The sequence below is a fragment of the Mongoliitalea sp. genome (genome assembly GCF_054166905.1).
The window spans coordinates 173,015-259,824 of the sequence record NZ_JBSZCK010000024.1; the positions used below are offsets into that span (position 1 = coordinate 173,015).

Sequence of the window (86,810 nt, forward strand, 5' to 3'; positions counted from 1 at the left end):
AATCGGCTATTGCGACTCATTTAACTCAAACCAAATAATATTTTGAAATCAAAAAGAGCTGAAAATCAGCTCTTTTTAAAATACATATCGAATTGAAAGAGCCACTTCATCTCCCCAATATCTCTGACCACTGAAATTGAACGTAGGTTTCCAGTCTAAAGACAATCCAATTGGAACATCGTTGAATTTATAATCTAGACCTATGATACCAGATAGGCCTACTACTGTTTCACTTCTATTGCCATCACCCCAAGGTCTTCTTGCACCTGCATTCCAAGAACCTAAATGGGCACCACCCCCGAAAAACCACATCAATCCTTTCACATCCCGAATATCTTTATGCACCTCATACAATCCGGTAATAACAAATCCACCCCATCGTGTATGCAGTATTCCCTCTAAAGCAGCGTCGTTAGAAATAAAATGCTTCACAGTCAACCCGTTGGAAACACCTGCTCGTAAACCAATCCCAGTAGTATATTGGGCAAAAGATTCTTGGGACAAGCCCATCATAAAAACAACTAGTACAAGAAATAACAGATTTTTCATAAAGTTTAATTTTTTACAAAATAAGCATAAATAATCATGCCAAAATACATTCAACAACCAAAAATGAGTATTCCTTTAGGGTAAATACAAGCATCCAAAGGAATATCATGCTCCTCTACAGGCAGTTGGTCTACGGGTGGAAACAAAGAAATCCCAAGCTTAAAAAAATCTTTAGCTGAAATCTGAGAGAAAAATTTATCGTAATAGCCTTTTCCATATCCCAAGCGATTTCCCTTTCGATCAAAAGCAAGCAAGGGGACTAGGACCAATTGCAATGCATCTGTTGCGACAGTACCATTATTTTTTGGATAGGGGATTCCTTTTTCATCTTTTACCACTTGCGAACCAAAAGGAAATAGAACAGTGTCCATTTGATCGTTGATATAATTCATCTGAGAAGTATATACCACACAACCTAGAGACCACAGATAATTAATAATTGGATTGATATCCAATTCTTGATTATCCAACATGGGAATAAATACGTGCACGTGTTTTATTTTCGGGCTTTTTTCGAAAAAATCTTTAAACAAAGCAAAGACACATTCAGAATACTCCTTCAACATCTCTTCGGAAAGCTTTTTTCGTTGAAGTCTGAAATATTTTCTGAAATCAGCCTTTGTCTCCATCCTGACTGAGAATGATAAAATTGAAATCTAATGGATCAAAAGCCCCAAACAACTCTTCTATAAATACAGGATTGCTTAAGTAGAACTTCATAAAATTCTCTACCCGCTCCTGTGGTGAACCCCCTGGATATAGATATGAGAAAATTTCTTCTCGCAGACGAATTTCCTGGCCATGTTTTCGCTCTTCTGCTTTTCTTAGCTTCTTCGCTAGCTGATCGAGGATTTTGTTGGCACGAACAGCTGCTGCTTCAAAGGATTTCCCCAAGGTTTGATCTAAAGCTAAAGCCTGTGGTTTAGCATTTTCGAAAACAGCTTTCAATGCCTCACGCTCTTCTGATAAAAAAAGATCCGTGCCCGCATGCGTTTCTATATATGCTTTTTTCCAATCCAATACGGATTGAAACAATTCTTCAGGAGACAAACCCAATTTTTCAATTTTTCTCTGAATGGGTTTATCTAAAACTGTAGCAAAATTTCTAGGCATCACTGCAGGAAACGCTTCCCCGAAATGATCAAAAACAGTCTTCAACTGCAGCCAATATACTATTTCGGCAGGACCTCCAATGTAGGCCAAATTTGGCAAGATCATTTCCTGGTACAGGGGTCTCAACACTACATTTGGACTGAATACTTCCGGGGTATCTTTTGCTAATTGCAAGATCTCTTCTTTTGAAAACTCCAGGTCAGTATTCAACACCTGATACCTATCCCCCACTTGCTCGATTCGTTCGCGGATACCTTTTACTGAATAGAATAAATTGATCTCTCGAGGAAATATTTGGGATTTGTAACCCAAATCTTCCAAAACTTGGGTTTGCTTCGTAGCTTTTGTAAAAGCAGTATGTTGTGTTAAATCATCCTGGATTACCTGTGTGAAGAATTTCCTCAATTCTCTGCTTTTTCCATCCACAATTAATAAGCCTTTCTCTCCAAACAGATGATGGACATATTTTCTACCCGCTTCGGCTAGCGTCTTTGACCCTAAATAGGCATCCTTAAAAAATTCAGGCGCAAAATGGGTAACTGATTTATAAAACTCTCTAAACGTCTCGTCTAATTGGAAATCTCCAACGGACCCCGTTTGATTGGAATTCCATTGATATTTTTGCCCATCTAGCTTGAAATAATTGATCTCATCAAAATCATGATCTTCCGAAGCCAACCAGTATACTGGAACAAAATGGTATTCCGGATACGCTTGTTTTAGTTTCTCCGCTAGATTGATTGTAGTAACAATTTTATAAATGAAATACAGCGGTCCGGTAAACAAATTCAATTGATGCCCAGTAATTACTGTAAATGTTTTTTCAGACCTTAAAGACTCAATCTGTCCTTTCGTAAGTTCGCTGATAGTGCTCCGCTCGTATTGTTGATGTAAAACGTTTGTCAACACCTCCCGCTTTTCCTGAGAGAAACTCTTTTGCTTGATCAGCTTTTCAAAGTTTTCAATGGCTGGAAAGAAACTATAGAAGGACTGTAATTCAGGCTTTTGGGCAAGGTAATCCAAAAAAAGTGATGAGAACTGACCTGTACAGGAAGGCTCAACGGTAGCTTTTTTCATGGGACTTGGTGTTGGGTTTTCTTTGTTGATGTGAGATTACTAACAAATAAAACTTGCTAGAACTGTACAAAGTTCGAACTTTCACTGAATTTACAAGAGTGGCAAAGGAACTGTTTAATCTTTTCCAAAATTATGTAAGTTCCATTGGACTTGTGTTGAGTAATTTTGTGAGGTGATCGGATAACTATGAAAAAGCAAGAAATACCGGTAATGGGCATGAGTTGTGCTGCCTGCGCTTTGAGTGTGGAAAAAACGCTCCAAAAGCAAGCAGGAGTCAAAAGTGCTCAAGTAAATTATGCCAACCACTCTGCATGGGTAGAATGGGAGGAAGCGCAGGTAAGTTTGGAAAAACTGCGGGACTCCGTAGATGAGGCAGGTTATGAATTGCTCATTGATGACATCCTCCGGGAAGATTTAGAAAAACTCCATCAGGAGGCATTTGAAAAACTCAAGAAAAACACTTGGAGTGCAGGTATCTTAGCCTTTCCTGTGTTTATCATCGGTATGTTTGGCATGCACTGGCCCTATGCAGATTGGATCATGTGGGCATTGACTACACCTATTTTACTGATTTTTGGAAGACAATTTTTCACCCATGCCTGGAAACTTGGACGAGTGGGACAAGTCAACATGGATACCTTGGTTGCCCTGAGTACTGGCGTAGCCTATGTGTACAGCACTTTCAATACGTTTTACCCCGAATTCTTAATCAACAGAGGGCTGGAAGCACATGTGTATTTTGAAGCAGCAGCAGTAATCATCTTTTTTATCCTGTTAGGGAAGACAATGGAAGCTTCCGCCAAAGCAGGCACAGGAAAAGCTATTCGTGAATTGATGGATTTGCAGCCCAAGATGGTAACCCTGATCAAGGATGGAAAAGAGCTAGAATTATCCATAGATGAAGTTCAAAAGGGAGATTTTATCCGAGTGAAACCAGGACAGACCATCCCTGTGGACGGAGTGGTAAGCGAAGGAAGTTCCTACATCAACCAAAGCATGCTTACCGGAGAGCCTGTACCCGTCTTACGGACTACAGGCGACCAAGTATTTGCCGGAACGATCAATCAGCAAGGAAGTTTTGTCTTTGAATCCACCGCAGTTGGCAAATTTACCTTATTATCCAAAATCATTGAGCGGATCAAAACTGCCCAAGCTTCCAAAGCACCTGTCCAAAAATTGGTGGACAAAGTTGCAAGCATTTTTGTACCAGCCGTAATGGGAATCGCCATATTAAGTTTTTTGATCTGGGGTTTTTCGGGAGTGGAAGATGCTTGGTTGAGGGGAATGCTGGCTTTTATTACTGTATTGGTCATTGCCTGTCCATGTGCACTGGGCTTAGCGACACCTACTGCTATTACCGCTGCCATGGGGAAAGCCGCTCAACTGGGGATTTTGATTAAAGATGCAGAAACACTTGAAAAAGGAACCAAAATCGACACCCTTGTCTTAGATAAAACCGGTACTATTACTGAGGGGAAGCCGGTTGTGGTGGAAAGTTTTTGGACAGCAGCAGCAAGTGAACAAGATAAGCACGCCATCCATACGCTTGAAACCTACAGCGAACACCCCTTGGCGTCGGCGTTGGTTGAGCATCTACAAGCATTTGGCAGCACTGCCCTAACTTCTTTTGAAAGTATAACCGGAAAAGGCTTGATCGGAAAAACGAGTCAACATACTTATAAAATAGGCAATCAATCCTGGGGAGCGGGAGAATTAGGAACCTCAAAAAATGCTTTACAGTCATTTGAGCAACAACACTCTAGCGCCACCTTAGTATATGCAAGCAAAGACGAGGAATTAATCGCCTGTTTTGCTATCCAAGACAGCGTCAAACCTAGCAGTGCAGAGGCTATCCGCACTCTACAAAACGCCGGACTTGAAGTTCACATGTTAACCGGGGACCAAGACAGCACCGCAATTGTTGTGGCCAAGCAAGTTGGTATCTCCCATGTTCAGGCCGGTGTGCTCCCCCAAGAAAAAGGTGCTTACATCCAAGAATTGAAAAAACAAGGAAAAAAGGTAGCCATGGTAGGTGACGGAATCAATGATTCGGAAGCTTTGAGCTTGGCGGATGTTTCAATTGCCATGGGGCAAGGCTCTGACTTAGCCAAAGATGTAGCATCTATCACCTTGATTCATGGAGATTTAAATAGTATCTCTACAGCCCTGAACTTAACCAAGAAAACAGTCCGAATCATCCGCCAAAACCTCTTTTGGGCATTTATCTACAACATTATTGGAATTCCTATTGCCGCAGGATTGTTGTATCCCTTCTTCGGCTTCCTTCTAAACCCTATGTTAGCAGGTGCAGCAATGGCAATGAGTTCAGTATCGGTGGTGAGTAATAGTCTTAGATTGCGAAAAGGGTGAGGGAGAAAGGAAGAATTATGAAGGATGAATTATGAAAGAGGAAGGCGAGATGCGAGAATCAAGAAATTTCAGGACGTGACAAAGAGTCAAGACAGATTTTAGTGTAGACTCCCAATTTCCGTCAGGAAAAATTATCTGTGGAAATCTGAGAAATCTGTGGACCTAAAAAACATTCGTGAACATTACTGAGCCATGCGATTAAACAATTCTAACCAACTTCATATAATCAGAATCAGATAATTAAAGATGATCTAAGAAACTCAACCTTTGTGTCATTCGTGAAATTAGTGGACCTTCAAAAAATTAGTGGACTTTAAATAAATACCTATGATTCAATTAAAAACAAATGTGAAATGCGGAGCCTGTGTAGCTGCTATCACCCCGGAAATGGAAAAATTACCCAATATCGAATGGTCTGTGGACCTCAAAAACCCAGATAGAATACTCACCGTAACTGGAGAAACTTCAGAAACTGACGTATTAGAAGCTCTAAAGAAAGCGGGTTATCAGGGAGAACCCATTTCCTAAACAAAACCCACAAAAATTCTATTTATTTCTTAGCTTTGGCAGGCCCATGAAAAGCGTCTCTCTTCTTGGCCTGCTTTTGCATGCACTCGATAGGAGATTTATCGAGACTCTTCAATTTTGGTAACAAGCAATGATCGCATACGAACAGTTTTTCTTAGACAATGGACTTCAGGTACTGGTACATCGGGACCCGAGTACAAAAATTGCCGTCTTCAACATGCTCTACAAAGTTGGTTCAAGAAATGAAGTATCCGGAAAAACAGGGTTAGCCCATTACTTCGAGCACTTGATGTTTGGGGGTTCCCAACATGTTCCAAGTTTTGATACAGCCTTGGAGAAAGTTGGTGGCAGCTGCAATGCCTTTACCAATACAGACATTACCAATTATTACATGACCCTGCCGGCAGTAAATCTGGAGACTGCTTTTTGGCTGGAATCCGACCGGATGATGTACCTCAATCCACAGGAAAAGACCATTGAAACCCAGCGAAAAGTAGTCATCGAGGAATTCAAACAGCGCTACCTGAATCAGCCTTATGGAGATGCCTTTCATCATATGCGAGCGCTTGCCTACGAAACCCATCCCTACCAATGGCCTACGATCGGACGAACCATCGAGGATATTGTCAATTACCAAAAAGAAGATGTAGAGGAATTTTACTGGACTCATTATCGCCCTGACAATGCTGTTTTGGTGGTGGCAGGTGATGTGACTGTGGAACAAGTCAAAAGACTATCTGAAAAATGGTTTGGAGGAATTCCAAAAAGTAGCATACAACGCCTTGAGATTTCAAGAGAGCTTCCACAAACAGGTAAAAAAACCAAAATTGTAGAAGCAAATGTACCTACAGAAGCTTTATATAAGGTGTATCACATGCCAGCCAAACTTCAGGACGGCTATTTAGAGGCAGATTTGATTACAGATATCATTGGCTTTGGCAGATCTTCCTTGCTCGAACAAACCCTTGTCAAAAACTCCGACCTCTTCGCTTCTATTGGGGCGTATATTTTTGGTACGGTAGATCCGGGATTATTGGTTTTTTCAGGAAAACTGGAAAAAGGTAAAACAGCGGAGGAGGGAGAAAAGGCCTTGGACGAAGTAGTCAACCAATTCCTGCAAAAGCCCATCGAAGAAAGTATTCTTCAGAAAGTGAAAAATCAGGCCGAGGCCATGAAGACCTATGAGTCTGTTCAGTTATTAAATAGAGCCATGAGTTTGGCATACTATGCACACTTGGGAGATGTGGACCTGTATCAGACAGAGTACGAAAAGAAAAGAGCCATCCCTTCCCAAGATATTTTGGATTGGGGGCACAAAATCTTACGAGAGGAAAATGCCTCCACAATTTATTACAAAGCAATTTCATAAAGCAGAAGATATCATATGAATTTTAGAATAGGATTTGGCTATGATGTACACCAACTGAGAGAGGGTTATGACTTTTGGTTGGGAGGTATCAAATTGGAACATGACAAAGGAGCTGTAGGGCATTCGGATGCAGATGTATTGATTCATGTCATCTGTGACGCACTTTTGGGAGCAGCAAATATGCGGGATATCGGCTACCATTTTTCCGACAAGGATCCCAAATACAAAGGGATTGATAGCAAAATCCTTTTGAGAGAGGTAATGAAACTTCTCCGCGATGCAGGGTATGAAATAGGTAATATAGACACTACCATTTGCTTACAAATCCCCAAGGTCAACCCACATATCCCAACCATGAAAACATGTCTTGCGGAGGTCATGAATGTAGAAGAGGGAGCCATTTCCATCAAAGCTACTACCACAGAACAACTAGGCTTTGTAGGAAGAGAAGAAGGTGTTTCAGCCTATTGTGTTGCATTGATTTACAAAAAATAAGATGAGCAGAGAGGTAAAAATCATCACTACGGAAGACGGTTCACATTCTCTCTATGTACCGGATATCAATGAAACCTACCACTCCTTTCACGGGGCCTACAGGGAATCAGTGCACGTGTTTATGCTCTATGGATTGGAAGCTTGGTACATACGCAATCCAAACAAGTTCCCTATCCGAATTTTCGAAGTAGGTTTCGGCACTGGCTTGAATGCTTGGCTATCTCTTGTATGGGCCGAACAATACAAGGTGCCCGTACTTTATCATACCATCGAACCATTCCCCTTGCAAGAGGAAGTGTACAAGCAATTGAATTACACAGAAGTGGATGACAGCATTTACCATTATGCCCCTTTCTTTCAGGTTTTGCATGAAGCCTCGTGGAATAAAGGGGACATTGTGTCCGAATACTTCAACATGAAAAAAGACGAGATCACCCTGGAAGAAGCTGTACTTTACCCAAGTGATGTAATTTTTTACGATGCGTTTGCACCGAATAAGCAGCCCGAACTTTGGACCAAAGAAATGCTCTTCAAAGCCGTAGATACCTTAAGTCCAGGAGGAGTACTTGTGACGTATTGCGCCAAAGGGCAACTGAAACGAGACCTCAAAGAATTAGGATTAGCAGTAGAAACCTTACCAGGACCTCCAGGGAAGAAGGAGATGACGAGGGCTTGGAAGATTTGAGGGGTATTGGTGGATATTGATGGATATTGGATATTGATGGAAATTAGATATTGTGGGTGCGGATTGAAATATGGTGGAAATAAGGGGAAATAGAGTTGAAATAATTGGGAGAAGGAGATATTGATGGATATTTTTTGATATTGGATATTGAGAATCCCAGTTGAAATACGTAATGAGACCCGGCAGGTTTTTAAAACCTGCCGGGTCTTTCTCGCTGATAAATGGCTACTTATTTTTATTTCTGTTTTGAGACCAATCAATAGGATGGGTTTTAAACTAGGCTAATTTTGCATCCCTTTGCGCTCGTGGCATTGTTCTTTGCGCTCGTGGCGTGAACCCTCGGTCGAATTAGATTTTTTAACAAGACCTCTTGTTGGAAAATTACTGTTAAATCTCTAGTTTTCGAACTAAATTTAGGACTATGAGATTACTATCCATTTGCTTGTTAGCCAGTTTGATTCTTTTTTCGTGCGGAAGCAAGGAATCAGAACAAAAAGTTGACTATTCTTCCATCACTTTTTCAGTCGATACTGTTATGGTAGATCCGGGGGATGAGCTTTTGAATTTAAAATATGGACTATTTGTATCTGATATGTCTCCTGACAAACAATTTCTGTATTTCTGGGATCCTGACCAAAATAAAGTCAATGAAATAGATTTAAATGCCCTCGAATTACGCAATCAATACCCTTTTGAAAAGGAAGGTCCTGACGGCGTTGGAAACACCTTTATCAATGTATTAGCACTAGTAGATAATAATTTCTTGATTGGCGGATTTGGTAGCCGGGGCTTGTTCACCAAAAGCGGAAAGAAGCTCCAAGATCTTCGTATCAAAACTGAAGAATTTACGGGTGATAGCTTGGACGCAGGAAGAGACTACGATGCTAAACCTATTGTCTTGGAAAATGGCTCTCTATTAGTAGGTCTTATGAATAATTGGATAGCTGGCACATTCGATTTGGTAAAAACTGATTTTGATAAGAAGACCATTAAGAAATTTACATTTCCAGGCATCGAAGAACTCCCAGATTACAAAATCATCCTGCGAGGAGATATGATGGTATCCATTACAGGTTCAGAAAAAAATATCCGAAAAGTAGGATCCAATGCTATTTTCAGCAATTCACCCTACGCTGACTTGTATGTATTGGATTTAGATTCCGATAGTATACGTCAGATAAGCTACACCCCTACCCTCACCAAAGCTAGAAAAAAAGGGGGGTATCCCGATGAAGTAGAAACCGAAAAAGCCATGGAAGAACTACGAGAAACGATTTATGAAGAAATCAATTTTCTAGCACCCATTTGGGATGAGGACAAAAGGGTTTTCTATCGCTTTTCATACACATCCCATAAAAACCCTTCCTATTCCCCAGATGTAGAGGATTCCCCTAAATTCAAAAATCGGGTTTACCTAACTGTATTGAGCGAAAACCTCGAACTTGTGGGAGAGTCCTTTTTGGAAAAACTCGATTTCATTCCTCACGGAGCTTTTGTAAAAGATGGGATGATTTGGTCCTATTTGAATGTAGATGATGAATTAGGATTTCGGAGGATCAAGCTGAATTTATAGGCCTTTATTTTATTTGCTATCTCCTCAGGTTAGTCCCTAAAAACCTTCGAGGTCTTGAAAGACCTCAAAGGTTCAATTCCCCTTCCCTTCTGCGGATTCCGCTCCTTCCGCGAGCCAAAACATATGTTATACGTGAATGATTATTAGATTACTTCAATTTTACAATCCCGATGATAGGATTTTGTTCTTCATTTGCGGCATTGGCATATGTATCTGCCTTCACATAGTAAAATGTATCAGTCCTAGCATCCAGTAAATTAAGGACAACTGCATCCCCTTCATCATCCAACGGTCCACCTTTGAAATTAAACCCCTTTAAGGTATTTCTATTGTATAAGAAAAAATGAATATCATTCCCATTCGTAAAATAGTGAGACCCCAGATAATTGGCTGTTGAAAAAATATTGGCAATCCAATATTTTTTGATCCCCTTCTCATCTATATGTGGCTCAGCAAAACGTAATTTAGCAAAGGGGATTTTTTTATTTGCAGCAAGTTGGAAAATAGTGTCCCGTAAAAACTCCTCATTTGTGGCAACGGGCGCATAAATATAAGTATCGGTTCCATCTGTACTAATAAATTTTTCATACCCCAACCTACTTGCTTGCCTGTCTTTTCTCACTATTCTCCTTAGCGGAACTGTATCCAAACTAGTAAAAGTTTTGTCTAAAATATAAAGGGATGCTTCAGTTGCATAACCTTCATCTTCCGGTATTTCATAAGCATACGAAACAACATATATGTTATTATTTTGTACAGATAAATTGCTGATGTAATAGTCCAAAGTGAATTCATCTACCAATTGAAAATCGAAACTATACACCAATATTTTTTTAGAAGATATCACATAAAATTTTCTTGAATCCTCATCCTTAGCAAAAGCAGACACAAATCTATATTCACCTGGACCATCACCCTTGTTCCCTAAAGCTTTAACAAACGTACCATCCTTGTCAAAAATTAATATTCTAGAATCATATGTAATTACAACGAAGTGAGAATCAATTGTGACCACTTCCTTGATAGATGTAATCAAAGCATCCTCATGATTTTCAAGCGAGATTTTGATGACTGATTCCGAAATATCACTCAATGCAAGCCCTTTTTCAACATATTTAGGAACTTCAAGAGTTAACAATCCTGACACCTCAGGCTTTTCACAAGCCGCCAACATCATCATAAAAACAATCAAAAGCTGTATTCTTATATCTCTCATTTAAACGAAAGTATAAAACAAATCAGATTTATTATCCTCACGCAATAACATTTTGCCTTCTTATGAAAACTGCTTGCACCATCGACCGTAAAAAAATCAGGTGAAGCACATAATCTTCAAGGTCTATAAGACCTTAAAAGTTGTATTCCCCTTCCTTTCTGCGGATTCCGCGCTTTCCGCGAGCCCAAGTTTGCGGCAGCAAACCCATCTGTTTGCATCCGTGAAAATCAAAATTTTAATCCGTGTCTAAAAAATCACCTCGCTTGATAAGATCTCAGCGCTACGCGCCTCTCATTAACCTACCATATCAGTATCTACGAAGATCACAGGGCTACACCCCTAGTCGTTTGATTTCTACACTATTTTCAGTGTCATCAGTACATCCTGCGAGAATTATTTGTAAGCATTTGTGTATCCATGGGAAACCTTCGAGGTCTGAAAGACCTCAAAGGTTCAATTTCCATTCTTTTCCGCGGATTCCGCGCCTTCCGCGAGAACTAATCCAGCCTTGGTAAACTCAACTTAAATTTCACCGCCAAAATACGAATGGTAAAAATCAAAGACCCAGAAATAATCAGGTTCCAGTCTCGTTCAATACCTGCGTAATTGAGAATCAAGTATAAAATGGCACCAGCTAAACAAGCGGAAGCGTATACCTCTTTTCGAAACAATATAGGGATTTCATTGACAAGGGTATCTCGTATCACCCCTCCCATCACTGCCGAAAACATCCCCATTATGGCCGCAATCTCGGGTCTGACACCCAAGGAAAGTGCTTTCTCCACACCGAGAACTGTGAATAATGCAATTCCCAATGTGTCAAACAAAAACATGGTCTTTCGAAGTTTGAGCATGATGCTCGGGAAAATAAAAGCGGTCAATACTCCCGCCAAAATCGCATACAACACCCAGATATCCCCTACCCACACCAGAGGATAAGCGCCTAGCAAAATATCCCTCAAGCTACCTCCTCCAATCGCTGTAATAAAACCCGTAAATCCAGCACCAAAAACATCATGTTCCTTATCACGGACAGCTAAAGCACCAGAGATTGCAAACACGTATGTCCCCAATAATTCAAAGGCGTATTGCAGGTTGAAGTCCATTATCGGTCAAAATTGATCGTCTCTCGTAAGTAATGAGCCGTATGGTTGTCTTGAGCATTTAGCATTGCTTCTGGCGTACCTTCAAAGCATAAATTTCCTCCACGCTCACCGCCCTCAGGACCCAAATCAATCACCCAATCCGCAGCCCGAATCACTTCTGTGTTATGCTCAATGATGATAACCGAATGACCCTGGTCAATCAAGGCTTGAATGGAAAACAGCAGCTTGCGTATATCGTGGAAGTGAAGTCCCGTCGTAGGTTCGTCAAACACAAACAGAATATGATCCCCTGCTTTGGTACCACCCTTTCCGAGGAAAGATGCCAATTTCACCCGTTGCGCTTCTCCTCCAGAGAGCGTATTGGAGGACTGCCCCATTCCTACATAGCCCAAACCTACCTCCTGCAATGGCTGCAAGCGGTTGATGATTTGGGTTTTCCCTTTGAAAAAGTCCATGGCTTCATCAATGGTCATCCCCAATACATCTGAAATATCCTTGTCCTGATACTTGATGTCCAGGATTTCATTTTTAAATCGCTTGCCCTTGCAGCTTTCGCAGGTCAAATGAATATCTGCCATAAACTGCATCTCCACAGTCACGGTACCCTCACCTTGACAGGCTTCGCATCTTCCTCCATCTACATTGAAGGAGAAAAAGGCTGGTTTGTAACCTCGCTGTTTCGCTAAAGGCTGCTCGGAAAACAGGGCTCGCACCGCATCGTAAGCTTTTACATAAGTCACTGGATTGGATCGGCTTGATTTTCCTATAGGATTTTGGTCAACAAATTCAACTTGCGTAATTTTCTTATAATCGCCTTCCAGTTTGTCAAACTTACCCGTTTCTTCCAAAACAGTTCCCAACGTTTTTCCCAAAGCGGGATACAACACTTTCTTGATCAAGGTAGATTTCCCGGAGCCCGAAACACCCGTCACAACTGTTAAAGTATTGAGTGGAAATTTTACCTGTAGATTTTTTAGATTATTTTCTCTCGCGCCTTTGACCAAGATGTAGTCTTTCCATTTGCGGGGACTTAACTTATCCAGAATCTTCTCTTCTCCTTTCAAATAGCGTGCAGTATGGGTCTGACCATCAGAAAGGAGTTGCTGCAAGTTTCCTTGAAACACCAACTCCCCACCCAAAACCCCCGCATCAGGGCCAATATCGATGATTTGATCTGCCGCACGCATGATTTTTTCCTCATGTTCCACCACGATTACCGTATTACCCAAATCTCTCAAGGTTTTTAGGACCTCAATCAATCGATCGGTATCTCTTGGGTGCAAACCAATACTAGGCTCATCCAAAATGTACATGGAACCCACCAAAGCAGAACCCAAAGAAGTAGCCAATTTGATTCGCTGATATTCCCCACCTGACAAACTGGATGTCAATCGGTTAAGTGTCAAATACCCTAAACCGACCTTATCAATATATTCAAGACGATTTAATATCTCTTTGAGCAAGCGCTTGGCAACTTTTTGTTCCTGCTCCGTTAATTGCAGTTCTTGGAAAAATATCAGTACTTTTTCTATGGACAATAGGACCAAATCGGTAATGGATTTACCCCCGATTTTCACATAAGAGGCATCTTTTCGTAAGCGTGTTCCACGGCAATCCGGACATGTGGTCCGCCCGCGAAACCTTGAAAGCATCACGCGGTACTGGATTTTATGTGTTTTGGATTCAAGATCTTTAAAAAATTCATTGAGCCCTTTAAAATGTGAATTACCTGTCCAAAGCAATTCTTGCTCTGCTTCACTTAGGTCTTCGTAAGCTCTGTGGATTGGAAAATCAAAGTAAATACCTTTTTTCACCAAAGGCTCCAACCATTTCCCTGTACTTTCCCCTCTCCAAGGTGCAATAGCGCCCTCAAATACCGACATGCTTTTATCAGGAATCACCAAGTCAGGGTCAATACCCAACACAGAACCGAAACCTTCACAGGTTTTGCAAGCACCATAGGGATTGTTGAAGGAGAAAAAATTAACCGAGGGTAACTCAAAACCAATTCCATCCAATTCAAATTTATCAGAAAAGGTACGGGTAACTTCACCTGGAACTGTGATCGTACATTCCCCATGACCTTCAAAAAAAGCTGTTTGCACCGAATCAGCAATCCTGAATTGATTGTCTTCATCCTCTTTTTTGACCGATGCACGGTCGATCAAGATATCAATAGTGCCTTTTGGGATATCCTTACTTTCCAATAAATCCTCTACAAAATAGGCTTCCCCATCGATCAAAATACGCGTGTAGCCTTTTTGTAACAATAACTCCAATTCTTGCTCTAAGGTACGCCCAACAGGGATTTGCAATGGACAGGAAATCATCACTTTTTGTCCTTCCTCAAAACTCAGAATAAAGTCCACTACATCTGTTACAGTATGATGCTTCACTTCCTCACCACTGACCGGCGAGTAAGTTTTTCCAATTCGGCTAAAAAGTAATTTCAGGTAATCGTAGATTTCTGTGGTGGTACCTACGGTAGAGCGAGGGTTTTTGGTGGTTACTTTCTGTTGGATAGCAATCGCGGGAGAAACTCCTTTGATGTATTCTACATCGGGCTTTTCCATTCTTCCTAAAAATTGGCGTGCATAGGAACTCAAGGACTCCACATACATGCGTTGGCCTTCTGCAAATAAGGTATCAAAAGCTAGGGATGATTTTCCCGAACCGGATAGTCCGGTCACCACCACCAATTTATTTCGGGGAATTGCCAAACTCACCCCCTTCAAGTTATTGACGCGGGCATTTTTGATGATGATAAATTCTTTGGGATCTAACTGATCGATTTGATCTACAGGCGTAGCAATAGTAGCATTCATAAAGGGCAAAGTTACCCATTCAACACTTGAATTGGTAATTTGTTGATGAAATTACTGTTGGATTTTAAAAAGTATATAGGCATAGACAAAAAAGCGTAGGATTCGGAACAAGCTGTTGAGCAAGTATTTCTTATGGGAAATTCCACTGGACCCTGCCAAAAGAGCTATTGCGGAGAAAGGAATGGGACTGATGGAGGCTACAATTACCAAATAGGCGCCATATTCTTTGATGAGTGCCAGGTTTTTGCGGATCAAGCGATTGTTGGCATTCCGTAAATCATAATACTTAGAAATGCGTCTTCCCAGGTTAAAATTTATCCAGCCTGCGCCATAGGAGATAATGGATAAAATAAGAATTGCGATAGCATATGGTCCAAGTGCGCCTGTTTCTAAAGCCCACAGCATAAAGATTTCGGGTGGTACAATTCCAAAGAGGTGTTCGGAAATCACAAATACAGTCATCACCAAAGGTGGATTATTGTAAATGACCCCAAACCATTCCTCCCGTGCTTCCGGACCAATCAAATGCCGAATCATAAAAAAAACACCTACCAATATCCCCAAAAAGAAAAACCCTTTCCCAATTTGGTAAAGCATGAATTTTGCTTTTTGAGTCGCTGTTGGTTGCCGAGATTCCATGGGTGAATATAATGTGTTTTTGAAAGGGTTGAAAAAAAGAATGAAAAAGGTTGGGTTCACGCGGGAGGTGCAGAGATGCAAAAAATATTTCACCCCATGAAAGTTCCACGCAAGGGGCGTAGCCTTGTTATCTTCGTAGCACAGATTTTTGATAGTGGTTTCAGAGGCGCGTAGCGCTGATATCTTGTACATTGGTGCCTATTCCAATTAAAATCGATGTAAAGCAACATATTCCCTACATCCAGAATTCTACGCAGTAGTGCCTAGATCTCAGGACTGACGCCCCTCCGCATGTTCTGTCGTGACCTTTTTTCTACGAAGACCACAGGGCTAAAGCCCCTTTTGAGGGAACAACAAAATAATTTTTGGCTATTATTAAATGGGTTGGGCTAAAGCCACAACCCTATTGATGATTTTCAAAGTAGAAATCAAAATAATTCGTTATTTATCACAATGAAAGACCCAGCAGGTTTTAAAAACCTGCCGGGTCACGTATTTCAACTGGGTTTCTCAATATCCAATATCAAAAAATATCCATCAATATCTCCCCCTCCAAATTATTTCAACTATTATTTCAATTTTACTTCTACCTTGTTTCAATTTGAACACGCAATATACAATATCTATAATCCCCCCTCATTTCCTTATCTACCGAGATTTTAGTAATCTTGTACTTTCAACACATCATCATGAAAATAGAGAAAAATAAAGTCGTAGCTGTAAGCTACGAGCTGCATGTAGACGATGGAGAAACTGGCATGGAATTCTTTGAAAAAGCAGACAAAGAGCAGCCTTTCTACTTTTTATTTGGAGCAGGCAACCTTTTACCTGCCTTGGAACATGCGCTTGAGGGTAAAGAGGTTGGTGACACCTTCGATGTTTTTATTGATTTTGAAAATGCCTACGGAGATTATGATGAGAACAAAAAAGTTATCATCCCAAAAGCCAATTTTAAAGAAAATGGGCAGAAGCAAAAAGATTTGCTAAAAGTAGGAAAAGTGATTCCCATGCAGGATGATAAGGGCAACCAACTTCGGGGAGAAATCATTAAAATAGACTATAAAGGAGTTCATATGGATTTCAACTCTCCTTTGGCTGGATTCGACTTGCATTTCAAAGGTGAAATTGTTTCTATCCGTGATGCAGACCCAGAAGAGATTGATCATGGACATGTTCATGGCCCAGGAGGTCACCATCATTAATCCCTTTCAACAAAAATTGGTATGGCTAAAATCAGAGTTGGCTTAGTAGGCTATGGATCCGTGGGTAAAAAATTTCATGCACCTTTAATCGGTGTATGTCCTGCTATGCAATTAACCGCAGTCGTCGAGCGAAAAAGCAATCGTTCCCAAGAGAAATATCCCGAAGTTGTAGTATATAGAAGTTTGGAGGATCTATTGGAGGAGGATGCAGCAGATTTGATAGTCATCGTCACTCCTAATGAATTTCATTACTCCCAAGCCAAACTCGCTTTAAAAGCTGGAAAACATGTGGTCGTGGACAAACCGATTACTGTTCATGCCCATGAAGCAGAAGCCCTTCATGCCTTAGCTCAAGAAAAAGGACTGATACTTTCTGTATTTCAAAACCGACGATTGGATGGAGACATCCGTACTGTTCAGAAATTATTTCAAGAAGGAACCTTAGGAAGAATCGTTCATTTCGAATCCCATTTTGACCGATTTAGGCCTGAACTGGTTGATAATTGGAGAGAAAAAGAGGTGCCTGGTAATGGGATAACCTATGACTTAGGCACTCACCTGATTGATCAAGCTGTTTTACTCTTTGGCAAACCAACTGCCGTACAAGCAACTATTTTGAAACAGCGTCATAATGCCGTGGCCGATGATTTCTTTGATATCACCTTGCACTATCCAGGTATACACTGTCGCTTGACTGCCTCCTGCATGAGCAATGTACCTATGATGAAATTTTTGATCTTAGGCGAAAAAGGAAGTTATATCAAATACGGATTGGATGTTCAGGAAAAAGCGCTGAAAGAAGAACGAATTCCCGAAGGCCCTAACTGGGGAATAGAACCTGCTGATTCATGGGGACAATTGCATTTATCACATACTAGTATGTCCTATCCTACGGAGCGTGGGGACTATCGCTTGTATTATCAAAATATTGCTGAGGCAATCCAAGGAAAGTCTTCTCTTTTGGTAAAAATGGAGGAAGCCATCTTAGTGTTGAGGATCATAGAAGCGGCATTTGAGAGCCATCAAACAGGCAACAAAATTAAAATAACTTAATTTTGGTCCATTATTTGTCAGGTAGGTCAAAAACCAACTACTTATTTTATGAAAAAACTATTTGTTTTGACCTTCTTGTTAGTCGGAGGACTAGTAATTAATTCCCAAGCACAAATTTCAGCAGGGATTCAGCGATTAAGTTCTGACACCTTTGTTGGCATCGGCACGGACCCTGATAATCAGATTTTTGGAGAAGCTAGATTATCGACAGGTCGCAGAGTGGGTATTGAAGGAACTTTCGGTTACAACTTCATCAAAAGAGATGAGGTAAATTTCTATTCCGGATTTCATCTAGGTTCGGAAGGCGATAGAAATGGGTTTTATTTGGGTGTTCCGCTTGGCCTATTAGTTAAGCCTTTTAACTCCAAAAATGTGGGCATCTCCATGGAAGCTAGTCCAATCTTCCCTAATGAGCGAGGAAATTATTTTCGAGCAGGCCTTGGCCTGAAGTATACATTCCGTTAATTATTAACAAAACAAACTTTCATCTAAATCCTTTCATTTTTTATAGATGAAAGGATTTTTTTATGTCAATTATTCAGGAATAGATAAGACCTTTACCTTGCTATTCAGTCATTTTACTTATTTTTGCGCCCTATGGCAAAGAACGAACAAACTGCGGAAAACGCACAATTGAAAGATATCATTGCACATGCCAAAGAATATGGTTTTGTGTATCCTTCATCCGAGATTTATGATGGTCTACAAGCGGTGTATGACTTTGGACCCTACGGAGTAGAGTTGAAAAACAACCTGAAGCGTCTGTGGTGGGAAACCATGACTAGGCTGAATGACAATATCGTAGGTATTGATGCCGCTATTTTTATGCATCCAACTACATGGAAGGCTTCCGGTCACGTAGATAGTTTCAATGATCCAATGATTGACAACAAGGACTCCAAGAAACGCTACAGAGCAGATGTGCTGATTGAAGACAAAGCTGCAACTTATGAAAAAGCAGGTGACAAAGAGCGTGCACAAAACTTATTGAATGCCATGGCTCGATTGCTGGAAGCAGAAGACTTGGCAGGTGTACGAGAGCTTATCATCAATGAAGACATTGTATGTCCTCTATCAGGCACTTCCAACTGGACAGAGGTTCGTCAGTTCAACTTGATGTTTTCCACCCAAGTGGGTTCTGTGGCCGAAGACGCATCCACCATCTATTTGAGACCAGAGACTGCTCAAGGAATTTTTGTCAATTTCTTGAACGTGCAAAAAACTGCACGCATGAAAGTTCCTTTTGGAATTGCCCAAATTGGAAAAGCCTTTAGAAATGAAATTGTGGCTAGACAATTCATCTTCCGTATGCGTGAATTTGAGCAAATGGAAATGCAATTCTTTGTACGCCCTGGTTCGGAGTTGGATTGGTACAAGCAGTGGGCTGCTACCCGTATGCAGTGGCACAAGGCATTGGGTATACCTGAAGAAAAGTTGAGAAGACATGACCATGAAAAGCTGGCACACTATGCCAATGCTGCCATGGATATTGAGTTTGAATTCCCGTTTGGCTTCAAAGAAGTAGAAGGCATTCACTCTCGAACAGATTTCGACTTGAAGAGCCATCAGGAGTTTTCCAAAAAGAAGCAGCAGTATTTCGATCCTGAAATCAATCAAAATTACATCCCGTATGTCATTGAAACTTCGATCGGTGCTGACCGTCTCTTCTTAATGACGCTTTGCAATGCCTATATTAACGAGAGTGTAGAAGGTAAAGAGCGTACCTATTTGAAGTTCCATCCGGCAATCGCTCCTGTGAAAGCGGCGATTCTTCCGTTGACCAAAAAAGATGGTCTTCCAGAAAAAGGACAGGAAATCGTCAATCTATTAAAATATGATTTCAACATTGTCTATGAGGATGCTGCTTCCATCGGGAAACGCTACACCCGTCAGGATTTGATAGGAACGCCTTTCTGTATTGCGGTAGATCATCAGACCTTGGAAGATAATACGGTTACTATCCGTCACCGAGATACCACGGAACAAGAACGCGTGGCAATTGCAGACTTGCATCAGCGTTTGAGTGAAGCTTGTAGTTTCCGAAGGGTATTTGAAAAGTGCTGATAAAAATCAGCTTCATAAAAAGAACCCTTTTCAGCATTTGTTGAAAAGGGTTCTTTAATTTTGGACTAATCTAAGGAGAGCTTTAGGAGGATAGCCTGAACATTTAGGGATGAGATTGGTATTTATCAGGGAAAATAATAGAAGGTGAAAAAGGTAATCGTAATCGGAGCGGGAATAGCAGGCATTGCTTCCGCTATCCGTATGGCATGTAAAGGAAATCAAGTGATCGTATTGGAGGCCAATAGTTACCCAGGAGGCAAACTATCCGAATTCCAAGTCGGAGGGTATCGTTTTGATGCTGGACCATCCCTCTTTACCCTACCCGAACAAGTGGAGGAACTGTTTCAATTGGCAGGTAAAAACCCGTCCGATTACTTTCAATACACCAAGCTACCGGTGGCCTGTCACTACTTTTGGGAGGATGGCAAGCGGGTGAATGCATACGCAGATCTAGAAAAATTTGCAGCAGAAGTAGAAATTCAATTGGGAGAGCCTCGGGAGAACGTCCGACAGGCGCTTCAACAATCATCCTACATCTATGAGCATTTGGCCCCCTTGTTTATGCATCGGTCACTGCATCGGTGGCAAACATGGTTGAATGCACAAGCCTTGAAATGCTACCTAAAATTAGGCAAACTGGGGATTTTCAATACCATGCATAAGGCTAATCAAGCGCAATTTAAGCAAGCCAAGACTGTTCAGCTATTCAATCGATATGCCACCTATAACGGCTCCAATCCCTACGAAACACCTGCAACCTTAAATATCATCCCTCATTTAGAGTTTAACATCGGTGCCTATTTTCCTAACAAAGGAATGTTTGATATCACCAATAGCCTGTACAAATTAGCACAGGACTTGGGTGTGAGCTTTGTTTTCGACACCAAGGTGGAGGAGATTTTGGTAGAAAATAATCAAGTCATGGGTGTCAAAACTGCAAAGCAAAACTATCAGGCATCCATTGTGATCAATAACATGGACATGGTCAATGCCTACAAGACCATCTTACGCAAACAAAAGCAGCCAGTAAAATTACTCAACCAACCTAAGTCTTCTTCCGCACTCATCTTCTATTGGGGAGTCAAAAAAGAATTCAAAGAATTGGATTTACACAACATCCTTTTCAGTGAAAACTACCAAGAGGAGTTTGATCATATTTTCAACAAAGGAAGCATCTATCATGACCCAACGGTGTATATCAACATTACCTCGGTCTACAAAAAAGACGATGCTCCGGAAGGTTGCATGAACTGGTTTACCATGATCAATGTCCCGAACAATCAGGGACAAAACTGGGATAAAATGATTGCTGAGGCCCGAAAGTCAATTATTCAAAAGGTAAACCGTATGTTGAAAACCGACATAGAGTCCTTGATAGAAGTGGAACAAATTCTGGAGCCTAGGACGATTGAATCCAAAACCTCTTCTGCTAATGGTGCCTTATATGGAAATAGCTCGAATAATCGCTACGCAGCATTTCTGAGACATGCCAATTTCTCTTCCGATATCCAAAACTTGTACTTCGTAGGGGGCAGTGTGCACCCAGGAGGGGGAATTCCTTTATGCTTGCTCTCAGCAAAAATTATGGACGAAATGGTCAGATAAGCCTATAGCCTTTTTCAAACACGAATACTCCCATAGAACGCTGTCCATGTACAAGTACTGATTTGGGGGATTCCAAGTAAGAAAGGGGATACTTTTGAAGCAGCTCATTCAAAAATGCTTCCTTCAAAACAAAACGCTCTGAACCATCAGGCAGGAGGTAAACACCGTCTCCTAAATGTGGAGAATTAGCCAAGATACCACCTGCATCCGTACACATGCGCAGAAAAAATACGCCTCCAGGCTTCAGAATACGGATATGTTCTGCAAACATCTGCTCAAACTGCTCCTCGGACTCTGCAAAATGAAGCACCGCAGAACTTATGACTGCATCAAAGGCAGCCTCATGAAAAGGAATATCCCGGGCATCACCTTCTAAAAACCGCAACAAATCATAAGTAGGCTGTATGGTTTTGGCATAAATTCTAGCCATCTGAATCGCAGTTGGGTTGGGGTCTAAACCAAAAATCTTATAACCTTCCTGTAAAAAGTAAATTGTATTTCTTCCTTCTCCACAGCCCACGTCCAAGATATTCATATCCTTGGTAAAGCGACCCTTCAAAATCTGATCTAATAAGTAGATATCAATGTTTCCAACTAGGCGGTTTAATTCTTCAATTCCCATGTTCAAATGCTTCTATGGCTTTTTTCATTTTATCTTTTCCGATCTGAATCAGTTCAGCAGCCTTGTCAAACTCCAGAGTACCGGCCTGATCCCGAGAAATTTCAATCAGAATATCCACTTCATGCTTTTCCAAAACCAATGCGGATAATTTATCCTGCAAAAGGTCGAAGGAATAGTTTAACAAATCTACAAAGCCCATTCCCTTGTGTTTCTCTTCCTTCGCCTCCTCTTTGAAATATTTGCTGACTTTTTTCTTGTACTCTTTCATCCATACAGGTAACTGCAAAGAGTCTTTGTCTTTTGGTTTTTCAACTTTAATAAGAGACTCCTTTGGGCCATTGAGATCTACTGCAACAGTGATAGCACCCCATTCATTTTCAGGAATAATATCAAATGGAATAGGATTTAAAATCCCACCATCGATATATTCACGACTACCTATTTTTGCAGGCGTAAGTACGGAAGGAATGGATACAGAAGCTCGAATCGCTTCATACAAACTCCCCGAATGAAACACTTTTTCTTCACCTTTTGGGATTTCAACGGCAGTACAATAAAAGGGAATGGAAAGCTCCTCAATTTGGTAATCTGAAATAAGCTTTTTCAATTCACCAAAAACCTTCTCCCCTTTGATGAAACCTCGACTTGAAAATGTGAAATCCATTAAGGAAAACACATCGATTCTATCCAAATTGCAGATCCAATCCTTGAATTTCGGCAGATTTCCGGTAACGTAAATATCACCAACCAAGGCTCCTGCAGAGCATCCTGCGATGGAAACAATCTCATATCCTGCTTCTTCCAAAGCCTCAATGGCCCCAATATGAGCCATCCCCCTCGCCCCACCACTTGACAAAACCAATGAAACAGTTTTCTTACCCATTTGTAAAATCGTTTTTTTAAAAGTGGAAAATTTGATTGATTTTTGTCAAAAATAAGGAATTATGAATCAATTCAAGCCGTTTCATTTAGCTTTTCCCATTAGAGACATCGAAGAAACAAGGGTATTTTACGGAGATTTATTAGGTTGTGAGATTGGAAGAAGTACCGACAAGTGGATAGATTTTAATTTTTTTGGTCACCAACTTTCTGCGCATGTTAAGCCAGATGAGCTTGCTCAAGTACGGGCCAATGAAGTAGATGGTAAAAATGTACCAGTGAGGCATTTTGGCGCCATCCTCTCATGGGAAGAATGGCATGCCCTCGCAGACAAACTAAAAACTAATGGAATTGAGTTTGTGATCGAACCGTACATCCGCTTTCAGGGAGAAGTAGGAGAGCAGGCCACCATGTTTTTCTTAGACCCGGCGGGAAATGCTTTGGAATTTAAATCTTTTCAAGATCCAAGTCAAATATTTGCCAAATAACAACTGTATCAACAGCCAAAAGTTGGAATTTTATTTCAAATTCCAGCCACACATGCTTATTCTTTAAAATAAAATTTTATGCAGATTGGATTTTTTAAAGCTAAAAATGGAACTCTTCCCTGCAAATTCTCATTTGATACTGAAGTAAAGTTGCTGAATAAATTTTCAGGCCACTGATATCCAAATCCAGCCATCTATACCCATTCAGGTTTCAATCATTAGTGAAACAGCGTAAATTTCCGTTTAATAACTTTCTATATCCTGACCGAGTTATACTCCCAAGAAAATGAATAAAAGAATGTTGTATTATAAAACATACATACATGCTTCCTCTAAGGAATGGGTGGTATTTATCCATGGGGCAGGAGGTTCCTCCTCCGTTTGGCATAAGCAAATCAGAGATTTCAGAAAGGAGTTCAATCTTTTATTGATTGACTTAAGAGGACATGGTAGATCAGCAAATTCTATAAAAAACCTTTTCAAAGAAAAATACACCTTTCAGGCAGTAACCCGTGATATCATTGAAGTCTTGGAGCATTTGCAACTACCTCCTGCGCATATTGTAGGGGTATCTTTAGGAACCATCTTAGCACGTCAATTAGCTGAAATTGCTCCAGAGAGAGTAAAATCTATGGTCATGGCAGGAGCGGTCACCAGATTAAATTTCACTTCCCGCTTTCTTGTGTTGATGGGCAACACCTTCAAAAGCATATTGCCTTACATGTGGCTGTACCGTTTGTTTGCCTTTGTCATCATGCCGAGAAAAAATCATGCTGAATCAAGGAATCTATTTGTCAGAGAAGCAAAACGACTGTGTCAAAAAGAGTTTATTCGTTGGTTCAAATTAACCAAGGATATCAATCCTTTGCTCAACTATTTCAAAGAAAAAGATATCAACATTCCTACCTTGTATATCATGGGAGATGAAGATGTCATGTTTTTAGAACCGGTAAAGAAAATAGTGCAATCCCATAGACACGCTTTCTTAAAAGTAATCGAATCTTGTGGTCACGTAGTCAACGTGGAGCAACCGGAGCGGTTCAATCAACTTTCCCTTCAATTTCTAAGAAACTTAAATCAACCCATACAGAATTCTTTCGAACAATAAGAATGAAAAAGTCTACTAAAGTCATTTTGTCTATCGTGATTGCCACCGTAATCGCTGCCATTTTTATCTATCCCCGCAAGGATAGCATTTTTGGGAAAAAACAAGAAACAACAAGCGCAGGACCTGCCACTGGTCCAAGTGGTACTTCAGCACCACTTCCCGTCAATGTAGTAGAATTAAGACCAGAGCGCTTAGAAAATAACTTGAGCATCACAGGAACAATCATTCCCAACGAAACTGTCAATCTTCGACCTGAAATTCCAGGTTTGGTAACGAAAGTAGCCTTTAGAGAAGGAGAATTTGTAAAAAAAGGAACACCCTTAGTCTATCTTAATGACGATGAGTTAAAAGCCCAGTATGACCGATTAAGTTATACCAAAAAGCTTTTTGAAAGTCAGGAAAATAGACAAAAGCAGCTTTTGGAAAAAGAGGCGATTTCCCAAGAAGAATACGATATCGTCCTCAATCAGTTCAACACCAACCTAGCAGATCTCCGATTGGTTGAGGCACAATTGAATAAAACTATTATCAGAGCCCCTTTTGATGGGGTCGTAGGCTTGAGACAAATCTCCGAAGGAAGTGTCATCGGCACAGCAGATGTGATTGCAAGCATTGTCAATATTGACCCAATAAAAATCGAGTTTTCTATCCCAGAGCGCTATGCGAACCAAGTACAATTAGGATCAAAAATATTCTTTGCTAATGACGCCGGTGGCGCAGATGTGGAAGGGACTGTTTACGCATATGAGCCTAGCATTGAAACAGGCACAAGAACGCTACGGATTCGTGCGACAAGTCCAAATAAGGACAGACGCTTTTTACCGGGAATGTTTGTGAGAATTCGATACATTTTAGGAGTAAATGAGGATGCTTTGATGGTTCCTTCAGAAGCAATTCTTCCAGAGCTGAGTGGCTATAAAGTGTATATTGTCAATTCCGAAGGAAAAGTAGAAGAAAGACAGGTAACTATTGGTACACGAACTGACAGGTTTGTCCAATTAGTTGATGGAGTAAAAAATGGAGATCTTGTGTTGACCACAGGAATATTGCAAGTGAGAGGTGGAATGCCTGTCAATTACACAAAAATTAACTAATCATGGCTAGTTTATCAACGATTAGTATCAGAAGACCCGTCTTGGCCATTGTAATGTCCCTGACGATTCTTTTGTTCGGGATCATAGGTATATCATTTTTGGGTATCAGAGAATTCCCTAGTGTGGATCCTCCAATTATTAACGTCAGGACCACCTATGTTGGTGCTAATGCGGATGTTATTGAAGCACAGATTACCGAACCTTTGGAAGAGGCTATCAACGGTATTGCAGGGATTAAATCTCTTACTTCCACCAGTAACGACGGTACCAGTAATATTACTGTTGAGTTTGAAGTGGGAGCTGACTTGGAAGCTGCCGCTAATGACGTGCGGGACAAGGTATCAGGTGCCGTCAGACGACTTCCTCCCGATGCAGAACCTCCCGTTGTATCTAAAGCCGACTCGGATTCCCAACCCATTGTCTTTCTCAATGTCCAAAGTGACAAAAGAAATTTGATGGAATTGTCAGATTTGGCCAATAATGTTTTCAAAGAACGCTTACAGACAATTCCAGGTGTCAGTACTGTACAGATATGGGGAGAAAAGCGATACGCCATACGGCTTCGAATTGACCCACTGCGTATGGCTTCCTATGGCATCACCCCTTCGGATGTCCTCTCCAAAGTACAAACCGAAAACGTAGAACTCCCATCTGGAAGGATCGAAGGTTCGGCAATAGAATTATCCGTCCGTACCAAAAGTCGTCTAAATACACCGCAAGAGTTCAACGAACTCATTATCAAAGAAGATCAAAACAGCATAGTCCGATTCCAAGATATAGGGAAAGCTGAATTAGCTGCCTTGAATGAACGGACTGTATTGAAACGGGACGGAATTCCTATGGTGGGAGTGGTACTAGTGCCTTTACCTGGCTCTAATAACATTGAAATCGTCGATGAATTTTATAAACGATTGAAAATTATCGAACGGGATATTCCTGATGATATCAAATTGGGAATAGGCTTTGATTCAACTAAATTTATTAGAAATTCAATCAAGGAAGTACAAGAGACGATATTTATTGCCTTTATGCTCGTTGTGTCCATCATCTTCCTATTCCTGAGAGATTGGAGGACTACTTTCATCCCTGTTTTGACCATTCCAATATCTTTGATTGGGGTATTCTTCATCATGTATTTGATGGGCTTTTCTATCAACGTATTGACTTTGCTTGGGATCGTATTATCCATTGGTCTCGTAGTAGATGATGCCATCGTTGTTTTGGAGAACATCTACACCAGAATAGAAAAAGGAGAAAATCCGGATAAAGCAGCTGAGAAAGGTGCCGAAGAAATCTTCTTTGCTGTAATTGCTACCACTGTTGCCTTGGCAGCTGTATTTCTTCCAGTAATTTTTCTTACCGGTACTACCGGACGATTATTTAGAGAATTTGGTATTGTAGTGGCGGGAGCAGTCATCATTTCCTCTTTTGTGGCACTTACCATGACTCCTATGCTGAGCTCCAAACTCCTAAAAAAGCGGGAAAAGCAAAATGCATTTTACAACCTAACAGAGCCTATTTTCGAATGGTTGAATGAAAAGTATAATATCGCCTTAAATGGATTTATGCGTTTTCGTTGGATTGCCTTTATCATCATTTTGGTTATGAGTTTGGGCATTTACCAATTCTTCCAAATCATCCCTACCGAATTATCTCCTATTGAGGATAGAGGGGAAATGCGCGTCAACTTAACAGGTCCTGAAGGAGCAACCTTCGGATACATGGATGAAGTGTTGAACCAAATGACACAGGATTTCATAGAAGCAATTCCTGACGATGAGCGAGCGGGTATCATTACAGTAACCTCACCTGGTTTTGGTACTGCGAGCACCAACTCCGGTTTCCTTCGGCTTATTCTTACAGAATCCAATGAGCGTTCCCGCTCCCAGCAGGAAATCTTTAATCAAGTGCAGGGCAAACTAAGAAACTACACCGCTGTAAGAGCATTTGGTACACAACCTCCATCTATCGGGGATAGAAGAGCAGGCCTGCCTGTACAATATGTGATTCAAGCACCTACTTTGGACAAATTGAAGGAAGTAATTCCTCCATTCCTGGAGCAAGCCAATCAAAGTCCGATTTTCAGTTTTGCAGATGTGAATTTGAAATTTACGAAGCCAGAAATTGAAGTAGAAATTGACCGTCAGAAAGCTAGAAACATTGGTGTATCAGTTCAGGAAATTGCACGTACGCTTCAACTTTCCTATTCAGGTCAGCGGTTTGGCTATTTTATCATGAACGGAAAGCAGTATGAAGTAATTGGAGAAATGCAGTTACAGGACAGAAATGAACCTGTCAACCTTCGAATGCTGTATGTGAGAGCAGATAATGGCGAATTGGTGCAGTTAGATAACCTCGTTTCAATCAAGGAAAAAAGCACCCCTCCACAGCTTTACAGATTCAACCGATTTGTAAGTGCTACGATATCAGCACAATTAGCAGAAGGTTACACCATTGGTGTGGGTTTAGATGAAATGGATAGAATTGCTGGTGAAGTTTTGGATGATTCCTTCAGTACTGACCTTGCGGGTCTCTCAAAAGAATTCCGAGATAGTTCCAATAGTTTGATTTTCGCATTCTTATTTGCTTTAGTCTTAATTTACTTGGTGTTATCAGCACAGTTTGAAAGCTTTAAAGATCCATTGACCATAATGTTTACAGTGCCATTGGCTCTATTTGGTGCCTTATTCTCTTTATGGTATTTTGATTTCACACTGAATATTTTCAGTCAGATTGGAATCATTATGCTTATTGGATTGGTAACTAAAAATGGTATTTTGATTGTAGAATTTGCCAATCAGCGTAAAGCACAGGGAATGACTATCGATGAGGCTATCATTGGAGCAGCGGCTGCTCGTTTTAGACCTATCCTGATGACAAGTTTGTCTACTATCTTGGGTATCTTACCCATTGCACTTGCACTAGGTGCTGGTGCTGAAAGTAGAGTTCCTATGGGTGTTGCCGTTATTGGCGGACTTGTCTTCGCTACTATCTTGACCCTATTTGTAATTCCTGCTGTATATACATACCTCACATCTAAAAAAGGACGCTTAGCGAGAGTTTAATGAAAAAGCTATTTTTAATTGCCTTTCTAGTATTGATTTCCAACCAATCTTTGTTTGCTCAAAGTGAAGGCATGGATTTGGAAAAAGCCGTATTGATGGGATTAGAGAGAAATTTTGGACTAAAAATCGCCCAAAACGATCTTAATGTAGCCCAAAGAGATGTTAAAATTGGCATTGGCGCATTGTTTATGCCAACCTTAACGGGTACTTTCTTGAATTCCTTCAACAGAGAAGATGTGACCCAGCAGTTTGCAAACTCATCTGAGCAAAATCAAATCCCTGCTGCTTTAACCGAAAATGAAAATTACTCTTTAGTAGGTTTCTACGGTTTTAGACCGGATGCCATATATACTGTTAAAGTACTTGGTAAACTGGCGGAGATTTCTGAATTACAGGCGAAAGTATTGGTCGAAAATACAGTTGCTGCCATTTCCATAGCTTACTACCGATTGGTCTTGGAGCAACAGCGTTACAACGTACTGAAAACCACGCTTGACCTTTCTCAAGCGCGATTGGATATCGCAAAGGCTCGTTATGAATTGGGAGGTGCAGGAAAAAGAGATTTCCTTACTGCTCAGGTGGATTATAATGCTGATTTATCTTTATTGGTCAATCAAGAGTTAACAATTAAAAACTCAAGGGTGAATCTCAATGAATTATTGGCGCAAGTCCCCTCCTTTGAATACGAGGTTAAGGATACCATCACGGTCGATAAAAATCTCCTTCTGGAAAACTTGGTGGAAAACGCTTACATCCACAATAAGCAATTCCTCGTTGCCCAACGCCAAGAAAATGCAGCATTTTTGGCTATCAAAGAAGCACAGGCGTCCAGATTACCGCAAATCAATTTGAATGCAGCTTACAACAAGAATACTTTCACTTCTGAAGCAGGCTTCCTTTTACTCAACCAACGCCAAGGATATAACTACGGTGTCAACATGAGTCTACCCATATTTTCTGGTTTGACCATAAACAGAAGAATTCAAAATGCCAGGGTACAGCAAAATAGTGCAACACTAGCTTTGCAAGAAATGGAAATACAAATGGTTTCTGATATTCAACGTGCTTACAATACCTACAATACTAATTTACAGTTACTTGATATTGAGTTTGCTAATTACAAGACTGCGGTAGAAAGTGCTGATATTGCCTTAGAACGTTTCCGCTTAGGGATCGCAGATTATTTGCAATTTAGAGATGCACAGGTCAACTTACTGACAGCAGAAAATCGGCTTTTGTCAGCTTTATTCAATATCAAAGAAATGGAAATCGAATTGATGCGTCTTTCAGGCAGAATTTATTTTCAAGGTGATAACAATAAGTTTAACCTAACACTAGACTAATCGATTTATAGCTTTAATAGCTTCACAATCGGTTGAGTTCATGTAATCATTACATGAACTTTTTTTTTTGAAAAGAATTTTCACACTTGCTCAAATCTAAATCATTCGGCAAACGTATCTTTTTGGCATACAATTTGTTATAGTACGGCTTAGTTTCACCATGTCCTAGTTTAGGACTTTATTGAAATGCAAAAAACTATATATGTATTTATTTTAATTAGTGTTTTTGCGCTCTTTGGAGTGCAATGCACGCAGAAAGGGCCTGAGCTGAAGGAAGAAAATTTTTGGGAAACCCCCATTATTTTGGATTTGGAAGAAATTCAAAAAAGAGGCTTTATCAGAGCTATTGTAGATAATTCCTCTACAAGCTACTATATCTACAAAGGTCGTAGAATGGGTTATGAGTTTGAGATGTTGAAGAACTTGGCCGCACACTTAGGAGTACGCTTGCACTTGATTGTGCAATCCGATATCAATGAAGCTTTTTACATGTTGAACAAAGGTCGGGCAGATATCATTGCCATGAATTTTGAAGTGCATGAAAGTCGTTTTCATTTAGCAAACTTTACGCATCCTCTTGGAGAAATGGGTACTGTGTTGGTCCATAGAAATGATCGAGCGGGTATCAATTCATGGCAAGACATGGACGGTAAAACGATTCACATCCGCAAAGACGCCATCTACAAAGCACAATTGTGTAAAATTCAGCAGGAATATGGGATTCAATTATCAATTATTGAATCTACCCTAGATAGTGATGCACTGATTCAGCAAGTGAAAGCAGGCAAAATCGCTTATACAGTAGCTGATAAGGTGGAAGCCTTGGTCAATGCGAGTTATCATGCTAATCTAAACATTGATTGGGAAGTTGCTCCGAAAGCAGACGTAGCATGGGCAGTACGAAAAAATGCTCCGGTTTTGGAAGAAGTAGTTAATGAGTGGATGTCAACTAAGACTAGTTCAGGCTATGTACAAACCTTGTATGCAAAATACTACAAGAACTCTACGAATTCCTTTTACCGCTCCAACTCTGATTTCTCATCTGTTGCAGGAAATAAAATATCTCCATACGATGAAATTATTCAAAAAGGAGCTGAGCAATTAGGTTGGGATTGGAGACTATTGGCTTCTTTGGTCTTCAAAGAATCTAACTTTGACTCTAAGGCCGAGTCTTATGCAGGCGCTCAAGGATTACTGCAATTGATGCCTGTAACCTTACAGAGATTCGGTGTAGACAATCCACAAGACCCTTATCAGAGCTTGATGGGAGGCGTCAATTACCTTAAATACTTGGATAGATTTTGGAAAGAACGAATCCCTGAATCCAATGAGCGGGTTCAATTTATACTAGCTTCCTACAATGTAGGGCATGGACACGTAGAAGATGCTTGGAGACTTGCATTAAAATACGGGAAAAATGCACAATTATGGGAAAATGTTAGTACCTTTCTAAAATTAAAGTCTCACCCCGAGTATTATAAAGACCCTGTTGTTAAAAGTGGATTTGCCAAAGGGCACGTCGCAGTAAACTATGTACAGGACGTTTTGTTAATATACGATTCTTACAGAACCCTAATAAGTCCCTAATATACCCATAAAGAGCCTCTGAATATTCAGAGGCTTTTTTTATTGATCTCCGGCGTATAATACAAAAACCGTAGGGATTTTATGCAAGTCCACAGTTTCCTTTTTCCAGTCCTTTGCTGTTTTGGTTACGATCATTTCATCAGAACCCGTTAGATTTTTTGCCACACATAGCTTCGTGTGCGGATGCAGATTACTGATCAAATCCTGAAACAAATGATTGTTTCTAAAAGGGGTTTCCATAAAAATCTGTGTTCGTCGGTGTTTGATAGAATCCGCTTCCAACTCCTTGATGCCGGCAATTCTAGCTTTTTTGTCAATCGGTAAGTACCCATGAAAAGCAAAAGACTGCCCATTAAAGCCCGAACCCATCAAAGCTAAAAACATGGAGCTGGGACCACTGAGCGGGACTACCTGAATGCCTTTTTCATGAGCATAGGCTACAGCCACCGAGCCAGGGTCAGCGATTCCTGGACAGCCAGCCTCTGAAATCACTCCCATATCTTTGCCTTCAAAAATCGGAGCCATTAAGGCAGGCATGGCAGTAGTTCTTGTTTTCTTATCCAAAATCTCCAAGTGCAACTCATCAATCACTACCCCCAACCGCAGGCTACTGATGTATCTGCGCGCTGTACGGAGATCCTCTACCAAGAAATGTTTGGTGTGCTGAATGATGGACTTTACCTGTGGACTGATGACATCGGCAGCCGTATCAGGTGCCAAAACGGAGGGAATCAAAAATAATTTTCCTTTACTCATGCAAACTTTTTTCAGAATTCAAGTTTAAATATAGCCCAAAATTTTCGTAGATTCCGAATAACAAACTGAAGGACTCTATGAAATCACTTTCGCTAATTATTTCCATGCTACTAGCTATCACCTTCTCAAGTCTTGCACAAGTTATGGATGACATCCAATTGATAGACGTTGAAAGAGATTGGTTTTACGGCTCAAATACGTACTCAGTAAAAGGACAAAAATTGAATTTTAAGGAGCTAGAACCTATAATGGCAAAATTTCCTGATAGTAAAGAATTCATGGAAATCGCCAAAAAAAGAAAGAGGGTTGGTATCCCCTTGGTTTTTGCGGGTTTGGCAGGGGTAATCGGCACAGCCGTGTTTCTTTCACCAGAAAATGACAACATAGCCCCAATCTTTGGACCCTCTATTGTTGTATTGTCAGTTGGTGCAGGATTTATGTCAGGCTACTACGTCAATCAGCAACGAGCCGTCAATGCCTATAACCAACAAATATTCCGGTCGGTTAAAGGTACTGCTTCTCTAGAGATTCAACTTTCACCCATAAAAAGCGGAGTGGCTCTGCGATTCTAACAATTGCTCGCAAAAAGTGCTCTCACAGATGTAGGAGATACAACAGATTGAACACAGATTTTTAAGTTGATTTTTCGGAACAATTAGTTGATAAAAAATCCGTGCCAAATCCGCTAAATTCCCTTTATCTGTGAGAACCCCACGAGCCAGCGAGCACTTCAAAGACCTCAGGGCTAACGCCCCTTGCACCATCAAAACTTGATATCCATCTCTAAAGTATCCAAAAAAAAAATCCGCGCCAAATCCGCCAAATCCCCTTTATCTGTGAGAAACCCACGAGCCAGCGAGCACTTAACCGAGGAATGCTTTCACCGTTTCAATCACCGCCTTTGGCTGCTCTGCATGTAGCCAATGACCTGCATCTTTAATAAAAATAATGCTGGAATTAGGAAACATTTCTGCAATCTCCTGCTTGTCTGAATCTAAAATATAATCGGAATTTGCACCACCCATGAATAAAGTTTTTATTGTTATTGGTTGATCGGCAGTAATAGCTTCACCTACAATCTCGATCTGCTCAGTAATCACTGGCAGATTGATTTTCCAAATAAACTTACCTTCATCATCTCTACCCAAGCTTTTCAATAAGAATTGTCGAATACCAGTGATTTTGATGTATCCAGCTAAGGTATCGTCAGCTTCTTTTCTAGATTTGATGGTATCCAAAGGGATTGCATTCAAGCCCTCCAAAATCCGCCCATGATGTACAGGATAATATCGGGGAGCAATGTCTGCAACAATCAGCTGATCTACATACTCAGGATATAAAGAGGCAAACTTCATTACTGTCTTTCCTCCCATGGAGTGGCCCATCAAATGTGCCTTGTTAATACCCTCATCATCCATCAACTCTTTGATATCTTTTGCCATAACCTCATAATTCCACTCACTGCTGTGAGGAGAATCCCCGTGATTACGCTGATCTACCAAATACAAAGTAAAATACTTTTCGAGTTCTCTAGCGATACTAAACCAGTTATCCGCAGATCCAAATAAACCGTGCAAGATGATCAACACATCACCCTGACCGGATTTTTTATAATTCAGTTTCATTGTAGCTTCTTATTCGTATTCAAATGTCCCATACTCACTTTGGATCGTCACTTTTTTCCCTTCATGAGGCAAGACCCTTCCAATGATTTTAGCCTCCACTCCCATGGATTCTGCAATATCAATAATCTCCTCTGCATAACGCTCCTCTAGGTATATCTCTAGACGGTGCCCCATGTTAAAAACCTTATACATTTCTTTCCAATCAGTCCCGCTTTCTTCCTGAATAATTTTAAACAAGGGAGGCGTTTTAAAAAGATTATCCTTCACCACATGTACATCCTTTACAAAATGTAACACCTTGGTTTGGGCACCACCGCTGCAATGAACCAAGCCATGAATATGCGGACGTAAGTATTTCAACACATCTACCATAATGGGTGCATAGGTCCGTGTAGGGGAAAGAACCAATTTACCCATATCCACGGGAAGCCCTGGCGCTGCATCAGTCAAACCATATTTTCCTGAATAAATCAAATGCTCAGGAACTGCAGGATCAAAGCTTTCAGGAAATTTTGCTTTTAATACTTTACTAAAAACATCGTGACGGGCAGAAGTCAAGCCATTACTTCCCATTCCACCATTGTAGGCAGATTCATACGTGGCCTGTCCAAACGACGCTAAACCTACCACTACATCCCCCGGGCGAATGTTGTCATTGGATATGACTTCATCTCTTCTCATGCGGCACGTGACAGTACTGTCCACAATCACTGTACGTACTAAGTCTCCTACATCGGCAGTTTCTCCTCCTGTCAATACTACATTCACCCCATGGTCTCGTAGCAACTGTAACACTTCCTCCGTACCGTTGATGATAGCCGATACCACTTCGCCCGGAATGAGGTTTTTATTTCTTCCTATAGTAGAGGAAACCAAAATATTATTCACAGCACCTACACACAGTAAATCATCCGTATTCATGATGATTGCGTCTTGGGCAATGCCTTTCCACACACTCAGATCACCCGTTTCTTTCCAATACATATAGGCTAGAGAAGACTTGGTGCCTGCTCCATCTGCATGCATGATATTGCAAAAATCAGGATCATTGCCTAGAGTATCTTCTACTATTTTACAAAATGCATGGGGGAAAAGGCCCTTATCGAGTTTAGAAATTGCTTGATGCACGTCTTCCTTGGAGGCTGAAACACCTCGCTGCATATACCTTTCGTTCATGAGGGGATAGAAAGTTAGTTTGATGAAACAAAGTTAAGGATATTGAGGGGCAATAAAAGGCTGAGAATTGAAAGATTACAATTGAGACGATTTAATTTTCTAATTCCACAGGAAGCCGTATTTTTACGGACTTATTTCACAAGCATTCAACAAGTAACTATATGCCTTATTTATTTACGTCCGAATCAGTATCTGAAGGACATCCAGATAAAGTAGCGGACCAAATCTCAGATGCATTGATCGATAATTTTTTAGCATTTGATCCTCGATCCAAAGTAGCCTGCGAAACCCTCGTGACCACCGGTCAGGTTGTATTAGCAGGAGAAGTTAAATCTGAAACTTACCTAGATGTACAACAAATTGCCCGTCAGGTTATCAACCGCATAGGATATACCAAGGGAGAGTACATGTTTGATGGGAATTCCTGCGGGGTATTATCTGCAATCCATGAACAATCTCCTGATATCAATCAAGGTGTGGATAGAAAAAACCCTGAAGAGCAGGGGGCTGGCGATCAAGGGATGATGTTTGGCTATGCAACGAAGGAAACAGAAAATTTCATGCCCTTAGCATTGGATCTCTCTCACAGAATTTTGAGGGAGCTTGCGGCTATGCGTAGAGAAAGCAAAGAAATCACCTACTTAAGACCGGATTCCAAGTCGCAGGTAACCATTGAATATTCGGATGATAATCAACCGCAACGAATCGACGCGATTGTGATTTCAACACAACATGACGAGTTTGCGGATGAACCTACCATGTTGGCCAAAATCAAGGAAGATATGGTCAACCTCTTGATCCCTCGTGTCAAAGCTCAATTGAAGCCAGAGATTCAAGCATTGTTTACAGATGAAATCACCTATCATATCAACCCAACCGGTAAGTTTGTAATCGGTGGGCCGCATGGAGATACTGGCCTGACCGGAAGAAAAATCATCGTAGACACCTATGGCGGAAAAGGCGCCCATGGTGGTGGTGCATTTTCAGGTAAAGATCCTTCCAAAGTAGACCGATCAGCCGCTTATGCTACCAGACACATTGCCAAAAATATGGTTGCTGCAGGTATAGCCGATGAAATGCTCGTACAAGTTTCTTATGCAATCGGTGTGGCTCAGCCTATGGGTATTTATGTCAATACATACGGTACAGCTAAGGTAAACATGACCGATGGTGAAATAGCTCAAAAAGTGATGGAGCTCTTTGACATGAGACCTTATAGCATTGAAAAGCGTCTAAAACTTCGGTATCCAATCTATGAAGAAACAGCCGCCTATGGACATATGGGCCGCGAACCGGAAGTAGTCACCAAAACGTTCCGAACTCCTGATGGAAAAGAGCTTTCTCTGGATGTAGAACTCTTCACTTGGGAAAAGTTAGACTACGTAGAAAAAATCAAAAAGTCTTTTGGACTGTAAAAAAAAACGACTGAGAAATCAGTCGTTTTTTTTTAATGAATATTCGCTTTAATGCCCTTATAGAATATTTAGTAGAATAGTCTCTGCAAAGTTCGGCAAGCTCACTAACCGAGCCCGACTAACGGAATTTTTTATTTTTATAGGGGGGGTGGAAGAATTGCGGCTTCTCCGCAATTCTTCCACCCCCCCTTCCATTAATTTAACTATCTGGTCACCGAGCCTGCCGAGGTGAAATTTTATATTCGGCTATTGGTGTCATTACGTATAATCATATTTGTTTAATGAAATACTTACTATTCCGAATCGGACCACATTTCCTCCAACAGGAGATTATAAAAGTCTTTTACTTCCATGCCTATTGCTCTCACCTGTTGTGAAATTAAACTGGTTTCCGTCTGTCCTGGGACTGTGTTGATTTCTACGAAATAAAACTTTCCTGTTTCGTATTCCAAAAAGTAGTCCACACGGACCGCACCTTTGCAGTTAAGTTTCTGATAGACTTGCTCGATAATCCGATTGACACGAGTCACTTCTTCATCAGACATTCGTCCGGGAGTGATTTCTTCCGTAATTCCTGGCTGATATTTCGCTTCAAAATCAAAAAACTCTTTGCTGCTTACAATTTCTGTTGCGGGAAGTACAGTAATCTCCCCTTTGGACCGAAAAGCACCAATGGAAAACTCCCTGCCCGAGATAAATTCTTCAACCAGCACCTGCGAATCTTCGGCAAATGCTTTTTCCAGTGCCTCCCCAAGTTCTTTTGGCACTTTTACTTTACTCATTCCGATACTACTGCCACCATTGTTAGGTTTAATAAATAGTGGTAGTCTCAGTTCTTTTAAAATCAGCGCTTCATTCTCAGGAGTATTTTCAAAAAGCTGTACCGATCGCGCAACAAAAAGTTCAGGGATGTCCTGTACAATCGCCTTGGTGTAGCCTTTGTTCATCGTAATGGCAGAAGTGAGCGCATCACAGGTAGTGTAGGGCAACCCTATCATATCAAAGTACCCCGCCAACTTTCCATCTTCTCCTGGAGAACCATGAAGGATATTGAAGACCCCATCAAAGGTAATTTTTTCGGTAGCGATAGTAAGAGAAAAATCATTGAGGTCCACTGGAATTTTTTCTCCAGATGCTGTCTGATGATACCAGTCTCCTGGATAAATCAAGATTTTATAAACCTCATAGGTAGATCGGTCAAGGATGGAATCCACCACTGCCGCACTCTTGAGTGAGATTACGGATTCACCGGTATATCCACCGGTAACTAAGGCAATTTTTTTCTTCATAGGGTTATTGAATTTGACTACGAATTAGCACAAAATCAGCAAAATTCCATCCTTTTAGTTCAAAAAATCTCCGTTCAACAGCTTCGCCTTTGTGAACCATGCATTTTGACTAACTTAGCTCACTGAAATAAACCCTTGACATATATGTTTCGAATGAAATGGATGGCATTGATTGCATGCCTGATGCTTTCTTGGCAAGTACAGGCCCAAGAAAAGAAAAAAGTAAGCTTAGAAGATGTTTTTAAATCTTCCGTCTTTTCCCAAAAATCTGTTTTTGGAATCAACTGGATGAAGGATGGACAATTTTATTCTTCCTTACAGCGTGGTCCAGCTGGCCCAAAAGTAGTTAAGATCAATGTTGCTACCGGAGAAGAAGCAGGCGAATTAATTGATGGTGCTGCTTTAGGTATCAACTTTAGTAGCTATAGCTTCAATTCGGATGAGTCCAAAGCTTTGGTAGCCTCTGATATTGAACGAATCTATAGACGTTCCAGCAAAGGGGTTTTTCATGTGATAGATCTGAAAACAGGTACTGCCCAGCAATTAATGAATGGGGAGAAAATCATGTATGCCACGCTTTCCCCTGATAATGACAAAGTAGCTTTTGTCAAAGACAATAACCTCTATTATGTCAACCTATCAACCAATGCCGTTACGCAGATTACGAATGACGGTAAGTGGAATCATGTACTAAACGGAGCGGCTGATTGGGTATATGAAGAGGAATTTTCCATGGCCAAGGCTTTTGATTGGTCTCCTGATGGAAAGAAGATCGCCTTTATCCGCTTTGATGAAACAGATGTTCCAGAGTTCAATATGCAGCTTTGGGGAAAATTATATCCGGAAGACTACCGCTTTAAATATCCAAAAGCAGGTGAGAAAAACTCAGAGGTCAGCATTCATGTGTATGACTTGGCAGGAAAAAATACAGTGAAAGTAGATGCAGGTGAAGAAACAGATATTTACCTACCACGGATCTACTGGACCAATGATGCCAATACGTTGGCTTATCTACGCTTAAACAGGTTACAGAATCAGTTGGATTTGTTTTATGCCAATGTACAGACCGGCGCAAGTCAATTAGTTCTGCGGGAAGAAGCCAAAACCTACGTAGATCTCAACTCTAATGATGACTTACGCTTTTTGGAAGGAAACAAAGGCTTTATCCGCACTTCTGAGCAAGATGGTTTTAAGCATATCTACCATCATGACAACCAAGGGAAATTGATTCGTCAGATAACCTCAGGGAATTGGGAAGTGACAAATTTGGTCGGAATCGACGAAAAAGGAAAGAAAATCTACTATGTATCTACCGAGCAGTCTCCAATGGAGAGAAACCTTTACGTGATAGGTATGGACGGTAAAGGCAAAAAGCTGCTCACTCCAGAAAAGGGTAATCACTCCATCAATATGTCGAAAGATTTCAAGTTTTTCATTTCCAACTACACCAATGCCAATAGCCCTTTGATAGTTCGCCTTTTTGATGCCTCTGGCAAATTGGTAAAAACCTTGGAAGACAATGCTGAATTGAAGGAGCGTCTCCAAGGATTCGCCATGAGTGAACGAGAATTTTTCTCTTTCCCTACAGTAGATGGCACTTCCCTGAACGGCTACATGATCAAACCTGCTGATTTTGATCCCAACAAACAGTATCCGGTTTTGATGTATGTTTACGGAGGTCCAGGCTCTCAAAATGTCATGAACTCTTGGGGAGGAACCCGTGATTTCTGGCATCATCATCTGGCAGCTGAAGGCTATATTGTCGTATGCGTGGACAACAGAGGAACAGGTGGACGAGGCAGAGACTTCAAGCACATCACCTATGCCAACTTGGGCAAACTGGAAACAGATGATCAAATAGCAGGAGCCAAGCACCTTGGTTCTCTCCCATACATTGATGCAGCTCGCATTGGTATTTGGGGTTGGTCCTATGGTGGGTACATGTCTTCATTGGCATTGATGATCGGTAACGATGTATTCAAAGCAGCCATCGCTGTTGCTCCTGTCACTACCTGGAGATACTATGATACCATTTACACCGAGCGTTATTTGCAAACTCCTCAACTTAATGCTGCCGGATACGATGATAATAGCCCCATCACTCATGTTAATAAATTAAAAGGAAATTACTTACTCATCCATGGAACAGGTGATGATAACGTGCATTATCAAAACGCGGTAGACTTGGTAGATGCTTTGATTAAAGCAGACAAGCAATTCGAAACCATGTATTATCCGAATAGAAACCACGGCATCTCAGGCGGCAATACGTCTTGGCATTTATATAGCTTAATGACAGACTTTATTAAGAGGAAGTTGTAGGAGGGATATTTTGGAGAGACTAGATGCGAGAAGCGAGATGCGAGAGTTGAGAAACAAGAAAGCCACTCGTGAACTGGGGAATCGTGGTGCTAGGTTCGATTACTTTAGATAGGATTCCCATTCATGAAAACAGTCAGTTCTTACGAACGGATTACCGCAATAGTCTCATTGATACGACCAACAATAGTAGCCGAGGGTTTCAACCCTCGGCCCTCAAGTTTAGTTTATGACCCCTAAGTCCCATCGGGACGGCCGACATAATTGCTTTAAGCTCATGTCTATCGTGTCTACGACACTTCACTTTGGGTATGATTATTCATCAACGGGTTGAAACCCGTTGTTAAAATTTCGGACGCTCCGATGGAGTATCTATAGGGTTTATAATTTTGGTTTGAAAAAATAAAAAGTCAACGCTTGAAGCAATGCGTTGACTTTTCATCTAATGAATTGTGAGAAAACAATTTGAGAAAGCCTCAATCCAAAAACCTCCACCTACTCTTAAAATCCCTAGGAATATCCCCATTCATCCGAGCTCGGAGTAATTCAATCGGGGTATAATTTTGAGTAATGAAGAAGTCATGGAATTCTTTTTCGCTCATCTTGCCTCCTTCGACCATTTCTTGACGTAAGCTGTAAACCTGTAAGCCACCAATCATGTAAGCCAATTGGTACAAGGGACCATAATTTCCTTCGAAAGAACGACGCACTTCTGCTTCTGCATTGGCACGCTCATGTCCTACGGCATCTACTAGGTAATCGATGCATTGCTGAGGCGTCCATTTGCCCAAGTGGTAATTAAGGGAAAAGACAATACGGGCAGCTCGGTGCATTCTCCAAAATAGCATACCGACTTTATCTTCTGCATTGCGTGGAAAATCCTTGTTCCATAGATTAAATTCCCAATACAAGGTCCATCCCTCTACCCAGAATGGCGTATTAAACATGCGGCGATGTGGAAAATAGCGCTGATTCATAAATTGCTGCAAATGATGTCCAGGAATCAATTCGTGATGTACCACCGCACGGGAAAAATGGGGATTATTTCCCCGCATGCTCATCATTTTATCTGCGTGAGACATCTCTGAAGTAGGATAAGAAATGATGATCGTTTCTCCTCCTAAGAAAAACGGACTTACCTTCTGTCGCTCTGCCGACATCATGGTTGTTCTCCAGGTTTCCTTGGCCATCGCTGGTACAGTCAGTAGATCGTATTTCTCCATAAAATCAATCGCCTCATCGGCCATCTCCACTACCATCCCCGGCCACACACCTGCTGGTACATATTGGTTTTTCACATGTTCCAAGGCTTTTCTCCAGTCCTTGCCAAAACCCAATTCTTCCGAAGCTTTGATCATCTCTGCCTCACACCAGGCATATTGCTTTTCCCCCTCTCGGATCAACTCTTCAGCAGTGTATGGGATCATGTTGTGTTGCAGTTCTTTGTCGACATTAACTTTCCCGATGGGCTTGCCGATGATACCCGAACCATCATCTTTCACCACGGTATTTTCAAAATGATTTTTTAAAAAATTACCATAACTGCGGAGGGTCTGATTCATGCTTTCCATGGGCTTTTTCATCCACCAGGTGAATTCAGGATCGTAATCGAAGTAAAAATTATAGGCTTCCTCCACAGTTCTTCGTAAACTCTCCACTGCAGCAGCTGCCAATTCTGCTTGCTGCCAAGAGGTATATGGCTTGGCTTTTTTAGCTTGCTCCATAGCTTTTTTTACCTCGTTTTCTACCGAAGCAAAAGTAGCTGCTAATTCCTGAGACGCAGGTTTGACAGCTGCCCTGCGTTGCTGATAGAATGCTTCCAAAGGTTTTGAAAAAGCGACTACCGAAGCAATGGACTTAAATTCCTCATAGGATGCTTGATGAAAATACTGTTGCTTTTCCAAATGATTTTTTAGCAACTGATAATCCAATTTTCCATCCAAGGAATAGCTCTCATACGGCAAGCCTTCCAATACTTTCAACCAATCGGAGTAGAGTTTGTCGAATCGTTGAAAATATTCATCGGAATGTTGATTGGTGTACTTTCGATTGAGTGCACTGACATCGGCTTGATAGCTGCTAATCAGGTGATAAAGTTCAGTCGCTGAAACGGCCTGCCAACAAATGACCATCACCAAGGAGAGGAATATTCTTTTCATAGAAATGGGAATTAGAGGAAAGAAAGTTAACACAAATCCCAAAAAAACCTACTGCATATCTGATAGAAGGAAAAAAGTAGGTGATCATATTCTATGAGCTGACTTTGGGCGTATAACTTTTCCAAAGTTTAAAACTTTGGAAAAGTTAACTCCACTGAATACTTCAGTTTGATGAAGTGTCCGACTCTTTAGCTCGTAGAAATGAGGGCATCGAAACGTCTCCATCGGGAGATACAAACATGCTGTCAACCGTATCTGGAATACTTACATCGCCGTCAACTTCATCTCCCAGAGTTTCTTTATATTCAAATTTAAATTCAAAACTACGATCCTCCATATCTGCGGGTGGATTTTTCTTGATTTGATAAGCATTATAAACAAAGCTCGCTCCAAGAAAAAAGAAGAAAGCCGCAAAATATATAATGATGATTCGTGTACTAGTTTTCATGGTCGTTTTGTTGAATAGTTAATATCAATTCCTGAAGGTCCTCGCTCGTAAGCTTCAACAGCTTAACCTTTTGAATCAGCAAAGGGAGTTCGTCCGCAAAAAACTCCTTTTTCTGTCTATGCAAAATAACATTGGGAGCAGCATCCGATACATAGAAACCAATGCCCCGCTTATTTTCCAACACCCCCTGCTCTTCCAATACCTGATAGGTTCGCATTGCGGTATTTCGGTTCACCTCCAGTTCCACTGCCAATTCCCGTACGGATGGCAACTTATCCCCAGGCTGCAAGCGTCCATCGAGGATTTGTTCATACACCCAATCTCCAATTTGAAGAAAGATATTTTTATGTTCGCTAAATTCCATCTTAGACCTCCTTTTCTTTGAGTTTGAAATAGGACAAGATTAACATAGTCGGAATCGTCAACCAAAAGAAGACCAACATAATCAAACTTGAGGAAGACATGGGAGAACCCTCAGACAATTCAGGATAGCTAAGTAAAAAAGAAACGGGAGTCTTTAAGAAACCAGAAAATAAATTTATGAAATTGATTAGTATGAAGCCAAATGCCAACAAGGTTATGAAACTATAGATTTTAGGACGTTTTGAGTAAAGCACTCCACTGGTAAAAAAATACAATGGAAAGAACAACCAGAATGTGATAATTGAAATTGGTCCCCACCATGGTCCATCAATAGGATTGATAAAGGCTTTACCAAGCTGAATTATTGGCATATATTCCTCTGCTCTGACAACTCTTCCCCAGATTGATTTTTGATAAAGTACTGTTGCCCAAACCGAAAACTCAACAGCTAAATCATAAACAAAAGGATAGAAAAGGACTACAGGCAAAATACCCACCAATAATTTGAGCAAATATTTTTCAAAGTTGGAAGCTGGAATCATTAAAAATTGTAAAGAGGTTTCCTTTTTGTAAAACTCCTTAAAACTGTTTCCAGAGATCACCAAAGTAGCTAGTACCAACCCAACGAAAAAAAAGATTTTAAGATTGTTAGTTGGAATATTTTCTGATTGAAATCGAAATACATTCCAAGTCACCAAATGCACCAAACTTACCAAAGCAAAAATCAAAGGCAATAGCCCCCAATAAAACCACTTGCGCTGCACATAGTCAAACTTGGCTAAGCACACAAATCTATTCCAGTTAAAATACTTGCTCATAATGCTTGAAGATTAGAAGTGGATGAAACAGTTAATTTATCCGAGATACTGGCGTTGAACAGTAATTCGAGGTTGACGGAGGTAGGCATTTTACCGGCCTGCTTGGGACTGATATAAAAATTGGTACCCAATTGGGCCTCGTGATAGAAAGTGTTTGCTGGCAAAACAGAGGCAAAGCCAAATTCAAATTGCTCTTCCAACTCCTCCACCGAAGCATTCAAGCGCATGGTACCTTGGTCGATGATCCACACATGATCGATCAATTTTTCCAAATCCCTTACCTGATGCGTACTGATGACCATGACCTGATCTTCGGAAAGGGCTCCAGCTACCAATTTGCGGAAAGTTGCCTTCGCAGGGATATCCAAACCATTGGTCGGTTCATCCATCAAAATCACCTGACAGTTGGACGCCAAAGCGAAAGCAATCAAGGATTTTTTCCGCTGACCGAACGAAAGACTACCAAATTTTCGATGGATTTCCACCTCAAATTCATTCGTGTATTGCTCAAAGGCATTCCAGTCAAAGGAAGTATAAAACTGAGAAAGGGTATGAAAGTATTCTTTTACCTTCAGTCCTGCTGGAAAATCGAATTCCTCGGGTAAGAAAAAGAGTGCGGCTAATACTTCCGGATTTCTGTTGAACACTTCTTCTCCTGCAAACTGAAGTGTACCGGTCGTTGGCTTCAATAAGCCCGCCATTAAGCGGAGCAAGGAGGACTTCCCTGTTCCATTTTTACCCAACAAGCCCACCACCTGCCCGGGTAGTGGCTCCAGAGAAATATCCCGCAGCAAGGGCCTTCTCTTCTGATATCTGAATGAGAGATTTTGGATTGTGTACATAAAAATTGTTTTACTGTCTTAGTATATTATGACACTAATATTGATGAAAAAATCGAAAGCTCAAAATTTCTATAGAATTTTTTTTTAAATCAGGCCTGTGGTTTTATTGGGCCCGATTGGTTGAGAATCACAGAAGTAGTTGGATACACAATTTGGATGGAGGATTCTGCCTTAAAATTATCCAGGATTCCTTCTGTAATCATGTGTTCAAAAAATCTTCTTTTCCGTGGATTACAGAGGTAGCGCAAAGAAAGCTGAATCCCGCGCTCATGGATTTTGGCATATACAGTAGGTGTGTATAAGCTAAACGAAATAAAATGTTCTTTTTGGGCACGCTTCAAAGCCGCTTCAATGTTCTTAAAATCTGGTTGAAACATGGAGGTGAGCATTTGTTTTAAAATTGCCTGGGCCTTCTTATAATCCGAATCCAAGCTGATATTTACATGTTGTTCATTCCAGATATAGTCAAACCCTTGGCTGTAGTTTGCCTGCGGGTCCATGAATATTTTACCATTCGGAATATGGATAATCCTCCCCGTACTTTGCTCGGCATCTACCCAATTACCCACTTCCAAAATGCTGAAATGCATCAAACGCAAATCCACCACATCGCCTTTAAACTCCCCGATTTGAATTCGGTCGCCTACATCAAAGGGTTTTTTGATATAAATCAGCATCCATCCGGCGATATTCACAAAGATATCTTTCAAAGCAATGGCTATACCGGCTGACAATAACCCTAGAAAAGTGGTAATGGACTGAAAATTGGAAATCCAAATATTCCCGATCAATAGCAGGGCAATAAATACAAGCGTATATTGTACCGTCTTTCGCTGATGATACATACGCTTCATCTCCGCATCCTTCTTGATACCGATGAGTTTGTATGCGCCTTTTTTGATCAGCCATAGTACGAGCAGTATCGCGAGAGTCTTGTAGACATTCCATCGGATATCCTGTTCTATGAGTGTATCTAAGTATTCAATCCAGTTTTCCATAGCGCAAAAGTAAAGCTAATCGGACTTTTGAAGAATCACAAAGAAAATGAATGCTCTTTAGCATAAAAGCTACAAATGATAACATCAAAAGTAAGCAGCTCAAGAGCCCAATAAGAAGTCCGTATAGTTATCACGAGTTACAACTTGATAAACAGTTCCCGGATAACTCTCCAAAAACGCAGAAGGCAGAGAAGCCCTTCGGTTAGGATTCCATTTAGCTTCAAACGCGTAAATCACACCACCCTTTTCCTCCAGCCAGTCCAGTTCCATTCCTGTGGTCGTACGCCAGAAATAGAAATTAGCGTTGATACGATTGTAATGGAGGAACTTCATCCCTAACCGAAAATAAACATGTAATTTTTCGATTGTAATCGAAGAATTACATGTAAAATTTCGAATTGAAACCACACTAAACCATAAACCACCCTAATTAACTTAGTCAGTTTTCAACAAAATGACTCAAATAGCTGCGATAGCATAGAAAAATACGCTGAATTACACAATTTTTAGTACTTTTGCAGTTCTATATTGAACAGTACAATTTCCTGAAATTTAGCAAGGGTTTTGGGAACGCTCACACATCAGTAAATGCCCAAATTATCTTCTGAGGACAAATTCTTGGATGTCTCCGATTATGGAAGACCCTTTGCAAGAAGTTTTGTCAACCGCATCCAACACACAGACATCACTCCTGTACAGGTCACATATCTTTTTGGTATCAGCGGATTGATTGCTGTGTACAGTATTTTGAATGGTCATTACATCACTGCCGGAATATTCCTGATCATCAAATCCATCCTTGATGCTGCAGACGGAGAACTTGCCCGTACCATCGAGCGGCCTTCGTATACTGGCAGGTATTTGGATTCTATTTTTGATATTTTCCTCAATTTTCTTGTATTGGCAGCTATTTGGTATGTGACGGATGCAAGTTTATTACTTGCCTTGGCAGCCTTTGCAAGCGTGCAACTTCAGGGCACCCTTTACAATTATTACTACGTCATACTCCGGCACAATACAGCCGGAGGAGAAAAAACGAGTAAAATCTTAGAGACTGAGCGACCTAAGGCTTTTCCCGTGGAAAGTCAGCAAACCGTAGATTTCCTCTACGATACCTACAACATGCTGTATGTCGCTTTCGATAAAATGATTTTTTACCTAGACCAAGATGCTGCAGATGCGCCCGTATTCCCCAAATGGTTTATGACACTGATTTCAATCTATGGATTAGGCTTTCAGTTACTGATCATTTCCATCATGCTGTCGTTGGGCATGATCGAACTGATTCTCCCATTCTTTGTGGCTTACAATGTATTGTTGCTCGTATTTATTGGAATCAGACGCTTACTAATCAAGCACTAATTCGTATAGTGCTTAATTACTTACTCCGGTTGAAAATAAATTGGGCTAAAAGCTGGACGAAACTTACCATCCGACTTAAAGGATACATAATGCGGAATACCGTCAAACTGAAAGTCTGCCATGGTTTTGGATGAGCTTTTGGCAATCAACTGTATCCCTTTACGCTCTTCGGTTTCAAAATACGCTTGCCACTTTTCCTGATCTTTGTCTATGGAAATATCCACAAAAACAATGTCTCTGGCTGCCTCACTATTTTTCAAACTATCAAGAGCCGGTTTATGGAATTTACACGGTCCGCACCAAGTGGCCCAAAAAGTAACATAGACTTCTTTTCCCTCAAATGTACGCAAATCCACCTCGTTCCCTTCCCTGTCAAGATACACGCCTTCTGGAATGGCCTTACTCTTAAAACCTTCCCAAAGGGTAACAGTGAAAACAGGATTGCCATCTTTGTAAACACCATCTTGGTAGATAAATACAAGTGGATCCCGTACGAAAAAAAACAAAAACACTACCATGCTCATCCAAATGGTCATTTTTCGATGGAGAGTTTTCAACTCTTTTCTTGAAAGCACCAGACCAACCAAAGCAAATGCAATCACCAACAGTACTTGTGGGAAATAAATCAGTTCAACGAAATGAAAGATAGGAAATGCCCCAAACAAGAGCAGCAGGAAAATCGGCTTTGTCGAGCGATTGATCCGTCCAGCCAAGTAATACCCCAGTACTGCCAGCATCAATGGATACCATGTAAGCAATGAAATATTCCAAATCTTGACCCAAGACGTAAATACGATCATGGAGAAAAAGGTAACGAGTACGATCACTACTAAGCCCAAAATGAGTCTACCTATTGTTTTTAAAACGTTCATAATCTATTCTGATTTAAACAGCCTTACATATAAAGGTCTTACTTCAAAGAGAAAGCTAGTCGATAAGTAATTAACAAATAATACGGCCAATAATCATCAAATGAGTGCATGGCAGCGGAAACACTGTTTTTACGATCGTCCCTGCTTTTCCAAGGCCACTCTACCATTACTTGGGTAACAGTGCCCCAACGATTGAACTGATCCTCATAAAAACCTGCACTGACTTGACGCTCCAACTCCCAAGAATAATGGTATCCGCTATGGATGTTTTCCCTTCCCCGCTGATAGGATGGGCCATAAGCTATATGCACCCGCAAGCCTTTTTGAGTCTTCCAAATATTCACGCCTGCCTTAAAATCTGCAAACACTCCCGACAGAAACTCATCTTTCTCTTCTTGAAAAGTGTAACCCAAATCTGAATTAATGATTGACTTGTAGTAAGTAAAGGAAGTACCCAAGGTGACTGTCCTGAAGAATTCAAGTTCAAATTCGTTTGTAAAATTCACTCCATACATTCCCCAGCGCCCCTCCACCAAAGCTCCGGACCCTATCCGATAATCTATTCCTAACCAAGAGTTGTTGCCTTGAGCTTTCAGCTGAACCTGTATAGTCAGGAAAAATAATAAGAGGTAGTAAAACTTCTTCATGCTTTAAAAATTAATATCAACTAAAGATATGATGAATTTTTAAAACTAACAATTATATATAACTTTTTAGAGAAACTCATTGCTTCACATCAACAGCTCCTTAGCATGGGTTACCAAAAGATTTTTCAACTTCCATTGAATTTTAAAATTATTTTTGTTTAAATTATAAACACATAAATGTTAATTTATTTGACATTTTGAACTATAGGTCTACCGTCATTGACTTACATCCACTTGGCTCGCTTGCTTCTATCGCAAGCTAATCTGTCGTAAGATAGTATCATTTATTTCGCCAATCAGGCATATTTCACAAAGTCTATGTTTATCAATTGTCATTCCTACTACAGCTTCAAATACGGCATGCTATCCATCGAATCCTTGGTAGCAGAGGCCAAGGGAAAAAAACTGGATGCGCTGGCATTGACGGATATCAACTCGGTATCCGGTGTATTCCCTTTTATCAAAGAAGCGCAAAAGCAGGGCATACATCCCGTGATTGGGATTGACTTCCGCAACGGAGTCAAGCAGCAATACATAGGCCTTGCCAAAAATCAGGAGGGCTTCTATGAACTCAACCGTCATCTCTCCCACAGAAGAACCAAGGGCATTCCTTTTGAAGAAAAAGCTCCTGCTTTTCAGCACAGCTTTGTTGTCTACCCTTTCCGGGAAAAAGTATTCCCTCTACGGGAAAATGAGTTTATCGGCATCCATCCTTACCAACTCAATCGATTGGTCAAATCCCCTTGGTATAGACAAAAAGACAAACTGGTCTTGCTACAACCGGTGAGTTTTTCTTCCAAAATCGAATTCAATGCCCATCGCCTCTTGCGGGCAGTGGATAAAAACACCTTGCTCAGCAAGCTCGAACCTGAGGAGCAGGGAGATATCAGCGATCAGTTCTATTCTTATGCAGATATGGTTGGGCGCTGCGAAGGACATAGCTACCTGCTGTACAACGCTCAACGCCTGCTCGAAGCATGTCAGTTTTCCTTTTACTTCCAAGCGGTCAAAAACAAGCGCGACATTCTAGGATCGGACTGGGAGGACTATGACTACCTGCGACAAGAAACGTTCAAAGGTGCCATCAATCGCTACCCAGACCTGACGGTGGAAATCAGCAAGCGCCTGGAAAAAGAACTCGAACTGATTCAGCAAAAAGGTTTCGTCTCCTACTTTCTCATCAATTACGACATTGTCACATTTGCCCAGCACAAAAACTACTATCATGTGGGGCGTGGCAGTGGTGCCAATAGCATTGTAGCTTATTGTCTGGGCATTACCGATGTAGACCCGATTGAGTTAGACCTATACTTTGAACGCTTTATCAATCTGTATCGGGAGAATCCCCCAGACTTTGATATTGACTTCAGCTGGACCGATCGGGATGAGGTGACGCAGTATATATTTGACAAATACAACAAAGAGGAACAAGAGCATGTAGCCTTGCTGGGTTCGTACAGCACTTTCCAAGCCAACTCCATGTTACGGGAACTCGGAAAAGTCTTTGGCCTGCCCAAGACAGAAATCGAATCCCTGATCTACCATGCAGGCAAATCCGAGTACGTCCCAGATCAGTATGGAAAGTTGATTCTCAAGTACAGTCAAGTCTTGCATGGTATGCCTTCGCACCTGACTATCCACGCTTGTGGCATCTTGATTTCTCACAAGCCCATCCACTACTATACCGCCACCGAAATGCCACCTAAGGGATTTCCTTTGGCACATATCGATATGCATACGGCGGAGGATATTGGCTTGCATAAGTTTGACATTCTCTCCCAACGAGGCTTGGGACATATCAAGAGCGCCATAGAGATCATCTACCAAAATCAGGGAGTTCAAGTGGATATCCGACAGGTCGGAAAATTCAAAAAAGACCCTAAAATCAAAGAGCTGCTACGAACAGGACACACCATCGGGGCCTTCTATGTGGAGTCTCCTGCCATGCGTATGTTATTGGCCAAGATGAAAGCAGATGAATATCTGGAATTGGTTGCCGCGAGTTCCATTATACGCCCCGGTGTAGCGCGCTCAGGGATGATGCGGGAATACATCCTGCGCCATGTGGATGAAGAGCGGCGCAAGCAGGCCCATCCCGTGATGATGGACATCATGCCCGAAACTTATGGCATTATGGTCTATCAGGAAGACGTGATCAAGGTAGCACATTACTTTGCCGAGCTCAGCCTTTCAGAAGCCGATGTGCTCCGAAGAGGCATGAGTGGCAAGTCCCGCTCCAAAGATGAATTTCAGCGAGTAAAGGATCAGTTTTTCAGCAACTGCCAACGCTTGGGCAGAGATCCCAAGATTACGGCCGAAGTCTGGCATCAGATTGAGAGTTTTGCGGGATACTCCTTTGCCAAAGGGCACTCGGCTTCCTTTGCCGTGGAGAGTTATCAGAGTTTGTATTTGAAGGCCTACTTTCCACTCGAATTTATGGTCGGGGTGATTAATAATTTTGGGGGATTTTATCATACGGAGTTCTATATCCACGAACTCCGCATGAACGGTGCCGATATCCAAGCCCCCCACATCAACGAAAGCGACTACCTGACCAATATTAAGGGAAAGACGGTGTACTTGGGTTTGATTCATCTCAAGTACCTGGAGAAAGCAAGTGTAGAAAAAATCCTAAGTGAGCGCAGGGCCAATGGTTTGTTTGCAGGCTTATCCGACTTTATTGCACGGGTAGGGATTAGCTTGGAGCAGTTGTTGATCTTGATACGGATTGGCTGCTTCCGCTTTACGGGAAAAAGTAAGCAGGAATTGCTATGGGAGGCCCACTTTATCCTGAACAAGCGTAAAGCAGTCGTTACAGGAAATGAACTCTTTCGACAGGCAGGGTTTCGGGAGTTGCAGGTTCCTACGCTCGAGGCATCCGATGTGCGGCAGGAGATTGTGGATCAAATTGATATTTTAGAATTTCCGTTGGACTCTCCTTTTCATCTGGTCAAAGATCAAAGTGTTCCAAGTATGAAAGCCAAAGACCTGAAACAGTTCCTGGGCAAACAAGTACAAATTATCGGTTACTTGGTAACGATCAAATACACCCGAACGGTGAAGGGGGATGTGATGAACTTTGGAACTTTTATCGATCGGGAAGGAGACTGGATAGATACGGTTCATTTTCCTCCCGTGGTAAAAAAACATCCCTTCAAAGGCAAGGGCATCTACCTCATCAAAGGCAGAGTAACCCAAGAATTTGATTTTTACAGCATTGAAGTAGACAGTTGCGATAGGATGGCCTATTGGAATGCGGCGGATTGAGGGTTGGCTGGTTCAAGACTATGTCTTGGACCATTTATGATGACAGTCTGAAGACTGTAGTAGTGCAGTCTTCAGACTGCAAGTTCAATGGTCCATTCGCCGCGGCGAATTGATCCACTATAAGTCTTGCACCATAAAAACAACTAACCCTATTGGTAATAAAAGTCCTAAATATTAAATTAACTCAAACTTTTCAACAAAAAACTTTTAACCATGAGCAGAAAATATAAGATCAGGGATCAGGAAAAACTCTACTTTGTCACATTTACCATCATTGAATGGATTGACTTGTTTACCCGCAGGATTTACAGGGATATTCTGATGGACTCACTCCGCTATTGCCAGCAGAATAAAGGATTGGAGTTGTATGCATATTGCATTATGTCTTCGCATGCACACTTCATTATTGGAAGGAATGATGAACTACCCCTAGAAGGAATTATCCGAGACATCAAAAAATTCACTTCATTGAAATTCATTGAAGAAATTGAGTTTAATTCTCAAGAGAGCAGAAAAAACTTCTTGCTTTTTCACTTTTCTAGAGCCGGTAAATTCAACCCAAACAATAAAAACTATCAGGTATGGCAGCAGCATAGCCATCCGATAGAATTGAACACTTACGATAAGCTATCCAGATGCCTACACTACATTCACCAAAATCCTGTAGAAGCCGGAATAGTGCTTTCACAGGAAGAATACCTGTACAGCAGCGCTGCGAATTATGCAGGTTTGCCAGATAGATTGGTAGATGTGATTTTATTGGAGTGAATTTTGGTTGGTTCAAGGTTCAAGTCTTCAGACCTGCTGATGCAGGCGGGCTTGGACCTCAACTATTGCAGTCTTCAGACTGCGCTGAGACAGTCCGGAGACTGTCATCAAAAACGGTCCATTCGCCGCGGCGAATTGAACCAGTCGGAAAATGAACTAAGAACATTAACTATAGAGACAAGTTGGAATTGATTCAAAAAAAATTTCTGATAAACTCCTGACAGCTCATTACAGGAATCTCTGAAAAATAAAAATCATTACCATCCTCTGTTATCAGAACATCGCATCCAACCTCAACCGCGGAAAAATATTCCAAGGCATCCTCAAAATCAATGGGGTAAGGAAACGCCGATGCTTGATTGACAGTAGACTGATTAACTGACGTACTTTTAATTTTTCCGCATAAAACCTGAAGCTTTTGTTGTGCTTGCTTTTTACCTGCTTTTTTTTCAGAAAAATAATAGGCGATTGCCAGGCAAATCGGAGAGGTATACACCTGAAAGTTGGGCTTATCTACTAAACTCAATACTCTCGCTGCATAAGAGTACACAGGATACTCATGATTAAGTACCGCAACAAGTACATTTGCATCTAGAAAAAGCTTCATTTTTTTGAATCAAAATAGGAAGATTTTAACTCCTTTCTGGTTTTGGATTTCCCATAGCTAGCTTCTCCCTCTGCCAACATGGATACCCAATCAGATACTGGTAGCTCGTCTAAACTTTTATAGTCACCTGACACGATTTTTTGGTACAAGAATTCTGTCAACCGGGACAAACTTATGTTTTGATCGGAAGCGAATTTTTTGGCCTTTTCGATGACTTCTCCATTGAATGAGAGTGTAATTTTAGCATCCATAATGGTATCGTTTTTTATACGAACAAAAATATAAATTTATACGTAAGATTCCAATCAAGATTCATTTTTAACTCATTTTCAGTAACTTTACACTATGGGTTACATCGCCCGGTCACAGGCAGTAAAAGGATTTGAATTGGATTTGACCGCTGTGTTTGATAACATTAATCCATCATAGCATACTGATGCAGGACCGTTATAAAAATACTCTCTCAAGGGTAAAAGCAACTATTTGATCTAGGAAAAGTGACGCAGGATCAAAGAAACTCCCCCCTCTTTGTAGCACTTACTCCTTTCATTACGTACTGTAAGTATGAGAATAGTTACAATCAGCCTACTCGTATTACTTTTGATTGGATTCAATGGGTGTTCGGAGGATGAGGATCCTTTGAGACAAGGGAATGGAGAAGTGGTTATCAATGTTGCCACGAGGGGCAGTTATCAGTTTATCATACGATTTAGGGGTAAATTGTATTATCCAACCAACCTGCCTGAAGAGTACAAGGTAGTTGTACAGGAACCCATACCTGTACACGTTGTATTTTCACTTACGGGTAATCAGGCTACCCTTTTTCGTCCCGCAGCTAACGATGTCCCCATACCCGATAGGGATATTCCTGAAATCGAACTTTTATCGATTATTAGAAGAAATTGAGTGTAAATTCATCATCGCCTCACTTCCCATTTGTCAATATGTTTTGGGCTAAATCTTCCCATTTGATCCAAAAGATCTACCGGATCATCTGATACAATCAACAAATTCAATTGCGCTTGATGCAAGAAACCCTCTTGAGATGCATGCTTTAAAAATGAAATCAGCTGATCATAGTAACCATTGACATTGTATAAGGCCAAAGGCTTTTGAATATAGCCCAACTGATTGAGCGTCATAATCTCAAACAATTCTTCGAAGGTGCCAATCCCGCCAGGCATGGCAATAAAACCATCACCCTTTTCGGCCATCAGCCACTTGCGGTCTCGCATCGTCTCCACCACCGTCAACTCTGTACAGCCTTGATGAGCCACTTCTATGTCTACCAATTTTTGGGGAATGATGCCATGCACTTCCATCCCTCCTGCCAGCATTGCATCAGCAATGACTCCCATCAAACCCACATTTCCTGCTCCATATACAAGCCCCAATTTGCGTTGAATCATCTCATTTGCCAGGGCATTGGCAGCTTTTTCATACACCGGGTTCAAGCCTCTATTTGAACCACAATACACAGTTATTTTTTTCATAACAATCAACAAAAAAACCCAGACAAGCTATCTGGGCTTAAATTATATATTTTTGGAATAATTATGCTGAGTTTTTATTCAAAGCATCCACCAATTCTCTCTTGAGTTTACGCTCTCGCTCCAATGTATTTCTTCGATGCTGCTCAAACTCCTCCATGGTTTCTTCCAGATCCCTGCGGGCTTTTTGGACCACTCGATGACTTTGAAAAAACTTGAACAAAAAGAAACTCAGTGCAATCGCCAAACCACCAATAATGCTCCATACAATGCTATTGTAAGCAGACTTATGAATGGGAATATTAAAAAAGCTAAAATTATCTCTTGCTTCTTCTGCTGCTTGAAGGCTTTCCTTTAATGCCAACAAATCTTTATTCACCTCAGCCAATTGTGCTTGCTGCGACTTGATTTCTTCTTTTTGTGTTCCAAGTTCTACTTGAAAAACCTTCAAGGAATCCACCACATTTGATTTCAACTGATCTAAATGGGTCTTTTTGATTACTTTATATTCTTGATAATTATTGGAAATTCTATTTACATACTCAAATTGACTCGCGATGGTGCCTGAGGTCAGGGATCCTTGCTCCTCCTCTTGGGCCTGCACTGTTAGCACAAAACATAGACTGAGTAATACCCCGATTAAAAACACATTTTTCATTTTTTTTACTTAGTTTTCTTGACTGTGATTATACGAACGAACCCTATTGATTCTTCGGCATGCAGATTAGCAATAAATATGCCTTTTTATAATGATTTAATCAAAATAATTTAAAGTTTTAATCTAATTTTCGATAAAAACCAATAACTGACTGACATGAAAATACTACGAATTCTACTGATGCTTGTACTTTTTCTAAGTTTCTTTTCTGGAAAAGCACAATCAGATGCCTATGAGTACATCCTCAGCTTGCCTCCAACAATTAAAGTTACTCACACGATCCATAGTCAAACTCATCCATACACAAGTATTGTTTATCAAGGAGCCGAGCGAGTGCCTGCTGCAAGTCTCATCAAAATACCGATTTTGGTAGCACTTTTGGAAGCGACAGAAGCGGGTCAATTGGATCTTGATCAAATCCATGTAGTTCAAAAAGAAGAAATTGTAGGAGGAGCAGGTGAATTACAATTTGGAAAAGTTAACCAAACTTTGACACTAGAGGAGCTCGCCAGAGAAATGATCCGCACCTCAGATAATACTGCTACCAATATCATCATCAGCTATCTCGGCATGCCTGCAATCAATTCACGCATACAAAGCTGGGGTTTGAAGGGAACTTCAGTAAATAGACTAATGATGGATTTTGAAGCAATTGCTGCAGGCAGTCAAAACTACACCACTTCCCAAAACTTGGTAGGATTGTTAGAAAAAGTATGGAAAGGAGAGCTCCTGAATGAGTATTCAAGAGCTTTATTTTTAGAACTCTTAAAAAACTGTGAAGATAAAAGCCTCATAGCAGAGGCACTCCCCCACTATGCTACCTATAACAAAACAGGAACATTAGATTACATCCGTGGGGATGCTGCCATAATCCAATCCGAGGATCGCATCTTTATCAAGGCTATCACGGTAGAAGGTTTTGATACAATCGAGCAGGCCGAAATCATCATTCGGAACGTTGCAAAGCTTTTGGAAAAGCAGATGAGAGAGAAAGTATCCAAAATTATCGAACAATGATAGATTTTTTTGCAGAAGAAAATGGGCCATCCAGTTCTTTACCGGATTTTTTCAATAATGACACCGTCAATTGATAATCACCCTTTGGCAAGTTGGCCACTCTAACAGGTATCACCTGCTCTACTTCATAATGCAGGTCATTTAAGTGAATATCAACCTTCAATTGATCTAAATCCATCTCCCCACCCAATAGCAAAAAATCAATAATCAGTTCCTCTCCTTCATTTAACTCCTGATTATTAGAAGGTTTGTTTAAGACTATGTAAGGCTCCGCCTGATAAGGAAAAGGACGGGTATCCCCTACTCTAAAATCACGATCTACGTAATTTCCAAATGATTTTAACGCCAGTCCATCAGCATCCACCAAATAAGCTACAGCTCTGTAAGTACCCTCTTTTAGATCCCGTTGAAAAATTGGTGAATTGTAACCAACAGGATCACCACTATTTAAGATCATTTTCAATTGAAATCCACCCAAACCTGCATCGAATGGAAAGTTTTTGATGTTAAACTCAAAAGGTACCTTCCCGGGACGAAACACCTGATTTCCCAAGGGAGTATACATTTCTAAAATTGCATCCGGATATTCATTGGTTTCTTGATAAAAATAAAAACTGATCTCCGGCGCTTCGGCCTCATCAGCTACATTCTCTTGCAGGATGACCTTTTCAGCTTGCTTCTCCCGGTAAGACTCGCAGGAAAAACAAGCAAATACTATACTAAAAACAACGAATAAATTGAACCTTTTCATGACAGAATAGCTCTTAAACGATAGAACAATTAATTTTAACGCAAAAACTCGTAACTTGCGACAGTAAATATAACCTAAAATATGACAGAGATTTTATATGATGAAATCCCATCGTTGGATTTAGCAGATTTCACTTCTGGAAATGCTGAAAAAAAAGCTGCATTTGTACAAAAGCTTGGCGATGCTTACCAAAACATTGGCTTCGTAGCAATCAAAGGTCACGGCCTTAATAAAGAATTACAGGACCGTTTATACGCAGTAATCAAGCAATATTTCAGTCTTCCAGATGATGTAAAAGCTAAACATGAAAAACCTGAAATCGGATTCCAAAGAGGATATACCGGCAAGGGTAAAGAACATGCAAAAGGAAGAAATACGGGAGACTTGAAGGAGTTTTATCATGTAGGACAAGAACTTTCAGACATTCCTGATACTGATCCAATCAAGGCGGAATATCCAGCCAATATTTGGCCTGAGGAATTGCCGGAATTCAAAGAGGTTGCTTTGGAAATCTATAAAACCTTAGAGGAAGCGGGCAAAAACATGTTGAAAGCAATCGCCTTGCACCTAGGGTTGGAAGAAGATTACTTTGAGGATAAGGTAGCTTATGGAAACTCTATCTTGAGACAAATCCACTACTTTCCAATCGAAAATCCAGATGAAGTGCCTGCAGATGCAGTACGCGCAGCAGAACATGGAGATATCAATTTGATCACCTTGTTGATGGGTGCTTCAGCAGATGGTTTGCAGGTGTTGAGAAGAGACGGCAAGTGGATTCCAATTACTGCCTTACCGGATCAATTGGTGGTCAATGTTGGAGATATGTTGGAGCGTCTGACCAACAAAAAACTAAAATCTACCATCCACCGTGTAGTAAACCCACCAAGGGAAATGATGCATACCAGCAGGTATTCCATTCCATTCTTTATGCATCCGCGTTCGGAAATGGACCTTACCTGCTTGGATAGCTGTGTAGATGAACAAAATCCAAAACAATTTGCAGATGCTACCGCTGGCGAATTCCTAGAAGAGCGTCTGCGGGAATTAGGACTTAAAAAATAATTTCCATGTCGGTACGGAAAGTACGGTATTATCTCTACTTACAGGATGTATTGCTACTTTCCGTAACGGCTTTTGGAGGACCTCAGGCATTCCTTGCTATGGTCCTTGACCTGATGGTCAAAAAAAGAGGCTATATCAAGGAAGAAGAATTGTGGGAGCTGAATGCCCTTTGCCAAATTCTCCCAGGCCCTACATCCACCCAAACCATCTCCGCAATCGGCTACAGAATTGGTGGTCCAAATCTAGCTTATCTCTCTCTTTTTGTCTGGATTTTACCAGCAACGCTACTGATGATTGCAGCTGCTTTTTTGATTGATTTTTTGCAGGAAAATACCCCAGGGGCACTTAATTTCGCCAAATTCATTCAACCTATGGCGATCGGGTTTATCATCTACGCAGCCCAGAAAACTATCTTTAAAATGGTGAAGACTTCCGAAGCTACTGTGTTGATGATGTTTTCTGCATTTGTATCCTTCTTTTATAATTCTCCTTATGTATTCCCACTCTTGCTGCTGGTGGGAGGGGTGAGCACTTCATTGAAATTCAGAGAACAACCCAAAGAAGATGGAGATAAAAAGCTCCTAATCAACTGGTCTAATTTCTTTCTTTGGGGAGGGGTTTTGGTGGTAGCAGCTGTCTTAGGAGCTATTACTAAAAATCAGTCAGTATTATTATTCGAGAATTTCTATCGAAATGGCTCCTTGATATTTGGAGGTGGGCAAGTACTGGTCCCTTACCTATACACAGAATTTGTAGAATTCAAGAAATTCTTGAGTTCCCAAGAGTTTTTGACAGGATACGGGATTTCACAAGGCATCCCAGGCCCAACTTTTAGCATTAGTTCCTATGTTGGTGCTTTATCTATGCGAGAGTATGGCATCCCAGGTCTGTTGACGGGAGGTTTTATCGCCGCAGCAGGAATTTTTCTGCCCGGCACCTTTTTGATTTTTTTTGTCATCCGTTTTTGGGATCAGTTAAAAAAATACCGCCCGGTACGCGCTGCCTTAGAAGGAATCAATGCTGTCAGTTGTGGAATGTTGATTGCGGCCGCTTATTTACTTTTCGAGCCATTGGATGCCAACCTCTTTAATATTCTGGCAATCTTTGGCACCTACCTGTTACTCCAATTTACCAAATTAAGCTCTCCGCTGATTATCATTATTGGTATCGTAGCAGGTATAGGCTACAATTGGTTTTTTTAAAACGAAAAAACCACCGAAGACTCTCCGGTGGTCAGTATTTTTTCACTGCTAAGCTAATTACAGTTGAGCATCCAATTTCTGTGACAAAACAGCCTTAGGAACTGCACCCACCTGCTTATCTACCAATTCTCCATTTTTGAAGAACATCAAGGTAGGAATACTTCTGATGCCCAAAGCAGAAGCAACTGCTGGATTTGCATCCACGTCCACTTTTCCAATCACCGCTTTGCCTTCATAATCACCCGCCAATTCTTCAACGATTGGACCGATCATTTTACATGGACCGCACCATTCAGCCCAAAAATCCACTAGCACTGGTTTATCTGATTTTAATACTTCTTCAAAGTTTGCATCAGTAATTTCGATTGCTTTTGCCATTATCTATGTCTTTTAATTGTACTTCGATTTTCGAATATACTTATAAATTCAATTCACTTAAAATAAGTTCATTCCAAATTCAATCATGGTTTGATTTTCGGTCAAACTATCGGGGAATAGTCTCAAAAACACATGATAAATCACTCATCCCCTCGCCTGCTATCCTTTTATAAAATCTGATACACCACCTCTGGTATCTGTCCCAAATCTTTGATCATTTCATTGGACGGGTCTACCCTATAATTTTTGGATACCAAATCCAAGGTAATATTCTCTTTGGAATCAATTACGTTGATATGCAGTTTAGCATCTCCTTTATACTTGCTGGTAATAGCCTCCAATTTCTCCATCAAATCATAGGTCAAATCATCCAAGTCAATATTGATACGCAATCCTTTGACCATCTTGCCCCTCACCTCACTGAGTAGGGCCATCGTACCAATTTTAAACTCGTATTCATTCTCCTTCCATTTGCTTTGGAAAACGCCACCTGTGATAAACAAAAACCAACCGTTCATGAAGTATTCTTTAAACTTCACATAGTCATCACCAAAGATAAAGAAGGTATGTCCCCCAGAATAATCCTCTAAAGTCAAGGTACCAAAAGGTTTCCCCGTCTTAGTAGTCCTGTGTGCGAAGGAAGTAACCATACCAGCGGTTTTGATATCTCCTTTTTTACGCAAACCATCAATATCTGTGAATTCAGGTAAACTGGTATTCGTAAAAGACTCGATCTCAACTTTGAACTGATCAAGTGGATGACCAGTGATAAATAGGCCAACTACCTCTTTTTCAATATTCAACTGCTGCAGTTGACTGAACGGCTCCATGGATGGGACTGAAGGTAGTGGAACTTCCATACCTCCACCACCTCCAAATAAACTTACTTGTGCACTATCAGCCTCTTGTTGTACTTTTTGAGCATAACGCACAGCTTTTTCCAAGAGAGGCGCCTCTCCATCAGGAGCTTCCAAATACTGTCTTCGATGATGTTGTGGAAAGCAGTCAAAACTCCCTGCCATGGCTAAGGATTCCAAGGTTTTCTTGTTCAACGCACGTGAGTTAACCCGCTTACAGAACTCAAAAATATTACTGTATTTACCTTTCGATTCTCTCTCTTCTACAATGGCATCCACCGCAGCAGAACCCACACCCTTGATAGCAGCCATTCCAAAACGAATCTGTCCGTCTTTGTTTACAGTAAAACCGGATTTAGATTCATTCACATCTGGACCCAATACGGCAATGCCCATACGCTTACATTCTTCCATAAAGAAGGTCACCTGAGTCAGGTCATTCATATTGTTACTCAACACCGACGCCATATACTCAGCTGGGTAATGTGCCTTCAAATAGGCGGTCTGATAAGCTACCCAAGCATAACAGGTGGAGTGGGATTTGTTGAATGCATAGGACGCAAAGGCCTCCCAGTCTTTCCAGATTTTTTCCAGCTTTTTTGCATCATGCCCCTTGGCTGAAGCCTGCTCTACAAACTTGGGCTTCATCTTATCCAAGACGTCCTTCTGCTTCTTACCCATGGCCTTACGCAAGACATCCGCCTCACCTTTGGTAAAGCCTGCCAACTTCTGTGACAGCAACATCACCTGCTCTTGGTATACTGTAATGCCATAGGTTTCTTCCAGGTACTCCTGCATATCATCCAAATCATAGGTGATAGGCTCTAGTCCATGTTTTCGTCTGACAAATGAAGGAATGTATTCCAATGGTCCAGGTCGGTACAGGGCGTTCATGGCAATCAAATCCGCAAAGACAGTAGGCTTCAATTCACGCATGTATTTCTGCATCCCTGGGGATTCATACTGGAAAATCCCTACCGTTTCACCGCGTTGGAATAGCTCGTATGTTTTAACATCATCGATGGGAAATTCATCCGGATCTAGCTCAATCCCGTGCCGCTCTTTGACAATTCTGCAGGCATCTTTGATGAGTGTCAGGGTCTTGAGACCCAAAAAGTCCATCTTTAACAAACCAGCACTTTCTACTACCGAGTTGTCAAACTGCGTACACACCATGTCCGAATCTTTGGCCAAGGCCACCGGAACAAAATTGGTAATATCCGCAGGAGTAATGATCACTCCACAGGCATGAATACCTGTATTTCGGACAGAACCTTCCAAAACTCTTGCCTGATTGATCGTTTTGGACAATTCATCACTGCCCTTCGAGATACGGATCAGTTCATCCGCCTTCGAAAGATCTTCCCCATTCCCCTTCAATTTATCCGAAAGCTTGGCCCTGTCTTTACTGAGGTCAAAAAGTGCTTTCAGTTTAATATCAGGTACTAACTTAGCCAATTTATCCGCCTCCGCTAAAGGCAAATTCAACACCCTCGCTGTATCCCGGATAGCAGACTTGGCAGCCATCGTGCCGTAGGTAATGATCTGAGCTACCTGATTTGCTCCATATTTGTTGATTACATAGTCGATTACTTTCTGCCTACCTTCATCGTCAAAATCTATATCAATATCGGGTAGTGAAACCCGGTCAGGATTCAGAAAACGCTCAAAAAGGAGATCATATGCAATGGGATCTACATTGGTAATACCAATACAATAGGCCACTGCCGAACCTGCAGCAGAACCCCTTCCCGGCCCTACAGAAACACCCATCTTTCGGGCTGCTCCTGTAAAATCCTGCACAATCAAAAAGTACCCTGGATACCCTGTTTTTTCGATCGTCGCCAATTCGAAATCCAAGCGCTCCTTGATTTCATCTGTGATAACAGGGTAGCGTCTTTTAGCACCTTCATACGTAAGGTGTCGTAAATAGGCATTTTCTCCTCGCTTACCTCCATCCACATCATCCTGTGGATCTTTGAATTCCTCGGGAATATCAAACTTGGGAAGTAATACATCACGCTGCAGCTTATAGGGCTCAATCTTGTCGACAATTTCTTGGGTGCAGGCAATGGCTTCGGGCAGATCTGCAAACAGAGCCTTCATTTCTTCGGGGCTCTTCAAATAGAATTCATCGTTTGGAAAACCATACCGAAACTCTCTCCCCCGTTTGCCTACATATTTCTTGGGCTTTTCTACCAGCTCTCCATCTTTGACACACAATAAAATATCGTGCGCCTTGGCATCATTTTTCTGGTTATAGTAGGTGTTATTGGCTGCAAAATATTTGACTCCATATTTCTGAGCAAATTGCAAAAGAACCTCGTTTACTTTTTCCTCCTCGGGAATACCGTGGCGATTGAGTTCTACGTAAAAATCCTCCCCAAACTGTTCTTTCCACCAGACAAAAGCCTCTTCTGCTTGGGTTTCGCCCACGTTCAAAATCAAGTAGGGAACTTCTCCCCACAAGCCACCTGTACTAGCTATCAAATCCCCTTTGTATTGAACCAATACTTCTCGGTCAATTCGGGGCACGTAATAAAAACCTTCAATGTTAGCATAAGAAGCCAATTTGGCTAAATTATGGTAGCCAGCCTTATTTTTGGCCAGCAAGACAGTCTGAAAACCATCATCCTTTTGGCTTTTATTTTTTCTGTCTTTGGTCAGATTAAATTCACAGCCAATGATCGGTTTGATTTCTTTGGCAAAGGCTTCCTTCACAAAGTTGAATGCTCCCATCATATTGCCATGGTCGGTCATTGCCAAAGCCTGCATCCCAAGCGCTTTGGCTTGAGCGATAAGGGTCGGAATTTCAGATGTAGCTTGTAAAACCGAATATTGGGTATGCACATGCAGATGCGTAAAGGGCATATCCTCCATATCGGAGATATCTGCTTTTCCTGCAGCCTTCAAAACTTCTTTAGCAGCAGCTTTGGTATCGTCCTTTACTGCCGCAAAATTTGCAGCCGCTAGTTTGGGAGCTTCATAGATGACCTCGGATGCTTTGAGTCCTTCTTCAGGAGCAATTACCTGATGGGTTATCAAGCCAAAGAAACACTTGGCAGTAGCATCCACATCGTATGCAGCATCGTGCGCATCTCCAAATCCTACACCAAAGAGTTTCTGGTGCAATTCAGTAAGGGTAGGCCACTTAAACTTCCCTCCTTTTCCCCCAGGGATAGCACAGAAATCTGTTGAAAGGTCTTTGGTATCCAACTCTTTTTTTGCACGGAGTGTCATGGCAACTTGCTTACGCAGCATCTCTGCTCCCACGACCATGATATCAAAGCCAATGTTATGACCTACCAAATACTTTGCTTGATCTACATCTTGTTGAAAAATGGCCAGCACCTCCTGCAAGTCATGGCCTTCCTTCGTCGCACGGGCTGTTGATATTCCATGAACCTTTTCCGCATTATAGGGGATGGTAAAGCCCTCTGGCTTCACAATGAAATTATTGTTGGAAATCAGTTTCCCCGAAGCATCATGCAGCTGCCATGCGAGCTGAACCAGTCGAGGCCAATTATCCAAATCCTCCATGGGAGCATTGTAATTGCCTGGCAATCCTGTTGTTTCGGTGTCAAAAATGATATACATACGCAATCCTGAGTTTAAGGGGATTCCAAATTAAGATTTAAACCACAGGGAGAAAAACTTGTGGGGCAAATTGTCGGAAAAAATTTTCTACTTCTTATACGGGCAATGCTTACACCCACTGCCACAGCAATAACCCCGCTTTAAATGATATTGGGCGGTAAAGACCATCAGCCCCTGCGCATTGAGATAGTAGTCTCCAGGTTCTAAGGGTTGGGCTTGTAGGGGCTTCTTTGGGGCTTTCATGCGTTTATGCAAAAGGCATTTGCTATATTTGTAGGAATAGAATGAATGGTCAACTCTGCTTTAACCGAGCACAAAATTACCAATTTTATGATGGAAACAATAAACTCAAGCAAACAAGCCATTGCGCTGGAAGACAAGTACGGAGCTCATAACTATCATCCACTACCCGTGGTTTTAGCAAAAGGGGAAGGCGTCTACCTATGGGATGTGGAAGGCAAAAAATACTATGACTTCTTGTCTGCTTACTCAGCGGTCAACCAAGGCCACTGTCATCCACGCATCAAAGATGCCTTGATTGAGCAAGCCAGCACTTTGACATTGACTTCCCGTGCTTTTTACAACGATGTCTTAGGACCCTTTGAAAAATACATCACTGAGTACTTTGGCTTTGACAAAGTGCTTCCTATGAATACTGGTGCAGAAGGTGTGGAAACGGCCATCAAAATCGCCCGTAAGTGGGGGTATGAGAAAAAAGGCGTAGCCGAAGGTCAAGCCAAAATCATTGTAGCGGAGCAAAATTTCCATGGAAGAACTTCAACCATTATTTCCTTTTCATCGGATGCGAATGCAAGAAAGAACTTTGGACCTTTTATGGTGGGTTTTGAACGCATTCCTTATGATAATGTGGCTGCTTTGGAAAAAGCCTTAGAAGATCCAACGGTCGTGGCATTTTTAGTGGAGCCTATCCAAGGAGAAGCGGGTGTATACACCCCTGCAGAAGATTATTTACGTAAATGTGCAGAGGCTTGCCGAGCAAAGAATGTCTTATTTATCGCCGATGAAATTCAGACGGGCATAGCTCGTACGGGTTCCTTATTGGCTGTATGCGGGAATTGTACTTGTGAGAGGCATTGCGAAAGACAAACGAGCTACACGAAGCCAGACATCCTGATTCTTGGAAAAGCAATTTCCGGTGGATTTTATCCAGTATCAGCAGTGCTAGCGGATGATCACATCATGGATGTCATCAAGCCTGGAACCCACGGTTCTACCTTTGGAGGAAATCCACTGGGAGCCAAAGTTGCCATGACTGCATTGGAAGTTGTACGTGATGAGCAATTGGCATTGAATGCACGCAAACTAGGAAAAATCTTCCGTGAGCGTATGCAGCTCTTGGTAGATAAATACAAGATTCTGAAACTAGTCAGAGGAAAGGGATTGCTCAATGCCGTAGTCGTAAATGATAGCCCAGACAGCAGTACTGCTTGGGATATGTGTATGAAATTGGCTGAAAATGGCTTGTTAGCTAAACCTACCCATGGTAATATCATCCGCTTTGCCCCTCCCCTAGTGATGACTGAAGAGCAATTGCACGATTGCTGCGACATCATTGAGAAAGTGGTGAAAGAGTTTGAAAATTAACAATACAAGAACCAAACCTGCCAGATTTTTGCTCATGCTAGCTATTCAGTTGGATGGTCAAATCTGGCAGATTTTTTTTACCCTGAATTGTTTTCATTAAATTAATAATTTGCTTCATGCTGCAAGCCGTAATCTTCGACATGGATGGCGTCATTTGCCATACCAATCCCTTTCATTCCATAGCCTTTCAAGAGTTTTTTGCCAAGCGGAATCTTTTCCCAACCGAAGAGGAGTTCAAAAACCACATGTATGGTAAAAACAACTCCTACATTCTCAGCCACTTTTTGGGAAGAACGATAGCAGGGGAAGAGTTAGCTATTTTGGAAGAGGAAAAAGAAAGTCTGTTTCGGGAAATCTATAAAGACCAAGTAAATCCCATCACTGGCTTTCTCCCCTTTTTTCAGCAATTGAAAAACGAAGGAATCTCAACTGCCGTAGGAACCTCCGCGCCTATGGCCAATATGGACTTGATTATCGGGAAATTAGGAATTCGTTCGTATATGGAGTCCATGCTGGCAAGCGAAGATGTCAGCAAACATAAGCCTGACCCTGAAGTGTATTTGAAATCTGCCCAGAATTTAGGAGTAAATCCAGAAGCTTGCCTTGTTTTCGAAGATTCCTTTTCAGGTGTTTCTGCCGCCTTGAATGCTGGCATGAAAGTCATTGGTGTCTTGTCTTCTCATAGCAAAACTGAGTTACCGCCCTGTGACTTGTACATTTCTTCCTATGAGGAATTGGAGTTTCCTCAGCTATTGGGATTGTTCGACACAGAATAAACTATGGTTTCGGGTAACAATTTTTTAAGCATTTCTTAACAATAGAAGAAATTTAACATTGACTTAATTTTGAAATCGTCCTGCAATCCTTTTAAAAACATTTCTATTACCCATTTTTTAGCCTTTCCTTCATAAAAACCCTATATCGTGGTTAACAAAAGCGTAACAGCGAATACACGATAAAGAAATATTGCTATCCCAATTTTGTAATGCTGTACAATAAGTAGTCAATACTTAAAAAATTTCTTATGCGGAGACCATTCGCGGTGATAGGTTTAATCCTATTCACGTTCTTCACAAGCACTTTTGCAAGGGGTGCCAGTGAAGATTCGCTCGCTACGGAGGAAGTTAAAACCGTGGCCTTAAAGAAGCATTGGACTGAGACAATTCAGTTGCGGGGCTATATGCAAATGCGTTACAATGGACTATTGGAAACTAATCCCAATCTTCAGTGTGCGCAGTGTGACCGCTCTTGGGGTGGAGATGGAGGCTTTTTCTTCCGCCGAATCCGCTTGATTTTCTACGGACAAATCCATGAGCGCATCTACTTATATTTCCAGCCGGACTTTGCCTCTGATGGGAAGAACTTGGGGCAGGTGAGGGATGCTTATTTTGACCTTGGACTGGATGCCAAACAGGAGTTTCGCCTGAGAATCGGCCAGTCGAAAGTTCCCTTTGGTTTCGAAAATCTCCAATCCAGCCAAAATCGTATTCCATTAGATCGAAATGATGGATTAAACTCTGCCGTTGCTAACGAACGAGATATTGGTGTCATGTTTTATTACGCTCCTGCCGAAATCCGCAAGCGCTTCAGTTACTTAGTGTCTTCTGGCTTGAAAGGTTCGGGAGATTATGGGGTGTTTGGTTTGGGTATTTACAATGGCCAAACAGCCAACATGCCAGAACGTAATGGCTCCATGCACGTGGTTTCCCGACTGACCTATCCTTGGGAATTACCGAATGGGCAATTTGTGGAAGCATCTTTCCAAGGATACACCGGGAAATTTGTCATCAATCGAGCCGTTACTTCTGATATCAATCAAACTGAGTTTTCGGAATATCGCTACGGACCCACCTTTGTATTGTACCCACAACCATTTGGCATACAGGCAGAATTCAATTGGGGAAGAGGTCCCGAGTATAACCCGGAAACCAACGACATCGAAGACGCACCTATCCGTGGTGGGTATGTGATGGCCACTTACATGCTGAAAACAGAGAAAGATGTATTTATTCCATTCACACGGTATCACTACTACAAGGGTGGAAAAAAGCATGAGATAGATGCTACTAGACATCGGGTAAATGAACTGGAAATCGGGGTAGAATGGCAGCCTAACAGAGCCTTTGAATTGGTAGCCATGTACACGATCTCCGATAGAACCTTTGAAAATTCACTCAATCCGAATAATCGACAAGCGGGAAGCCTTTTGCGTTTGCAGGCACAGGTGAATTTTTAGTATTAGAAGCGAGATGCGAGACTTTAGACAATAGACGCAGGGCACGTAGAGGAACAGTGATTTTCTTATCTATACGAAGGTTGTCAAAAACTAATCACTTAATCAACTAATCACTACTAACTGTTCACTGCTCACTCAGCCGTGGACAGAGGACCGTGGACCCCTGTTCAGTACGCTGTTCGAGATTTGCAATCTCGGACAAGAGATACGAAGGATTTGTAATCCTCTAAGGGTATTGAATTATAGAAGAAAGGAAAAATGTCGAATGATGAATGTCAAACGCCGAATTTCGAAGTTTCAAATAGTACTTACTTCAGATTCAGGAAATAAAAAAACAAAAATCGTATTTCAACCACAATCTAACAGTCGACCGTGGACTGTGGACATCCCAGCACTAATAACTCAATTAACCAATCACTTAATAAACTAATCACTACTAACTGCTCACTTCCAACTGTTTGCTTCGACTTCGCTCAGCACAGGCACTGCTCACTCACTCAGCCGTGGACAGCCGACAGTAGACCGTTGACCACCGAACACTAATCACTTAATCTACTAATCACTACTAACTGCTCACTATGTTGCCATTGTTCAATGCTCACTGCTCACTCACGCAGCCGTAGACGGACGACAGTAGACTGTTGACCTCCCAACACTGACTTCGTTACACGCATCAAACCGTTGACTGTTCTACAGTTGACTGTTGACATATATTATAAAGTTTAGTTTACTCGAAAGGCAGGTCTAGTAAGGCTTGCTTTTTTTTGCTTCCATTTTTTCTAGTCAGTATATTAGCCAAAAAACTAATCGACTATGATACGCCTACTTTCCTTAGCCCTCTTGTTTTTCTTTTCGAGTGCCACAGTGACGAGCACTCAGCCCCGAAATGAATTTAAAGAACAACTGAACCAATTTTTAAAAAGTGCCGAGCAACCGTTGATTCAAGATGGGGAGGCAGTGGTCATCAATGTTTGGGCCACCTGGTGTGGGCCTTGCATCAAGGAAATCCCAGAACTGAATGAGCTGGTTGAGAAATACCAAGATCAGGGCATCCGATTCTTGGCATTTACCAATGAAACCACGGCTGTATACGAGGCATTTTTGAAAAAACGTGCGGACTTCAAATTTGATTACGAGATGAGCTTCGCCAATAATCAGGCGATTGCCTTTATCAATACCTTTGATAAGCAATACCAAGGCAGGGCAATTCCCTTGCATATATTGGTGGATAGAGATGGAAAAGCAGAGGCTTTTGTAGGTGCATCCCCTACCAATACCCAACGAATCGAAGCATTTGTCAAAAAACAGGTCAAAGGAAACAAAAAGTAAACTGAATCGTGTTTAGCGAGGAAAGAATCCATGTACCTTTGGGTGCAGAATAGAAATCGTATGTTAAGAAGACCTAGAAGAAACCGCAAGTCACTAGCTATCCGCAACATGGTGGAAGAAACGAGACTTTCGGTCAAAGATTTTATTTTCCCCTTATTCCTCATCGAAGGAGTTAATCAAAAGATAGAAGTCAGTTCCATGCCCGGCATTTATCGCTTCTCCTTGGACTTGATGTTGAAGGAAATAGAGGAATGCATGAAACTAGGTATATGTGCCTTTGATATTTTCCCGGCCTATCCCGATGCGCGCAAGGATAAGTTTGCTACAGAAAGTTACAATCCAGAAACATTTTACTTAAAAGCCATTCATACCATCAAATCCACTTTTCCCGAGGCGGTAGTGATGACGGACGTGGCCATGGACCCCTATAGTTCGGATGGACACGATGGCTTGGTGCAGGATGGAAAAATCCTGAACGATGAGACACTCGAAATCTTAGGTAAGATGTCTTTGGCACAAGCCCAAGCTGGTGCTGACATTCTTGGCCCTTCCGATATGATGGATGGGCGGGTTGGCTATATCCGGAGTATCTTGGATGAACATGGCTACACAGACGTTTCCATCATGTCCTACACAGCCAAATACGCATCCGCATTTTATGGACCATTCCGGGATGCTTTGGACTCAGCCCCAAAGATGGGCGATAAAAAAACCTACCAAATGGATCCTGCCAACTACTACGAGGCCTTAATCGAAGCAGATTTGGATACGGAGGAAGGAGCCGATTTTCTGATGGTGAAGCCTGCTTTGGCCTACTTGGATGTCATCCGCTTGCTCAAAGACAACTCAAACCTTCCAATAGCCGCCTACAATGTCAGTGGTGAATACGCCATGATCAAAGCCTCCGCCGAACGTGGCTGGATCGACGGTGAACGAGCGATGCTGGAAAGTCTCCTAAGCATCAAGCGTGCCGGGGCGAATGTGATTTTGAGTTACTTTGCGAAGGAGTTTGGGATGATAGAGAAGAAGTAGGCAGTGATTTCTTTTTCCAAAGGAAGGTTTCAACATAGTTCCAAGTGAAAAATACCCAAAATTGGGTATTTTTTACGGGCTGGAATTCAATGCTTAATAAATAAGATTATTAATGTTAAGAACATGAACTACAGTGGATTTTCCTTTTTCAGATTCAATAATATTGTAAAACCAAAGCATACCGTTGTTAGTTGCCCCCAAAAAGTAAATCTCATTATAATCCAAAGAAAATACAGTAAGCTTCTCATTTTCTAAATTGAATAAAGCAACAAGATAATGTGTAGCAAAAGGGGCTTCTGAAGAAGAGGAGTAATGTGTTGATTTTGATGGAATATATGTTAAAACCAAATAACTTTCGAACGCTTTAATAAAATCAATTTTAAAATTATGATTTAAATTATCCTGGGTTAACTCTCTTTGAATTCCGTTATTCAAAGTGTATTTCACATGCTGTTCGGAATATGGTAACTCAAAATTCCAAGTATTCATTAATTCAAAATTTAAAGTATTTGAATCAAGCCTGAATTCATACAGGTGCTTAGTAGGATTAATCATTCCAAAAAATGAATTACTTTTTGTGTTGTAGCTTAGGAATAATTCAGTTTTTACAAAAAAATCATTTTTTAATAAAATTTCGTTTTCAGATGGTATACTTAAGGTAAGATTGACAGATTCTTTGTTTTCAGGCTTAATCCGAAGAAAATTAATACTTTCAAAGTCCTGGATTGAAAAAGACTTTTCAGCCATTCCAATTTCCAGACAAGGTATACCATTTTGAGAAATAACTAAAGTATCATTACCAGATCTTACATTAAAAATCTCTGAAAATCCTGGACTAAAATTAATACACTGAGGAAATTTATCAATTGGTTTTTCATCAAAACTTTGAGATCCAATATTAAACCTTGTAATGTTTGTTTCTGAACCAACCAAAAGATGATTCGAACTCTTCATACTATAACCTACTCCTCTAAAATATGAGCCACCTAATCTTGATGGGCCACTACCCAATGGATTGAACTCGCTAAAACTTTGATTTAAATTTAATAGTTTGATTTTATTATCACCGACATCATAAATTATTAACGAAGAGTCATTTGAGCAAATTGGGATAGGAAGGATTAAGGGAACTTCAAAAATCAACTTTTCGCTTTTAACCAGAGAAGAAACTGACAAAGGAATAATTTCATTATCATTTGTAACTATATTAGAACTTATTATTTCTTTTTGTTTTTTCTGTGAAAAATCACATGAAAAGCCAGTTATTAAAATAATTAAGCAGAGATAATATTTATTCTTCATTTATTTAAAAATAATTAGTGAAAAATTAGTTTTATAAATTCTAACTTTTTCAATCCCTTAATTTGGATTGGAAATACAAGTTTTTGAAATTCGAATTATCACCCTTCACATTAAACCAAATAGAAATTCACCTTAAAGAAATTATTTCCTTAAGGTGAATTTCTAACATTTACAACTCATTGTTCAGGACAAGGGGTAATACACAAACATTCTAAACCACTCCCACATATGCATGCTGGTATACCCATTACTGTTCTACTCTTGCCTCCTGTTATTTTATAACAATCTTGAGCTTTAGCCTCATTAATTGGAGCAAAAGAAAAACATGCTAAAAAGACAAAAGCAGAGGTTTTTTAGAAGATCAACAGATTATTATAGTACCTGCTCACAGAAAAGTACAAGCATCCTATGCTCAAGCATATCTGCGTAGAATAGTATTCGAGTTAGATGCTCAAGGACAAGTGAGTAGAGGTGGTATTCTGGAAATGTCAACTAAAGAACAGGGTTTGTTGCTAATAAATGAAACTGATCTAATCGAAGGTTTTCTAAATGGTATAAAATCTCCCAAAGTAACATACTTATGGTCTGACTTCGCTTCTAACCTAATCGATGGTCAGCAAGCAAATGGTGATTTTGTTGAGCGATCCTTAGATCGATTTCTTCAATCAAACACCGATGTTTCAAATTTCAATTTTGAAAACTGCATAGATTGGTATTGGGTCTATAGCAATGGTTATGAAGAATACAGCCATACCACCTGTGGGGCAAGCTGTGACGATAATCTTGAAGATGCTTGCTTAGATGATGGAAATAATGGTGGAGGCGGAGGTGATGGATTGGAGGATGAGGATGAAGAAGAAATTGATATTAAAGAACTTACAAATTGTCACCAAGAATTGATTAAAGACCTCATTGGCTCATCCAAACAAGAATTTATGAGAATCTTTGAAAAATTTAATGGAAATCAACCAGTACCTGGAAATTATAATGTGAAATTTCAATACGGCACATGTCCTCCAGGGGCAACAGCTTGTACTAGTAGAAATCTCCAAGATGGTTGGGCCACAATTACCATCAGTCAATCGGTTAATCAACAGGCAACTGATCTCTCTTTTGCTAGAACAATTCTACATGAGACGCTACATGCTTACTTACTATTCGAAGAGCAATATCCTTCGGATTGTGATCTCAACTGCCTTTTAAATGACTATATTGCTAAATATGGAAAAAATGATCTCAATGATCCCCATCATAATTTGTTTGTTGAAACAAAATTCTTAAATGATATTGAGATCGAACTTAAAAATTACGCTATCAGTCAAAATTACATTATTAGTACTTTAGGAAGTGATTACTTCAAAGATATGGCATGGGGGGGCTTGGCTGAAACTGATGTTTTCAAAAACTCCAAAACAATCTCTGAACAAAACAGGATAAATGATAGAATTAATGCTGAGATTAATGGTGAATCTATCGTTAGACCAGCTCTTGATTCCGAGGGTAATTACACCAACGTGGTTACTACTCCAAAAGCTTTAAAAGTATGTGATTGATATGAAAACTATATTAAAGGTCCTTATTGTGGTATTTGGGTGTGCTTCCTGCCAATCTAGGGAACAAATGGAAGTTGCATCTTTACTTGGAGTCATCTTCGAAAGTGAAATTGAAAGAGGCGATTCTGTTTATCTTATAAAAGATGCTGTGTTGGATTGGGAAGGATACCTGGAGGGTTCACAATGTGACCTTGAATGGTTAGAAGACTTTTTTGGGACCAACTCTTTCAATAAAATAGAAGTATCATCCGTGTATTCAGAAAGAGAAATCGGTCAGATATGCGCTGAAATTGGTAAATCTTACCAATTTCAGCCTACTCAACTACACTCACTGATTAGTCTTGTACCCAAGGAAAGGATTGATAAAATGATTCATTCCTTCGAAGAAAATGTAAAAAGAGGTGGTCCTATTTCTATTACTGAAGAAATGGATAAATTTAGGTATTATGAAAAATTATCAAAACCCATTTTCACCAAAAACTATAGGTATGCAATTATATACAGGCAATCTGTTTGCTTTCCAATCCTTTGCGTTGGGCCTGTTTTGACCATTTATGAAAAAAAAGATGGAAAGTGGAAGCCCATTGCCGGGCAAAACTTCTACCTAATTTGATAAGGACCATCTTCAGCCATTAGTAGCTAACTCGATGGTGAAGGGGCCAAGTTAGAAAGTTTCCTGAGCATCAAGGGTGCCGGGGCAAATGTGATTTTCAGTTATTTTGCGACAGAATTGGGTTATACGAGTCTTCTTAATGATGCTCAATTCTTCAAAGACATGGCATGAGGTGGGCTTCATGAAACAGATGTTTACAAAAAAATGTCACCAACTGAACAGCTAAGGCTTTTTAGAGGGTATTTGGTTGAACTTGGTGGCAAAAAGTTTGAGGGCATGGAGCCAAAAGGAGAAAAAGCCTGTAAATAAAATGAAAAAACTACTATTGCTAACTTTTCTTTCCCTATTGCTCATTTCATGCAAAAATGATGGTAGTAAAAACCATGGTTTAGAAAATTCGGATCCGCTTGACCTTACTGAAGTATATCCAGGCGACCAATATATCTGCGATTTCATCAATAAAATGATTGAAAACAAATTCCAACTTATCTATTATGATTTTGAAGATACTGTGTACCTCCATCAATCTTCGTTCACAGGTTTCGAAGAGCAATTTGGAAATCAGTTCAGAACACTATCAGATATTGTTGAAAGACAGAAGAGTAATACTAGGCTAACGGAAGATGACAGATTTCCGGTTGAGAAAATCCTCTCCGAAGAGGATTTTCAGATAATTCGAAAACAGGCTAAGCAATCGTACAGTTTCAAGGATTTTTGCCTTTCAGACCGGATTAATTTGCAGAATAAGACAATTTCTAACTTTGCAGAAGGGAATGACGATGCTAAATTTAGAATAGTGACATTTTTAAATATTTCCAAGCCAGCATTTACTCATGATGGTAGATATGCATTTATTTTTCTCGTTTACGAGACGGGATTTGGTAAGATGGTTTCGGGCAGTAGTTGGGCGGCTTTGTACGAAAATCAAAATGGGGAGTGGAATAAATGTTTTTCCATTGAATTAGCTATGTTTTAAAAAGGTTAAAGAGTAGTGGTTAAAAAGCTGATTAGGAAGAGAAGTGGAAACTTATTGCCTGACAAAACTTCTATCTCATCGAAGATGTCTACAAGTATTCAAGTCTCAAAGTTACTTTGAAACTTGAATACTAAAGTAATGAAATCTAGTACAACTAAATTATTTGTTTGTACAAGCCATTTTATTTAAATTGTTAAAAAAGATACTTGGAAAAGGAATTAAACATGAAACGGACATTTATTTTATTATGCGCGTTTTTTTTAGTTCCTGTCTTAATTATTAAAGCACAAGATACTCTTGGAAAGATATTTATCTTAATTCCAACAACAAATGAAAAAGGGACAAAAATCTCTTATTCAGAACATAAAAGAGGTATTTTAATAGGGGCTTACATAACTTTTGATGTCCCTAATTATACAGTCATAGTTTCACACATGCCCCCTTGGGTGGATTATCCATCGGAGGGTAATCGTGAACAAATTGAGGTCACTGCCAGTGATATGCTTAATTCAAGCATATTATGTGCAGAAAAATTAACTTTTAATGAATGGAGTGAGCTAGAGCAAATCGGGCTTAAACAGAAGATTTACATGGTTTTTCAAGAAGATTATTTATCTAAAGATCGGTTTGTGCTGAATCACCAATTCAAAGCTTATGAAGTTCGAGTAACAGCTGATGGGCCGATTTGAGAATTATTTCATTATTGGAAAATAAATCTTCTGGAGGTTTTCTTGGGAACCATGGTCGCTCGGGAATAGTTGTATATACATAGATTATAATTAAACCAACTAATAAAATGATCCAACAACCGCTTTTAGAAAAGCTCCAAATGGGAGATTTGGAATTACAAAACAGGGTGATCATGGCTCCTATGACCAGGAGTAGAGCCAATAACCCGGAAAATGCTCCTTTTGAGATTCATGCGGAGTATTACAGACAGAGGTCTTCCGCTGGCTTGATCATTTCCGAAGGATCGCAGATTTCCAAAAAAGCAGTAGGGTATATACATACTCCGGGGATTTATTCCGAAGCCCAAGTGGAAGGCTGGAAAAAAGTAACGGAAGCTGTACATGAGAATGGTGGTAAAATCTTCATTCAGTTGTGGCACGTAGGAAGAATGTCTCATCCTGATTTCCACGGTGGGGAATTGCCTCATGCTCCTTCCGCTCTTAATCCACACGCTAAGTCATTTACTCCAGAGGGTTTCAAAGACACTGAAACTCCAAAAGAAATGACCATTGAGGATATCAAACAGACCATCCTTGATTTCAAAAATGCCGCAGCGAATGCGATGAAAGCTGGATTTGACGGTGTGGAAATCCACTCCTCCAATGGCTATTTATTGCATCAGTTTTTCAGCAGAACCTCTAATATTCGAACAGATGAGTATGGTGGAAGCATTGAAAACAGAGCAAGAATCTTGTTTGAAGTTATCGATGCTATCAAAGAAGTAATGCCTGAAAATAGAATTGGTGTGAGATTGAATCCATCATTGGATGGTATTTTCGGGATGACGATGGATGAGGAGACCATCCCAACCTTTGATTACATCGTAGAAAAACTCAATCAGTACGATTTGGCTTACCTGCATTTGTCGGAGCCTTTCAATGATGTGTCTGAAATCCCTTACGCAGAAAAGGAAATTGCCAAGAGGTATAGACCCATGTATAAAGGCACGTTGATTATCAACTCCAACTTTGACCAAGAGAAAGGTAACAATGTTATCGCTGATGGCTTGGCTGATGCAGTTGCTTACGGCAAACCATTCATTTCCAATCCTGATTTGGTAGAACGCTTCGCAGCGAATGCTCCCCTTGCAGAATACGATCAGTCCACCTTCTACACCCCTGGAGAAAAAGGTTTTACGGATTATCCAGCATTATCTCTTTCCAAATCCCAATAATTAACAGTAAGAGGCTGTCTCAAAAGTAGTTTTGAGTTAGACAATAAAGGCTAGCCGAGCAATCGACTAGCCTTTATTTATTTTTGAGACAGCCACAAAACGAAAATGGTTTTGAACTGTCAGAACAACAGTCATTAGTATTTTCGTTGACTAAAATATTTTTTTACCAAAATTCAACTAACTTGATAACTCAACTAAAAATGGATGAGACTAAAGGAAATTGAAACTATCATTAAAAACTACTATCCGATAGTATTAACGGAGGTCAGTGAAGATATTTATCTTGATTTTCAGCAGAAAAGATTGGACAAATGTAAACAGCAAGCAGCGGCATTGAATTTAGATAAAATCAAGCTGCTAGAGGTATTGAATAAACGCTTTCCAGATAGTGTCTTAGATGAATCCATCCTCAATCCCGATGATCCATCCATTAGAATTTCTGTAAAAATTAGAGACAACCCTTTTCTATCAGTGCAGATCGTTAGAAGCTTATTGGCAGATGTTGGAACAATTGTTTTAATTTACCTCAATGAAAATGGTAGGTTTACGGAAAGGCTGATCGTAAAAGAAGACTTCGCTAATCAACCTATTTCTGAAATATACGACCTGTATTTCAACAATTTAGACCTTGAGTTTCTTGATAAGGAGCAGCTTCAGGAAAAACACTCATTTCAGTCCAACGTGTTTGGCTTCAAAGAAGTATCTGTTTACGAGTTAATATTTGGGTCTAGGTTTCTACCGATTGATGTCATGTGATGAAGCTACTATCGTTGATTCGGAGAGTGGACTAAATATTTTCCCATTGAAGTAAAGCTGTTATAAAAGAACATGAAAATTGAAATGCTAAAAGAACTTCATGAAATTTACAAATCTCAATGGGGTCCTCGAACTGAAAGAAAAATCAATCGCTTGATCCAAGGAATGGAGGATCCTAAATGGAAAAAAATTATAGCGTTTTTTCAGGATGACGATGTCTTCGATTACTCTTATATTCAATCCCCAAGTCATGCCCTCTCGGTACCTGAGGTAGTTCCTAACAATGAAATAGGTTTTAACCTTTACATGCCTATGGAAGCCCCCATATTTACTTGTTTTTACATGCAGATAAATTTTGGGTTTTCAGCCAAGAACACTAGATACACCATCAGTTCAACCTCCCCCGATAAAAAGTTTAATTTTATTCTCCAAGATGTAATCAACCATGTTAAAAACACATACCCTGAATACCAATATGTCCCTCATCATTTGTTATTTGGAAAAAGGGTTGATTGGGGAGTCCCCATGGGGAGCTATGAAAAAGAAGAAGGGCATTTCATCTTTGAGTATTTCTTTAATACGTTCCCTTTCAGTGAAGGGGATGAAATAGTGATTCTTGAATAAGCTAATAATCCGGATAGACTTATACGAAAAAGTAATTCACCTAAAATAAGTTAAAATTCACAATGCGTACAACTGAATCAAAAATAAGCATCTCCCTATCGGTTTTATTAGTTCTGACGGTGGCCTTACTCTTCTTTCCGGAGCTAAACAAAAGTTTTACCCTCCATCTATACGATACGTATTATATCATAAGTACTCATATCGTTCTGATTTTGCTTGCTATGGTAGCTTCACTACTATTAACCTCAAAATTGGCTATGCCAAACAAAAAGAAGTAAGAAAAAATAAACTAACGCACTGCGACTTCAATTAACAAAATCAAAAGTTGAGAATCACCTACATCCCGTCAGAAGATGCCATCGAATGGTGTATTTATCAAGACAGTCCAGGGAATTTTTACTTCCCAAGAAAAGTAAAAATGGAGAGAGTTGATTAAAGAAAAAGCAACTCAATATATGCGCATAATTATTTTTTAACATGACATTTCCTGCTGATATGGACTGGAAAAAAAACTATCGAGAAGATAAAAGGGCAAAGAATGAAAAATAAAATCCTTCTTTCAAGAGCTATTCGAAGAATGGTTCACGCAACGGCCGCAACGATAAAGCGCCACGGCCGCTATAAAATTTCACATTCTGAAAATACTTGAGACTTTTTTAAGAATATTCTTCCTCTTTACACGCCTCTAATATATCGCCTTTACTTGTGCTGAGCTTGTCGAAGCAGGCATATATCCATTTATATCGCGCAAGCATATATCACTCGCTACTCCTCATAATTTCTCTTTGCCAAACGTATCAAATATCTAATCCAGCCATTCTCCTCCCAAACTCCTCCAACTGCTCATCACCAAAATCTAAATGCGTAACAAATCGGATTTGATCGGGACCAAATTTCACTGCAAAGATCTGTTGTTCTCGGAGCTGTTCGAGCATAGCTTCAGGACTGATGCCTTGCAGGCGAGCAATTACGATATTAGTGACCACAGGAAATACTTCCGCTACTAAAGGATGTTCCCCTAGCATTCGACCAATTTCCTTGGCCCGCGCATGGTCTTCCGCTAATCGAGCAACCTGATGGTCGAGTGCGTAGATAGCCGCAGCTGCCAAATAACCTGCCTGACGCATGCCTCCACCAAAGGATTTGCGGATTTTTCGGGCACGCTTGATAGCCTGCTTGCTACCCAGCAACACAGACCCTATCGGGCAACCCAACCCTTTGCTCAAACAAATGGATATGGTATCGAACTGCGCTCCCCAATCGGCTGCTTGTTCTCCAGTCGCTACCAAGGCATTGAAAAGTCGAGCACCATCCAAGTGGAGCTTGATACCCTTTTCCAAACACAAGACTCGGATTTCCTTTACTTCATCCAATGTATAGACACTACCTCCACCTTTGTTCATGGTATTTTCCAGTGAAACCAAGCTACTCTCACAGGCATGCACATCGTCTGGACTGATGGCTGCCGCTACATCCGCAGCGGTAATCTTCCCATAAGGCCCATCCAATAATTTGACGGATGCATGGGCATTGGCCATAATTCCTCCAGCCTCGTACAGGTAAATGTGTGAATATTTATGACAAATAACTTCTTGATGTGGGCCTGCATGCAGTTTGATCGCAATTTGATTGGTCATCGTGCCGGAGGGACAAAATAAGCCCGCCTCCATGCCAAACATAGCTGCCAACTTTTCTTCCAAAGCATTGACCGTAGGGTCTTCCCCAAATACATCATCACCAACTTCCGCAGCCCACATGGCCTGCAACATTCCCTGAGTTGGCTTGGTAACAGTGTCTGAACGTAAATCGATTGTCATATGTAGTAAATTGGTTGATTAAGTAATTGGTTAATTGAGTGGTTAGAGGTCGACGGTCATCTGTCAACTGTCAACGGTTAGATTGTGGTTGAAATACGATTATCCTTTTTTATTTCATGAAGCCCTACTTGGTACTTTGTACTTGGTACATGTTAGTGATTGGTGGGGGTCGACGGTTTACTGTCGACTGTCCACGGCACGAGTGAGCAGTGCCTGTGCTGAGCGAAGTCGAAGCAAACAATGCATAGTGAACAGTGGAGTGAGTTCCGTTTTAAAGGAAACTATTGGTTCTCAACACGTCCTGCGTCTATGGTCTCGTTTCTAGTATCTCGCTTCTCATTCGCTTGGTACTTGGTACATGTTAGTGATTGGTTGGGGGTCGACGGTCAACTGTCGACTGTCCACGGCTGGATTGAGTGAACAGTGAGCAGTTGGAAGTGAACAGTGAGTTTATAACAGACAACCGTTGGTTCTCAACACGCCCTGAGTCTATGGTCTCGTTTCTAATATCTCGCTTCTCATACCCGAATCCCTACTTGGTACTTCGTACTTGGTACTTGGTACAGCCCCCCTCCTACCTCTCACCAAAATACTTCCCCTTCGAACTCTCCTTCGGTCTCAATTTTTCAATTGCCTTCGCAGCTTCAATAGGTCTGTCGGTAGCCAGGATATCGGCCCCATTTTCAACAAATCCCACATACAACTGATCCCCACGGGCAATGGCACTTCGGTCTAAGTTGCCCATGGTGCCTAAGATTGTAAATACACCTAGTTCATGTAACTGCTGATTTAATGTAGCAGGTCTCTCAGAGGTGCCTGTAAATGCAATCCAGCGATCTACAGGAATACCCGATGCTTGGAAACGTGCGAGTTCCTCTTCATTTCGGATACTGACAGACAGCATCAAGTCTGGATGAAGACGATGGATTTGTTGGGCAGCTTCCAAACTGTATGTGATGACAGCTGCATAAGGCTCAGCTTCTTGTCTACGGATAGCATCCGTAATCATTGCAAAAGGAACCTCCCGCTTGATATCGACCGTAAACAAGGTTTTCCCTTTGCCCCAAGCTAACACTTCATCCAAGGTTGGTACTTTAAAGTCGGTAACCGTTCCTTCTTTGTCTACCAAGAAAAATTCTTGAATTTCTTGATAGGTATGATCGATGACACGGCCTTTTCCAGTGGTCGTCCTATCCAAGGTATTGTCATGCATTAAGACCAATACTGAGTCCTTGGTCACGGCTACATCAAATTCTATGAGGGATGGAGTATGCTTCAAGGTGTTTTCGAAGGCCTGCAAGGAATTTTCAGGATATCCGGGATAAGGACCTCCCCGATGGGCAGAGACCATGGGAATCCTATCCGAAGACCAAGTATAAAAATCCTTCGTCTCCTCCAAATTTCTTAATACGATGGTTTTTAGCCCCTTTTCATCGGTGGATTCTTGCGCCTGTGTGGTGCTCGCTTGCTTACAAGATACCAGCAAAAACAGACCTGCAATCAGTAATTTATTCATCGTTTTTATCTTTTTTAAACCAAAACCCTGAAGATCGTTTTTGAAACAAAGATTCCATGTCCTGAATCTCAAGGTTAAGCGCTTGGGTGGAAATCAGGATTTCAACCAAAGAAATGCCCAAGGAAACCAGCAAGGCCAACATACTTCCGATGAAGACGTAGTTGGCAGCTTCCTGTGCTTCTGTAAATATCAAAAACATACATATCACACAGAGCAAGAAACTCAATACCCCACACAATTGCATGTATTTAATCATGCTCAACCGGCGCTTGAGGTTGTGAATTTGCTCAATAATGATCTCCTGTTCGGGATTTTCCAAGTACTTTTTGTGCAATCCCCGTATGAGATTAGCAATGGCCAAAAAGCGGTTTGTAAAAGCCAGCATCATGAGCGTAATCGCAGAAAATAACAAGGCCGGGGTCGATAGCTGTAGCTCCATGAGTAGAAATGATTGAATGTTAAAAGTGAGAAATAAAGAAGGAAAATAAAAACAGCTCCTATAAAAGGTTCTTTCAAAAGCTAGTTTCCTCGGACTAAACCAAAAAAAACACGCTTCCAAAAAAAAACATGTTAACTCTATAATTTTTATAGGGTTTTTCTTGCTTTTCATGTTTGTCAACCCTTTCTTTGCATCATCCTTTCACTTTTTAGGTGTTGGGATTTATACAGAAGAGGCGAGAGACGGGCTCCCTGACCCTCTGGCAACCATTCGAATCGTCGAAAAGGTGCCAATTCCCACCAAGCATTCCTTGGAACTATAAATTCTTAACCACATGAAAAACACTCCTTGCAAGCCAATTTTATTCGTATCCCTACCAAAGAATACTGAGTCATCAATCGGTACAGGCTATTGGTTAATCAGCATTGGCAATTCTATTCGCATATTCAATTAACTATCATATACTTAAAACGAATCAACCATGGCTTATCGATTTGAAACGCTGCAACTGCATGCAGGACAGACCCCAGACAAGGCAACCAATTCCAGAGCAGTTCCCATTTACCAAACCACCTCCTACGTGTTCAATTCAGCCGAACACGGGGCCAATCTCTTTGCTTTGAAAGAATTCGGGAATATCTACACCCGAATCATGAACCCTACCACCGATGTCTTCGAACAACGCATCGCAGCGTTGGAAGGCGGTGTAGCAGCGGTGGCCACTTCCTCAGGACAAGCAGCCCAATTCCTTGCCCTGAACAATATTCTTCAAGCAGGTGAAAACTTTGTCTCCAGCCCTTCCCTCTACGGTGGTACTTACAATCAATTTAAAGTGGCATTCAAACGCCTTGGAATCACAGCCAAATTCGCCAAAGGTAACAATGCAGAAGATTTCGAGCCGCTGATTGATGAACATACCAAAGCCATCTACCTAGAAACCATCGGAAATCCTGAGTTCAATATTCCAGACTTCGAAGCCTTTGCCAAACTAGCTCAAAAACATGACCTGCCTTTAGTAGTGGACAATACGTTTGGAGCAGGCGGCTATTTATGCCAGCCTATCAAACACGGAGCGAATATCGTTACCTCCTCTGCCACCAAGTGGATTGGAGGGCATGGTACTTCGATTGGAGGGATCATCGTGGATGGAGGAAATTACAACTGGGGAAATGGTAAATTTCCACAGTTTTCCGAACCCTCAGAAGGCTATCATGGGTTGAATTTTTGGGAGGTATTCGGAGAAAACAATCCTCTAGGACTTCCCAATGTAGCCTTTGCCATGAGAGCTAGGGTAGAAGGATTGAGAGACTTCGGCCCGGCATTAAGTCCATTCAATTCTTTTCTGCTCCTTCAAGGACTGGAAACCCTTTCTCTGCGTGTGCAACGAACAGTAGAAAATGCCTTGGCTTTGGCAACTTGGCTGGAAAACCATCCAAAAGTCCAAAAAATAAACTATCCCGGACTCCCATCCTCTCCCCATCATGCATTTGGTAAAAAATACCTGACGCATGGCTTTGGAGGGGTGTTGAGTTTTGAGTTGAAAGGCGATAAAGAAAGCACCAGTCAGTTTATCAGTGAACTGAAACTGGTTTCTCACTTAGCAAATGTAGGCGATGCAAAAACCTTGATTATCCAACCATCCGCTACCACCCATCAACAGCTAAGTCAAGAAGAACAAACTGCTGCCGGAGTCACTCCAACCATGCTTCGGGTATCTTTGGGCATCGAGCATATCGATGATATCAAAGAAGATTTCCAGCAGGCTTTTGATAAGCTCTAAGCACATAAAAATACACCTGTCAGCGCATATTTCTCCTGACAGGTGTACCTTTCTAATATATGGGTAACCGCAAAATATCTACCCGTTTGTCGGTTTCTAACTTGACGAAGTAATGTCCATCTTCGATGTGATAGGGGTAATGGGGAGTTTTTCCTAAAGCTTTATAGCTAGCACGGGAAATGTCCAGTTCCCAAATTTCGTAGTGTTTTTCAGGGATATTCCATACCAACAGATAATCCCGCTTAAATTTTAAATCAGAAAACACTTCCCAAAATCTAAATTTATTGGTATCAACCCCGAGCTTTATTTGCTTTGCATGTACTTGTTCGGTAGTTTGGCTTAAGAGATAAAGAGTATTGTTCATTCGCTCAAGCATAAGCAATTGACCACCATTCACTGCATAGGTGACATTTCTGTAGGGAATATCCTCATAGATTACTTTTTCCGTTATAGGATGAAATTTCCACCAGGGATTTTTTTCTTTGCCATCGATGATGAAGTTAGATTCCACTGGTACTCTCCCACCATAAAAATCCTTTCTAGAAGAAGTAATATCCGGATTTGACCTTAGATCTTTTGTAGGCAAGGCAAAAAACTGCCGTTCAAATAATTTCGAACCTTCCTTATTTTTACCCTTCTTGGAAGATTCTTTTTTCTGAAAAAATGGCGTAATTACCCAATTATCCCAAAAAAATATTGGGTCATCTATTGACATTCCGTTTTCTTTGACATCAAAAAAATACCTCATTCCAATACTCCTGTCAATCACTATTTTGCCATCTTGAATGCTAAAGTCAAGGGAAGAATTACCAATAGAAGTAAACGAGTTTTCCTCGGTCTTTATAATCCGCCTATACCCTTCTAGCCAACCTGTCAAGGTATCAATACCCAAATTCTGCTTGTCCAAAAGCATCAATCGAGATTTATTGGAATTCCTTTTTTCCAAATAGCTCACGATCTTATAATCCCCAAAGGGAATCAGCTCTGTCAGCGTACAGTTTTCACAGCCATAGAGATAAAAGTCAGTTTGGGCTTTCGAATGAACGATACAAACCCCAAAAAGAAAAACAATCAAAAGAATCAATCGCATAACAACTAGTGGTTAGTAATTCATGAATTTAGTCCAATACTATAAATGTAAACGTGGCTTTGTTTTCTACCTCTTCACTCCGATTTTTGATTAATACGCCATTTTTATAAGGAAAAGAGATAGGTAAAATCAAATTGCCAGCATCTAATTCAAAAATTTCAATGGTTTTGAAATCCGTTTCAGCTTTCGCGACCAAGAGCAGCCATTGACCAAAAAGATTGGTATTGAAGGTCCCATCTGCTTTTTGAAGCGCCTGTGGTTTTTTCTTTAAACGAATGATGGCATCTAACTGAGGATGGTACATGGTCTTCAAAAACCAAGGCTCCACAATACCTAAATTCTGTTCCTTTTGTAAATCCTCATTGGACCTACTTAACCCTTTGGCCAATACAGGAAAATCACTGGTGGCTATCCACAATTCTTTTAGAAAATTACCTTCTGTATCAAATAAAGTAACTCGAGGGCTCATTGGAAAAGATAGGGCTACACCTTCTGAATGTTCACTTAAAGATATCTCACCCAAAAATCCAAAATATCCGTCTTTTTGCTGATATACTTTGTCCCAAGCCCCAAAAGAGCGAACTCCGCTGTTTGATTGCATGTCATATTGACCGATCGGAAAACTTTGGTAATACGCTAAGCTTTCATAATTTACATCTGATGCTACAGGAATATAAAACTGTCCTTCTTTCCAAATAGGAGAAGAACCAAATTCAGGGGTAAAACTGTAAAATATATCAGTCGACAAACGCCCATCCTTAAAATCTACATTTCGGAAGTTGATGAGTTTCCTAGAGCCATCTAATCCGATTTCCAAGGCTTTTTTTGAATATCCATCGAATACATATAGGTACCCATCTCCATAGACCAAAGACTCAACAGAGGGTATGCCCAATGGGCCATCTTCTTCCAAAAATATCCGCTGACGTAAGCTACCTTGGTCTAGGTTATACACATCAATTGTATACAAAGACTCATTGAAGGTTGCCAAATATGAGGAATCACCGCTCATAAAAGCGTCGTAATTTAAAGATTCTAACACACCCAAGCTGTCAAGTGCTAAAACAAGGGCTGTAGAAGAGTGACTCTTGTCAAGATATTTAACAAACTGGCTTTCAGAACTTTTTTCCGAACAAGAAAACAACACAACGAGTATTACCGCATAAAATCTCATAACTATCAGGCAAAATTGTCTTATCATACGACTACAGCTTTTCATAAGTTCTTTGACACAAAACTTTAGGACTGCAACTTGAAAAAAAAAAGATTAGTAACAATAAATGGTGTGGCATTTAAACATGAATCTTTTTTATTAATTCAATAAGATTCTTTTATAAATCCGGTGAACAAACTGCTGCCGGAGTCACTCCAACCATGCTTCGGGTATCGTTGGGAATCGAGCACATTGAAGATATCAAAGAAGATTTCCAGCAGGCTTTTGATAAGCTTTAAATGCAAAAAAATACACCTGTCAGCGAATACATCTCCTGACAGGTGTCTCTTTTTAATAAATGGGTAAGCGCAAAATATCTACCCGCCTGTCAGTCTCTAACTTTACAAAATAATGTCCATCTTCGATATGGTATGGGTGATGGGGTGTTTTACCTAAGGCTTTATAACTGCTTCGGGAAATGTTCAGCTCCCAGATTTCATAGGGTGCTAAGGGATTCTACTCATTTATATTTTTTATGTATATCCGCAATTACACCAGTAGCCAAATAAATATATAATGACAGTTAGTGACAATTGCTATTTGTGATCATTCAATGTATCTAAATTAGGTCAAAATAAACGGTTTTGACCATGAATATTGTAAACTTCATCAATCGCTTTCCAGACGA

At 40.8% G+C, this 86,810-nt stretch carries 76 protein-coding genes, 1 pseudogene and 1 riboswitch; of the genes and pseudogenes, 41 read left to right on the plus strand and 36 right to left on the minus strand.

Going from position 1 to position 86,810, the window contains the following annotated elements; genetic code table 11:
- Positions 1 to 75 precede the first annotated feature (75 nt).
- The 3 genes from ACXIUD_RS08525 to bshC are packed head-to-tail and all read right to left on the minus strand — an operon-like array spanning position 76 to position 2,739.
- Positions 76 to 549 carry a hypothetical protein gene (locus ACXIUD_RS08525; RefSeq protein WP_458052198.1) on the minus strand — a complete coding sequence of 158 codons (474 nt, stop codon included), beginning with the start codon at positions 547 to 549 and terminating at the stop codon, positions 76 to 78.
- A 50-nt stretch (positions 550 to 599) separates the two neighbouring features.
- On the minus strand, positions 600 to 1,178 hold the full coding sequence (locus tag ACXIUD_RS08530) for a 5-formyltetrahydrofolate cyclo-ligase (protein ID WP_458052199.1): 579 nt from the start codon (positions 1,176 to 1,178) through the stop codon (positions 600 to 602).
- On the minus strand, positions 1,162 to 2,739 hold the full coding sequence (bshC, locus tag ACXIUD_RS08535; RefSeq protein ID WP_458052200.1) for a bacillithiol biosynthesis cysteine-adding enzyme BshC: 1,578 nt from the start codon (positions 2,737 to 2,739) through the stop codon (positions 1,162 to 1,164). The genes ACXIUD_RS08530 and bshC overlap by 17 nt, the downstream gene beginning before the upstream one ends.
- A 186-nt stretch (positions 2,740 to 2,925) precedes the next feature.
- Here bshC and ACXIUD_RS08540 point away from each other — a divergent pair, with 186 nt between their 5' ends.
- The 6 genes from ACXIUD_RS08540 (at position 2,926) to ACXIUD_RS08565 (ending at position 9,759) form a co-directional block, all read left to right on the plus strand.
- The gene (locus ACXIUD_RS08540; RefSeq protein WP_458052201.1) at positions 2,926 to 5,109 is read left to right on the plus strand and encodes a heavy metal translocating P-type ATPase; all 2,184 of its coding nucleotides are present in this window, start codon (positions 2,926 to 2,928) and stop codon (positions 5,107 to 5,109) included.
- Between the two features lie 327 nt (positions 5,110 to 5,436).
- Entirely contained in the window at positions 5,437 to 5,637 is a 201-nt protein-coding gene (locus ACXIUD_RS08545; RefSeq protein WP_458052202.1) for a heavy-metal-associated domain-containing protein, read from the plus strand.
- 130 nt (positions 5,638 to 5,767) lie between these two features.
- The gene (locus ACXIUD_RS08550; RefSeq protein WP_458052203.1) at positions 5,768 to 7,006 is read left to right on the plus strand and encodes a M16 family metallopeptidase; all 1,239 of its coding nucleotides are present in this window, start codon (positions 5,768 to 5,770) and stop codon (positions 7,004 to 7,006) included.
- A gap of 15 nt (positions 7,007 to 7,021) precedes the next feature.
- On the plus strand, positions 7,022 to 7,501 hold the full coding sequence (gene ispF, locus ACXIUD_RS08555; RefSeq protein WP_458052204.1) for a 2-C-methyl-D-erythritol 2,4-cyclodiphosphate synthase: 480 nt from the start codon (positions 7,022 to 7,024) through the stop codon (positions 7,499 to 7,501).
- Between the two features lies 1 nt (position 7,502).
- Positions 7,503 to 8,186, plus strand: a complete 684-nt coding sequence (gene mnmD, locus ACXIUD_RS08560) for a tRNA (5-methylaminomethyl-2-thiouridine)(34)-methyltransferase MnmD (protein ID WP_458052205.1) — start codon at positions 7,503 to 7,505, stop codon at positions 8,184 to 8,186.
- 421 nt (positions 8,187 to 8,607) lie between these two features.
- Positions 8,608 to 9,759, plus strand: a complete 1,152-nt coding sequence (locus tag ACXIUD_RS08565) for a DUF4221 family protein (RefSeq protein ID WP_458052206.1) — start codon at positions 8,608 to 8,610, stop codon at positions 9,757 to 9,759.
- A 148-nt stretch (positions 9,760 to 9,907) separates the two neighbouring features.
- Here the strand turns inward: ACXIUD_RS08565 and ACXIUD_RS08570 are convergent, their stop codons facing one another.
- From ACXIUD_RS08570 to ACXIUD_RS08585, 4 genes are all read right to left on the minus strand, one after another.
- Complete coding sequence (locus ACXIUD_RS08570) at positions 9,908 to 10,897, minus strand: 6-bladed beta-propeller (protein ID WP_458052207.1); 990 nt, start codon at positions 10,895 to 10,897, stop codon at positions 9,908 to 9,910.
- Positions 10,898 to 11,472: 575 nt separating this feature from the next.
- Positions 11,473 to 12,081, minus strand: a complete 609-nt coding sequence (locus ACXIUD_RS08575) for a trimeric intracellular cation channel family protein (RefSeq protein ID WP_458052208.1) — start codon at positions 12,079 to 12,081, stop codon at positions 11,473 to 11,475.
- Positions 12,081 to 14,906, minus strand: a complete 2,826-nt coding sequence (gene uvrA / locus ACXIUD_RS08580) for an excinuclease ABC subunit UvrA (RefSeq protein ID WP_458052209.1) — start codon at positions 14,904 to 14,906, stop codon at positions 12,081 to 12,083. Before uvrA ends, ACXIUD_RS08575 begins: the two co-directional genes overlap by 1 nt.
- A gap of 51 nt (positions 14,907 to 14,957) precedes the next feature.
- Positions 14,958 to 15,503, minus strand: coding sequence for a VTT domain-containing protein (locus tag ACXIUD_RS08585; protein WP_458052210.1), 546 nt, complete (start codon positions 15,501 to 15,503; stop codon positions 14,958 to 14,960).
- A 731-nt stretch (positions 15,504 to 16,234) separates the two neighbouring features.
- Between ACXIUD_RS08585 and ACXIUD_RS08590 the strand changes: the two genes are divergently transcribed.
- From ACXIUD_RS08590 to crtD, 5 genes are all read left to right on the plus strand, one after another.
- Complete coding sequence (locus ACXIUD_RS08590; RefSeq protein ID WP_458052211.1) at positions 16,235 to 16,747, plus strand: FKBP-type peptidyl-prolyl cis-trans isomerase; 513 nt, start codon at positions 16,235 to 16,237, stop codon at positions 16,745 to 16,747.
- Between the two features lie 21 nt (positions 16,748 to 16,768).
- Entirely contained in the window at positions 16,769 to 17,800 is a 1,032-nt protein-coding gene (locus ACXIUD_RS08595) for an oxidoreductase (RefSeq protein ID WP_458052212.1), read from the plus strand.
- A gap of 48 nt (positions 17,801 to 17,848) precedes the next feature.
- Entirely contained in the window at positions 17,849 to 18,265 is a 417-nt protein-coding gene (locus ACXIUD_RS08600; RefSeq protein ID WP_458052213.1) for an outer membrane insertion C- signal, read from the plus strand.
- Between the two features lie 132 nt (positions 18,266 to 18,397).
- Positions 18,398 to 19,864, plus strand: a complete 1,467-nt coding sequence (locus tag ACXIUD_RS08605; RefSeq protein ID WP_458052214.1) for a glycine--tRNA ligase — start codon at positions 18,398 to 18,400, stop codon at positions 19,862 to 19,864.
- A 144-nt stretch (positions 19,865 to 20,008) separates the two neighbouring features.
- On the plus strand, positions 20,009 to 21,469 hold the full coding sequence (crtD, locus tag ACXIUD_RS08610; RefSeq protein ID WP_458052215.1) for a 1-hydroxycarotenoid 3,4-desaturase CrtD: 1,461 nt from the start codon (positions 20,009 to 20,011) through the stop codon (positions 21,467 to 21,469).
- Here the strand turns inward: crtD and ACXIUD_RS08615 are convergent.
- Positions 21,462 to 22,091, minus strand: a complete 630-nt coding sequence (locus ACXIUD_RS08615; protein ID WP_458052216.1) for a class I SAM-dependent methyltransferase — start codon at positions 22,089 to 22,091, stop codon at positions 21,462 to 21,464. The genes crtD and ACXIUD_RS08615 overlap by 8 nt on opposite strands.
- Entirely contained in the window at positions 22,081 to 22,974 is an 894-nt protein-coding gene (locus ACXIUD_RS08620; protein WP_458052217.1) for a patatin-like phospholipase family protein, read from the minus strand. The genes ACXIUD_RS08615 and ACXIUD_RS08620 overlap by 11 nt, the downstream gene beginning before the upstream one ends.
- Positions 22,975 to 23,035: 61 nt before the next feature.
- Between ACXIUD_RS08620 and ACXIUD_RS08625 the strand changes: the two genes are divergently transcribed.
- From ACXIUD_RS08625 to ACXIUD_RS08650, 6 genes are all read left to right on the plus strand, one after another.
- Entirely contained in the window at positions 23,036 to 23,458 is a 423-nt protein-coding gene (locus ACXIUD_RS08625) for a VOC family protein (RefSeq protein WP_458052218.1), read from the plus strand.
- 298 nt (positions 23,459 to 23,756) lie between these two features.
- Positions 23,757 to 24,566, plus strand: coding sequence for an alpha/beta fold hydrolase (locus ACXIUD_RS08630; protein ID WP_458052276.1), 810 nt, complete (start codon positions 23,757 to 23,759; stop codon positions 24,564 to 24,566).
- A gap of 2 nt (positions 24,567 to 24,568) precedes the next feature.
- Positions 24,569 to 25,660 (plus strand): efflux RND transporter periplasmic adaptor subunit, encoded by a 1,092-nt coding sequence (locus tag ACXIUD_RS08635; protein WP_458052219.1) that lies wholly within the window; start codon positions 24,569 to 24,571, stop codon positions 25,658 to 25,660.
- 2 nt (positions 25,661 to 25,662) lie between these two features.
- Positions 25,663 to 28,725, plus strand: a complete 3,063-nt coding sequence (locus tag ACXIUD_RS08640; protein ID WP_458052220.1) for an efflux RND transporter permease subunit — start codon at positions 25,663 to 25,665, stop codon at positions 28,723 to 28,725.
- Positions 28,725 to 30,068 carry a TolC family protein gene (locus tag ACXIUD_RS08645; RefSeq protein WP_458052221.1) on the plus strand — a complete coding sequence of 448 codons (1,344 nt, stop codon included), beginning with the start codon at positions 28,725 to 28,727 and terminating at the stop codon, positions 30,066 to 30,068. The genes ACXIUD_RS08640 and ACXIUD_RS08645 overlap by 1 nt, the downstream gene beginning before the upstream one ends.
- Before the next feature lie 186 nt (positions 30,069 to 30,254).
- Complete coding sequence (locus tag ACXIUD_RS08650) at positions 30,255 to 31,655, plus strand: transglycosylase SLT domain-containing protein (RefSeq protein ID WP_458052222.1); 1,401 nt, start codon at positions 30,255 to 30,257, stop codon at positions 31,653 to 31,655.
- 39 nt (positions 31,656 to 31,694) lie between these two features.
- Here ACXIUD_RS08650 and ACXIUD_RS08655 read toward each other — a convergent pair whose 3' ends face one another.
- A complete protein-coding gene (locus tag ACXIUD_RS08655; protein WP_458052223.1) occupies positions 31,695 to 32,411 on the minus strand; it encodes an SAM-dependent methyltransferase in 717 nt (238 codons plus the stop codon).
- Positions 32,412 to 32,488: 77 nt separating this feature from the next.
- On the opposite strand from ACXIUD_RS08655, the gene ACXIUD_RS08660 reads away from it, so the two are divergent.
- Positions 32,489 to 32,983, plus strand: a complete 495-nt coding sequence (locus tag ACXIUD_RS08660; protein WP_458052224.1) for a hypothetical protein — start codon at positions 32,489 to 32,491, stop codon at positions 32,981 to 32,983.
- A 291-nt stretch (positions 32,984 to 33,274) separates the two neighbouring features.
- On the opposite strand, the gene ACXIUD_RS08665 is transcribed toward ACXIUD_RS08660, so the two are convergent.
- Positions 33,275 to 34,036: an alpha/beta fold hydrolase gene (locus tag ACXIUD_RS08665; protein ID WP_458052225.1), complete on the minus strand. Its 762-nt coding sequence runs from the start codon at positions 34,034 to 34,036 to the stop codon at positions 33,275 to 33,277.
- A gap of 9 nt (positions 34,037 to 34,045) precedes the next feature.
- Positions 34,046 to 35,212: an AIR synthase related protein gene (locus tag ACXIUD_RS08670; protein WP_458052226.1), complete on the minus strand. Its 1,167-nt coding sequence runs from the start codon at positions 35,210 to 35,212 to the stop codon at positions 34,046 to 34,048.
- A 161-nt stretch (positions 35,213 to 35,373) separates the two neighbouring features.
- Between ACXIUD_RS08670 and metK the strand changes: the two genes are divergently transcribed.
- Positions 35,374 to 36,627, plus strand: coding sequence for a methionine adenosyltransferase (gene metK, locus ACXIUD_RS08675; RefSeq protein WP_458052227.1), 1,254 nt, complete (start codon positions 35,374 to 35,376; stop codon positions 36,625 to 36,627).
- A 293-nt stretch (positions 36,628 to 36,920) separates the two neighbouring features.
- Here the strand turns inward: metK and ACXIUD_RS08680 are convergent, their stop codons facing one another.
- Positions 36,921 to 37,916, minus strand: coding sequence for a D-alanine--D-alanine ligase (locus ACXIUD_RS08680; protein WP_458052228.1), 996 nt, complete (start codon positions 37,914 to 37,916; stop codon positions 36,921 to 36,923).
- A gap of 153 nt (positions 37,917 to 38,069) precedes the next feature.
- Here ACXIUD_RS08680 and ACXIUD_RS08685 point away from each other — a divergent pair, with 153 nt between their 5' ends.
- Positions 38,070 to 40,238: a S9 family peptidase gene (locus ACXIUD_RS08685; protein WP_458052277.1), complete on the plus strand. Its 2,169-nt coding sequence runs from the start codon at positions 38,070 to 38,072 to the stop codon at positions 40,236 to 40,238.
- Between the two features lie 473 nt (positions 40,239 to 40,711).
- Here the strand turns inward: ACXIUD_RS08685 and ACXIUD_RS08690 are convergent, their stop codons facing one another.
- From ACXIUD_RS08690 to ACXIUD_RS08720, 7 genes are all read right to left on the minus strand, one after another.
- Positions 40,712 to 42,394 carry a DUF885 family protein gene (locus ACXIUD_RS08690; RefSeq protein WP_458052229.1) on the minus strand — a complete coding sequence of 561 codons (1,683 nt, stop codon included), beginning with the start codon at positions 42,392 to 42,394 and terminating at the stop codon, positions 40,712 to 40,714.
- A gap of 163 nt (positions 42,395 to 42,557) precedes the next feature.
- The gene (locus tag ACXIUD_RS08695; RefSeq protein ID WP_458052230.1) at positions 42,558 to 42,842 is read right to left on the minus strand and encodes a hypothetical protein; all 285 of its coding nucleotides are present in this window, start codon (positions 42,840 to 42,842) and stop codon (positions 42,558 to 42,560) included.
- On the minus strand, positions 42,832 to 43,206 hold the full coding sequence (locus ACXIUD_RS08700; protein WP_458052231.1) for a GntR family transcriptional regulator: 375 nt from the start codon (positions 43,204 to 43,206) through the stop codon (positions 42,832 to 42,834). Before ACXIUD_RS08700 ends, ACXIUD_RS08695 begins: the two co-directional genes overlap by 11 nt.
- Position 43,207: 1 nt before the next feature.
- Positions 43,208 to 44,023, minus strand: a complete 816-nt coding sequence (locus tag ACXIUD_RS08705) for a hypothetical protein (RefSeq protein WP_458052232.1) — start codon at positions 44,021 to 44,023, stop codon at positions 43,208 to 43,210.
- A complete protein-coding gene (locus ACXIUD_RS08710) occupies positions 44,020 to 44,865 on the minus strand; it encodes an ABC transporter ATP-binding protein (RefSeq protein WP_458052233.1) in 846 nt (281 codons plus the stop codon). The genes ACXIUD_RS08705 and ACXIUD_RS08710 overlap by 4 nt, the downstream gene beginning before the upstream one ends.
- An 89-nt stretch (positions 44,866 to 44,954) precedes the next feature.
- Positions 44,955 to 45,863, minus strand: coding sequence for a mechanosensitive ion channel family protein (locus ACXIUD_RS08715; protein ID WP_458052234.1), 909 nt, complete (start codon positions 45,861 to 45,863; stop codon positions 44,955 to 44,957).
- 99 nt (positions 45,864 to 45,962) lie between these two features.
- Positions 45,963 to 46,196: a hypothetical protein gene (locus ACXIUD_RS08720; RefSeq protein ID WP_458052235.1), complete on the minus strand. Its 234-nt coding sequence runs from the start codon at positions 46,194 to 46,196 to the stop codon at positions 45,963 to 45,965.
- Between the two features lie 255 nt (positions 46,197 to 46,451).
- On the opposite strand from ACXIUD_RS08720, the gene ACXIUD_RS08725 reads away from it, so the two are divergent.
- Positions 46,452 to 47,225 (plus strand): CDP-alcohol phosphatidyltransferase family protein, encoded by a 774-nt coding sequence (locus ACXIUD_RS08725; protein ID WP_458052236.1) that lies wholly within the window; start codon positions 46,452 to 46,454, stop codon positions 47,223 to 47,225.
- A 20-nt stretch (positions 47,226 to 47,245) separates the two neighbouring features.
- Here ACXIUD_RS08725 and ACXIUD_RS08730 read toward each other — a convergent pair whose 3' ends face one another.
- Both ACXIUD_RS08730 and ACXIUD_RS08735 read right to left on the minus strand, forming a co-directional pair.
- Positions 47,246 to 48,097 carry a redoxin family protein gene (locus tag ACXIUD_RS08730; protein WP_458052237.1) on the minus strand — a complete coding sequence of 284 codons (852 nt, stop codon included), beginning with the start codon at positions 48,095 to 48,097 and terminating at the stop codon, positions 47,246 to 47,248.
- Positions 48,098 to 48,135: 38 nt separating this feature from the next.
- A complete protein-coding gene (locus ACXIUD_RS08735; protein WP_458052238.1) occupies positions 48,136 to 48,744 on the minus strand; it encodes a hypothetical protein in 609 nt (202 codons plus the stop codon).
- Between the two features lie 318 nt (positions 48,745 to 49,062).
- Here ACXIUD_RS08735 and ACXIUD_RS08740 point away from each other — a divergent pair, with 318 nt between their 5' ends.
- Both ACXIUD_RS08740 and ACXIUD_RS08745 read left to right on the plus strand, forming a co-directional pair.
- Complete coding sequence (locus ACXIUD_RS08740; RefSeq protein WP_458052239.1) at positions 49,063 to 52,011, plus strand: DNA polymerase III subunit alpha; 2,949 nt, start codon at positions 49,063 to 49,065, stop codon at positions 52,009 to 52,011.
- A gap of 213 nt (positions 52,012 to 52,224) precedes the next feature.
- Positions 52,225 to 52,779, plus strand: a complete 555-nt coding sequence (locus tag ACXIUD_RS08745; RefSeq protein WP_458052240.1) for an REP-associated tyrosine transposase — start codon at positions 52,225 to 52,227, stop codon at positions 52,777 to 52,779.
- 193 nt (positions 52,780 to 52,972) lie between these two features.
- On the opposite strand, the gene ACXIUD_RS08750 is transcribed toward ACXIUD_RS08745, so the two are convergent.
- Both ACXIUD_RS08750 and ACXIUD_RS08755 read right to left on the minus strand, forming a co-directional pair.
- Entirely contained in the window at positions 52,973 to 53,386 is a 414-nt protein-coding gene (locus ACXIUD_RS08750) for a type II toxin-antitoxin system VapC family toxin (protein ID WP_458052241.1), read from the minus strand.
- Positions 53,383 to 53,637: a DUF6364 family protein gene (locus tag ACXIUD_RS08755; protein ID WP_458052242.1), complete on the minus strand. Its 255-nt coding sequence runs from the start codon at positions 53,635 to 53,637 to the stop codon at positions 53,383 to 53,385. Before ACXIUD_RS08755 ends, ACXIUD_RS08750 begins: the two co-directional genes overlap by 4 nt.
- 313 nt (positions 53,638 to 53,950) lie before the next feature.
- On the opposite strand from ACXIUD_RS08755, the gene ACXIUD_RS08760 reads away from it, so the two are divergent.
- Positions 53,951 to 54,292, plus strand: a complete 342-nt coding sequence (locus ACXIUD_RS08760; protein ID WP_458052243.1) for a hypothetical protein — start codon at positions 53,951 to 53,953, stop codon at positions 54,290 to 54,292.
- Between the two features lie 11 nt (positions 54,293 to 54,303).
- On the opposite strand, the gene ACXIUD_RS08765 is transcribed toward ACXIUD_RS08760, so the two are convergent.
- Both ACXIUD_RS08765 and ACXIUD_RS08770 read right to left on the minus strand, forming a co-directional pair.
- A complete protein-coding gene (locus ACXIUD_RS08765; protein ID WP_458052244.1) occupies positions 54,304 to 54,879 on the minus strand; it encodes an LOG family protein in 576 nt (191 codons plus the stop codon).
- Between the two features lie 61 nt (positions 54,880 to 54,940).
- The gene (locus ACXIUD_RS08770; protein ID WP_458052245.1) at positions 54,941 to 55,534 is read right to left on the minus strand and encodes a hypothetical protein; all 594 of its coding nucleotides are present in this window, start codon (positions 55,532 to 55,534) and stop codon (positions 54,941 to 54,943) included.
- Between the two features lie 156 nt (positions 55,535 to 55,690).
- Between ACXIUD_RS08770 and ACXIUD_RS08775 the strand changes: the two genes are divergently transcribed.
- A complete protein-coding gene (locus ACXIUD_RS08775) occupies positions 55,691 to 56,551 on the plus strand; it encodes a serine hydrolase (RefSeq protein ID WP_458052246.1) in 861 nt (286 codons plus the stop codon).
- On the opposite strand, the gene ACXIUD_RS08780 is transcribed toward ACXIUD_RS08775, so the two are convergent.
- The gene (locus ACXIUD_RS08780) at positions 56,538 to 57,302 is read right to left on the minus strand and encodes a hypothetical protein (RefSeq protein ID WP_458052247.1); all 765 of its coding nucleotides are present in this window, start codon (positions 57,300 to 57,302) and stop codon (positions 56,538 to 56,540) included. The genes ACXIUD_RS08775 and ACXIUD_RS08780 overlap by 14 nt on opposite strands.
- An 81-nt stretch (positions 57,303 to 57,383) precedes the next feature.
- Here ACXIUD_RS08780 and ACXIUD_RS08785 point away from each other — a divergent pair, with 81 nt between their 5' ends.
- Together ACXIUD_RS08785 and chrA are read left to right on the plus strand one after the other, a co-directional pair.
- On the plus strand, positions 57,384 to 58,364 hold the full coding sequence (locus ACXIUD_RS08785; RefSeq protein WP_458052248.1) for an isopenicillin N synthase family dioxygenase: 981 nt from the start codon (positions 57,384 to 57,386) through the stop codon (positions 58,362 to 58,364).
- A gap of 5 nt (positions 58,365 to 58,369) precedes the next feature.
- Entirely contained in the window at positions 58,370 to 59,566 is a 1,197-nt protein-coding gene (chrA, locus tag ACXIUD_RS08790) for a chromate efflux transporter (protein WP_458052249.1), read from the plus strand.
- A 57-nt stretch (positions 59,567 to 59,623) separates the two neighbouring features.
- On the opposite strand, the gene trxA is transcribed toward chrA, so the two are convergent.
- From trxA to ACXIUD_RS08805, 3 genes are all read right to left on the minus strand, one after another.
- Positions 59,624 to 59,944 (minus strand): thioredoxin, encoded by a 321-nt coding sequence (gene trxA, locus ACXIUD_RS08795; protein ID WP_189579764.1) that lies wholly within the window; start codon positions 59,942 to 59,944, stop codon positions 59,624 to 59,626.
- Between the two features lie 167 nt (positions 59,945 to 60,111).
- A complete protein-coding gene (dnaE, locus tag ACXIUD_RS08800; RefSeq protein ID WP_458052250.1) occupies positions 60,112 to 64,398 on the minus strand; it encodes a DNA polymerase III subunit alpha in 4,287 nt (1,428 codons plus the stop codon).
- Between the two features lie 87 nt (positions 64,399 to 64,485).
- Complete coding sequence (locus ACXIUD_RS08805; protein ID WP_458052251.1) at positions 64,486 to 64,641, minus strand: DUF5522 domain-containing protein; 156 nt, start codon at positions 64,639 to 64,641, stop codon at positions 64,486 to 64,488.
- An 87-nt stretch (positions 64,642 to 64,728) separates the two neighbouring features.
- On the opposite strand from ACXIUD_RS08805, the gene rocD reads away from it, so the two are divergent.
- The 5 genes from rocD (at position 64,729) to hemB (ending at position 70,600) form a co-directional block, all read left to right on the plus strand.
- Positions 64,729 to 66,003 carry an ornithine--oxo-acid transaminase gene (gene rocD, locus ACXIUD_RS08810; protein ID WP_458052252.1) on the plus strand — a complete coding sequence of 425 codons (1,275 nt, stop codon included), beginning with the start codon at positions 64,729 to 64,731 and terminating at the stop codon, positions 66,001 to 66,003.
- Between the two features lie 116 nt (positions 66,004 to 66,119).
- Positions 66,120 to 66,779 (plus strand): HAD family hydrolase, encoded by a 660-nt coding sequence (locus ACXIUD_RS08815; protein ID WP_458052253.1) that lies wholly within the window; start codon positions 66,120 to 66,122, stop codon positions 66,777 to 66,779.
- Between the two features lie 248 nt (positions 66,780 to 67,027).
- The gene (locus tag ACXIUD_RS08820; protein WP_458052254.1) at positions 67,028 to 68,239 is read left to right on the plus strand and encodes a porin; all 1,212 of its coding nucleotides are present in this window, start codon (positions 67,028 to 67,030) and stop codon (positions 68,237 to 68,239) included.
- Positions 68,240 to 69,052: 813 nt separating this feature from the next.
- Complete coding sequence (locus ACXIUD_RS08825) at positions 69,053 to 69,568, plus strand: TlpA family protein disulfide reductase (RefSeq protein WP_458052255.1); 516 nt, start codon at positions 69,053 to 69,055, stop codon at positions 69,566 to 69,568.
- 60 nt (positions 69,569 to 69,628) lie between these two features.
- Entirely contained in the window at positions 69,629 to 70,600 is a 972-nt protein-coding gene (gene hemB, locus ACXIUD_RS08830) for a porphobilinogen synthase (RefSeq protein ID WP_458052256.1), read from the plus strand.
- Positions 70,601 to 70,693: 93 nt separating this feature from the next.
- Here the strand turns inward: hemB and ACXIUD_RS08835 are convergent, their stop codons facing one another.
- A complete protein-coding gene (locus ACXIUD_RS08835; protein WP_458052257.1) occupies positions 70,694 to 71,902 on the minus strand; it encodes a hypothetical protein in 1,209 nt (402 codons plus the stop codon).
- A 485-nt stretch (positions 71,903 to 72,387) separates the two neighbouring features.
- Here ACXIUD_RS08835 and ACXIUD_RS08840 point away from each other — a divergent pair, with 485 nt between their 5' ends.
- From ACXIUD_RS08840 to ACXIUD_RS08870, 7 genes are all read left to right on the plus strand, one after another.
- The gene (locus ACXIUD_RS08840; protein ID WP_458052258.1) at positions 72,388 to 73,455 is read left to right on the plus strand and encodes a hypothetical protein; all 1,068 of its coding nucleotides are present in this window, start codon (positions 72,388 to 72,390) and stop codon (positions 73,453 to 73,455) included.
- 1 nt (position 73,456) lies between these two features.
- Entirely contained in the window at positions 73,457 to 74,068 is a 612-nt protein-coding gene (locus tag ACXIUD_RS08845; protein WP_458052259.1) for a hypothetical protein, read from the plus strand.
- Positions 74,069 to 74,378: 310 nt separating this feature from the next.
- Positions 74,379 to 75,044 (plus strand): hypothetical protein, encoded by a 666-nt coding sequence (locus tag ACXIUD_RS08850; RefSeq protein ID WP_458052260.1) that lies wholly within the window; start codon positions 74,379 to 74,381, stop codon positions 75,042 to 75,044.
- 206 nt (positions 75,045 to 75,250) lie between these two features.
- Positions 75,251 to 75,733: a hypothetical protein gene (locus ACXIUD_RS08855; protein ID WP_458052261.1), complete on the plus strand. Its 483-nt coding sequence runs from the start codon at positions 75,251 to 75,253 to the stop codon at positions 75,731 to 75,733.
- Between the two features lie 107 nt (positions 75,734 to 75,840).
- Positions 75,841 to 76,947 carry an alkene reductase gene (locus tag ACXIUD_RS08860; RefSeq protein WP_458052262.1) on the plus strand — a complete coding sequence of 369 codons (1,107 nt, stop codon included), beginning with the start codon at positions 75,841 to 75,843 and terminating at the stop codon, positions 76,945 to 76,947.
- A 204-nt stretch (positions 76,948 to 77,151) separates the two neighbouring features.
- Positions 77,152 to 77,703, plus strand: a complete 552-nt coding sequence (locus ACXIUD_RS08865; RefSeq protein ID WP_458052263.1) for a hypothetical protein — start codon at positions 77,152 to 77,154, stop codon at positions 77,701 to 77,703.
- A 72-nt stretch (positions 77,704 to 77,775) separates the two neighbouring features.
- Positions 77,776 to 78,327: a hypothetical protein gene (locus tag ACXIUD_RS08870; RefSeq protein ID WP_458052264.1), complete on the plus strand. Its 552-nt coding sequence runs from the start codon at positions 77,776 to 77,778 to the stop codon at positions 78,325 to 78,327.
- Positions 78,328 to 79,124: 797 nt separating this feature from the next.
- Here the strand turns inward: ACXIUD_RS08870 and ACXIUD_RS08875 are convergent.
- From ACXIUD_RS08875 to ACXIUD_RS08885, 3 genes are all read right to left on the minus strand, one after another.
- Positions 79,125 to 80,144: a threonine aldolase family protein gene (locus ACXIUD_RS08875; protein WP_458052265.1), complete on the minus strand. Its 1,020-nt coding sequence runs from the start codon at positions 80,142 to 80,144 to the stop codon at positions 79,125 to 79,127.
- A 574-nt stretch (positions 80,145 to 80,718) separates the two neighbouring features.
- The gene (locus tag ACXIUD_RS08880) at positions 80,719 to 81,660 is read right to left on the minus strand and encodes a glycerophosphodiester phosphodiesterase family protein (protein ID WP_458052266.1); all 942 of its coding nucleotides are present in this window, start codon (positions 81,658 to 81,660) and stop codon (positions 80,719 to 80,721) included.
- Positions 81,653 to 82,099: a DUF2721 domain-containing protein gene (locus ACXIUD_RS08885; protein WP_458052267.1), complete on the minus strand. Its 447-nt coding sequence runs from the start codon at positions 82,097 to 82,099 to the stop codon at positions 81,653 to 81,655. The genes ACXIUD_RS08880 and ACXIUD_RS08885 overlap by 8 nt, the downstream gene beginning before the upstream one ends.
- 219 nt (positions 82,100 to 82,318) lie before the next feature.
- Positions 82,319 to 82,424: riboswitch (SAM riboswitch) on the plus strand.
- Between the two features lie 156 nt (positions 82,425 to 82,580).
- Between ACXIUD_RS08885 and ACXIUD_RS08890 the strand changes: the two genes are divergently transcribed.
- A complete protein-coding gene (locus tag ACXIUD_RS08890; RefSeq protein ID WP_458052268.1) occupies positions 82,581 to 83,879 on the plus strand; it encodes an O-acetylhomoserine aminocarboxypropyltransferase/cysteine synthase family protein in 1,299 nt (432 codons plus the stop codon).
- A gap of 52 nt (positions 83,880 to 83,931) precedes the next feature.
- Here ACXIUD_RS08890 and ACXIUD_RS08895 read toward each other — a convergent pair whose 3' ends face one another.
- Together ACXIUD_RS08895 and ACXIUD_RS08900 are read right to left on the minus strand one after the other, a co-directional pair.
- The gene (locus ACXIUD_RS08895; RefSeq protein ID WP_458052269.1) at positions 83,932 to 84,969 is read right to left on the minus strand and encodes a hypothetical protein; all 1,038 of its coding nucleotides are present in this window, start codon (positions 84,967 to 84,969) and stop codon (positions 83,932 to 83,934) included.
- A 28-nt stretch (positions 84,970 to 84,997) separates the two neighbouring features.
- Complete coding sequence (locus ACXIUD_RS08900) at positions 84,998 to 85,981, minus strand: DUF4221 family protein (protein ID WP_458052270.1); 984 nt, start codon at positions 85,979 to 85,981, stop codon at positions 84,998 to 85,000.
- A 332-nt stretch (positions 85,982 to 86,313) separates the two neighbouring features.
- On the opposite strand from ACXIUD_RS08900, the pseudogene ACXIUD_RS08905 reads away from it, so the two are divergent.
- Positions 86,314 to 86,421, plus strand: a pseudogene (locus tag ACXIUD_RS08905) (PLP-dependent transferase); the annotation flags it as partial.
- Between the last annotated feature and the right edge of the window lie 389 nt (positions 86,422 to 86,810).

Coding starts and splice junctions, on each gene's coding strand:
- ACXIUD_RS08525 (WP_458052198.1), bottom strand. CDS start 549: ATGAAAAATCTGTTATTTCTTGTACTAGTTGTTTTTATGATGGGCTTG.
- ACXIUD_RS08530 (WP_458052199.1), bottom strand. CDS start 1,178: ATGGAGACAAAGGCTGATTTCAGAAAATATTTCAGACTTCAACGAAAA.
- bshC (WP_458052200.1), bottom strand. CDS start 2,739: ATGAAAAAAGCTACCGTTGAGCCTTCCTGTACAGGTCAGTTCTCATCA.
- ACXIUD_RS08540 (WP_458052201.1), top strand. CDS start 2,926: ATGAAAAAGCAAGAAATACCGGTAATGGGCATGAGTTGTGCTGCCTGC.
- ACXIUD_RS08545 (WP_458052202.1), top strand. CDS start 5,437: ATGATTCAATTAAAAACAAATGTGAAATGCGGAGCCTGTGTAGCTGCT.
- ACXIUD_RS08550 (WP_458052203.1), top strand. CDS start 5,768: ATGATCGCATACGAACAGTTTTTCTTAGACAATGGACTTCAGGTACTG.
- ispF (WP_458052204.1), top strand. CDS start 7,022: ATGAATTTTAGAATAGGATTTGGCTATGATGTACACCAACTGAGAGAG.
- mnmD (WP_458052205.1), top strand. CDS start 7,503: ATGAGCAGAGAGGTAAAAATCATCACTACGGAAGACGGTTCACATTCT.
- ACXIUD_RS08565 (WP_458052206.1), top strand. CDS start 8,608: ATGAGATTACTATCCATTTGCTTGTTAGCCAGTTTGATTCTTTTTTCG.
- ACXIUD_RS08575 (WP_458052208.1), bottom strand. CDS start 12,081: ATGGACTTCAACCTGCAATACGCCTTTGAATTATTGGGGACATACGTG.
- uvrA (WP_458052209.1), bottom strand. CDS start 14,906: ATGAATGCTACTATTGCTACGCCTGTAGATCAAATCGATCAGTTAGAT.
- ACXIUD_RS08585 (WP_458052210.1), bottom strand. CDS start 15,503: ATGCTTTACCAAATTGGGAAAGGGTTTTTCTTTTTGGGGATATTGGTA.
- ACXIUD_RS08590 (WP_458052211.1), top strand. CDS start 16,235: ATGAAAATAGAGAAAAATAAAGTCGTAGCTGTAAGCTACGAGCTGCAT.
- ACXIUD_RS08595 (WP_458052212.1), top strand. CDS start 16,769: ATGGCTAAAATCAGAGTTGGCTTAGTAGGCTATGGATCCGTGGGTAAA.
- ACXIUD_RS08600 (WP_458052213.1), top strand. CDS start 17,849: ATGAAAAAACTATTTGTTTTGACCTTCTTGTTAGTCGGAGGACTAGTA.
- ACXIUD_RS08605 (WP_458052214.1), top strand. CDS start 18,398: ATGGCAAAGAACGAACAAACTGCGGAAAACGCACAATTGAAAGATATC.
- ACXIUD_RS08615 (WP_458052216.1), bottom strand. CDS start 22,091: ATGGGAATTGAAGAATTAAACCGCCTAGTTGGAAACATTGATATCTAC.
- ACXIUD_RS08620 (WP_458052217.1), bottom strand. CDS start 22,974: ATGGGTAAGAAAACTGTTTCATTGGTTTTGTCAAGTGGTGGGGCGAGG.
- ACXIUD_RS08625 (WP_458052218.1), top strand. CDS start 23,036: ATGAATCAATTCAAGCCGTTTCATTTAGCTTTTCCCATTAGAGACATC.
- ACXIUD_RS08630 (WP_458052276.1), top strand. CDS start 23,757: ATGTTGTATTATAAAACATACATACATGCTTCCTCTAAGGAATGGGTG.
- ACXIUD_RS08635 (WP_458052219.1), top strand. CDS start 24,569: ATGAAAAAGTCTACTAAAGTCATTTTGTCTATCGTGATTGCCACCGTA.
- ACXIUD_RS08640 (WP_458052220.1), top strand. CDS start 25,663: ATGGCTAGTTTATCAACGATTAGTATCAGAAGACCCGTCTTGGCCATT.
- ACXIUD_RS08645 (WP_458052221.1), top strand. CDS start 28,725: ATGAAAAAGCTATTTTTAATTGCCTTTCTAGTATTGATTTCCAACCAA.
- ACXIUD_RS08650 (WP_458052222.1), top strand. CDS start 30,255: ATGCAAAAAACTATATATGTATTTATTTTAATTAGTGTTTTTGCGCTC.
- ACXIUD_RS08655 (WP_458052223.1), bottom strand. CDS start 32,411: ATGAGTAAAGGAAAATTATTTTTGATTCCCTCCGTTTTGGCACCTGAT.
- ACXIUD_RS08660 (WP_458052224.1), top strand. CDS start 32,489: ATGAAATCACTTTCGCTAATTATTTCCATGCTACTAGCTATCACCTTC.
- ACXIUD_RS08665 (WP_458052225.1), bottom strand. CDS start 34,036: ATGAAACTGAATTATAAAAAATCCGGTCAGGGTGATGTGTTGATCATC.
- ACXIUD_RS08670 (WP_458052226.1), bottom strand. CDS start 35,212: ATGAACGAAAGGTATATGCAGCGAGGTGTTTCAGCCTCCAAGGAAGAC.
- metK (WP_458052227.1), top strand. CDS start 35,374: ATGCCTTATTTATTTACGTCCGAATCAGTATCTGAAGGACATCCAGAT.
- ACXIUD_RS08680 (WP_458052228.1), bottom strand. CDS start 37,916: ATGAAGAAAAAAATTGCCTTAGTTACCGGTGGATATACCGGTGAATCC.
- ACXIUD_RS08685 (WP_458052277.1), top strand. CDS start 38,070: ATGAAATGGATGGCATTGATTGCATGCCTGATGCTTTCTTGGCAAGTA.
- ACXIUD_RS08690 (WP_458052229.1), bottom strand. CDS start 42,394: ATGAAAAGAATATTCCTCTCCTTGGTGATGGTCATTTGTTGGCAGGCC.
- ACXIUD_RS08695 (WP_458052230.1), bottom strand. CDS start 42,842: ATGAAAACTAGTACACGAATCATCATTATATATTTTGCGGCTTTCTTC.
- ACXIUD_RS08700 (WP_458052231.1), bottom strand. CDS start 43,206: ATGGAATTTAGCGAACATAAAAATATCTTTCTTCAAATTGGAGATTGG.
- ACXIUD_RS08705 (WP_458052232.1), bottom strand. CDS start 44,023: ATGAGCAAGTATTTTAACTGGAATAGATTTGTGTGCTTAGCCAAGTTT.
- ACXIUD_RS08710 (WP_458052233.1), bottom strand. CDS start 44,865: ATGTACACAATCCAAAATCTCTCATTCAGATATCAGAAGAGAAGGCCC.
- ACXIUD_RS08715 (WP_458052234.1), bottom strand. CDS start 45,863: ATGGAAAACTGGATTGAATACTTAGATACACTCATAGAACAGGATATC.
- ACXIUD_RS08720 (WP_458052235.1), bottom strand. CDS start 46,196: ATGAAGTTCCTCCATTACAATCGTATCAACGCTAATTTCTATTTCTGG.
- ACXIUD_RS08725 (WP_458052236.1), top strand. CDS start 46,452: ATGCCCAAATTATCTTCTGAGGACAAATTCTTGGATGTCTCCGATTAT.
- ACXIUD_RS08730 (WP_458052237.1), bottom strand. CDS start 48,097: ATGAACGTTTTAAAAACAATAGGTAGACTCATTTTGGGCTTAGTAGTG.
- ACXIUD_RS08735 (WP_458052238.1), bottom strand. CDS start 48,744: ATGAAGAAGTTTTACTACCTCTTATTATTTTTCCTGACTATACAGGTT.
- ACXIUD_RS08740 (WP_458052239.1), top strand. CDS start 49,063: ATGTTTATCAATTGTCATTCCTACTACAGCTTCAAATACGGCATGCTA.
- ACXIUD_RS08745 (WP_458052240.1), top strand. CDS start 52,225: ATGAGCAGAAAATATAAGATCAGGGATCAGGAAAAACTCTACTTTGTC.
- ACXIUD_RS08750 (WP_458052241.1), bottom strand. CDS start 53,386: ATGAAGCTTTTTCTAGATGCAAATGTACTTGTTGCGGTACTTAATCAT.
- ACXIUD_RS08755 (WP_458052242.1), bottom strand. CDS start 53,637: ATGGATGCTAAAATTACACTCTCATTCAATGGAGAAGTCATCGAAAAG.
- ACXIUD_RS08760 (WP_458052243.1), top strand. CDS start 53,951: ATGAGAATAGTTACAATCAGCCTACTCGTATTACTTTTGATTGGATTC.
- ACXIUD_RS08765 (WP_458052244.1), bottom strand. CDS start 54,879: ATGAAAAAAATAACTGTGTATTGTGGTTCAAATAGAGGCTTGAACCCG.
- ACXIUD_RS08770 (WP_458052245.1), bottom strand. CDS start 55,534: ATGAAAAATGTGTTTTTAATCGGGGTATTACTCAGTCTATGTTTTGTG.
- ACXIUD_RS08775 (WP_458052246.1), top strand. CDS start 55,691: ATGAAAATACTACGAATTCTACTGATGCTTGTACTTTTTCTAAGTTTC.
- ACXIUD_RS08780 (WP_458052247.1), bottom strand. CDS start 57,302: ATGAAAAGGTTCAATTTATTCGTTGTTTTTAGTATAGTATTTGCTTGT.
- ACXIUD_RS08785 (WP_458052248.1), top strand. CDS start 57,384: ATGACAGAGATTTTATATGATGAAATCCCATCGTTGGATTTAGCAGAT.
- chrA (WP_458052249.1), top strand. CDS start 58,370: ATGTCGGTACGGAAAGTACGGTATTATCTCTACTTACAGGATGTATTG.
- trxA (WP_189579764.1), bottom strand. CDS start 59,944: ATGGCAAAAGCAATCGAAATTACTGATGCAAACTTTGAAGAAGTATTA.
- dnaE (WP_458052250.1), bottom strand. CDS start 64,398: ATGTATATCATTTTTGACACCGAAACAACAGGATTGCCAGGCAATTAC.
- ACXIUD_RS08805 (WP_458052251.1), bottom strand. CDS start 64,641: ATGAAAGCCCCAAAGAAGCCCCTACAAGCCCAACCCTTAGAACCTGGA.
- rocD (WP_458052252.1), top strand. CDS start 64,729: ATGATGGAAACAATAAACTCAAGCAAACAAGCCATTGCGCTGGAAGAC.
- ACXIUD_RS08815 (WP_458052253.1), top strand. CDS start 66,120: ATGCTGCAAGCCGTAATCTTCGACATGGATGGCGTCATTTGCCATACC.
- ACXIUD_RS08820 (WP_458052254.1), top strand. CDS start 67,028: ATGCGGAGACCATTCGCGGTGATAGGTTTAATCCTATTCACGTTCTTC.
- ACXIUD_RS08825 (WP_458052255.1), top strand. CDS start 69,053: ATGATACGCCTACTTTCCTTAGCCCTCTTGTTTTTCTTTTCGAGTGCC.
- hemB (WP_458052256.1), top strand. CDS start 69,629: ATGTTAAGAAGACCTAGAAGAAACCGCAAGTCACTAGCTATCCGCAAC.
- ACXIUD_RS08835 (WP_458052257.1), bottom strand. CDS start 71,902: ATGAAGAATAAATATTATCTCTGCTTAATTATTTTAATAACTGGCTTT.
- ACXIUD_RS08840 (WP_458052258.1), top strand. CDS start 72,388: ATGTCAACTAAAGAACAGGGTTTGTTGCTAATAAATGAAACTGATCTA.
- ACXIUD_RS08845 (WP_458052259.1), top strand. CDS start 73,457: ATGAAAACTATATTAAAGGTCCTTATTGTGGTATTTGGGTGTGCTTCC.
- ACXIUD_RS08850 (WP_458052260.1), top strand. CDS start 74,379: ATGAAAAAACTACTATTGCTAACTTTTCTTTCCCTATTGCTCATTTCA.
- ACXIUD_RS08860 (WP_458052262.1), top strand. CDS start 75,841: ATGATCCAACAACCGCTTTTAGAAAAGCTCCAAATGGGAGATTTGGAA.
- ACXIUD_RS08865 (WP_458052263.1), top strand. CDS start 77,152: ATGAGACTAAAGGAAATTGAAACTATCATTAAAAACTACTATCCGATA.
- ACXIUD_RS08870 (WP_458052264.1), top strand. CDS start 77,776: ATGAAAATTGAAATGCTAAAAGAACTTCATGAAATTTACAAATCTCAA.
- ACXIUD_RS08875 (WP_458052265.1), bottom strand. CDS start 80,144: ATGACAATCGATTTACGTTCAGACACTGTTACCAAGCCAACTCAGGGA.
- ACXIUD_RS08880 (WP_458052266.1), bottom strand. CDS start 81,660: ATGAATAAATTACTGATTGCAGGTCTGTTTTTGCTGGTATCTTGTAAG.
- ACXIUD_RS08885 (WP_458052267.1), bottom strand. CDS start 82,099: ATGGAGCTACAGCTATCGACCCCGGCCTTGTTATTTTCTGCGATTACG.
- ACXIUD_RS08890 (WP_458052268.1), top strand. CDS start 82,581: ATGGCTTATCGATTTGAAACGCTGCAACTGCATGCAGGACAGACCCCA.
- ACXIUD_RS08895 (WP_458052269.1), bottom strand. CDS start 84,969: ATGCGATTGATTCTTTTGATTGTTTTTCTTTTTGGGGTTTGTATCGTT.
- ACXIUD_RS08900 (WP_458052270.1), bottom strand. CDS start 85,981: ATGAGCGGTGATTCCTCATATTTGGCAACCTTCAATGAGTCTTTGTAT.